The sequence below is a fragment of the Isoptericola sp. NPDC060185 genome (assembly GCF_042728595.1).
Classification (GTDB): Bacteria; Actinomycetota; Actinomycetes; order Actinomycetales; family Cellulomonadaceae; genus Isoptericola.
The window spans coordinates 1-112,484 of sequence record NZ_JBHWYY010000007.1; the positions used below are offsets into that span (position 1 = coordinate 1).

General features: G+C 73.7%; 109 protein-coding genes, 3 tRNA genes and 1 other RNA gene (1 of these 113 running past the window's edge). 51 read left to right on the forward strand and 62 right to left on the reverse strand.

The window, feature by feature from the left end:
* Positions 1–190: 190 nt before the first annotated feature.
* Complete coding sequence (locus ACFWDO_RS04335) at positions 191–646, reverse strand: VOC family protein (protein ID WP_380321552.1); 456 nt, start codon at positions 644–646, stop codon at positions 191–193.
* 93 nt (positions 647–739) lie between these two features.
* On the opposite strand from ACFWDO_RS04335, the gene ACFWDO_RS04340 reads away from it, so the two are divergent.
* Both ACFWDO_RS04340 and dnaG read left to right on the forward strand, forming a co-directional pair.
* Positions 740–1,675 (forward strand): helix-turn-helix domain-containing protein, encoded by a 936-nt coding sequence (locus tag ACFWDO_RS04340; RefSeq protein WP_380321549.1) that lies wholly within the window; start codon positions 740–742, stop codon positions 1,673–1,675.
* Positions 1,676–1,684: 9 nt separating this feature from the next.
* Entirely contained in the window at positions 1,685–3,610 is a 1,926-nt protein-coding gene (dnaG, locus tag ACFWDO_RS04345) for a DNA primase (protein WP_380321546.1), read from the forward strand.
* A gap of 43 nt (positions 3,611–3,653) precedes the next feature.
* On the opposite strand, the gene ACFWDO_RS04350 is transcribed toward dnaG, so the two are convergent.
* Together ACFWDO_RS04350 and ACFWDO_RS04355 are read right to left on the reverse strand one after the other, a co-directional pair.
* On the reverse strand, positions 3,654–4,421 hold the full coding sequence (locus ACFWDO_RS04350) for an alpha/beta hydrolase (RefSeq protein WP_380321543.1): 768 nt from the start codon (positions 4,419–4,421) through the stop codon (positions 3,654–3,656).
* A gap of 177 nt (positions 4,422–4,598) precedes the next feature.
* Positions 4,599–5,222 carry a TetR/AcrR family transcriptional regulator gene (locus ACFWDO_RS04355; protein WP_380321540.1) on the reverse strand — a complete coding sequence of 208 codons (624 nt, stop codon included), beginning with the start codon at positions 5,220–5,222 and terminating at the stop codon, positions 4,599–4,601.
* Positions 5,223–5,286: 64 nt separating this feature from the next.
* Here ACFWDO_RS04355 and ACFWDO_RS04360 point away from each other — a divergent pair, with 64 nt between their 5' ends.
* Positions 5,287–6,471, forward strand: coding sequence for an FAD-dependent monooxygenase (locus ACFWDO_RS04360; protein ID WP_380321537.1), 1,185 nt, complete (start codon positions 5,287–5,289; stop codon positions 6,469–6,471).
* 18 nt (positions 6,472–6,489) lie between these two features.
* Here ACFWDO_RS04360 and ACFWDO_RS04365 read toward each other — a convergent pair whose 3' ends face one another.
* Positions 6,490–7,944: an MDR family MFS transporter gene (locus tag ACFWDO_RS04365; RefSeq protein ID WP_380321534.1), complete on the reverse strand. Its 1,455-nt coding sequence runs from the start codon at positions 7,942–7,944 to the stop codon at positions 6,490–6,492.
* Between the two features lie 126 nt (positions 7,945–8,070).
* On the opposite strand from ACFWDO_RS04365, the gene ACFWDO_RS04370 reads away from it, so the two are divergent.
* Positions 8,071–9,042, forward strand: a complete 972-nt coding sequence (locus tag ACFWDO_RS04370) for a nucleoside hydrolase (protein ID WP_380321531.1) — start codon at positions 8,071–8,073, stop codon at positions 9,040–9,042.
* A gap of 40 nt (positions 9,043–9,082) precedes the next feature.
* Complete coding sequence (locus ACFWDO_RS04375) at positions 9,083–10,018, forward strand: ribokinase (RefSeq protein ID WP_380321528.1); 936 nt, start codon at positions 9,083–9,085, stop codon at positions 10,016–10,018.
* A 69-nt stretch (positions 10,019–10,087) separates the two neighbouring features.
* On the opposite strand, the gene ACFWDO_RS04380 is transcribed toward ACFWDO_RS04375, so the two are convergent.
* The 4 genes from ACFWDO_RS04380 to ACFWDO_RS04395 form a co-directional block, all read right to left on the reverse strand.
* Positions 10,088–10,160, reverse strand: a tRNA-Asn gene (locus ACFWDO_RS04380).
* 52 nt (positions 10,161–10,212) lie between these two features.
* Positions 10,213–10,728 carry a hypothetical protein gene (locus tag ACFWDO_RS04385; protein ID WP_380321525.1) on the reverse strand — a complete coding sequence of 172 codons (516 nt, stop codon included), beginning with the start codon at positions 10,726–10,728 and terminating at the stop codon, positions 10,213–10,215.
* A gap of 69 nt (positions 10,729–10,797) precedes the next feature.
* Positions 10,798–11,214: a PLD nuclease N-terminal domain-containing protein gene (locus ACFWDO_RS04390; RefSeq protein WP_380321523.1), complete on the reverse strand. Its 417-nt coding sequence runs from the start codon at positions 11,212–11,214 to the stop codon at positions 10,798–10,800.
* Between the two features lie 73 nt (positions 11,215–11,287).
* A tRNA-Ile gene (locus ACFWDO_RS04395) sits at positions 11,288–11,364 on the reverse strand.
* A gap of 65 nt (positions 11,365–11,429) precedes the next feature.
* On the opposite strand from ACFWDO_RS04395, the gene ACFWDO_RS04400 reads away from it, so the two are divergent.
* On the forward strand, positions 11,430–11,807 hold the full coding sequence (locus ACFWDO_RS04400) for a DUF488 domain-containing protein (RefSeq protein WP_380321521.1): 378 nt from the start codon (positions 11,430–11,432) through the stop codon (positions 11,805–11,807).
* Here ACFWDO_RS04400 and ACFWDO_RS04405 read toward each other — a convergent pair.
* Complete coding sequence (locus tag ACFWDO_RS04405; protein ID WP_380321519.1) at positions 11,771–12,952, reverse strand: acyltransferase family protein; 1,182 nt, start codon at positions 12,950–12,952, stop codon at positions 11,771–11,773. The genes ACFWDO_RS04400 and ACFWDO_RS04405 overlap by 37 nt on opposite strands.
* A gap of 81 nt (positions 12,953–13,033) precedes the next feature.
* On the opposite strand from ACFWDO_RS04405, the gene def reads away from it, so the two are divergent.
* Positions 13,034–13,519 (forward strand): peptide deformylase, encoded by a 486-nt coding sequence (gene def, locus ACFWDO_RS04410; protein ID WP_380321516.1) that lies wholly within the window; start codon positions 13,034–13,036, stop codon positions 13,517–13,519.
* Between the two features lie 158 nt (positions 13,520–13,677).
* Entirely contained in the window at positions 13,678–14,178 is a 501-nt protein-coding gene (locus ACFWDO_RS04415; protein ID WP_380321513.1) for a DUF3145 domain-containing protein, read from the forward strand.
* 119 nt (positions 14,179–14,297) lie between these two features.
* Here the strand turns inward: ACFWDO_RS04415 and ACFWDO_RS04420 are convergent, their stop codons facing one another.
* The 5 genes from ACFWDO_RS04420 to ACFWDO_RS04440 all read right to left on the reverse strand — a co-directional run bounded on the left by ACFWDO_RS04420 (position 14,298) and on the right by ACFWDO_RS04440 (position 19,381).
* Positions 14,298–15,542, reverse strand: coding sequence for a beta-ketoacyl-[acyl-carrier-protein] synthase family protein (locus ACFWDO_RS04420; protein ID WP_380321510.1), 1,245 nt, complete (start codon positions 15,540–15,542; stop codon positions 14,298–14,300).
* Positions 15,543–15,657: 115 nt separating this feature from the next.
* Entirely contained in the window at positions 15,658–15,909 is a 252-nt protein-coding gene (locus ACFWDO_RS04425; protein ID WP_380321507.1) for an acyl carrier protein, read from the reverse strand.
* Positions 15,910–16,047: 138 nt separating this feature from the next.
* The gene (locus tag ACFWDO_RS04430; RefSeq protein WP_380321504.1) at positions 16,048–17,073 is read right to left on the reverse strand and encodes a beta-ketoacyl-ACP synthase III; all 1,026 of its coding nucleotides are present in this window, start codon (positions 17,071–17,073) and stop codon (positions 16,048–16,050) included.
* Complete coding sequence (locus ACFWDO_RS04435; RefSeq protein WP_380321501.1) at positions 17,070–18,050, reverse strand: ACP S-malonyltransferase; 981 nt, start codon at positions 18,048–18,050, stop codon at positions 17,070–17,072. The genes ACFWDO_RS04430 and ACFWDO_RS04435 overlap by 4 nt, the downstream gene beginning before the upstream one ends.
* 92 nt (positions 18,051–18,142) lie before the next feature.
* Positions 18,143–19,381 (reverse strand): PucR family transcriptional regulator, encoded by a 1,239-nt coding sequence (locus ACFWDO_RS04440; protein ID WP_380321498.1) that lies wholly within the window; start codon positions 19,379–19,381, stop codon positions 18,143–18,145.
* A 97-nt stretch (positions 19,382–19,478) separates the two neighbouring features.
* On the opposite strand from ACFWDO_RS04440, the gene ACFWDO_RS04445 reads away from it, so the two are divergent.
* Entirely contained in the window at positions 19,479–20,150 is a 672-nt protein-coding gene (locus ACFWDO_RS04445) for a hypothetical protein (RefSeq protein ID WP_380321495.1), read from the forward strand.
* A 95-nt stretch (positions 20,151–20,245) separates the two neighbouring features.
* On the opposite strand, the gene aceE is transcribed toward ACFWDO_RS04445, so the two are convergent.
* Complete coding sequence (aceE, locus tag ACFWDO_RS04450; RefSeq protein WP_380323351.1) at positions 20,246–22,993, reverse strand: pyruvate dehydrogenase (acetyl-transferring), homodimeric type; 2,748 nt, start codon at positions 22,991–22,993, stop codon at positions 20,246–20,248.
* Between the two features lie 383 nt (positions 22,994–23,376).
* Between aceE and ACFWDO_RS04455 the strand changes: the two genes are divergently transcribed.
* From ACFWDO_RS04455 to ACFWDO_RS04485, 7 genes are all read left to right on the forward strand, one after another.
* Positions 23,377–23,787, forward strand: a complete 411-nt coding sequence (locus ACFWDO_RS04455; RefSeq protein ID WP_380323348.1) for a DUF3052 domain-containing protein — start codon at positions 23,377–23,379, stop codon at positions 23,785–23,787.
* 4 nt (positions 23,788–23,791) lie between these two features.
* Positions 23,792–24,268, forward strand: coding sequence for a peroxiredoxin (locus tag ACFWDO_RS04460; RefSeq protein ID WP_380323345.1), 477 nt, complete (start codon positions 23,792–23,794; stop codon positions 24,266–24,268).
* Positions 24,269–24,345: 77 nt separating this feature from the next.
* Positions 24,346–24,422: transfer RNA gene (locus ACFWDO_RS04465), tRNA-Val, on the forward strand.
* 156 nt (positions 24,423–24,578) lie between these two features.
* Positions 24,579–25,787, forward strand: coding sequence for a tyrosine-type recombinase/integrase (locus ACFWDO_RS04470; RefSeq protein WP_380323342.1), 1,209 nt, complete (start codon positions 24,579–24,581; stop codon positions 25,785–25,787).
* 118 nt (positions 25,788–25,905) lie between these two features.
* On the forward strand, positions 25,906–26,133 hold the full coding sequence (locus ACFWDO_RS04475) for a helix-turn-helix domain-containing protein (RefSeq protein ID WP_380323339.1): 228 nt from the start codon (positions 25,906–25,908) through the stop codon (positions 26,131–26,133).
* Positions 26,134–26,785: 652 nt separating this feature from the next.
* Positions 26,786–28,168, forward strand: a complete 1,383-nt coding sequence (locus tag ACFWDO_RS04480; protein ID WP_380323336.1) for an MBL fold metallo-hydrolase RNA specificity domain-containing protein — start codon at positions 26,786–26,788, stop codon at positions 28,166–28,168.
* 81 nt (positions 28,169–28,249) lie between these two features.
* Positions 28,250–28,900 (forward strand): response regulator, encoded by a 651-nt coding sequence (locus ACFWDO_RS04485; protein WP_380323334.1) that lies wholly within the window; start codon positions 28,250–28,252, stop codon positions 28,898–28,900.
* Between the two features lie 21 nt (positions 28,901–28,921).
* Here ACFWDO_RS04485 and ACFWDO_RS04490 read toward each other — a convergent pair whose 3' ends face one another.
* From ACFWDO_RS04490 to ACFWDO_RS04515, 6 genes are all read right to left on the reverse strand, one after another.
* Positions 28,922–30,526 carry a GAF domain-containing protein gene (locus ACFWDO_RS04490; protein ID WP_380323331.1) on the reverse strand — a complete coding sequence of 535 codons (1,605 nt, stop codon included), beginning with the start codon at positions 30,524–30,526 and terminating at the stop codon, positions 28,922–28,924.
* A 70-nt stretch (positions 30,527–30,596) separates the two neighbouring features.
* The gene (locus tag ACFWDO_RS04495) at positions 30,597–32,246 is read right to left on the reverse strand and encodes an ABC transporter permease (protein ID WP_380323328.1); all 1,650 of its coding nucleotides are present in this window, start codon (positions 32,244–32,246) and stop codon (positions 30,597–30,599) included.
* A complete protein-coding gene (locus ACFWDO_RS04500) occupies positions 32,243–33,175 on the reverse strand; it encodes an ATP-binding cassette domain-containing protein (RefSeq protein WP_380323325.1) in 933 nt (310 codons plus the stop codon). Before ACFWDO_RS04500 ends, ACFWDO_RS04495 begins: the two co-directional genes overlap by 4 nt.
* 7 nt (positions 33,176–33,182) lie before the next feature.
* Positions 33,183–33,770 carry a DoxX family membrane protein gene (locus ACFWDO_RS04505; protein ID WP_380323323.1) on the reverse strand — a complete coding sequence of 196 codons (588 nt, stop codon included), beginning with the start codon at positions 33,768–33,770 and terminating at the stop codon, positions 33,183–33,185.
* Positions 33,767–34,852 carry a universal stress protein gene (locus ACFWDO_RS04510; protein WP_380323320.1) on the reverse strand — a complete coding sequence of 362 codons (1,086 nt, stop codon included), beginning with the start codon at positions 34,850–34,852 and terminating at the stop codon, positions 33,767–33,769. The genes ACFWDO_RS04505 and ACFWDO_RS04510 overlap by 4 nt, the downstream gene beginning before the upstream one ends.
* Positions 34,853–35,063: 211 nt before the next feature.
* Positions 35,064–36,020 carry an Acg family FMN-binding oxidoreductase gene (locus ACFWDO_RS04515; protein WP_380346810.1) on the reverse strand — a complete coding sequence of 319 codons (957 nt, stop codon included), beginning with the start codon at positions 36,018–36,020 and terminating at the stop codon, positions 35,064–35,066.
* A 224-nt stretch (positions 36,021–36,244) separates the two neighbouring features.
* Between ACFWDO_RS04515 and ACFWDO_RS04520 the strand changes: the two genes are divergently transcribed.
* The 3 genes from ACFWDO_RS04520 to ACFWDO_RS04530 are packed head-to-tail and all read left to right on the forward strand — an operon-like array spanning position 36,245 to position 39,217.
* Complete coding sequence (locus ACFWDO_RS04520; protein ID WP_380346812.1) at positions 36,245–37,273, forward strand: Acg family FMN-binding oxidoreductase; 1,029 nt, start codon at positions 36,245–36,247, stop codon at positions 37,271–37,273.
* Positions 37,270–38,205, forward strand: a complete 936-nt coding sequence (locus ACFWDO_RS04525) for a universal stress protein (RefSeq protein WP_380316524.1) — start codon at positions 37,270–37,272, stop codon at positions 38,203–38,205. Before ACFWDO_RS04520 ends, ACFWDO_RS04525 begins: the two co-directional genes overlap by 4 nt.
* Before the next feature lie 22 nt (positions 38,206–38,227).
* Complete coding sequence (locus tag ACFWDO_RS04530; RefSeq protein ID WP_380316527.1) at positions 38,228–39,217, forward strand: zinc-dependent alcohol dehydrogenase family protein; 990 nt, start codon at positions 38,228–38,230, stop codon at positions 39,215–39,217.
* An 8-nt stretch (positions 39,218–39,225) separates the two neighbouring features.
* Here the strand turns inward: ACFWDO_RS04530 and ACFWDO_RS04535 are convergent, their stop codons facing one another.
* Positions 39,226–39,750, reverse strand: coding sequence for a flavodoxin family protein (locus tag ACFWDO_RS04535; protein ID WP_380316530.1), 525 nt, complete (start codon positions 39,748–39,750; stop codon positions 39,226–39,228).
* A 212-nt stretch (positions 39,751–39,962) separates the two neighbouring features.
* Here ACFWDO_RS04535 and ACFWDO_RS04540 point away from each other — a divergent pair, with 212 nt between their 5' ends.
* Positions 39,963–40,574: an HPP family protein gene (locus ACFWDO_RS04540; protein WP_380316533.1), complete on the forward strand. Its 612-nt coding sequence runs from the start codon at positions 39,963–39,965 to the stop codon at positions 40,572–40,574.
* 289 nt (positions 40,575–40,863) lie between these two features.
* A complete protein-coding gene (locus ACFWDO_RS04545; protein ID WP_380316536.1) occupies positions 40,864–41,325 on the forward strand; it encodes a DUF305 domain-containing protein in 462 nt (153 codons plus the stop codon).
* Here ACFWDO_RS04545 and ACFWDO_RS04550 read toward each other — a convergent pair.
* Positions 41,315–42,244: a universal stress protein gene (locus tag ACFWDO_RS04550; RefSeq protein ID WP_380316539.1), complete on the reverse strand. Its 930-nt coding sequence runs from the start codon at positions 42,242–42,244 to the stop codon at positions 41,315–41,317. The genes ACFWDO_RS04545 and ACFWDO_RS04550 overlap by 11 nt on opposite strands.
* Before the next feature lie 19 nt (positions 42,245–42,263).
* The gene (locus ACFWDO_RS04555; protein WP_380316542.1) at positions 42,264–42,794 is read right to left on the reverse strand and encodes a GyrI-like domain-containing protein; all 531 of its coding nucleotides are present in this window, start codon (positions 42,792–42,794) and stop codon (positions 42,264–42,266) included.
* A 239-nt stretch (positions 42,795–43,033) separates the two neighbouring features.
* Between ACFWDO_RS04555 and ACFWDO_RS04560 the strand changes: the two genes are divergently transcribed.
* Both ACFWDO_RS04560 and ACFWDO_RS04565 read left to right on the forward strand, forming a co-directional pair.
* Complete coding sequence (locus tag ACFWDO_RS04560) at positions 43,034–43,315, forward strand: dsRBD fold-containing protein (protein ID WP_380316545.1); 282 nt, start codon at positions 43,034–43,036, stop codon at positions 43,313–43,315.
* Between the two features lie 92 nt (positions 43,316–43,407).
* Positions 43,408–43,995: an SRPBCC family protein gene (locus ACFWDO_RS04565; protein WP_380346814.1), complete on the forward strand. Its 588-nt coding sequence runs from the start codon at positions 43,408–43,410 to the stop codon at positions 43,993–43,995.
* A 282-nt stretch (positions 43,996–44,277) separates the two neighbouring features.
* On the opposite strand, the gene ACFWDO_RS04570 is transcribed toward ACFWDO_RS04565, so the two are convergent.
* Genes ACFWDO_RS04570 through ACFWDO_RS04585 form a run of 4 tightly spaced genes read right to left on the reverse strand, consistent with a single transcriptional unit; the run spans position 44,278 to position 45,908 of the window.
* On the reverse strand, positions 44,278–44,523 hold the full coding sequence (locus tag ACFWDO_RS04570) for a hypothetical protein (RefSeq protein WP_380316551.1): 246 nt from the start codon (positions 44,521–44,523) through the stop codon (positions 44,278–44,280).
* A gap of 58 nt (positions 44,524–44,581) precedes the next feature.
* The gene (locus ACFWDO_RS04575; RefSeq protein WP_380316554.1) at positions 44,582–44,797 is read right to left on the reverse strand and encodes a hypothetical protein; all 216 of its coding nucleotides are present in this window, start codon (positions 44,795–44,797) and stop codon (positions 44,582–44,584) included.
* A 31-nt stretch (positions 44,798–44,828) separates the two neighbouring features.
* Entirely contained in the window at positions 44,829–45,386 is a 558-nt protein-coding gene (locus ACFWDO_RS04580; protein WP_380316557.1) for a mechanosensitive ion channel domain-containing protein, read from the reverse strand.
* A 36-nt stretch (positions 45,387–45,422) separates the two neighbouring features.
* Complete coding sequence (locus ACFWDO_RS04585) at positions 45,423–45,908, reverse strand: DUF1269 domain-containing protein (protein ID WP_380316560.1); 486 nt, start codon at positions 45,906–45,908, stop codon at positions 45,423–45,425.
* A gap of 112 nt (positions 45,909–46,020) precedes the next feature.
* Here ACFWDO_RS04585 and ACFWDO_RS04590 point away from each other — a divergent pair, with 112 nt between their 5' ends.
* Positions 46,021–47,286 carry an ion channel protein gene (locus ACFWDO_RS04590; protein ID WP_380316563.1) on the forward strand — a complete coding sequence of 422 codons (1,266 nt, stop codon included), beginning with the start codon at positions 46,021–46,023 and terminating at the stop codon, positions 47,284–47,286.
* 274 nt (positions 47,287–47,560) lie between these two features.
* Here ACFWDO_RS04590 and ACFWDO_RS04595 read toward each other — a convergent pair whose 3' ends face one another.
* The 4 genes from ACFWDO_RS04595 to ACFWDO_RS04610 all read right to left on the reverse strand — a co-directional run bounded on the left by ACFWDO_RS04595 (position 47,561) and on the right by ACFWDO_RS04610 (position 53,388).
* Complete coding sequence (locus tag ACFWDO_RS04595; protein ID WP_380316566.1) at positions 47,561–48,838, reverse strand: amidohydrolase; 1,278 nt, start codon at positions 48,836–48,838, stop codon at positions 47,561–47,563.
* Between the two features lie 83 nt (positions 48,839–48,921).
* On the reverse strand, positions 48,922–50,736 hold the full coding sequence (locus tag ACFWDO_RS04600) for an alkyl sulfatase dimerization domain-containing protein (RefSeq protein WP_380316569.1): 1,815 nt from the start codon (positions 50,734–50,736) through the stop codon (positions 48,922–48,924).
* An 11-nt stretch (positions 50,737–50,747) separates the two neighbouring features.
* Entirely contained in the window at positions 50,748–51,299 is a 552-nt protein-coding gene (locus tag ACFWDO_RS04605; protein ID WP_380316572.1) for an MBL fold metallo-hydrolase, read from the reverse strand.
* Positions 51,300–51,579: 280 nt separating this feature from the next.
* Entirely contained in the window at positions 51,580–53,388 is a 1,809-nt protein-coding gene (locus ACFWDO_RS04610) for an alkyl/aryl-sulfatase (protein ID WP_380316575.1), read from the reverse strand.
* Positions 53,389–53,880: 492 nt separating this feature from the next.
* Here ACFWDO_RS04610 and ACFWDO_RS04615 point away from each other — a divergent pair, with 492 nt between their 5' ends.
* The 4 genes from ACFWDO_RS04615 to ACFWDO_RS04630 all read left to right on the forward strand — a co-directional run bounded on the left by ACFWDO_RS04615 (position 53,881) and on the right by ACFWDO_RS04630 (position 60,316).
* Positions 53,881–54,402 carry a hypothetical protein gene (locus ACFWDO_RS04615; RefSeq protein WP_380316578.1) on the forward strand — a complete coding sequence of 174 codons (522 nt, stop codon included), beginning with the start codon at positions 53,881–53,883 and terminating at the stop codon, positions 54,400–54,402.
* Between the two features lie 82 nt (positions 54,403–54,484).
* The gene (gene mobF / locus ACFWDO_RS04620) at positions 54,485–58,045 is read left to right on the forward strand and encodes a MobF family relaxase (protein WP_380316581.1); all 3,561 of its coding nucleotides are present in this window, start codon (positions 54,485–54,487) and stop codon (positions 58,043–58,045) included.
* A 129-nt stretch (positions 58,046–58,174) separates the two neighbouring features.
* The gene (locus tag ACFWDO_RS04625; RefSeq protein WP_380316584.1) at positions 58,175–59,131 is read left to right on the forward strand and encodes an HIRAN domain-containing protein; all 957 of its coding nucleotides are present in this window, start codon (positions 58,175–58,177) and stop codon (positions 59,129–59,131) included.
* A 273-nt stretch (positions 59,132–59,404) separates the two neighbouring features.
* The gene (locus ACFWDO_RS04630; RefSeq protein ID WP_380316587.1) at positions 59,405–60,316 is read left to right on the forward strand and encodes an SUMF1/EgtB/PvdO family nonheme iron enzyme; all 912 of its coding nucleotides are present in this window, start codon (positions 59,405–59,407) and stop codon (positions 60,314–60,316) included.
* Between the two features lie 19 nt (positions 60,317–60,335).
* Here the strand turns inward: ACFWDO_RS04630 and ACFWDO_RS04635 are convergent, their stop codons facing one another.
* The 5 genes from ACFWDO_RS04635 to ACFWDO_RS04655 form a co-directional block, all read right to left on the reverse strand.
* Positions 60,336–62,102, reverse strand: coding sequence for a serine/threonine-protein kinase (locus ACFWDO_RS04635; RefSeq protein WP_380316590.1), 1,767 nt, complete (start codon positions 62,100–62,102; stop codon positions 60,336–60,338).
* Positions 62,103–62,290: 188 nt separating this feature from the next.
* Positions 62,291–63,127 carry a class I SAM-dependent methyltransferase gene (locus ACFWDO_RS04640; RefSeq protein ID WP_380316593.1) on the reverse strand — a complete coding sequence of 279 codons (837 nt, stop codon included), beginning with the start codon at positions 63,125–63,127 and terminating at the stop codon, positions 62,291–62,293.
* Positions 63,128–63,179: 52 nt separating this feature from the next.
* Entirely contained in the window at positions 63,180–65,420 is a 2,241-nt protein-coding gene (locus ACFWDO_RS04645) for an ATP-binding protein (protein WP_380316596.1), read from the reverse strand.
* Between the two features lie 94 nt (positions 65,421–65,514).
* Complete coding sequence (locus ACFWDO_RS04650) at positions 65,515–66,108, reverse strand: GNAT family N-acetyltransferase (RefSeq protein WP_380316598.1); 594 nt, start codon at positions 66,106–66,108, stop codon at positions 65,515–65,517.
* Positions 66,109–66,155: 47 nt separating this feature from the next.
* Positions 66,156–67,556, reverse strand: a complete 1,401-nt coding sequence (locus ACFWDO_RS04655) for a dihydrolipoyl dehydrogenase family protein (RefSeq protein WP_380316601.1) — start codon at positions 67,554–67,556, stop codon at positions 66,156–66,158.
* A 139-nt stretch (positions 67,557–67,695) separates the two neighbouring features.
* Between ACFWDO_RS04655 and ACFWDO_RS04660 the strand changes: the two genes are divergently transcribed.
* From ACFWDO_RS04660 to ACFWDO_RS04675, 4 genes are read left to right on the forward strand one after another with little or no spacing between them, the layout of a single operon-like run.
* Positions 67,696–69,456 carry a bifunctional 3'-5' exonuclease/DNA polymerase gene (locus ACFWDO_RS04660; RefSeq protein ID WP_380316604.1) on the forward strand — a complete coding sequence of 587 codons (1,761 nt, stop codon included), beginning with the start codon at positions 67,696–67,698 and terminating at the stop codon, positions 69,454–69,456.
* Between the two features lie 25 nt (positions 69,457–69,481).
* On the forward strand, positions 69,482–70,381 hold the full coding sequence (locus tag ACFWDO_RS04665; protein ID WP_380316607.1) for a Nif3-like dinuclear metal center hexameric protein: 900 nt from the start codon (positions 69,482–69,484) through the stop codon (positions 70,379–70,381).
* Between the two features lie 47 nt (positions 70,382–70,428).
* The gene (locus ACFWDO_RS04670; RefSeq protein WP_380316610.1) at positions 70,429–71,178 is read left to right on the forward strand and encodes a zinc ribbon domain-containing protein; all 750 of its coding nucleotides are present in this window, start codon (positions 70,429–70,431) and stop codon (positions 71,176–71,178) included.
* The gene (locus ACFWDO_RS04675) at positions 71,178–71,870 is read left to right on the forward strand and encodes a histidine phosphatase family protein (RefSeq protein WP_380316613.1); all 693 of its coding nucleotides are present in this window, start codon (positions 71,178–71,180) and stop codon (positions 71,868–71,870) included. The genes ACFWDO_RS04670 and ACFWDO_RS04675 overlap by 1 nt, the downstream gene beginning before the upstream one ends.
* Before the next feature lie 39 nt (positions 71,871–71,909).
* Here ACFWDO_RS04675 and ACFWDO_RS04680 read toward each other — a convergent pair whose 3' ends face one another.
* From ACFWDO_RS04680 to ACFWDO_RS04690, 3 genes are all read right to left on the reverse strand, one after another.
* Positions 71,910–72,248, reverse strand: a complete 339-nt coding sequence (locus ACFWDO_RS04680) for a TfoX/Sxy family protein (RefSeq protein ID WP_380316616.1) — start codon at positions 72,246–72,248, stop codon at positions 71,910–71,912.
* Positions 72,249–72,325: 77 nt separating this feature from the next.
* Positions 72,326–73,162: a YaaA family protein gene (locus tag ACFWDO_RS04685; RefSeq protein ID WP_380316619.1), complete on the reverse strand. Its 837-nt coding sequence runs from the start codon at positions 73,160–73,162 to the stop codon at positions 72,326–72,328.
* Between the two features lie 34 nt (positions 73,163–73,196).
* Positions 73,197–74,390: an FAD-dependent monooxygenase gene (locus tag ACFWDO_RS04690; RefSeq protein ID WP_380316622.1), complete on the reverse strand. Its 1,194-nt coding sequence runs from the start codon at positions 74,388–74,390 to the stop codon at positions 73,197–73,199.
* Positions 74,391–74,456: 66 nt separating this feature from the next.
* Between ACFWDO_RS04690 and ACFWDO_RS04695 the strand changes: the two genes are divergently transcribed.
* The 3 genes from ACFWDO_RS04695 (at position 74,457) to rnpB (ending at position 75,974) form a co-directional block, all read left to right on the forward strand.
* Entirely contained in the window at positions 74,457–75,068 is a 612-nt protein-coding gene (locus ACFWDO_RS04695; RefSeq protein WP_380316625.1) for a PadR family transcriptional regulator, read from the forward strand.
* Positions 75,069–75,135: 67 nt separating this feature from the next.
* On the forward strand, positions 75,136–75,519 hold the full coding sequence (locus ACFWDO_RS04700; RefSeq protein WP_380316628.1) for a tautomerase family protein: 384 nt from the start codon (positions 75,136–75,138) through the stop codon (positions 75,517–75,519).
* A 50-nt stretch (positions 75,520–75,569) separates the two neighbouring features.
* Positions 75,570–75,974, forward strand: an RNA gene (gene rnpB, locus ACFWDO_RS04705) — RNase P RNA component class A.
* A gap of 152 nt (positions 75,975–76,126) precedes the next feature.
* On the opposite strand, the gene ACFWDO_RS04710 is transcribed toward rnpB, so the two are convergent.
* Positions 76,127–76,510 carry a hypothetical protein gene (locus ACFWDO_RS04710; protein ID WP_380316631.1) on the reverse strand — a complete coding sequence of 128 codons (384 nt, stop codon included), beginning with the start codon at positions 76,508–76,510 and terminating at the stop codon, positions 76,127–76,129.
* Positions 76,511–76,712: 202 nt separating this feature from the next.
* On the opposite strand from ACFWDO_RS04710, the gene ACFWDO_RS04715 reads away from it, so the two are divergent.
* Positions 76,713–79,406 (forward strand): cation-translocating P-type ATPase, encoded by a 2,694-nt coding sequence (locus ACFWDO_RS04715; protein WP_380316634.1) that lies wholly within the window; start codon positions 76,713–76,715, stop codon positions 79,404–79,406.
* Here ACFWDO_RS04715 and ACFWDO_RS04720 read toward each other — a convergent pair.
* Complete coding sequence (locus ACFWDO_RS04720; protein WP_380316637.1) at positions 79,403–82,072, reverse strand: LuxR C-terminal-related transcriptional regulator; 2,670 nt, start codon at positions 82,070–82,072, stop codon at positions 79,403–79,405. The genes ACFWDO_RS04715 and ACFWDO_RS04720 overlap by 4 nt on opposite strands.
* 371 nt (positions 82,073–82,443) lie before the next feature.
* On the opposite strand from ACFWDO_RS04720, the gene ACFWDO_RS04725 reads away from it, so the two are divergent.
* The 3 genes from ACFWDO_RS04725 (at position 82,444) to ACFWDO_RS04735 (ending at position 84,395) form a co-directional block, all read left to right on the forward strand.
* On the forward strand, positions 82,444–83,355 hold the full coding sequence (locus ACFWDO_RS04725) for a DUF6325 family protein (protein ID WP_380316640.1): 912 nt from the start codon (positions 82,444–82,446) through the stop codon (positions 83,353–83,355).
* A gap of 122 nt (positions 83,356–83,477) precedes the next feature.
* Positions 83,478–83,813, forward strand: a complete 336-nt coding sequence (locus ACFWDO_RS04730) for an SHOCT domain-containing protein (protein WP_380346817.1) — start codon at positions 83,478–83,480, stop codon at positions 83,811–83,813.
* A gap of 195 nt (positions 83,814–84,008) precedes the next feature.
* The gene (locus tag ACFWDO_RS04735; protein WP_380318756.1) at positions 84,009–84,395 is read left to right on the forward strand and encodes an STAS domain-containing protein; all 387 of its coding nucleotides are present in this window, start codon (positions 84,009–84,011) and stop codon (positions 84,393–84,395) included.
* Positions 84,396–84,426: 31 nt separating this feature from the next.
* On the opposite strand, the gene ppgK is transcribed toward ACFWDO_RS04735, so the two are convergent.
* Positions 84,427–85,194 (reverse strand): polyphosphate--glucose phosphotransferase, encoded by a 768-nt coding sequence (gene ppgK, locus ACFWDO_RS04740; RefSeq protein ID WP_380318753.1) that lies wholly within the window; start codon positions 85,192–85,194, stop codon positions 84,427–84,429.
* A 28-nt stretch (positions 85,195–85,222) separates the two neighbouring features.
* Here ppgK and ACFWDO_RS04745 point away from each other — a divergent pair, with 28 nt between their 5' ends.
* The gene (locus tag ACFWDO_RS04745) at positions 85,223–85,420 is read left to right on the forward strand and encodes an SPOR domain-containing protein (protein ID WP_380318750.1); all 198 of its coding nucleotides are present in this window, start codon (positions 85,223–85,225) and stop codon (positions 85,418–85,420) included.
* A 74-nt stretch (positions 85,421–85,494) separates the two neighbouring features.
* A complete protein-coding gene (locus tag ACFWDO_RS04750) occupies positions 85,495–86,346 on the forward strand; it encodes an alpha/beta fold hydrolase (protein ID WP_380318748.1) in 852 nt (283 codons plus the stop codon).
* Positions 86,347–86,355: 9 nt separating this feature from the next.
* Here ACFWDO_RS04750 and ACFWDO_RS04755 read toward each other — a convergent pair whose 3' ends face one another.
* Positions 86,356–86,808 (reverse strand): MarR family winged helix-turn-helix transcriptional regulator, encoded by a 453-nt coding sequence (locus ACFWDO_RS04755; RefSeq protein ID WP_380318745.1) that lies wholly within the window; start codon positions 86,806–86,808, stop codon positions 86,356–86,358.
* Positions 86,809–86,863: 55 nt separating this feature from the next.
* Between ACFWDO_RS04755 and ACFWDO_RS04760 the strand changes: the two genes are divergently transcribed.
* Positions 86,864–87,268, forward strand: a complete 405-nt coding sequence (locus ACFWDO_RS04760; RefSeq protein WP_380318742.1) for a VOC family protein — start codon at positions 86,864–86,866, stop codon at positions 87,266–87,268.
* A 19-nt stretch (positions 87,269–87,287) separates the two neighbouring features.
* Here the strand turns inward: ACFWDO_RS04760 and panB are convergent, their stop codons facing one another.
* A complete protein-coding gene (gene panB / locus ACFWDO_RS04765; protein WP_380318739.1) occupies positions 87,288–88,157 on the reverse strand; it encodes a 3-methyl-2-oxobutanoate hydroxymethyltransferase in 870 nt (289 codons plus the stop codon).
* Positions 88,158–88,274: 117 nt separating this feature from the next.
* Between panB and glnA the strand changes: the two genes are divergently transcribed.
* From glnA to ACFWDO_RS04785, 4 genes are all read left to right on the forward strand, one after another.
* Positions 88,275–89,612, forward strand: coding sequence for a type I glutamate--ammonia ligase (gene glnA / locus ACFWDO_RS04770; protein WP_380318736.1), 1,338 nt, complete (start codon positions 88,275–88,277; stop codon positions 89,610–89,612).
* Positions 89,609–92,824, forward strand: a complete 3,216-nt coding sequence (locus ACFWDO_RS04775; protein ID WP_380318733.1) for a bifunctional [glutamine synthetase] adenylyltransferase/[glutamine synthetase]-adenylyl-L-tyrosine phosphorylase — start codon at positions 89,609–89,611, stop codon at positions 92,822–92,824. Before glnA ends, ACFWDO_RS04775 begins: the two co-directional genes overlap by 4 nt.
* Before the next feature lie 193 nt (positions 92,825–93,017).
* Positions 93,018–93,914, forward strand: a complete 897-nt coding sequence (locus tag ACFWDO_RS04780) for a glycoside hydrolase family 19 protein (protein ID WP_380318730.1) — start codon at positions 93,018–93,020, stop codon at positions 93,912–93,914.
* Positions 93,915–94,026: 112 nt separating this feature from the next.
* Positions 94,027–95,043, forward strand: a complete 1,017-nt coding sequence (locus tag ACFWDO_RS04785) for a DUF808 domain-containing protein (RefSeq protein ID WP_380318728.1) — start codon at positions 94,027–94,029, stop codon at positions 95,041–95,043.
* 3 nt (positions 95,044–95,046) lie between these two features.
* On the opposite strand, the gene ACFWDO_RS04790 is transcribed toward ACFWDO_RS04785, so the two are convergent.
* From ACFWDO_RS04790 to ACFWDO_RS04805, 4 genes are read right to left on the reverse strand one after another with little or no spacing between them, the layout of a single operon-like run.
* The gene (locus ACFWDO_RS04790) at positions 95,047–95,760 is read right to left on the reverse strand and encodes an ABC transporter permease (RefSeq protein WP_380318726.1); all 714 of its coding nucleotides are present in this window, start codon (positions 95,758–95,760) and stop codon (positions 95,047–95,049) included.
* Positions 95,757–96,707 carry an ABC transporter ATP-binding protein gene (locus ACFWDO_RS04795; protein WP_380318723.1) on the reverse strand — a complete coding sequence of 317 codons (951 nt, stop codon included), beginning with the start codon at positions 96,705–96,707 and terminating at the stop codon, positions 95,757–95,759. Before ACFWDO_RS04795 ends, ACFWDO_RS04790 begins: the two co-directional genes overlap by 4 nt.
* Positions 96,707–97,609 (reverse strand): ABC transporter permease, encoded by a 903-nt coding sequence (locus ACFWDO_RS04800; RefSeq protein ID WP_380318720.1) that lies wholly within the window; start codon positions 97,607–97,609, stop codon positions 96,707–96,709. The genes ACFWDO_RS04795 and ACFWDO_RS04800 overlap by 1 nt, the downstream gene beginning before the upstream one ends.
* Complete coding sequence (locus ACFWDO_RS04805; RefSeq protein WP_380318717.1) at positions 97,596–98,510, reverse strand: ABC transporter ATP-binding protein; 915 nt, start codon at positions 98,508–98,510, stop codon at positions 97,596–97,598. Before ACFWDO_RS04805 ends, ACFWDO_RS04800 begins: the two co-directional genes overlap by 14 nt.
* Positions 98,511–98,663: 153 nt before the next feature.
* On the opposite strand from ACFWDO_RS04805, the gene ACFWDO_RS04810 reads away from it, so the two are divergent.
* The 5 genes from ACFWDO_RS04810 (at position 98,664) to ACFWDO_RS04830 (ending at position 101,945) form a co-directional block, all read left to right on the forward strand.
* Positions 98,664–98,957, forward strand: coding sequence for a hypothetical protein (locus ACFWDO_RS04810; protein WP_380318714.1), 294 nt, complete (start codon positions 98,664–98,666; stop codon positions 98,955–98,957).
* A 22-nt stretch (positions 98,958–98,979) separates the two neighbouring features.
* Positions 98,980–99,492 carry a YcxB family protein gene (locus ACFWDO_RS04815; RefSeq protein WP_380318711.1) on the forward strand — a complete coding sequence of 171 codons (513 nt, stop codon included), beginning with the start codon at positions 98,980–98,982 and terminating at the stop codon, positions 99,490–99,492.
* A 400-nt stretch (positions 99,493–99,892) separates the two neighbouring features.
* Positions 99,893–100,519 (forward strand): hypothetical protein, encoded by a 627-nt coding sequence (locus tag ACFWDO_RS04820; RefSeq protein WP_380318708.1) that lies wholly within the window; start codon positions 99,893–99,895, stop codon positions 100,517–100,519.
* Positions 100,520–100,560: 41 nt separating this feature from the next.
* A complete protein-coding gene (locus ACFWDO_RS04825; protein WP_380318705.1) occupies positions 100,561–101,274 on the forward strand; it encodes a DUF2637 domain-containing protein in 714 nt (237 codons plus the stop codon).
* 56 nt (positions 101,275–101,330) lie between these two features.
* On the forward strand, positions 101,331–101,945 hold the full coding sequence (locus ACFWDO_RS04830; protein WP_380318703.1) for a hypothetical protein: 615 nt from the start codon (positions 101,331–101,333) through the stop codon (positions 101,943–101,945).
* Between the two features lie 19 nt (positions 101,946–101,964).
* Here ACFWDO_RS04830 and ACFWDO_RS04835 read toward each other — a convergent pair whose 3' ends face one another.
* From ACFWDO_RS04835 to ACFWDO_RS04895, 13 genes are all read right to left on the reverse strand, one after another.
* Positions 101,965–102,216: a hypothetical protein gene (locus ACFWDO_RS04835; protein WP_380318701.1), complete on the reverse strand. Its 252-nt coding sequence runs from the start codon at positions 102,214–102,216 to the stop codon at positions 101,965–101,967.
* Positions 102,217–102,345: 129 nt separating this feature from the next.
* Positions 102,346–102,552 (reverse strand): hypothetical protein, encoded by a 207-nt coding sequence (locus tag ACFWDO_RS04840; RefSeq protein ID WP_380318699.1) that lies wholly within the window; start codon positions 102,550–102,552, stop codon positions 102,346–102,348.
* Positions 102,552–103,001 carry a hypothetical protein gene (locus tag ACFWDO_RS04845; protein ID WP_380318696.1) on the reverse strand — a complete coding sequence of 150 codons (450 nt, stop codon included), beginning with the start codon at positions 102,999–103,001 and terminating at the stop codon, positions 102,552–102,554. Before ACFWDO_RS04845 ends, ACFWDO_RS04840 begins: the two co-directional genes overlap by 1 nt.
* Positions 102,998–103,681, reverse strand: coding sequence for a peptidoglycan-binding protein (locus ACFWDO_RS04850; protein ID WP_380318693.1), 684 nt, complete (start codon positions 103,679–103,681; stop codon positions 102,998–103,000). Before ACFWDO_RS04850 ends, ACFWDO_RS04845 begins: the two co-directional genes overlap by 4 nt.
* Before the next feature lie 67 nt (positions 103,682–103,748).
* A complete protein-coding gene (locus tag ACFWDO_RS04855) occupies positions 103,749–104,123 on the reverse strand; it encodes a hypothetical protein (RefSeq protein WP_380318690.1) in 375 nt (124 codons plus the stop codon).
* Entirely contained in the window at positions 104,120–106,648 is a 2,529-nt protein-coding gene (locus ACFWDO_RS04860) for a hypothetical protein (RefSeq protein WP_380318687.1), read from the reverse strand. Before ACFWDO_RS04860 ends, ACFWDO_RS04855 begins: the two co-directional genes overlap by 4 nt.
* 13 nt (positions 106,649–106,661) lie before the next feature.
* Complete coding sequence (locus ACFWDO_RS04865; RefSeq protein WP_380318684.1) at positions 106,662–109,139, reverse strand: SGNH/GDSL hydrolase family protein; 2,478 nt, start codon at positions 109,137–109,139, stop codon at positions 106,662–106,664.
* Positions 109,140–109,141: 2 nt separating this feature from the next.
* Entirely contained in the window at positions 109,142–110,473 is a 1,332-nt protein-coding gene (locus ACFWDO_RS04870; protein ID WP_380318681.1) for a hypothetical protein, read from the reverse strand.
* Positions 110,474–110,475: 2 nt separating this feature from the next.
* A complete protein-coding gene (locus ACFWDO_RS04875; protein WP_380318677.1) occupies positions 110,476–110,991 on the reverse strand; it encodes a hypothetical protein in 516 nt (171 codons plus the stop codon).
* Between the two features lie 144 nt (positions 110,992–111,135).
* Positions 111,136–111,429, reverse strand: coding sequence for a hypothetical protein (locus ACFWDO_RS04880; protein ID WP_380318675.1), 294 nt, complete (start codon positions 111,427–111,429; stop codon positions 111,136–111,138).
* The gene (locus ACFWDO_RS04885; RefSeq protein WP_380318672.1) at positions 111,426–111,833 is read right to left on the reverse strand and encodes a hypothetical protein; all 408 of its coding nucleotides are present in this window, start codon (positions 111,831–111,833) and stop codon (positions 111,426–111,428) included. Before ACFWDO_RS04885 ends, ACFWDO_RS04880 begins: the two co-directional genes overlap by 4 nt.
* A gap of 6 nt (positions 111,834–111,839) precedes the next feature.
* Complete coding sequence (locus ACFWDO_RS04890) at positions 111,840–112,226, reverse strand: hypothetical protein (protein WP_380318669.1); 387 nt, start codon at positions 112,224–112,226, stop codon at positions 111,840–111,842.
* On the reverse strand, positions 112,223–112,484 hold the 3' portion of the coding sequence (locus tag ACFWDO_RS04895) for a hypothetical protein (RefSeq protein WP_380318667.1). Its footprint extends 68 nt past the window's final position; 262 of the gene's 330 nt are visible here — the last part of the coding sequence; its start codon lies beyond the right edge, outside the window; the stop codon is at positions 112,223–112,225. The genes ACFWDO_RS04890 and ACFWDO_RS04895 overlap by 4 nt, the downstream gene beginning before the upstream one ends.

Sequence of the window (112,484 nt, forward strand, 5' to 3'; positions counted from 1 at the left end):
TGCTGGTGGGGGGGGGGGGGGGGGGGGGGGGGGGGGGGGTGTTTTTTGTGGGGGGGGGGCCCCCCCGCCGGCGGGGGGGCGCGCCGCCCTCGACCAGGTCGCGTCGCTCACGGACGTGTCGGCCATCCAGTGGCACGACCGGCTCGTCCGCGGCCGCTGACGGCGACCGCCCGGCCCCGGGACGAGGCGGTCAGGACTGCTCGGCCATCCACGCGTCGCTGGCACGCTGCACGTCCGCGGCGGTGACGTCGTCGGCCACCTGCGCGAAGAACCAGCGCTGCCCGGCCGGGCAGCGCACCGCCGCCTGCCGGAAGCCGGGGAACCAGTCGCCGGGATCCTGCGTGCTCCGGGCGCCGGCCGCGACGGCGCGGGCGTGCGCGGCGTCGGCGTCGTCCACGTACAGGGTGAAGGAGCCGGTGGTCGGGCCGTCCGGCTGCGGCGCCACCGCGCCGTCGGCCGGGAACTCGGCGGCCACGGTGAAGGTGGACCACCCGGAGCCGGAGGAGATCCGCAGGTCCGAGTGGATGATCGCGTCGCCCGCGGTGATGACGTCGACCACCTCGGCGCCCAGCCCGGCGACGTAGAAGTCGATGGCGGCGCGCGGGTCGGCGACCGTGATGTTCGGGTGCAGGGGTGACAGGTCCATGGGGGCTCCCTCCAGCGGTGCTCCGGCCGGTGCCGGCTGACCCTCCCCATGCTGGTGTCGGAGGGTGGGGGCAGTCTTGGAGGAATGCGACAGGTGTTCGAATCCCGCCCGACGGCGTCGACCCGCGGCCTCGTCGACCCGGCCGCGGCCCGCGGCGGGTTCGCGCTGGTGCGACTCGACCCGGCGCCCGACGTCGCCGACCTCGTCGAGCGGCACTGGGTGGTGCGGTGGGACCTGCCCCCGGGGGTCGAGTTCACGCAGGTCGTCATCCCGCACCCGAACGCGAACGTGGTCGCCGAGGCCGACGGGTTCGCCGCGCACGGCATCCCCGGTGGGCTGTTCGCGCGCACGCTGCGGGGGTCGGGTGCCGTGCTGGGCACCAAGCTGCGGCCGGGCGCGCTGCGCGTGCTGCTCGACGGCCCGGACGCGCTGCGCCCCGGCCTGGTCGCGCCCGCGGCCGCGGCGCTGGCTGTGGCTCCCCGGGGCCCGACGGCGGCCGACGTCGACGCCGCGGGGCGGCGGGCGGTCGCCGCGGCCCGGGCCGGGGACGACGCGGGGGCCGTCGCGGCGGTCACGCCGCTGCTCCGTGCCGCGGCGGCAGCCCGGCGCACGCCGCGCGCGGCCGACGCGCTGGACCGCGTCGCAAGGGTGCTCGCCGCGGTGGTCTCCGGGGAGCTCGGGCCCGACGCCGGGGTGGCCGACCTCGCCGTGCTCGCCGGCACGACGCCGCGCTCCCTGCAGCGGCTGTTCGCCGGCTGGGTCGGCGTGAGCCCCAAGTGGGTGCTGCAACGCCACCGCGTGCACCTCGCGGCGGACATGGTCGCCGTCGACCCCGCGCGGCCCCTCGCGGAGGTGGCCGCCGCCGTCGGCTACTACGACCAGGCCCACCTGAGCACCGACTTCGCGCGCGCCCTCGGGATGCCGCCGGCCGCCTACGCGCGGCGCTGCGCGGCGTCGCGGGACGAGGTCGCGGCGCTCGCCGGCCGACGCCGGGGGACGGCCGGTCTGGTCGGCGCCGGGCGCGCATAGACTCGGCCCGTGGCGGGGCTGATCAAGCGGGAGGATGTCGAGGCGGTACGGGAGCGCGCGCGGATCGAGGAGATCGTCTCCGCGCACGTCACGCTCAAGCCCGCGGGGGTCGGGTCTCTCAAGGGGCTGTGCCCCTTCCACGACGAGCGCTCGCCGTCGTTCCACGTGCGGCCCGGCGTCGGGCGCTGGCACTGCTTCGGCTGCGGCGAGGGCGGCGACGTCATCTCCTTCGTGCAGAAGATCGACGGCATGGGGTTCACCGACGCCGTCGAGTTCCTCGCCGACCGCGTGGGCGTGCAGCTGCGCTACGAGGACTCCCGCACGGGCGCCGCGGCCGATCGCGGCCCGCGCGAGGAGCCGGGCAGGCGCCAGCGCCTCGTCGAGGCGCACAAGGTGGCCGCCGAGTTCTACGCCGAGCAGCTCTTCGGGCCGGGAGCGCAGGCCGGACGGGCGTTCCTCGCGGAGCGCAGCTTCGACCGCGCGGACGCCGAACACTTCGGCGTCGGCTACGCCCCGACGGGCTGGGACTCCCTGCTGCGCCACCTGCAGGGCCGCGGGTTCACGCAGGCCGAGCTGGTCGCCTCCGGGCTCGTCAGCCAGGGTCAGCGCGGCATCTACGACCGGTTCCGCGGGCGCCTCGTGTGGCCGATCCGCGACGTCACGGGCGCGGTGATCGGCTTCGGCGCCCGCCGCCTGTACGACGACGACCAGGGCCCCAAGTACCTCAACACCCCCGAGACGTCCCTCTACAAGAAGTCCCAGGTGCTGTACGGGATCGACCTGGCCAAGCGGTCGATCGCGCAGGGCAAGCGGGTGGTGATCGTCGAGGGCTACACCGACGTCATGGCGGCGCACCTGTCCGGCGTCGAGGCCGCCGTCGCCACCTGCGGCACCGCCTTCGGGGCCGAGCACGCCAAGGTGGTGCGGCGCCTGCTCGGCGACACCACGGCCGGCGGCGGGCTGCAGCTCGCGTCCGGGGCGTCGCTCGGCGGTGAGGTGATCTTCACGTTCGACGGCGACGCGGCCGGGCAGAAGGCGGCGGTGCGCGCGTTCGGCGAGGACCAGCGCTTCCACGCGCAGACGTTCGTCGCGGTGGAGCCGTCCGGCATGGACCCGTGCGAGCTGCGCATGGCCCGGGGCCCGGAGGCGGTGCGTGCGCTGGTGGACGGCCGTCAGCCCCTGTTCGAGTTCGTCATCCGCACCACCCTGGACACGTTCGACCTCGACACCGTCGAGGGGCGCGTCGGCGCCCTGCGCTCCGCGGCGCCGCTGGTGGCGGGCATCCGCGACCGGTCGATGCAGCTCGGGTACGCGCGCTCCCTCGCGCGGTGGATCGGCATCGACACCGAGGACGTGCGCCGGGAGGTGGCGCGCGCGGCGTCGACGCCGTCGAGGGGCAGGCCCGACCGTGACCAGCGCCGCGACGCCCGGCCCGAGCCGGACGCGGCGCCCGCGGTGCCCGACCCGCGCGACCCGGTGGCGCGCCTGGAGCGCCAGGCCCTGGTCGTCGTCCTGCAGTACCCGCAGCACGTGCCCGCGTCGTTCGACGAGCTGGGCGAGGACGCGTTCGGCGTCCCCGCCTGGCGCGCGGTGCACGACGCCGTGCGCGCGGCGGGCGGTGTCGCTGCCGGCCGCGACGTGGACGGCGGCCGGTGGGTGGAGGCCGTCGCGGAGCAAGCGCCGGAGACCGTCGCGCCGCTGGTCACGGAGCTGGCCGTCGCCCCCGTCCCCGAGGACCGCGAGTCGGTCATCGGCAACTACGTGGCGGACGTCGTGCGCGCGCTGGTGGACCTCGGCCTCACGCGGCGCATCGCCGACGCCAAGAGCCGCCTGCAGCGCCTGGACGCGGAGAAGGACCCTGCCGCCTACCAGCAGGCCTTCACCGACCTGCTCGCGATCGAGCAGCAGCGCCGCACGCTGCGCGAGGGGGTCTGAGCCGAGGCTCCCGTCCGCCGGTCCGGGGACGGGAGCCCACGGGTCACCGCAGGTGCCGCTCGAAGAACCGGCCCGCGTCCTCGCCGGCGAACGCGGGGACGCCCGTGTGGCCGCCGAGGTTCGCCTGCAGCGTCTTCTCGGCCGAGCCGAAGGCGTCGAACAGGTCGAGGGCGGCCTGGCGGTCGTTGCCCTCGTCGTCCCACTGCAGCAGCACGTGCAGCGGGATCGTGACGCGTCGGGCCTCGTCCAGGGTGGACCGCGGCACGTAGCTGCCGGCGAACAGCCCGGCGGCCACGACGCGCGGCTCGACGAGCGCCAGGCGGACGCCGACGGCGATCACCCCGCCCGAGTACCCGACGGGCCCGTCGACCTCCGGGAGGGCGAGGAGCGCGTCCAGGGCGGACCGCCACTCCGGGACCGCCCGGTCGACGAGTGGGAGGACCAGCCGGTCGACGATGTCGTCGGTGACCGGCTCGCCGGCGGTGAGCGCCGCGCGCAGGTCGGCGCGGACCTGCCCGGCCCCGGGCAGCGGCTCCCGGTCGCCGCTGCCGGGGAGCTCGAGGGCGGCGGTCGCGAAACCGTCGGCCGCGGCGCCCCGGGCCCGGCCGACGAGCCGGGGGTACATGCGGTCCAGGCCGAGCCCGCCGGGCTGGCCGAGGAGGATCAGGGGCGCGGGGTCGGACGGCGTGGCGGTCGGGGGCGTCCAGAGGATGCCCGGGATCTCACCGAGGGTGAAGCGGCGCTCGACGGTGCCGTCGTCGAGCCGCGCGGAGGAGGTGAAGGTCAGGGCGGAGGAGGTCGAGGTGTTCATGGTCGTGCCTTTCGGGAGGACTGCGTGAAAGGCGCTCCCGGGCGACCTATCGCCCGACCATGACTCCGCGGAGGAGCACCCACGTCGGTACGTTCACGGGTACCACCTCCTTGCTCTGTCTCGCACGGCCTCCGCGAGGCTAGCAGCGCGCGGCGGCGCGCCTCAACGTGTTTCCGCTCATGGGACGGGGCCGGACGGCGCCAGGCTGCCGTGCACGATGGCGCGGGCCAGGTGTCGGGTGGTGGCCGCGTCGGCGGACGCGGCGCCGGTCACGAGGGTCAGCAGGGCGCCCCCGTACAGCAGGACCAGGGTCGGCACCGCCGCAGGGTCGACGTCGAGCCCGGTGTCGGCGTGCATCACGGCCGTGAGGTCGGACGCCTGGGTCGCGAGCCCGGCGAGGGCCGCGGCGAGCGCGGGGCGGCGGCGCGCCTCGAGCTGCAGCTCGGCGATCGCGAGGTAGCGGTCGCGGTGCGCGGTGGCGGCGTCGAGCAGGGAGGCGGCGAGCAGGTCGGTCATGCGGTCGAGGAGCTCGCCGCCGCTGACGGCGGGCCCGGCGGGCTCCGCCGCGACCGAGGCCTCCGTCGCGGCGCGCGCGTCGGCGAGGTGCAGCTCGACGATCCGCTCCGCCGTCGCGACCAGCAGGTCCTCGCGTCCGGGGAAGTAGTTCGCGGCCGTCCCGGCGGGGAGCCCGGCCGCGCGCTCGACGGCGCGGTGGCTGAGGCCGTGCACCCCGGCGTCGACGAGCAGCGCGATCGCGGCGTCGGTGAGGGCGCGGCGGCGCTCGGGGTTCGTCCTGGGCACGCGGCCAGTATGGCAAGATGAATACCACTACGCATGTGGTGGTATGAGACTCGGAGGCGGACGGATGGCAGGCACGGCGGTCGTGGTCGGTGGCGGTATCGGGGGCCTCGCCTCGGCGGTGGCCCTCGCCGACGCGGGATGGCGCACCACCGTCCTCGAGCGGGCGCGGGAGCTGGGCGAGGTCGGCGCGGGGGTCGCGCTCACGCCGAACGCCGTGGCATCCCTCGACGGGCTGGGCCTCGACGGCGACGCCGTCGCGGCGATGGGGCCCCGCACCTGGGCCGCCGGTACGTGGGACTCCCGCGGGCGGCCGATCCTGCGCCTCCCCGACGACCCGGCCGAGGGCGCCAACACGACGCTGCGCGGCGTGCACCGCGCGCGCCTGCACGGCGCCCTGCTGGGGCGGGCGCGGCAGCTCGGCGTCGAGGTCGTCACCGACGTGCGCGTCACGACCGTCGACGCGGGCGGCCCCGCCGCGCCCGCCCGTGTGCGGTACGCCGACCGCGCCGGTGCGCAGGACGAGCGTGAGGCGGAGCTCGTCGTCGGGGCCGACGGAGTGCGCAGCGCGGTCCGGAGGGCGCTGTTCCCCGACCGCCTCCCGGTGTACTCGGGGTTCTCGAGCTGGCGCGCCGTCGAGCCCGGGCTGTCCGCCGGGCCGAGCCTGCGGCAGTACTGGGGCGCGCGCGCCGAGTTCGGCGCCATGCCCGTCAGCGACGGCGCCACCTACTGGTACGGGTACGTGGCCATGCCGGAGGGCACGCGGCTCGACGACGAGCACGGGGCCGCCGTCGAGCGGTTCACGGGCTGGGCGCCGGAGGTCCGGGACGTGATCGCCGCGACGCCGCCGGGCGCAGTGATCCGTCACGACGTGCTCCACCTGCCCGGCGGCCTGCCGCGCTACGTGCGCGGGCGCGTCGTCATGGTCGGCGACGCCGCGCACGCGACCCTGCCCACGATGGGGCAGGGCGCGGCGACCGCGCTGGAGGACGGCGTCTGCGTGGGGCGCATCGTGGCGGCCGGCGTCGCGTCCGGGCAGTCCCTCGGCCGGGCGCTCGCCGTGTACGACGCCGCCCGCCGCCCGCGCTGCCGGGCGCTTGCGCGTGCGTCGGTCGCCAGCGGCCGGTTCGGGTCGCACCTGGGGCCGCGCTGGCAGGGGCTGCGCAACGCGCTGATGCGCCGCACCCCGGCGTCGGCCGTCACCCGCGGCACCCGCGCGGTCATGGGCTGGCGGCCGCCCGAGGCGCCCTGAGCCCGACCGGAACGCCGGTCAGGCGGGCGTGGCGTCCGCCGTCGCGGCGCGGCGCTCGCGGGCGGCCTGGAGGTCGGCGGGCATGAACGCGGCGAGCACGACGAGCACGGCGGCCACCCCGACCAGCAGGGCGAAGACGAGATGGATCGCGGCCATCAGCCCGGGCCCCTCGGGGGTCCCGTCGGCGCCCACGGTGGTGCGGGCGTTGACGATCGCGCCGCACACGGCCACGCCGACGGCCGAGCCGATCGACCGGGCGAACATGTTGGTGCCGGTGACGGCGCCGCGCTCGGTGAACGACGCCTGCGACTGTGCCGCGATGAGGGTCGGCACGGCGGTGAGCCCCATGCCCGCGCCGATGACGAAGCACGCGCCGGCAACGGCGAGCACGGAGGAGCCCGGCGCCAGCAGCAGCGTGAGCGCCGTGCCCACCACCGCCAGCGACGTGCCGATCACGGCGGTGAGGCGGAACCCGATCCGCAGGTAGAGCCGCCCGGCGTTCGACGCGGACAGAGGCCAGCCGATGGTCATCGCGGCGAGCGCGAACCCGGCGACGAGGGGTCCGGTGCCGAGCACGCCCTGGGCGTAGATCGGCACGTACGTGGACAGGGCGAGCACCACGACGCCCACGAGCAGGGAGACCGTGGTCGAGACGCCCACCACGCGGCGCCGCAGGATGGCGAGGTCCACGATCGGGTGCCGGGCGCGGCGGCTGTGCACGGCGAAGCCCGCGAGCAGCAGTACCGCGACCGCGAAGACCACCAGCGACGGCAGCGAGCCCCACGCCCAGCGGGTGCCGCCCTCGAGCAGGCCGAACAGCAGCAGCGTGCTGCCCGCGGCGAGGAGCGTCGCGCCGAGGTAGTCGATCGGCTCGCGGGCCCCCTCGCGGGCGGGCTCGTGGTAGCGGCGGGCCAGCATCCAGGCGGCGAGCACGCACAGCGGGATGTTGACGAGGAAGATCCAGCGCCAGCTGGTGAACTGCGAGAACACGCCGCCGAGGGTCGGGCCGACGACGGCGGAGATCGCCCACACGGACGCGAGGTAGCCCTGGGTCTTGGCCCGCTCCTCGAGCGTGTAGATGTCCGCCGCGATCGTCATCGACACGGGCATGACCGCGCCGGCGCCGAGGCCCTGCAGCACCCGGCCGGCGATGAGGACGCCCATCGTCGGGGCGATGCCGGCCACCAGCGACCCGGCGAAGAACAGTGCGACGCCCGCGAGCATGAGCCGCTTGCGGCCCAGCACGTCCGCGAGCCGGCCGAAGACGGGGGTGCTCACGGCCTGGGCGAGCAGGTACGTCGAGAACAGCCAGGGCAGCTGGTCGAATCCGCCGAGCTCGCGGGCGATCGTCGCGGACGCCGTGGCGATGATCGTGGCGTCGAGCGCGACGAGCGCCGTGGCGAGCATCAGGGACAGGAGGATGGGCCCGCGCTCGGAGCGCAGGCCGACGGAGACATGACCGGTCGTGGGCACGACAGGCACAAGCCGGGAGCAACCACCGGGTATTCCCGGCGGTCGCGGGAGGCCGGCCCGGAGGTCGGTCCCCGGCTCCCGGTGCGCGACACTGGTGTCCGCTCCCACGACCACGAAGGATGTCCCGTGACCCTGCACGCCCCGACCACCGCCGCGCCGCTCTTCCTCGACTGCGACACCGGTGTCGACGACTCGCTCGCCCTCGCCTACCTGCTCGCCTCGCCGGAGGTCGACCTGGTCGGGGTCGGCACCGTCCACGGCAACATCGACGCTCCGCAGGCGGCCGTGAACACCCTCGACCTGCTGGCGCTCGCAGGCCGCGACGACGTCCCCGTCGCCGTGGGCGCGACCGACCCGCTGGTCGGTGACTACGACGGCGGCGCCCCGCACGTCCACGGCGCGAACGGTGTGGGCGACGTCACGCTCCCGTCGTCGCGACGGGCCCCTGCGCAGGAGTCGGCGGTCGAGCTGCTGCTCCGGCTGTCCCACGAGCACGCGGGTCGGCTGCGGGTCGTCGCCGTCGGGCCGCTGACGAACCTCGCGCTCGCGCTCCGGGAGGACCCGACACTCGTCGAGCGCGTGGTCGACGTGACCGTCATGGGCGGCGCTGCGCTCCACCCGGGCAACGTGTCGCCGGTGGCAGAGGCGAACATCGCGAACGACCCCGAGGCCGCCGCCGAGGTGCTCGCCGCCGACTGGGACGTCACGCTCGTGCCGCTCGACGTCACCATGGTCAACCTCTTCGAGGAGACCGACCGCAAGGCGCTTCTGGAGGCGGGTACCGCGCTGGCGCCCTGGCTGGGCGAGGTGCTGGACCTGTACTTCGGTTTCCATGTGCCCACGTTCGGCCGGCGCTGCTCCGCCCTGCACGACCCGCTCGCCGCGGCCCTCGCGGTCGGCGGCGTGCAGGCCACTGTCGCGCCGCGCGTGCCCGTCCTCGTGGACGCCACCGACGGGCCCGGCCGCGGCCAGACTCTGTGCGACCTGCGCGGCCTGTACGCCGGGCACCCCGACGTGCCCGGCGCGCGCACCCGTGTCGTCCTCGCCACGGACACCCCGCTGGCGCCCCACCTGGTCGAGCGTGTGCGCGGCCTCTGAGCACCACCGCACCGCTCCCGCCCCACCAACCGGAGAGACCGTGACCACCAGACCCGTCGAGCCCGCGACCGTCGTCGTCGTGGGGTCCGCCAACGCCGACCTGCTGGCCCGAACCACCGTGCACCCGGCACCGGGGGAGACGGTGCTGGGCCGCGACCTCCAGGTGCTCCCCGGGGGCAAGGGCGCCAATCAGGCGGTCGCCGCCGCCCGGCTGGGCGCGCGTGTCGCGTTCGTCGGGGCGGTGGGCGACGACGAGTTCGCGCAGGCCGCCACCTCCGGCCTGCGCGACGCCGGTGTGGACCTCTCGGGGCTCGTCGTGGTGCCGGGCGGTACCGGGGTCGCCGTGGTGACGGTCGCGGCCGACGGCGAGAACGCGATCGTCGTGGTCCCCGGGGCGAACGCGGCCGTGGACGCCGCGCAGGTACGCCGGCACGCCGACCTGCTCGCCGCTGCCGCCGTGGTGGTGCTGCAGGGCGAGATCCCGCGCGACGGGATCGAGGAGGCGGCCCGCCTGGCCGGCGGGCGCGTGGTGGTCAACCTCGCGCCGGTGATCGACGTCGACGCCGCGATCCTGCGCCGCGCCGACCCGCTCGTGGTCAACGAGCACGAGGCCCATGGCGCGCTCGGCCTCCTCGAGCGCGGCGCCCCGGCGGCCGGGGCGGAGCTCACCGACGAGGACGTCGTGGGCGCCCTGCGGCGCCTCGGGGTGCCCTCCGTCGTGCTCACGCGTGGCGCGCAGGGCGCGCTCGTCGCGGGGCCGGGCGTGGACGGCGTGGTCGTCGTGTCGTCGCCGCGCGTCGACGCGGTCGACACGACGGGCGCCGGCGACGCGTTCGTGGGCGCCCTCGCGGGTGAGCTCGCCTGGGGGCGCGGGCTGGTGGACGCGGCGCGCCTCGCCGCCCGCGTCGGTGCCTTCGCCGTCCGCGGCTCCGGCGCGCAGCCGTCCTACCCGCGCGTGGGCGACGAGCTCCCCTGAGCCGTCGTCGCAATCCGGGAACGACGAAGGCCCCCGCCTGCGATGCAGGTCAGAGGCCTTGTCTCGGGGCTCCCGCGGTTGGACTTGAACCAACGACCGTCCGATTAACAGTCGGATGCTCTGCCAGCTGAGCTACGCGGGATCGCTCGGTCGTCCGGCCGGCGGCCTTCGAACCGGGAAGAACATTACCAGGCTTACACGGGTAGTCCGGACGCACCCCGCACCCTGGACTCCGTGGCGTCCACCACTCGGGCGACGGCGGGGTCCTCCAGGTCGACGCCCGGCCCGGCGACGGCCTGGGAGAAGAACCGGCCGTCCGCCGTCCGGCGCACGGCGACCTTCACGTCGCCCCCGCCGGGGACGGCGACCGTCTCGGCCAGCACCACCGACCATTGCACGCGCTCGCGCAGGGCTTGGGGGAACGGGGTGCGCTCCGGGTCGACGAGCCGCAGCACGAGGTCGGGTGCCGCGTCGACCCAGGAGATCTGCAGCTCTGAGCGCTCGGGGTCGAGCACGCCGCGGTCGACGTCGGACCACGGACGTCGCATGTCGACGTCCTGCGGGCCCGGCCCGACGACGACGAGGTCCGCGGTGGTCGCCACGGCCCACCGTCCGTCGGCGAGCTCGACGGACGCCAGGACTCGCTCTCCGCGGGCCAGGGGGAGGGCGCGGCGGACGTCGTCGGGCAGGGGGGAGCGGCGAAACCACATGGCGCCACCGTACCGAGGCCTGACGCGGCGGCACGTTCCCCGGGAGGTCGGAGCGACGAGGGGGCCGCCTCAGCCGGCGGTGGCGCCCGGGGCTTCGTCGTCCGGCTGGGGCGTGGCGTCGTCCTGCGCGCGCTGCTCGCGCTCACGCTGGAGCCGCGCCTGCTCCAGGAGCCACCGCATCTCGGGGTCGTCGTCGGGCTCGGCGGGAGCGGCCTCGGTCTCCCAGGTGCGGCGGCGGCCGGGGTACTGGGCGGGCGGCACGGGCCCGGCCGGGTAGCCGGTGCGCGGCGCCGGGCGCCGGTTCGCGCGGGCGCGGCGGCTCACGAGGAGCCAGGCGATCGACCCGGCGAACGGCAGCAGCAGGATGATGACGATCCAGAAGCCCTTCTGGATGCCGCCGCCGTCGTCCTCGTCCGACTGGACGACGTCCACGAGCGTGTAGACGACGAGCGCGAGGAAGGCCAGCATCAGCAGCACGCGGGGCATGGCCCCGGAGCGTAGCGGTCCGCGCCGTGCGGTGCCCGACTCGACCGGGTGAGAAGCAACCGGAGAAGGCGTCTGGTGCCCCGTGCGGGACTTGAACCCGCGACCGATCGATTATGAGTCGACTGCTCTGACCAGCTGAGCTAACGGGGCGCGCGGCGAGCATACCGGCCGGCGCCACGAGTGCGTCCGGCCGGCCGGCGCGGTCTCATGGGGGAGTGACCATCGTCGTGAAGCGCGTGTACGAGCCCCCGGGACCGGACGACGGGGCCCGCGTGCTCGTGGACCGGCTGTGGCCCCGCGGGGTGTCGAAGGAGCACGCGCACCTGGACCGGTGGTGCAAGGAGGTGGCGCCGTCGACGGAGCTGCGGCAGTGGTTCCACCACGATCCGGACCTGTTCGCCGAGTTCGAGCGCCGCTACCGGGCCGAGCTCGCCGGCAACCCGGAGGTCGCGGAGCTGGCCGCCCTCGGGGCCGGGGACGACCGCCTCACGCTCCTGTACTCGGCCCACGACACGGAGCACAACCAGGCGCTCGTGCTGCGCGACGTCCTGCTCGACTACCTGGAGGAGACGGCCTCCGGCTCGGACGCCTGAGCGGGCCTCGCCTCGCGCGGGGTGCGGCCGAGGGCGCGGCTCGTGCGCTCGAGATCGCGGGCGACGGCGCGGCGCAGCCGCGGGCCGAACGGGCGCTCCACGAACCGGTGCACCAGGAAGGCCACGAGCAGCATCGTGCCGGTGACGAGGACGAAGGTGGCGCCCGCGGGCAGGTGGGGGCTCGTCTCGCCGATGAGCCACTGCCCCCACGACGAGTGCAGCAGGTACAGGGGGTACGTCATCGCGCCCACCACCGTGAGCCAGCGCCAGGAGAGCCGGTCGAGGCGGGTCAACGCGACGGCGGCGACGAGCGCGAAGCAGGCCAGGATGGCCACCCAGTACGTCTCCGGCCCGACGGTGACGCCGGTGCTGTTCGCGATCCGCAGCGACTGGCTGCGCCCCGACACGACGCCGGCCAGGGCCACGTTGAGCCCCAGCAGGAGCCACAGCACGAGCGAGCGACGTTCCTTGGTGAGCAGGTAGAGGATCATGCCGCCGGCGAAGAGCGGGGCGTCGCTGCCGACGAGCAGGGTGGACCAGAGCTCGTTGCCGGACCGGACCGCGACGGCGGCGAGCACGGGCCAAACGGCGGCGAACGCGATGAGGCGGCGGCGGGTCATTCCCACGGCCAGCAGGATCCCGATGAGCACGTAGAACCGCAGCTCGGTCCAGAGCGTCCAGTACACCGGCTCGATGTCCTGCACCCCGAACGCCCGCTGCACCATCGTGAGGTTGGCGGCGGCCTCCGGGATGCCGACGTCCTTGCGGCCGGGGGTCACGAGCACCAGCAGGGCGACGACGGCGGCCACGGAGAACCAGTAGGCGGGGAAGAGGCGGCCCACGCGGGACGCGGTGAACGACCGCACGTCGCGGCCCCAGGCCGACATGAGGATGACGAAGCCGCTGATCACGAAGAAGAGCTGCACGCCGAAGGAGCCGAACACGGCGACCGGCTGCAGGTGGGGGAACGAGTCCTCGGTGCGGACGCCCCACGCGGAGTGGTTCACCGCCACGTAGTGGTAGGCGACCACCGCCATCGCGGCGAGGAAGCGCAGCCCGTCGAGGGCGGCGAGCCGAGGTCGGCCGGCCGACGCCGGGGCGACCCTCCGGGTGCTCGGCGCGGGCGGCGTGGTTGACTCAGTCATCCGTCGTAGCATCGCCGTGCACGTTATCAAACCGTGATAATCGGCGCAGCCACCGGCTCGCGACGTGGGAGAATGCCGCCCATGGCGATGCGAGAGATCCGGGTGCTGCCCGACCCCGTGCTGCGCACACCCTGCGACGAGATCACCGCCGTCGACGACCGTGTCCGGTCGCTCGTCGAGGACCTCGTCGAGACCGTCGACGCCGACGGCCGGGCGGGCCTGGCGGCCAACCAGATCGGCGTGAGCCTCCGGGCGTTCTCCTGGAACGTGGACGACGAGATCGGCTACGTCCTCAACCCGCGGATCGTCGAGCTGTCCGACGAGACCCAGGACGGCGACGAGGGCTGCCTGTCGGTGCCGGGGCTCTGGTACCCGACGACGCGCGCCTGGTACGCCCGGGTGGTCGGCACGGACCTGGACGGCAACGAGATCGAGGTCGAGGGCACCGGGCTGATGGCCCGCTGTCTCCAGCACGAGACCGACCACCTCGACGGCATGCTCTACCTGGACCGTCTCGAGCGCAGCGCGCGCAAGAAGGCCATGCGGGAGCTGCGCGAACGACTCTGAATTCCTCAAGGACTGCTCAAGTCCGCGTTTCCTCTCGCACGGCCGCCCGCCATCGGGCAGGATGTGTCAAGACGACACACCGTCGGAGCTCGCCGACCAGCAGGCCGACCGGTTCGAGGACGTAGGGGAAGACGGACCTCGGAACCAGGGAGGACAACATGGCTGGTGCGATCACCCGCGGTGTGCTGTTCGTGCACTCGGCACCCCGTGCGCTCTGCCCTCACCTCGAGTGGGCGGCAGGCAACGTGCTCGGGGGACGTGTCTCGCTCGACTGGACGGCCCAGCCGGCGGGGCGCGGACTGTTCCGTGCCGAGTACTCGTGGCAGGGCACCCAGGGAACCGGTGCCCGGTTGGCCTCTGCCCTGCGGGGCTGGGACCACCTGCGCTACGAGGTGACGGAGGAGGCGAGCCACGGCGCCGACGGCGCCCGCTGGTCGCACACCCCCGACCTCGGCATCTTCCACGCCATGACGGACGTGCACGGCAACGTCGTCGTCCCCGAGGACCGGGTGCGCGCGGCGCTGGACTCCGCGCACGACGGCCGCGGCGTGCGCGAGGCCCTCGACCTGGCGCTGGGCACGGCCTGGGACGACGAGCTCGAGCCGTTCCGCTACGCCGGCGCCGGGGCCCCTGTGCGCTGGCTGCACCGCGTGGGCTGAGACGACAGGTGGGCTGAGCCAGGTGGGCTGAGTCCCCGGACGACGAACGACGGACGCCCCGTCACCTCTCGCGAGGTGGCGGGGCGTCGTCGTGCCGGCGGGGCCGCCGGTGCCTCGGCTCAGGCGTTCGTCACCGTGAGGGCGACGTTGTGCCCGCCGAAGCCGAAGGAGTTGTTGATCGCGACGATGTCGCCGTCGGGGAGACGCTCGGGGGTGTCGCGCACCAGGGGGACCTGGAGCTCGGGGTCCGGGTTCTCCACGTTGATCGTGGGCGGGGCGAGGCGCTCCGACACGGCCTTGATGGTGAAGAGGGCCTCGAGCGCGCCGGCGCCGCCCAGCAGGTGGCCGGTCATCGACTTGGTGGCCGAGAGGCGCACGTGGTCGGCCTCGCCCCCCATGAGGGTCCGGATGGACGCGGTCTCGGTGAGGTCGCCGACCTTGGTCGAGGTGGCGTGCGCGTTGACGTGCACGACGTCGCGGGACGTGACGCCCGCGTCCTCGAGCGCGCGGCGCATCGCGGAGACCTGCCCGGTGCCCTCGGGGTCGGGGGAGGTGATGTGGTACGCGTCGGAGGACAGGCCCAGGCCGGCGATCTTCGCGTAGACGCGCGCGCCGCGGGCCGCGGCGTGCTCGGCGCTCTCGAGGACCAGCACGGCGGCGCCCTCGCCGATGACGAAGCCGTCCCGGTCGACGTCGTAGGGGCGCGAGGCGCGCTGCGGGTCGTCGTTGCGCAGCGAGAGCGTGCGCGAGGCCGCGAAGGCGGCGATCGGCATGGGGTGGATGGTGGCCTCGGTACCGCCGCACACGACGACGTCGGCGCGGCCGTTGCGGATCATGTCCACGCCGTACCCGATCGCCTCGGCGCCGGACGCGCAGGCGGAGACGAGGGCGTGCGCCCCGGCCTTGGCGCCGAACTCGAGCGACACGTACGCGGCGGGGGAGTTCGGCATGAGCATCGGGACCGTCATGGGGAGCATGCGGCGTGCGCCGCGCTCCTTGAGGGTGTCCCAGCCGTCCAGGGTGGTCCAGATGCCGCCGATCCCCGACGACACGACCGCGCCGAGGCGCTCGCCGTCGACCTCGGGGGCGCCGGCGTCCTGCCAGGCCTCGCGGGCCGCGACCATCGCGTACTGCGTGGACGGGTCCATGCGCTTGGTCTCGGGCCGGGAGAGGACCTGGTCGGGGGTGACCTTGATCGTGGCGGCGAAGGTGACCGGGAGCCCGTACTTCTCCGCCCAGTCGTTGTCGAGAGGACGCGCACCCGACTCTCCCGCGAGGGCCGCGGCCCAGGTGCTGGGGGCGTCGCCACCGAGCGGGGTGGTGGCGCCGAGGCCGGTGACGACGACGTCGCGCGAGGCAGTCATGGGTGGGTCACTCCTGAGGTGAGAGCGGGTGGGGGCGAGGGGCTGCTCGATCAGGTTGCCGGGCGGGCCGGGAGGTCCCGGCCCGCCCGCGCGGCGGGGCGTGCGCCCCGAGGCGTCACGCGGCCTGCGCGCCCTCGATGTACGAGACGGCGTCGCCGACGGTGGTGAGGTTCTTGACCTCGTCGTCCGGGATGCGGACGCTGAACTTGTCCTCGGCGTGGGTCACGATCGTCATCATCGACAGGGAGTCGATGTCGAGGTCGTCCGTGAACGACTTCTCGCTCGCGACCGCGTCCGTGGGAAGACCGGTCTCCTCGGCGACGATCTCGGCGAGGCCCTCGAGGATCTCCTGGGAGGTGTAAGCCATGGGGTGCGTCTCTCCTTGAACGGGGTACCGGCCGTCCGGCACCGTGGGGTGTTGCGGTGCGATTGTCCCGCACCACGGGGGTCGGTCACGACCTCGGGCGCCGATCCGGACGGATCCGCGACGGGTCGGGACCGGAGGCTAGGGCAGCACCACGACCTGTGCCGCGTAGACGAGGCCCGCGCCGAAGCCGATCTGCAGGGCCAGGTCGCCGGAGCGGGCCTGCCCCTCGGCCAGCAGCCGCTCGGTGGCGAGCGGGATCGACGCGGCCGACGTGTTGCCGGTGTCGGCGATGTCACGCGCCACGACGACCGTCTCGGGCAGCCGCAGCTGCTTCACGAGCTGGTCGATGATGCGCATGTTCGCCTGGTGCGGCACGAAGACCTGGACGTCCTCGGGCTCGACGCCCGCCTCCGCCATCGCCTTGGCCGCGATCGGGGCCATCTGGAAGCTGGCCCACTTGAACACGGTGGGGCCGTCCTGGCGGAGCGTCGGCCAGCCGGCCGTCGGGTCCGTCTGCAGGTCCTGCCAGCCGCGGGTCTGCGAGATGGCCTGCGCCTTCGCGCCGTCGGAGCCCCAGACCGTCGGGCCGATGCCCGGGCTGTCCGACGGGCCCACGACGGCGGCGCCCGCGCCGTCGCCGAGCAGGAACGAGATCGACCGGTCGGTGGGGTCGACGAAGTCCGACATCTTCTCGGCGCCGATCACCAGCACGTGCCGCGCGGCGCCGGAGCGCACGAGGGCGTCGGCCTGGCCGATCCCGTAGGCGTAGCCGGCGCAGGCGGCCGAGACGTCGTAGGCCGCTGCGGGGGTCGCCCCCAGCCGCTCGGCGAGGACGGCGGCCCCCGCGGGCGTCTGGTGGAAGTACGTGACCGTGGACAGGATCACGACGTCGACGTCCGCGCCGGTGAGCCCGGCGGCGTCGAGCGCCTTGCGGGCCGCGGCCTCCGCGAGGTCGAGCACGTCGACGTCCGCGGCGGCGTACCGGCGCGTGACGATACCCGTGCGCTGGCGGATCCACTCGTCCGACGAGTCGATCGGACCGGCCACGTCGTCGTTGGTCACGACGCGCTCGCCCCGCTCGCCGGCCACGGCCAGGATCCGCGAGAAGCGCACGGGCTCGGCCTGGCGGAGCACGGGGCGGTGCCCGGCGCCGGGAAGGGTCACGCGGAGGCCTCCGCGCCGCCCACGACGGAGTGACGGGCGATGAGGTCGCGGGCCGCCTCGATGTCGTCCGGCGACTTCACGGCGACGGACTCCACGCCCTTGAGCGCGCGCTTGGCCAGGCCCGTGAGGACGCCGCCCGGCGCGAGCTCGAGGATGCCGGTGACGCCGCGGTCGGCGAGCGTCGCCTGGCACAGGTCCCAGCGCACCGGCGCGGTGACCTGCGCGGCGAGGCGGGCCAGCACGTCCGTGGCGGTGCCGTGCCCGTGCGAGCCCGGCGCGAGCGCGTCGTAGGAGGCGCCGTCCGCGTCGGAGAGCAGGGGCAGGCGCGGGTCGGTGGCGAGCCAGCCGGTCGCGACCTGCTCGAACGCGACGCGGGCCGTCTCCATGAAGGGGGTGTGGAACGCGCCCGCGACCTGCAGGGGGATTACCCGGGCCCGCGTCGGCGGCTCGGCGGCCAGCGCGGCGAGGCGCTCCGGGTCGCCGGCGGCGACGACCTGGCCGCCTCCGTTGACGTTCGCCGGGAAGAGCCCGGCGGCCTCGATGGCGGCCAGCACCTCGTCGGGGTCGCCGCCCACGACGGCGCTCATGCCCGACGGCGTGGCCGCGGCGGCCTCCGCCATCGCGCGCGCACGGTGGGAGACCAGGCCGACGGCCCCGGCGTCGTCGAGCGCGCCCGACACGGCGGCGGCGCTGAGCTCGCCGACCGAGTGCCCGGCGGTGACGTCCACGACCTCGGTCGTCGCACGCCCGTCGAGGATCGCGCGGAGCGCGAGCAGCGAGGACGACACGATGAGCGGCTGGGCCACGGCGGTGTCCCGGATCGTGTCGGCGTCCGACGTCGTCCCGTGCTGGGCGAGGTCGGTCCCGGCCGCGGCCGAGAAGGAGTCGAGCAGGTCGGCGGTGCCGGGCAGCTCCAGCCAGGGGCTGAGCATCCCGGGGGTCTGAGAGCCCTGTCCAGGGCAGACGACGGCGAGCACGGACCCACGGTGCCACCCCGCGCGGCGTGCGCGTCGTCGCGACCCGCACGAACCTCGTGGAAAGCGATTGTGGGAATCCTCCAACGACGGACTCAGCCCGCCGCGGCGCCGCCCTCAAGCTGGCCGAGGGCCAGGGCGATCTGGAGCACGAACGACTCGCGGGCGTCGAGCGGGTCCCAGCCGGTGATCTCCGAGACCTTGCGCAGGCGGTACCGCACGGTGTTCGGGTGCACGTAGAGGCGGCGCGCCGCGGCCTCGAGGGACCGGCCCGTGCCGAGGTAGGCGGACAGGGTCTCCAGCACCGACCCCGACGCCTCCTGCAGCGGGCGGTAGGCCTGGGCCACGAGGGTGCGCCGCGCAGTGACGTCGCCGGTCAGGACGCGCTCGGGCAGGATCTCGTCGGCCAGCACGGGGCGCGGGGCCTGCGGCCAGGCCGGCGCGGCCGCGAGGCCCGCCAGCGCGGCGGCGGCGGACGCCGGGGCGTCGGAGACGTCGGGCACCACGCCGCCGATCACGACGGGGCCGGGGCCGAACCGGTCCAGCAGGGACGTGGCCGCCGCGACCAGGTCGCCCTCGCCGCCCAGCACGAGGACCAGCCGGTCGCCGTGGATGCCCACGAGCGCGTCGCCGGCCGCGCGCCGCGCCACGCGCCGCAGCTCGGCGGTGCGGACGTCGTCGAGCCGCGTCGTCGCCTCGCCGACCACGACGAGCGCCTGGCCGCGGCCGCTCCAGCCCAGCGCCGAGACGCGGGACCGCAGCGCGTCGTCGCCGTCGCCGCGCACGAGGGCGTCGACCACGAGCGCCTCGAGCCGGGCGTCCCACGCGCCGCGGACCTCGGCCGCGCGGGCGTAGACCTCCGCGGCCGAGAACGCGATCTCGCGCGAGTACCGCAGCACGGCCTCGCGCAGGTCGCGCTCGTACCCCGGGGCGGCGATCTCGTCGGAGTGCTGCTCCACGACGTCGACCATGAGGCGCACCAGCTGCAGCGTGTGCTGCAGGGAGATCGACCGCGTGAGCTCCGGCGGGGCTGCCGCGAACATCTCGCCGACGCCGTGCGGTGTGGGCGTGGGCTCGGCGAACCAGCTCACGAAGGCGTTGATGCCGGACTGCGCGACCAGGGCGACGTACGACCGGTCCTCGGCGGGCAGCTGCCGGTACCAGTGCACCTCCTCGTCGAGGCGGCGCATCGCCGTGGAGGTGAGGACGCCCAGGTGCTCGCGGACCCGCGCGACGTTCTCGCCCCGGCTGACGGGCGCCGGTCCGCCGTCGGCCGCGGTGGCGCCGTCGTCGGCGTGCGTCCCGCTGGCCGTGGGTGTGCCGCTGCTCGTCATGGGTCGAGGATACGGGCGAGATTGTGGGGAGTGCACAAACGGCCGCGGAGGGCGCGAGCCCCGGCCGGCGCGGGGGACTTTGGATAGTGTCGGACCCATGGCCCTCTTGCCCCGGCTCCGGCAGCTGCTGCGTCGGCCGTTCTCCGCGTCCACCGTGGCGGCGCGGCGGCCCTCGCCCTCGCAGCCGCACGGCGCGCACCTGCAGGAGGACGCCCTGCGCACCATCCTCACCGACGACCCGAACGACGCCGACGCCTTCCGGGCGCTCGCCGAGGTCGTGCGCCGCCGGGCGGCGCAGACCCCGAACCCCGAGGACCCGCTCACCGCGCCGCCCGAGGAGGCCCGGCAGCGGGCCGCCGACCTCGCCGTCTGGTCGCTGGCCGAGGAGCTCGCCGGCCACCCGCGCGCCTGGCGCCCCCTGCTCGAGCTCGGCCGGCTGTCCGTGGCCGACGACCCGGAGGGCGCGACCCGCCGGCTCGCGACCGCGGCCTCGCGCGACCCGAGCGGCGAGGCGCTCGCCGAGGGGCTCGCGATCCTGCGCGAGGCCGGCATGCCGACCGAGGCCCTCGGGCTGGGCATCGGCCACTGGCGGGCGCGCGAGCACACCCCGGAGGTGGGACGTCAGCTCGTGCTGGCCGCGCTCGAGGCCGACCGCGTCGCCGAGGCACGCCAGCACCTCGGCTCGCTCGAGCTCCACCCCGGCACCGAGGAGCTGCGCTCCGAGCTGGGTCGCGCCGTCGCCGCGCGGGAGCAGACCTCGCCGCGGTAGACAGTGCGGAGCCCCCTTCGACCGGCGACGTCCCCGGACGCGCAGAGGCCCCGAGCCGAACGGCTCGGGGCCTCTGCGCTACCTCGGCGTGCGGGTCAGCTGTCGCCGCCCGCGACGCCGGAGGTGCCGGCGTTCACGTCGAGCAGGCGGTACTTCTCGACCGCCTTGGCGACGACGTCGGCCGGGACCTCGCCTCGGCGGGCGAGCTGCTGCAGCGTCTTCACGACCATCGACGGGCCGTCGATGAGGAAGAAGCGGCGCGCGGCTGCACGCGTGTCGGAGAAGCCGAAGCCGTCCGCACCGAGCACGGCGTAGTCGCCGGGGACCCAGGCGCGGATCTGGTCGGGCACCAGGTGGTCGTAGTCGCTCGTCGCGACGAACGGGCCCTGGGCGCCCGACAGCTTCTGCGTGAGGTACGGGACCCGCGGCTCGGCGGCCGGGTCGACGAGGGCGTCCTTCTCCGCGGCGAGCGCGTCACGCCGCAGCTCGTTCCAGGAGGTCACCGACCACACGTCGGCCGACACGCCCCAGTCCTCGGCGAGGAGCTGCTGCGCCTCGAGGGCCCACGGCACGCCCACGCCGGAGGCGAGGAGCTGGGCCTTGGGGCCCTCGACGTCGGACGTCGAGATCCGGTGGATGCCGCGCAGGATGCCGTCGACGTCCACGTCCTCCGGCTCGGCCGGCTGGATCATCGGCTCGTTGTACACCGTGAGGTAGTACATGACGTTCTGGTCGCGGCCGTCCGACCCGTCGCCGTACATGCGCTCGATGCCGTCGCGCACGATGTGGCGGATCTCGTAGCCGTACGCCGGGTCGTACTGCACCATTGCCGTGTTGGTGCCGGCGATGAGCGGCGAGTGGCCGTCGGCGTGCTGCAGGCCCTCACCCGTGAGGGTGGTACGACCGGCGGTGGCGCCGATGATGAAGCCGCGGGCGAGCTGGTCGCCCGCCGCCCAGAACTGGTCGCCGGTGCGCTGGAAGCCGAACATCGAGTAGAAGATGTAGACCGGCACCATCGCCTCGCCGTGCGTCGCGTACGACGTGCCCACGGACTGGAAGGCCGCGGCGGACCCGGCCTCGTTGATGCCGGTGTGCATGATCTGCCCGGACTCGGACTCCTTGTAGCTCAGCATGAGCTCGCGGTCCACGGCGAGGTAGTTCTGCCCCTGCGTGTTGAAGATCTTGGCGCTGGGGAAGATGGCGTCCAGACCGAAGGTGCGGGCCTCGTCGGGGATGATCGGCACGACGCGCTTGCCGAACTCCTTGTCCTTGATGAGGTCCTTGAGCAGCCGCACGAAGGCCATGGTGCTGGCGACGTGCTGCGTGCCCGAGCCCTTCTTGAGGATCTCGTAGGTCTTCGGCTCCGGGAGCGTGAGCGCCTTCGGCGTCGAGCGGCGCTCGGGCAGGAACCCGCCCAGGTGCCGGCGGCGCTCCAGCATGTACTGGATCGCCTCGTCGTCCATGCCCGGGTGGTAGTACGGGGGCAGGTACGGGTCGGCGTCGAGCTGCTCGTCCGTCAGCGGGATGTGCAGGTTGTCGCGCAGCGCCTTGAGGTCGGCGTTCTTGACCTTCTTCATCTGGTGCGTGGCGTTGCGGCCCGCGAAGCTCGAGCCGAGGGCGTAGCCCTTGACCGTCTGGGCGAGGATGACCGTCGGCTGGCCCGTGTGGGCGCGGGCCGCGGAGTACGCCGCGTAGATCTTGCGGTAGTCGTGGCCGCCGCGCTTCATGTTCCAGATGTCGTCGTCGGTCATGTTCTCGACGAGCGCCTTGGTCCGCGGGTCGCGGCCGAAGAAGTGCTCGCGGATGAACGCGCCGGACTCCGCACGGTACGTCTGGTAGTCGCCGTCGGGCGTGGCGTTCATGAGGTTGACCAGGGCGCGGTCCTTGTCCGCGTTGAGCAGGGCGTCCCACTCGCGGCCCCAGACGACCTTGATGACGTTCCAGCCGGCACCCTTGAACTGGGCCTCCAGCTCCTGCATGATCTTGCCGTTTCCGCGGACCGGGCCGTCGAGGCGCTGCAGGTTGCAGTTCACGACGAACGTCAGGTTGTCGAGCTGCTGGTGCGCCGCCTGCTGCAGCATGCCGCGCGACTCGGGCTCGTCCATCTCGCCGTCGCCCAGGAACGCCCAGACGTCCTGCTGGCTCGTGTCCTTGATGCCGCGGTTGTGCAGGTACTTGTTGGTCCACGCCTGGTAGATCGCCGACGCCGGGCCGAGGCCCATGGAGACGGTCGGGAACTCCCAGAAGTCCGGCAGCATGCGCGGGTGCGGGTAGGAGGGAAGGCCGCCGCCGGCGTGCGACTTCTCCTGGCGGAAGCCGTCCAGCGTCTCGGCGGACATGCGACCCTCGAGGAAGCTCCGGGCGTACTGGCCGGGGGAGGAGTGCCCCTGGAAGTACACCTGGTCGCCGCCGCCCGGGTGGTCCTTGCCGCGGAAGAAGTGGTTCAGGCCGACCTCGTACAGCGTCGCCACCGACGCGTACGACGAGATGTGGCCACCCACCGAGATCTCCGGACGCTGCGCGCGCGTCACCATGACGGCGGCGTTCCAGCGGATCCACGAGCGGTAGCGCCGCTCCATGGCCTCGTCGCCCGGGAAGTACGGCTCGTCGTGCACGGCGATCGTGTTCACGTACGGCGTCGACACCGACGCGGGGATGTGCACGTTGCGCTCCCGCGCGCGGCGCAGCAGGTTCAGCATGACGTAGCGCGCCCGCGGGCCGCCCTTGTCGTCGATCAGGCCGTCGAACGACTCGACCCACTCGCCGGTCTCGGCGGGGTCGATGTCCGGGACGGCGCTGAGCAGGCCGTTGATCAACGGTCCGGTCTCGTCGTACGAAGCCACCAGCAACCTCTCTCATCTTCGGACGGTGTGCGGCACATGGTCGCCGCCCCGGTCCGTGTCAGGCATCCCGTCGTGAGGGCACCCCGACGCGTGGTCGCGACGGTGCGGCCCCCGAACGGGTGGTCATCACTCATTGTGTCCCCAGACGGCCCGGGGGAACACCATCAGGCGGTCAAGGATCCGTGATCTACGTCATGCCGCGCCTACCGGATGTTACGGAGGTCACTGTCCCGGCCCTCGTCGGGCAAACCCGGGGGCCGCTCGGGGGTTGCCGGGCGGCGCCGCTTCCGGTGGACTACGTTGGCGCACACGACGGAAGAGTGCGTCGCGCGCGTGAACGGACGCGTCGGTAGTGGTCAGACGGAGAGGAACGAAGGTCCAACGTGGGTAAGCAGGCGGAATCCCCGGTAGCTCGCTTCGGGTTCGCCCCCGGTCAGGTCGTGCAGGAGTTCGGATGGGGCGACGACGTCGACGACGAGCTCCGCGCGGCGGTGGAGGAGGTCGTCGGCGGTGAGCTGGTCGACGAGGACTACGACGACGTCACCGACGGCGTCATCGTGTGGTGGCGCGACGACGACGGCGACCTCACGGACATGCTGGTCGACGTCCTGACCGTGCTGGACGACGGCGGCCTGGTCTGGCTGCTCACGCCGAAGCCCGGCCGCGACGGCCACGTGGGCCACGACGAGATCCAGGAGGCTGCGACCACGGCCGGCCTGCACGCCACGAGCACGTTCGCGGTCGCCTCGGACTGGTCGGCCACCAAGCTCGCCAACCGCGGTCGCGGGCGCTGAGCCGGTGAGCGGCACCGCCCCCGAGGTCCGGTGGCGCCCCGGCGACCCCGCGCCCGACTTCACGCTCCCGGACACGCACGGCACCCCCGTGCACCTGGCCGACCTGCGGGGCGAGAACGTGCTGGTCGTCTTCTACCCGTTCGCGTTCTCGGGCATCTGCACCGGCGAGCTGTGCGAGCTGCGCGACAACATCGAGGACTTCGAGGCCGCGGGCGTGCGCCTGCTGGCCGTCTCCACCGACCCCGTCTTCGCGCTCAAGGCGTGGCAGGAGCAGGAAGGTTTCGGCTTCGACCTGCTCAGCGACTTCTGGCCGCACGGGGCGGTCGCCGAGTCCTACGGCGTCCTCGACGCCACCAGCGGGCACGCCCTGCGCGGGTCGTTCCTCGTCGACGCCGACGGGATCGTGCGCTGGTCGGTGGTCAACCCGCGCGGGCAGCGTCGTGACCTGGAGTCCTACCGGGCGGCGCTGGCCGACATCTGACGCCACGAGCGTCGAGGGCGACGCGCCGGTGGTACGGGCGCCACCCCGTCGCCCGGTATCCTTTCCTGCGCTGCCCAGGGCCTGTAGCTCAGCTGGTCAGAGCGCCACGCTTACACCGTGGATGTCGGGGGTTCGAGTCCCTCCGGGCCCACCACCCCCTCTTTTCTTGCGCTGACCTGCAGCTTTGCTCCCACCGTCCGTGGACACGGATGGACACCAGAGCCCCCGAATGGCCGTTCATTCCCCCGCCACACCCCCGCGGGGGAATGGCGGAGCGCCCCCACCTTCCTCGCGGGAGGGGGTGGCAACGGTGGCCGGTAAGCGTTCCTTCGGCGAGCTCGAGGCTCGTCGGAGCAAGACCACCCACAAGGTCATCAGCTGGCGCGCGCGGTACATCGGCCCGGACGGTGCCCGGCACTCGCGGGTCTTCGGCGACCGGATGGCCGCCGAGTCCTGGCTCGTCGACGAACGCCGGCTCATCGACCGCGACGAGTGGCTCCCGCCCGACCGGCGCGACGCCGCCGTCGAGCGACTCACGCTGAGCGAGTGGGCCACCGAGTACATCGAGGGCCGCACGCTGGCGCCCGGGACGCTGCGGGACTATTCGCGGATCCTGCGGGTGCACATCGACCCGACGATCGGTACCAAGTACCTGGACGAGGTCACCGTGGCCGAGGTCGCGGCCTGGCACGCGAGGTTGAAGAAAGACCTTCGGGCGCGAGCCCGGAAGGCGAACCGGGCGACCGACGGCTCGGGAGAGGCCGCACAGACCTACAAGTTCCTGTCGGCCGTGTTCAAGGCGGCGATCGCCCGCGGGCTCATCGACGCCTCGCCCGCACGCGTTGTCGCCGGCGGCCGGCACAAGCGACAGCGGCAGCCGGTGCTGCTCAGCGCGGCAGAGGTCCAGGCGCTCGCCCAAGCCCTGCCCGAGCACCTGCGGGCGCTGGCCGACCTGTTGAACTGGACGGGGCTGCGGATCGGCGAGGCCCGGGCGCTGCGGCGGCGGGACGTAGACCTGCGCGACCCGGCGTCGGCGTCCGTCAGTGTGGCGCAGAACGTCTCGCAGGGCGGCAAGGGCATCAACGCCGTCGTCGGACGGGTGAAGACGGACGCGGGCTACCGGACGGTGGCAATCCCGGAGGAGCTGGCGCTCGTCCTGCAGGCCCACATCGAGCGGTTCGCCCAGCCGGGGCGCGACGGGCTGCTGTTCCCGGGGCGTTCCGGGGGAGTCTTGCCCGAGGGCACCTGGCGGTACGCGTGGATCCGCGCGCGCGAGAAGGCGGGGCTACCGGATGTGCGCACGCACGACCTGCGGCATACCAGTCTGACCATGGCGGCCCGGGCCGGTGCGACTACCGCCGAGCTGATGCACCGCGCCGGGCACTCCGAGGCCCGGGTGGCGATGATCTACCAGCACGCCGCCGCCGACCGGGACCGCATGATCGCCGAGCGTATGGCGGCCATGGCTCGCGAGGACGAGCTGGCCGCGCGTCGTGCGCGCGGTGCGGCGTCGGGGTGATGAGGCTCGGCGCCGAGAGCCCTGCCGTGCTGTCGTAGCCGGGGTCCACCCCTGACGACGTGTGCACACCTGAGTCGTGACGGCGGCGCGAGCGCGTCGCCCGGGGAGGAGCGGAACCATGCGATCGACAGGCATCCAGAAGCGGACGCGGAGCCACGGGAAGCTCGTCGCCCTCGCCGACGCGGCAGAGGAGTTCAGCGTCTCGGTGAAGACGATCCGCCGTCGCATCGCCGACGGCACCGTCACCGGCTACCGCGTCGGCAGGCTCATCCGCGTCGACCTCGACGAACTGCGCGAACGACTCGCCGTGACCATCCCGGCCACGAGGGGGCGACTCGGGGCGTGACAGCGGGCCGTGAACGTCCGCGTCTCGCGACGCTGATCGGGTCTTCGCGGACACGGAGCGCGCGTTCGGGACGCGAAAACAGTGAACATGCAGGTCCCACGGTGGTGCGGAGTCACCACCACCGTGGGGTCCCCGCAAATCGCGGGGCCGGGGAGGTCCCGCGGGGGGCTTCCGTGTCGTGCCGCAGAACCGCGACGGTGGTGCCGAGCCGGCACCACCGTGGTCTCCGCCTGGTAGAACGGGGCCCCGCGGTGGTGACGAGTCATCACCACCGTTCTTTCCGGCGATAGGACTCCGGACCGGCATGCGAGCGAGGACCCGGCGAGTGCCTGGGGCCGCTCGATCACCGCGATGGTTCGCTCCATGCAGCGGATCGTCCCTCGAGTGCGTTACCGAGAACGTACGGGGTGGCGACCCCGTACGCACCCCGTACGCACCCCACGGGCCGACGTCTATGCAGGTCAGGGTGCGTACGGGGAGAACTCAGTGCGGACATTCCTCGAGGTTCGGCAGACCGAGCAAACGTGCGACGGAAGCTAGGACCAGGGCCAGGTGGCCCATTGCGACTCGGAAGTCTTGAGGACTTTCAGCACTTCCGCTCGGGCAAGAGGGGGCGAACGCTGGAAGGCCGAGGCAATCCGAGGAGCACTCCATGGGCGAGGCAGCACCTGTCGCACTGACGTTTCTCGGTGCCGCCGGCACGGTCACGGGGAGTCGCTTCCTGCTTGAGCGTGGCGATCGGCGGCTCCTGGTCGACTGTGGCCTCTACCAAGGTGAGCGGCAGTGGCGGCGGAAGAACTGGGATCCCTTCCCCATCGCGCCAGAGACGATCGACGGCGTCGTCCTCACGCACTGCCACCTGGATCACTGCGGGTACCTGCCGGTGCTGGTCCGGGACGGGTACCGAGGCTCGATCTGGATGACGGAGGGCACTGCTGCGCTCACCGCGATCGTGCTGCGCGACAGCGGGAACCTGCAGGAGCGGGACGCGGCCCTCGCACGTGCCTCAGGCTGGTCCCGCCACGACCCGCCGCTTCCGCTGTACACGGTGGCGGACGCCGAGCGAGCGATCGGCCGGTTCGAGACGGTGCCGTTCGACGTCGACGTGGACCTGGGCGAGGAGTTCGGCATCAGGCTCGTCCGCGCTGGCCACGTCCTGGGCTCGGCCAGCGTGCTCGCCCACGTCGGGAACTCGCGTGTCCTGTTCTCCGGCGACCTCGGGCGGACGCAGCATCCGGTGCTGCGACCGCGCGCCGAGCCGCCGTCGGCGCGGACCGTGGTGATCGAGTCCACCTACGGCGACCGCGAGCACGCCGACCCGGTGCAACCGCACGCGGCGTTCGCTGACGCCGTCCGGCGCACGATCCGCCGCGGCGGAGTGGTGCTCGTGCCCGCGTTCGCCGTCGACCGCACGGAGCTGGTGCTGCACGCGTTGTCCACGATGGTCCGCGAGGGGCAGATCCCCCCTGTCCCGGTGTACGTCGACAGCCCGATGGCGCTCGCGGCCCTCGACGTCTACGGGCGGGCAGGGGTCGCCGGCGAGCTGCGCCCGGGCGTGTCGAGCCTGGTCGACCTCCCGTCGTTGCACGCCGCGCGCACCCCGGACGAGTCGAGGGCTCTCAACTCGCCGGCGCAGCCCTGCATCATCGTCTCCGCGTCGGGCATGGCCTCCGGGGGACGCGTCGTCCACCACCTGCGCCACCTGCTCCCGGACCGCCGGAACTGCGTCGTGCTGACGGGCTATCAGGCGGTCGGCACCCGCGGCCGGATGCTGCACGACGGTGCCCGCGAGCTGAAGCTGATGGGCCGGTACGTGCCGGTGCGGGCGGAGGTCGTCGAGGACGAGGAGTTCTCCGTCCACGCCGACGCGGGCGAGCTCGTCGGCTGGATCAAGCAGATGCGGGAGCCTCCCGACGTCGCCTACGTCGTGCACGGCGAGGCTCGCGCGTCGGCGCCCCTGGCGGAACGGATCCGCGACGAGGTCGGTTGTGTCGCCGTCGTGCCCCGGCTCGACGAACGGGTCCTGGTGGACTGACGGAAGGCGACCTGGCGTCGTCCCGCACGCGATTCGTCGGCAGCGTTGGTGGCCGTCATGGCACCGGGGTAGAACGGGGGCATGGGGCCGGTGCGGGTGTATCTCCTCGACGACCACGAGCTGGTGCGCCGCGGGCTGGAAGGGCTGTTCGAGGCGGAGGGCGGCTTCGAGGTCGTCGGTGAGTCGGGCTCGGCCCGCGAGGCTCTCCAGCAGATCCCGCGGTGCCGGCCGGACGTGGCGCTCCTCGACGTGCGGCTGCAGGACGGGTCCGGCATCGAGGTGTGCCGGGAGCTGCACTCCACGATGCCCGAGCTGCGTGCCCTGATGCTGACGTCGTACGACGACGACGAGGCCCTGTTCTCGGCCATCATGGCGGGGGCGTCCGGATACCTGCTGAAGGTGATCACCGGTTCGGACGTGATCGACGCGGTACGGCGGGTCGCCGCGGGGCAGTCGTTGATCGACCCGGCGCTGACGTCGCGGGTCCTGGAGCGACTGCGCGCTGGTCCCGCGGAGGCGCCGGCCCTGGCGGCCCTCAGCGACCAGGAGCACAAGGTGCTGACCCTCATCGCCGAGGGGATGACCAACCGGCAGATCGGGGCCCGGATGTTCCTGTCCGAGAAGACGGTGAAGAACTACGTCTCGAACATCCTGACCAAGCTCGACCTCGAGTCCAGGACGCAGGCCGCCGTCCTGGCGACGAGGCTGCTCGGAGGCACACCCGAGAGGTGACCGTCCTGACGCGCCCACCTGTCAGGACGAACGGGGCGGCGTGGCGATCGGGACGCGCCAGGTCAGGACGCTGCCGTGCGGCTCGCCGGCGGTGATCTCGAAGGTGCCGTCGAGCTCGGCGGCGCGCTCGGCGAGGTTGATCAGGCCGCTGCGCGCCTCGGCCGGGTCGAAGCCCACCCCGTCGTCAGTGACGGTGCAGGTGAGCTCACCCGGCGCCGCAGTGACGCTCACGCGCACGGTGCTGGCCGAGGCGTGCCGGGAGACGTTGGAGAGGCCCTCGCGCAGCACGGCGACGACGTGATGGCGCAGGGCCGGATCGACCAGCGTGTCCACGGGGCCCTCGATCCGGAGCACGGGCTCGGGGTCGAGGACGCGTCCGTACTCGGCAACGACGGCCTGGATCTTCGCGCGCATCGAGTGCTGCTGGCGCTCCGACGGGCGCAGGTCCGCGATCGACTGACGGACCTCGCGGATCGTGGCGTCGAGATCGTTCGTCACCGTGCGCAGCCGCTCCCGGACCTCGGGCGGCGACTGCCGCTCGACGGCCTGCAGCTGCAGGCCCAGCGCGAAGAGGCGCTGGGTGACGCCGTCGTGCAGGTCGCGCGCGATCCGGTTGCGCTCGGCGAGGACGGCGATCTCCTGCTGCATGGCCCTCGTGTGGCGCCGTTCCAGGACCAGGGACGCCTGGCCGGCGAAGTTGGCCACGAAGTCGAAGTCCTCGCCGAGTTGTTCCGCGTACGCGCGCTGGGGGAGCACGATGACGAGCGCGCCGCGGGTCATGGTGTCGAGGGACAGCCGGGTCATGACGGCGCTGCCGTCACCGGGGAGCTCGGCCCAGCGGGTCTGGCTGCTGGCCATGGCGAGCATCAGGGCCGGGTGCAGGTCGGCGAGCGTGCGACGGGGGTCGCGGCTCAGGTCTCCGGCCGCGGCGCGGACGGTGAACGTGCCGAGAGCCTCGGGCGCGGGGTCGGGGGCGATCGCCATCGCGGTCGTGCCGCCGGACGCGCGCAGGGCCGCACGGAGGACGGCGTCGACGGCCTCGGTGGTGTCCGCCGCCCGCAGCACCTCCGACGGGGTCGCCGCCGCGGCCTCGAGCCAGCGTGCGCGGCGCTCCGCGGTCATCAGGAGCCGGGCATGGTCGATCGCGAGGCCCGCGAGACCCGCCAGCGCGGTGACGGCGTGCTCGTCGTCGGCGGTGAAGGTGGGGCCCGTGGTCTTGTCCGTGAGGTAGAGGTTGCCGAAGACGTGCCCGCGCACCTTCACGGGCAGGCCGAGGAAGGTCGTCATGGGCGGGTGCCCGGGTGGGAAGCCCGACGACGACGGGTGGCGCGACAGGTCGTCGAGCCGGAGCGCCTCCTGGTGGACGATGAGGTGCCCCAGGAGGCCGCGGCCCGTGGGCAGGTGCCCGATCCGCGCGCGCTCCTCGTCGGTGACGCCCTCGGTGACGAACTCGACGAGGTGGCGGCGGGACCGTCCGATGACGCCGAGGGCCCCGTAGCGTGCCCCGGACAGCGTGCATGCGGCCCGCACCACGCCGAGCAGGAGGTCGCGCAGGTCGAAGTCTGCCGCGACGCCGCTGACCGCCTGCAGGACGGCGTCCTGCACCTCGGCCGAGGTCTTGTCCACCTCTCGAGCGTAGGGCGCCCGAGGTTCGACGGCGCTCCCGGGCGACATCCGGTGGGCGGCGGCCCTCGGTTCACCCGGTCTGGACATCGCGTCGCGCGAAGCGGAGCGTCCCGGCAGCGACGCCGGCACCGGCGACGGCGGCCATGAGCACCAGCGGCGTCCACGTGAGCGGCTCGTACGGCTGGTAAGGCGTCGCCGAGAAGGGAAGGGCGTCCAGCACCCAGGCGGGCAGGGCGTCACCCAGGATCATGGCGAAGAAGCTCGCCACCAGGATGCCCCAGGTGAAGGGGACTGAGAACCGGGGTGCCCAGCCGAAGAGCGCGACGGCGAGCCCGACGTACACCATGACCGCGGGCCAGTACGCAAGGGCGGCCAGCGCGAACCGTCCCGCCTGTTCGGGATCGCCGAGCGGCCCGCCGTGCTCGAGCCCCAGAACCCCGCCCGCGGCCGCGAGGAGGACTCCCGCGCCGAGCACGGGGATCAGCAGGTGCTGCAGCGTCCATCCGATCCGGGATAGGGCGCCCGCCAGCTGGATCTCGGCGAACCCTGCGGCCTCCTCGGAGCGCAGGGTGACGGCGGACTGGATCGCGAAGACGGTGACGACGACGGCGAGCATCGCCACGAGGAGGGCGAGCAGCGCGTCCACGCCCGTCCCGCGGGCGACGTCCGCGATGGCGCCGCCCGAGTCGGCGAAGAGGTCCGTCATCGCCTCCGCGACGGAGCCGAACATCGCGGCGGCGAGCAGCACGGTCGCCGTCCAGCCGAGCAGGGGGCCGCGCTGGAGCCGCAGCGCCAGCCACAGCGGCCGCGCCCAGCGCGCCGGAGCGCCGCCGGGCCCGCGCCGCTCTGCCAGGACGCCGCGCCCGTGGTCGCGGCGGGCCTCGACGCGGACCGAGACCACGAGCAGCGTGGCGGCGAGGGCGAGGAGCAGCGCCAGGGGCCACCACCGGTCGCCGCCCCACGGCCGCATCTCCTGCGCCCACCCGATGGGGGAGGCCCAGGTGAGGGTGCCGTCGCCGAGGTCGCCCGCCATCCGCAGCAGGTAGCACCCGCCGAGCACGGCGGAACCCAGGGCGTTGGCGGCGCGCGACGTGGTCGCGACCTGGCCCGCCAGCGCTCCCACGCCGACGCCGAGCAGCCCGACACCGCTCACGGAGGCGCCCAGCACCAGGGACCCGGCGACACCCGCCCCCTCGGGGTCGAGCCCGCCGAGGATCGAGGCCGCCGCCACGCCCAGGCCGACCGCCACGACCAGCGCACCGGTGACGCCCCAGCCGGCGACCGAGCCGGCGTGCACGCCGAGCACCCGTGAGCGCAGCAGCTCGGTGCGGCCGGCCTCCTCGTCCGCGCGCCCGGCGCGGGTGACGAGGAACAGGGCGCCGAAGGCCAGCGCCAGCGCGGTGGTCATCCAGATCTTGGTCCACACCGCGCCACCGAGCGTGGCGGGCGCGGCGGCGAGCCCGGTGAGCGCCCGGACGCCCGGGGTGTCGCTGATCGTCGCGAAGTCGCGGAGCGCCTCGGGCGTGCCGAGGAGGTCGCGGTAGTAGGCGCAGACATAGGCGAACATGCCGACGAGCACGAGCCACCACGCGGCCAGCCGCACGCGGTCCCGGCGCACCCGGAAGCGCACCATCGTCGCGAGCCCGGCCAGCGTGTCTTCGGGCACCTGTCGGGCGTGGGCGGCGGTCCGGTCGCGGCGGGGCGCGGTCGTGGCGGTCATCGTCTGCCTCCCGCGCCGAGCGCGGCGAGCTCGTCGTCGTAGTGGCTGAGGAACAGCTCCTCGAGCGACGGGGGGTTCGCCACCAGGCCGCGCGGGTGCAGGGGTGCGAGCGCCGCGAGCACGCGCGGCAGGTCGGCGTCGTCGACCGCGAAGCTGACACGCCCGTCGGCCGTCGCCAGGTCGTGGATGCCGGGGATGACCGTGAGGCGGCCCGCGCCGCCGTCGAGCACGAGGCTCACGCGGGTACGGGTCAGGTGCCGCAGCTCGGCGATCGTCCCGGACTCGACGGTGGCCCCGTCGCGGATGATCGTGACGCGGTCGGCGAGGCGTTCCACCTCGGGAAAGAGGTGGCTGGACAGCAGCACCGACCGCCCCTCGGCGCGGACCTCTCGGACGGAGGCGGTGAACGCCGCCTCCATCAGCGGGTCGAGGCCGCTGGTGGGCTCGTCGAGCAGCAGCAGCTCGGCGTCCGACGCGAGGGCCGCGACGAGCGCGACCTTCTGCCGGTTGCCCTTGGAGTAGGCGCGCGCCTTCGTGGTGGGGTCGAGCTCGAACCGCTCGAGCATCTCCTGCTTGCGGCGGGGGTCCAGGGGCCCGGACAGGCGGCACAGGATGTCGATCGCCTGACCGCCGGTCAGGTTGGGCCATAGGGTGACGTCGCCCGGGACGTACGCGACGCGCCGGTGGAGGCGCACCGCGTCCGTCCACGGGTCCCCGCCGAGGAGGTCGACCCGCCCTGCATCGGCGTGCAGCAGGCCGAGCAGGATCCGGATGGTGGTGGTCTTCCCCGACCCGTTGGGGCCGAGGAAGCCGGTCACCTGCCCGGTGGGGACGACCAGGTCGAGGCCGTCCAGCGCTCGGACGTGCCCGAACGACTTGGACAGGCCCTCGACCCGGACGGCGGGCCTGGAAGGGCTGCCGGTGGTCATGGCGTCCTCACACCAGGATGGGCCAACGCCGAACCAGCGCCGTGCTCTGCCACCACGCTCCGAGCCCGAGCGTGCGTCCGGCGTCGCCGAGAGCGAGCGCGACCAGGACGAGCGCGTAGATGAGGTGGTCGTCCATGAACGGGTTGTTCGCCGGCGGCAGGACGGCCGACCACATGAGGACGAGCATGAGCGCGCCTGCCACGGCGGCGATGCGCATCCCGATCCCGAGGATCAGCGCGAGCCCGATGCCGAGCAGCCCGATCATGAAGACCCAGTCGACCCACGCCTGGCCCGCGAGGCCCTGGTAGAAGTCGGCGAAGGGTCCGGCGGTCGCGTTGCCCAGGAAGCCTGCGGTGGGCTGACCACCGTCGAGCCAGGCGCCCTCGGGAGGGGTCTCGTGGCCGAGGCCGAAGAGCTTGTCGAGGAACGCCCACAGGAAGACCCACCCGAGGCAGATACGGATGACGGCGCTTACGTACCGCAGGGCCGTGCGCGACCCGGGCGAGGTCTCGGCCGCGGTCTCGACGGTGGTGCCCGGCCGTGCAGGGGCCGGTGACGACGCGCCCGCGTCGTGACGGTACTCGAACGTGCTCATGATGACGTGCCTCCAGATGACAGGCCGCCGACGGATTCGGCGGCGAGGGGTGGGGAGAGCGGACTGTCGGAGGGGGAGACCTGCGCCTGTGCCGCGACGGCGGGCTCGCGGGACGCCTCCATGGGCGGACGGGGCGGGATGACCTCGACGGGGCACCGCGCGTGCTGGAGCACGGCGCGCGTCACGCTGCCGAGCGCGGCCGCGATCATGCGCGAGCCGAGGGCACCGTGCCCGTGACGGCCCATGACCATGAGGTCGGCGCCGGCCGAGTGCCGCACCAGGGTGTCGGGGATGTTGGCGTACTCGAGGTGGAGCTCGAACGGCACGTCGGGGTGGTCGTGCGCGGCCGCGTCGACGAGGCCGTCGATGATGCCGTGGGCCTGGATGCCCCACTCCTCCTGGACCGACCACTCGTCGACCAGGTAGCTGTAGAACGGGTCCAGGCGCCAGCAGTGCACGATCTCCAGCCGGGCCTCCCGCTCCTCGGCGACGGCGAACGCGTGCGCGAGCACGTCGGCCGAGCATCGCGAGCCGTCGATGGCGGCGACCACGCGGTGCGCGTCGGCCTCCTGCACCCAGTCGTGGGGCACGCTCACCACGGGGCAGACGGCGCGGGACACGACGCCGAAGGTCGTGCTGCCGGTGAACATCCGCTCCAGCAGCGAGGACGAGCGGTGCCCGAGGACGACGAGGCGGGAGCGCTCCGCGGCGGCGACGAGGAGGTCGACCGCCGGCCCGAGCGCGACCTGGAGGCGGACGGCAACCTTGCCGCTCGAGAGGTCCTCGACGACCTCCCTGGCCTCCGCGAGGAGCTGGTGCCCGACGTCGACCAGAGGCTCGCCGCTGATGAGCGGGAGCATCGGCCCGACCGGGACGATCTCGTGGACGGCGTTGATCAACCAGAGGGGGCACCTCTCGCGCTCCGCCCGTCGGACCGCGTACGCCAGGGCACGCGAGGCCTCCGCCGACCCGTCGATCCCGACGACGATCGGGCGGTCCGGCGCGGGGCCGCCCGACGCGCTGCTCCCCGAGGCGTGGACCTCCGGGGTGGTGCCGGGAGTGGTGCCCGTCGTGGTGCCCATCGTGCGCTCCGTTCCGTGACGTTGGCCGCGGGGTTGCTGCTTCCACGGTTCTCCGTGTCGTGACGGACCGGCAGTGCCATGCGCCACCTGAACTGGGGGCCATTGGGCACCCGTGCCCGGGATCGAGACCGTCGCCCGAGCTCGGGTACCGGGTGACCAAAGACCCCGTCGGCCTGGGTCGAGTGGTCCCGCCGCCGCCAGGGGCGGACGGTCAGGCGTCGGGGGCGACCGAGTCCTCGACGGTGCGGCGCAGGGTGTGGCGTGGCGTGGTCCCGTACCCGAGGCGCATGAGCATCTGCGGCGGGGCGTCGAGCGAGAGCGCCTGGCGCAGGTCGTGCCGGGTGGTCGGGTTCTCCAGGACCGTGGTCGCGAACGACGCACGCACGAAGTAGGTGGTGGCCACCAGCAGCAGGCGCTCGAGCGCCTGGCCGGCCGCGATCCAGTCACGGGGCGTGTCCCCGGCGGTCAGGAGGACCGCCATCGTCGACCGCTGCTCGAACTGCGCGTTGCCGGCGCTGGCGAGGAACCGGCGTACGGGGGAGCGGTCGTCGAACGTCCAGGGGCCGAGCATCTCCTGCGGGATGCCGTCGGGGCGGTCGGGCGCGACGGCGGTCCACGCCCTCTCCTCGCCTCGGGCGGCCGGGTCCTCGGCGGCCAGGGCCTCGGCGCGCCGCACCAGCGACATCACCTGGTCGCGCGCCGGCTCCGAGGGCTGGATCAGGCGGAGCACGGCGCCCTCGTCGTGGGCGGCGATCTGGATGGCCTGCAGGACGTCCGCGTCCAGCGGCTGGTCGTCGAAGGGGCTGCGCGTCGTGACGCGGCGGGCGATCGCCACCGCGAGCTCCAGCTCGTCGATGTCGGGACCCGGACCCGGCCGCAGATCGATCTCCGCGACGAGCAGGTGGTCGTCGGGGTCGGGCAGCACCGTGACCACGGGCAGCAGCGACTCCCGTCGGGCGGCCAACCGGGCGTTGAGGACGAACGCCCCGCAGCTGATGAGCATCTCCCGGCCCTGCGGGTCGGAGTGGCGCAGCTGCCGGGACGGGTCGGCGCGCACGACGACGCGGTTGCCGCGCACGCGCACCTGCCATGGCTGCGTGTTGTGCACGCTCGGTGCACGATCGGCCGCCCTGAGGATCCGCTCGATCCGGGCATCCAGGAGCTCCATGAGCTCACCTCCCTGCAGCGGGGCCGACGGGGAGCAGCGGCGCCACGTCCACAGTAGACCGCGAGCAGCACGTGGCCGGGTAGGGCAGGACGTCCTCCCTCACCGGGTCCATCGGTCCTGGACCTTCGCCTCTGGCCAGCCACGCGCACGCCCCCGCACGGTGGGCACGGGGACGTGATCGCACGGTCGACGCGTGCCAGGGACGATTCCGGAGGTGATTCCCCGTGGGGACGACGAACGAGCGCATCGCGCGGATCATCGGCGCGGGCACCCGAGCGCCGAGCGTGCACAACACGCAGCCGTGGTCGGTCCAGGTCGACGACGAGCGGCACCTGACGGTGCGTGCCGACCCGTCGCGGCAGCTGCGCCACGGCGACCCGCAGGGCCGGGAGATGTTCATCAGCTGCGGAGCGTTCCTGATGAACCTTCGGGTGGCTGCGGCGCACGAGGGACTGGACGCCCACGTCCAGCTCGCACCGGACCGGCGCGACCCGTGGCTGGCCGCTCGCGTCATCCTGAATCCGTTGGCCGCGCCGGGCTTCTTCGACGCGAGCCTGTACGCCGCGATCACGGTGCGCCGCACGGCGAGGGGAGCGGCAGCGACGCGGCCCTTGGACCGTGCGGACCTGGAGCTGTTGCGTCGGGCCGTGGACCTCGAGGGCGCCGGCGTCGTCTTCCTCGACCCACGGGTCGTGGCCCGCGGTCATCTCGTGTCCACCATGCGCCGGGCCGAGGCGCTCGCGGTGCGCGACCGTGCGCCGCTGGTCGAGGAGCGGTCGTGGCTCGGGGTGTCGCGCGAGCGCACTGACGGCGTTCCCGTCGCGGCGATGGGCGGATGGTTCGACGAGCCGATCGTCGACGCGCACGCGGTGGTGCGTGACGACGCCGACGGCGCGCGGACCTTCGAGGGCAACGTCACAGCCGCGATCATCACGACGCTCGGCGACGGGCCGTGCCACTGGCTCGTCGCCGGGCAGGCGCTGGAGCGCATGCTCCTCGTCGCCGCGACCCGTGGCGTCCAGGCCTCCTTCGCGACGCGGGTGCTGGAGAACCCCGCGACGCGCTCGGAGCTGGAGGACGCCTTCCATCTGGAGTCCCGCGCGCAGATGCTGCTGCGCTTGCGCTACGGCGCGGGTGCGCCGTCCACACCGCGCCGCGACGTCGACGAGGTGACCGGAATGGCCCCGGTCGGGGACGGGTACGCCGCGACTCCTGCCCGAGGACAGCAGCCGGCCGAAAGGAGCCCGGCATGAACGACAGCACGGTCGACACCACCGGGGGAGGCGACGCCGGAGCCGGCCGCGACACCTGGACGAGGGGCGTGGTCGTCGGCGTCGACGGCTCGGCCGAGGGCTATCGCGCCTTCGACTGGGCCCTGGCCGTCGCGGACCGGCACCACTCCCTGCTCACCGTCTCGCACGCCGAGCCGCTCCCCGTCGGGCCGACCGTGCCGTTGCCGACCTACGACCGCGCGCCCCTGCACGACAGGGGAGACGAGATCCTGCGCACCGCTCTCGCGCGTGCGGGGAACCGGCCACCAGGGGCGAAGGACGTCGAGGTCTCGGTCAGCATCGGTACCCCCGCCGCCGTGCTGACGGCGCTCTCCGAGGACGTCGACCTCGTGGTCGTGGGACGCCGTGGGTCGGGCGGGTCGGCTCATGCGCTGGGATCGGTGTCCGCCGCGACCGCCGCCCGTGCCCGCGGGTCCGTCGCGGTGATCCCCGCCAGCACGGTGGGCACCCGACCGAAGCGTGTCGTCGTCGGGGTGAGCTTCGAGCACGACCTCACCACGGCCCTGACCCTGGCGTTCTCCGAAGCACGGCATTGCGCTGTCCCGGTGAAGCTGGTGCACGCCGTCCAGCCGCTGACGCCGATCGCCTCCCAGAGCGGCTCGGCCGGGACCGAGGAGCTCTACCGAGAGCTCCAGTCGCTCCTGGACCGGTGGACGGCCCGGTACCCGTCGGTCACCGCAACGGTCGAGCTCCGCGGCGGTGAGGCCCCCGAGCTGCTGCTCGCCCAGGTGACCGCCGCCGACATGCTCGTCGTCGGGGGACGCCGCCACTCGCGACTCGTGGGCAGGCTCCTGGGCTCGGTCCCCGACGTCCTGCTCGCCGACGCGACCGGCGCGGTCGTCGTCGCCCATGCGCCCAGGCTGGACCCGGGTCCGCACGAGGAACCGTCGTGAGCACGACAGGGCGCGGACGCCCATGAACGCCTGGACGACCGGCCACGCACCAGGAGAGCTCCTGCGGTGCGACCTCGACAAGCCGTGGCCCGCCCCGGACGAGGTCCTCGTGCGGGTCGAGGCGTGCGGGGTGTGTCGGACCGACCTGCACGTCGTCGACCGCGACCTGCCCGTGCACCGCCGTCGGGTCGTGCCGGGACACCAGGTCGTGGGCACCGTGGAGGTGTCCGGACCCGCGGTACGGACCCTGGCCCCGGGAGACCGCGTCGGCATCGCGTGGCTCCGACGCACCTGCGGGGTGTGCCGATGGTGCCGGGAGGGGCGGGAGAACCTGTGCCCCGACTCCGAGTACACCGGCTGGGACGCCGACGGCGGGTTCGCCGAGTACACCACGGTGCCGGAGGCCTACGCGTACCCCCTGCCGCCGACCGTCGACGCGGTGGCGACCGCCCCGCTCCTGTGCGCGGGCATCATCGGCTACCGTGCGCTCGCCCGCGCGAACCTGCCGCCCGGCGGCCGGCTGGGCGTCTACGGCTTCGGCTCCAGTGGCCACGTCACCGCGCAGATCGCGCTCGCCCAAGGCGCCCGGTTGTCGGTCATGACCCGTGGCGAGGCCAGCCGGGACCTCGCGCGTGACCTGGGCGCGGACTTCGTCGGCGGCGCCACGGACGCACCACCGACGAAGCTCGACGCCGCCATCGTCTTCGCACCCGCAGGGGAGCTGGTACCCCACGCGCTGCAGGCCACCGCGGCCGGGGGAACGGTCGTGCTGGCCGGGATCCACATGAGCGACGTCCCTACGATGGCCTATCAGGAGAACCTCTTCCACGAGCGGGACCTGCGGACCGTCACGGCGAACACCCGTGCCGACGGCGCGGCACTCCTGCGGCTTGCCACCACGCTGGGAATCGCCCCCGTCGTGACGACCTTCCCGTTCTCTCGCGCGGACCAGGCGCTCCGAGCCCTGCGGGCGGGCGCCGCCGCCGGTTCGCTCGTCGTCACGCCAGGTTGATCGGCAGGCTAGGTCCTGCTCCAGGTCTCGGCCGCCGCTCGTCCGAGGGCCTCGCCCCAGACCTTGGCGCGCGTCAGCTCCTCGGGCAGAAGCGGGCCTTCGGTGTCGGCGACGTAGAAGGACTCGGGCTCGGCGATCGTCCTGTGGCCGTGACGGTGCAGGGCTCGGGCGGCCGCATGGGCGGCGGATCCGGGCAGGTGCTGGACCGCCCTGGCCCGGGTGTCGAAGGTCGCGTAGACCCGGTCGGCGTGGTCGGCCGGCAGGAGGGAGATCCACTCGCGGATGCCCACCGACTCGTGCGGGGCGGTACCACCGCGCTCCTGGGCGTCGCGGCGGGTGCGTTCGCGGCTCATGCTGAAGGCGTGGGTAGGCCCGCCGACGACGACCAGGGTCACGTCGTCCGACGCCGCAACCGGCGCGTCCGCGACGGACACGACCCGCACCCTGGTGTGGCGGGCGACGCCGTCGGCGACGGCGCGGGCGACGGCCTCGGTGTTGCCGAAGCTCGTCTCGAACACGATGAGCGCAGACATGGTGATCACGGTCCTCCGATCGGGTGCTTCTTCCGTGCCCAGCAGAACGCTCCGATGCGCATGCCCGGAAGTGGCCGTCGTCCCGAGCGGGCGAGACCAAGGTCCCCACGCCTCCGGGCCGGTGGCCCCTGCCTGCGGCCCGCGGGGCGCGACCATGCTGGCGAGACGGACGGCACCTCGCGACGCCGTCCCCGGACGCCAGGGAGGACCGAGTGCTGGCCGCCGACATCATGACCACTGCCGTAGACACGATTCGTCCGGACGCCCTGGCGGACGATGCCCTGCGCATCCTGGGAACGCACGCGATCACCGCGCTGCCCGTCGTCGACGATCGCGGCCGCCTCGTGGGGATCGTCAGCGAGGGCGACCTGCTGGCCGGAGGCGTCGCCCGTGATCCGCGGTCGACGCTGCGCCGGGACGACGGGGTGGCCGCCGCACTGCCGCTCCCCGTCGTACGGGTCGGCGACCTCATGACCCGACCGGTGGTCACGGCCGTGCCGAACCAGGACGTCGCGAGCCTCGTCGGTGCGATGCTCGCCCGTGGCATCCACTCCGTCCCTGTCGTCCTCGGGGCGCGCGTGGTCGGCATGCTCAGCCGCAGCGACGTCGTGCGGGCGCTGGCGCGCACCGACGCGCAGATCGCCGCCGACGTCACGGCACAGCTTCGGGGCGCGGGCCTCGACGACTGCGAGTGCGTCGTCCGCGAGGGAACGGTGCGGCTCACGGGCGGATCCCTAGCGGACCGGCGGCTGGCGGTGTCGCTCGCCCAGGTGGTTCCGGGGGCGCGGGCGGTGGTGGCGGTCGACCGGACCGCCGGTGGGTAGCGTGCGCGCTCGGCGCGAGCGCGTCGCCGGCGGGCGGGACCTTCGGATCCGTACCGTCGATCGTTCGGCCCTTCCGAGCTGAGGGATCTGGCCACCACGCTGGAAGCGTCCGAGGAGGCGCATGATGCGACGTCCCATCGCGTGGGTTGCCGTGGGCGTCGTGGTCGCCCTGGCGGTCGCGGTCGGCGGTCTGATGACGGGTGCGATCCTTCGTGTGTCCGGCGGAGGCCCAGTGCCCATGATGTCCGGGTGGTCGGACAGCGCACCCGGGTGGGACAGCATGTCGGGGATGAGAGGTGCCGGGGCGCCGGGCGCCGCGATCGGTGACCCGGAGAGCGCGTACCTGGTGGACATGGTCGCCCATCACCAGGAGGCGATCGTCGCGGCCGGGGAGCTCGCTCGGTCCGACCGCCCGGAGATGCGCGCCCTCGGGGCATCGATCGTGGCGACGCAGACGGCGCAGGTCCGCCAGATGCTGGAGTGGCTCCGCGAGTGGTATCCCGACCACGACGCCGCGAGCTACCGGCCGATGATGCGTGACCTGTCGGGGCTGTCCGGGGACGACCTGGATCGCGCGTTCCTCCAGGACATGATCGGCCACCACATGGTCGCCGTGATGATGTCGCAGCACCTGCTGCGGCACGGCGTCGAGCACGCGCAGGTCGCCGTGCTGGCGCGCGACGTGCGGGAGGGGCAGCGTGCCGAGATCCTGCTGATGCGCTCCTGGCTCGCGTCCTGGTTCAGCTCTTGAGCACCTCGCCGAACCGCTCGAGGACGAGCGGTGCGTGCTTCGGGACCCCGGTCAGCGGCACGACCTCGACAGGTGCTCCGGGGTGCCCGAGGATCGCCCGGCTGGTGGGCCCGAGGCGTCCGGGGTGCTCGATGTCGCGTCGCCGCCGGGCCAGGAGGAGCACATCAGCGCGCACCGCGGTGTCCACCAGCTCCTGCGCCGGCCGACCCGGGACCACGGAGATCTCGACCTCGACGTCCGGGAAGCTGGCCTGCCAGTCGGCCACCGTCTGCTCGAGGAGCCTGGTGGCGGCGATCACCCACTCGCCCGTGACGGACCGTTCGTGGTCGAGGGCCGTGTACGGGTCGGGCACCTTCCAGACGTGCATCACCTGCAGCAGCGCGTGCCGGGCGGCAGCGAGCGGGAACGCGTACGCGAGAACTTCGCTCGACCTGGGCTCGACGCCGACGAGGACGCGGCCGTGCTCCGTGGGCTGCCAGTCCCCGTCGATCACCGCGACCGGGACCGAGGCGCGGGCGGCCACACCGGCCGTGGTCGTGCCGACGTACACCCGCTCCAGACCCTGCCGGGTCTCCCGGCCGAGCACGATCAGGCTGCCCGCCGCCGCGGCCACCGTGAGCTCGACGACGCGGCGTCCCTGGCGCAGCACACCGTCGACGGTGAGGTCCGGTGCCAGGGCACGGGTGCGGTCGACCGCCTCGTCGAGAACCTTCCGCGCCACGCCCACGAGCGCGTCGCGGGGGTAGTCCATGTACGGCATGGAGCCGCCGACCGGCAGCGCCGCGGGCGCGACGTGCACGACCGTCAGCCGTGTCCGGCGGCGTCGCGCCTCGTGGATCGCGTACCGGACCGCGCCGTCGCTGCGGTCCGTCCCGTCCACGGCCACGACGACCGGTGCGGGGTGTGCGGTGGTGCTCATGGTCTCGTCCTTCCTGGTGCTACGACGACCGGGCCGCGGCGACGGCGGGGCCGGTGACGGCGACGACGACGCGCGTGCGCCAGGTCGCGGGATCCGGGTCGGACTCCGGCCCGGCCTCGTACAGCTCCCACGACTCGCCGAGGGGGCGCAGGTGGTGCTGCGTGATCCACGAGTCCAGCCGGGCGTACGTCGCAGGGAGGCCGTCGTAGGGGCCGGCATGAACCGTCTCGACTACGCGGGTGGCCGGCAGGGGCTCGGCGACGACGACACCGGCCTCGGGCCCGAGCCCCGGCACGTCCTGGACCTCGGGGAGATCGACGACGTTGTCGACGGGAAACCCGACCTCGACGTCGAGGCCGTCCCCGGTCCGGTCGCGGTAGCGCCCGTAGGGCGGGCCCGCCGGCCGGGCGCCGAGCCGGTCCAGGAGCTCGGCGACGCGGGGGAGAAGGGTGGAGAACACCGCGGAAAGCTCGTCGGGGTGGGCGATCCGCCGCACCCCGACGGCCGCCTGCTCGGGATGGTCGATCAGCCTGATCTCTCGGTCGTCCACCGTCGTCTCCCTTCGCTCACGCGCTGTCGGCCACCTGCCGTGGCCACCGTCGTGCGCGACAGTTCCACGCTCGCCCCGTGCGACGTCGAGCGACAGGGCCGTTGGTCACTACCGGGTGGGCCGCACTCCCTCGTGCGGTCCGGTCGGACGGCACTGTGCCCGGCTACGCCGAGGGCTGGACGATCGGGGCAGGGAGCCGGCGGCAGAGGTTCGTCGGCCGCGCCGCGAAGGAGATCGTGATGACGCACACCTGGAAGGCCGAGATCCAGCTCTTCGACGCCGACGACCCGGGGGCCGACGGTGTCGTCACGGCGGCCCACGCCCTCCTGACGACGTCGGCCGGGACGCAGGTCGAGGGGCGTGGCTACGCACGCCGCAGCCCGCGGGACGTCGGCGTGACGGAGATCGGCGAGGAGCTCGCCGTGAGCCGTGCCCTGCGGGACGTGGCCGACCGCCTCCTCAGCGCCACCGAGGACGACATCGCGGAGATCGAGCACCGCGACGTCCAGCTGCGGCGATAACGCCTCGGAACGGGGTGGAGGTGAGATCGGTCAGGGCGCGGGGCCGTCGACTCAGCAGCCTGCTCGTGGTGGTGGGCGCGGTCGGCCTCGGCATGCGCCTGCTGCACGCCCACCGGCACTGGGGTGCCACGGCCGACGAGATCGTGGGGGACCTGCCCGGTGACGACCTCGTCCCCGAACCGGCCGAGTCCACGACACTCGGGACCACGGTCGCAGCGCCTGCGGCGACGATCTGGTCGTGGCTCGTCCAGATGGGGCAGGACCGCGGGGGGATGTACAGCTACGACTGGGCCGAGAACCTGGTGGGTCTCGACATCCACAGCACGAACGAGGTGCGACCGCAGTGGCAGCACCTGTCGCCGGGGGACCGGGTCGTCGTCGTGCCGGAACGGTACGCAGGAATGCCATCCGGCTACGCGTTCCGCGTCGCGCACGTCGACCCGCCACGGACTCTCGTGCTCCGGCAGAGTCCCCCGGAGCATCCGTGGAACGGTGTCTGGTCCTTCCACATCCTCCCATGCCCCGACGGGACCAGCCGGCTCCTTGCGCGCTCGCGCACCGAGACGCCGGACAGCCGCGCGCTACGCCTTGCCACACGTCTCGGCGAGCCGGTGACCCTGGTGATGACCCGACGCATGCTCCGGGGGATCCGATTGCGCGCCGAGCGGGCGAGCGTGTAGAGCAGCGTCCCGTAGCACCGCCTGGCCTCAGTCCGCCGCCGTAGAGGAGGGCTCTCAAGGTCGCCGCGCCGAGGCGATCGCGGCAGGGGCGTCTCGCGCACGAATGTCGACCCGCAAGATGCAGGTACGTCGTCGCAGCCACGCCTAGCCTGCGCCTCAGACCGACCCCCGTACGCACCGGAACGAGAGGTTCACACCTCTGGCACCTGAGGCGGATTGAGCTCCACACCTGTCAGGTGTGACGGTCTCGCTGCGGGTGGTCTCGGCTGGGCAGGGTAACGCCTACCTGCTGCGGTCGGTCGTGACCGGTGACGGGAGCGCGCCGCAGGCGTCGGCGTTCACGAGGTACTTCACCGAGGCGGGTACACCGCCCGGCGTGTGGATGGGGAGGTTGGTGTTCTGCGTGGCGAGCGTGACCCCGGCGGTGACGAGCCACAGCAGGGTCCCGCCGACCAGGGTCTTCCACCACCAACACCCCTTGGCCCGGACGGGAGCGGCTGCTGGTGCGGTCGTGCGACTGGGTTTCATGGCAGGTCTTCCTCGTTCGGTCGTCGGTCCTCGGGTGGTGGGGGTGCGCTGCGGGTGGTCAGACCTGCGCGCGAGGCACGAGCGGCGGCGCCGGCGGCGGGGCGACGACGGTCCACGCGTCGCCACTGCCCCGCAGTGCCGTACCGAGGGCGTCGACGACGGCGGATGTCACGACGGGGCCGTCGGCCGGCCGGTACCAGAAGCGGACCGCCATGATGGTCCGCGCGTTCTCGACAGACACCGTGAGCGCGACGGGTGACGGATCGGCGAGCATGCCCGTCGTCGCTGCGACGACCGCGGAAAGCTCAGGCGCCGGCCCTGCGGTGCGTACCTCGACCTCGCCGCGACGTGCGCCGTGCACGCTGTGATTGATCAGGGGGTCGCCAGGACGCCGGCGTTCGGCACGTGCACGGTGCGGCCGTCGAAGTCCGCAGCACGACAGATCGGCCGTTCATCTCGGTGACGATGCCGTGCCAGTCCTGCGTCTCGACCTCGTCGCCGAGCCGGATCGGCATGCGGGTCTGCAGCACGACGCTGGCGCCGAAGTTGTCGGCCACGCCCCGCAGCGCGAGCACGCCGACTACCCCGACGATCAGCACGCCGGCCAGCAGCGGCTGGAGGTTCGCCCCGAGGAAGGCCAACGCCACCCCGACGCCGAGGAGGACGAAGAAGTACCGCACGGCACGGGCGGCGATCGGTGGGAGCTCTGGCGCGAGCCCCTGCACCCGGCCCACCAGGGCGAAGACGCCGCGGGCAGAGAAGCGGCCGAGCAGCCAGCCGAGCACCACCGACAGCAGAGCGAGAACCACGTGCCAGCCCGACAGGTCCATCCCGGCGAACAAGTTCTCGAACCACGAGCTCACGACGTCACCCCCTCCCTCCCGTCGTCGCGCCGCGCGTCAGGAGCCGAAGGTCTCGAGCAGCGTGGCGCGTTCCGCGTCCGTGAGGTTGGTCGCGATGAGGGTGGCGCGCAGCTTGTGGAACCGCTCGCCGACGGCGTCGGTGTCGCCGTCCTCGGTGACGGCGAACAGCGCCGACGTGCCGGTAGTGACCTGCTCGCGGATCGTCTCGAGCTGCGTGCGCCCGATGCCGACGGCGGTGGTGCTCTTGGCGACCGCTCCGATCGCCGCCCCGGCCGCCGCGCCCAGGACGGGCATGAAGAACAACGTCCCCAGCAGCAGCCCCCAGAACGCACCCCAGCCGGTGCCACGCTTCTGGTCCTCGTGGCTGTGGTGCGTGGTCGGCGTGGCCTGGCCGACGGGCCACGAGACGACGGCGTGGTCGATCACCGTGATCAAGCCGTCGGACGCCGCACCCTTGAGCACCTCGGCGGCCCGCTCGGCAGCGGCGGGGTCATCGAACTTCCAGACGGTGAACGTGGTCATCGACGGTCCTCTCCGGGCACGGCTGTTCTGCGGCACGGCGGTCGAGCCGATCGTGACACCGGCCCTCCGGTTCCGCGCGCCGAAAGGGCGACGCGCGGCTACGTTCGCCGGTGTGACGACCGACCAGCACGCGGCCGCGGCGCCGATGACGACAACCCGCCTCGCGGCCCTCGCCGTCCCCGCCGCGGTCGTCGGCATCCTGTCCGCGCTCGGCCTGGTGCTGGTGTCGTGGGTCGCGAACCAGCTGCAGGGTTGGCTCTGGGACTCGTTGCCCGCGTCGTTCGGCGCGCGCGCCGACTCCCCCTGGTGGATCGTCGTCGTACTCACCGCGACCGGCCTCGCCGTCGGCGCCATCGTGCGGTGGGTGCCCGGGCACGCCGGCGACGACCCGGCGACCACCGGCCTCGTCGCGGCCCCGCTCCCGATCGGCACCGTGCCCGGCCTCGCCGCCGCGCTGATCCTCGGCCTGGCGGGCGGCGTGAGCCTGGGCCCGGAGAACCCGATCATTGCGGTCAACGTGGCGATCGCCGTCTGGCTGGTGGCCCGGTCACGCGCGGGCGTGCCGGCACCGGCAGTGACGCTGATGGCGTCGGCCGGCACGATCGGCGCGATGTTCGGCACCCCCGTCGGCGCCGCCCTCGTGATGACGGAGGCGCTTGGTGACAAGGGCCGCGGGCCGCTGTTCGACCGCCTCTTCGGCCCCCTGGTCGCCGCAGGCACGGGTTCCCTGACGATGTCACTGATCGGGTCCCCGCAGCTGTCGGTGGACGTGCCCGGCTACAGCGACCCCGCCTGGGGCGACCTGATCGCCGCCCCGATCGTGGCCGCCGCGGCCGCGCTGGTCTGCCTGCTGGGCGTGTGGGCGTTCCCCCACGTGCACGCGGCGTTCCACCGGATCGGCCACCCCGTGCTCATGCTCGGCGCCGGCGGCCTCGTGCTGGGGGTCCTCGGCGCGATCGGCGGCCCGCTCACCCTGTTCAAGGGCCTCGACGAGATGAAGGAGCTCACCGCCGACGCCGCCGACTACGGCACCTGGGCGCTCCTCGGCATCGCCGTCGTCAAGGTGGCGGCCCTCGTCGTCGCCTCCAGCGCTGGCTTCCGCGGTGGCCGCATCTTCCCGGCCGTGTTCGTGGGCGTCGCCGTGGCGCTCTTCCTGCACTCGGCCGTGCCCGGCCTGCACCTCGGCCTCGCCGTCGCCGCCGCCGTGATGGGCGCGACGCTCGTCGTCGCCCGCGACGGCTGGCTCGCCCTCTTCATGGGCGTCGCGATGGTCGCCGACGTCACCGTGCTGCCCGTGCTGTGTCTCGCCGTCCTGCCCCTGTGGCTCCTCGTCCGCAGCCGCCCACCGATGCTCATCGCCGCAAGGGTGTCGGGATGACCGCGCACACCACGCCTCCACGCCGGCCCCGCTGGTTCGGGCGCAGGGCGTCCTCCGCCTGCTGCGCGCCGTCGGGGGTGTCGAACTTCCAGACCATCTCAAGATGGCCACGTTGTGCTCCCGTTGTGCTCCTTCGTTCGATGGACCGGTGGGCGCGCAAGCGCGCCTGGACCGGGCCGACCAGGCGTCGGCCCGGCGATCCGAAAGTAAGTGGGGCGGACGGATTCTGCGCGTCGCGGACGGTCTCGCCCGGCGGAGCGATGTGCCGTCGACGTCAGGCGCGGTCGAGCCAGGTCAGCGCCGCGATGGTCATGGCCTGCACGCCGACGTCGATGGCGCGGTCCATCACCGGCGCGAAGCGCGGCGAGTGGTTCGACGGGATGTCCCGCGCCAAGGTGCCGTTCTTCTCGGCCGTGGCGAAGAAGCCAGGGTCGAACCCGCCGAAGTACCAGTAGCACAGAGGGGCGCCGGATGCGGTAGCGAAGATCCCGCAGTCCTCACTGCCGGTGGCCGGGCCGTGGTCGACGACGGACCCGTCCCCAAAGTGAGCGCGCAGGGCATCAGTCGTGCGCGTCACCGCGTCCTGGTCGTTCACCAGGACCGGGAACGTGTCGATCGGGCTGATCTCCGGCTCGCGCTCTGCGCCAGCGGCCGCCGCCTCGGCACGGATGATCCGCTTCACGGCGCCGAGCACGGTGGCCCGGACCTCGGGCGTGAAGGTACGGATGTTGATCTTGAGCTCGGCTTCGTCCGGGATGACATTGTCCTTGGTCCCCGCGTTGCTCGCCCCGACGGTAACCACCGCCGTGTCACCGCCGGAGACCTCGCGCGAGACCACGGTCTGCAGCCGCATCACTGTGGAGGCGGCCATGACCACCGGGTCGATCGCCGTCTCCGGCCGCGACGCGTGCGCGCCGCGGCCGAAGAGGCGCACCCGCAGCGCGTCGGTGGCCGCCAGCGCCGGCCCGGGGTGGCAACCGATCAGCCCGACCGGGAGGGGCGCGACGTGCTGCCCGAGCACCACGTCCGGCGTCCCCGCCTTCTCGAACAAGCCGTCGTCGACCATCGCCTGCGCGCCCTGGCCAATCTCCTCCGCGGGCTGGAACACCGCCACGACCGTGCCCGACCAGGTCTCCCGGGCCCCGACGAGGAGCTCGAGGGCGCCGAGCAAGCAGGTGACGTGCATGTCGTGCCCGCAGGCGTGCATCACGGGCACCCGCGCGCCGTCCGGGTCGACGCCCTCCGCCGTGCTGGCGTAGTCCAGCCCGGTCTCCTCCCGCACCGGTAGGGCGTCGAAGTCCGAGCGGAGGTACACCCGCGGGCCCGGGCCGTTCTCGAGCACGCCGACAACGCCCGTCCGGCCCAGGCCCGTCGTCACGGCGAGCCCGAGCCGCTCCAGCTCGCCCGCCACGACGCCCGCCGTCCGCGTCTCCGCGAACGAGAGCTCCGGATGGGCGTGCAGGTCCTTGTACAACGCCTCGAGGCGGGAGCGGATGTCGGCTAGCCCGGCCAGTGCGTGGGTCGCGGCATCCCGCCGCTCGTCGTCGGTCATGCGCTCACTATCGGCGGCGGATCCCTGCATTGCCACCGGTGGTGGCACGCCAGCGAGCCGACGCGCCTCGGCTCCAGCGCGCCCTAACGCAGCGCGATGCGCACCGGCTCGGTCGGGTGCGGGTCGAGGTACCCGAGGAAGGCGTGGAGCGCCTCGGCGGAGCCCTCAACGGTGATCGAGCCGTCCTCGAGGGCTTGCGCGAGCGTGGCCGAGCCGCCGATCACGCGGTGGAGCTCGGCGGCCGTGGTGACGACGGTCGCCTGGGCGTCCTCGGAGATCTCCTCCTCGACGACCATGACACCGCGGCGGATCCTCATCCCACGCTGATCGGACGTGTCGGTGAACCGGAACCCGATCGGGAGCTCGACGTCGGCCGCCTTCTCGGCGTCGAGGCGCACTCTGAGACCCTCGACGACCTTCGTCACTGGGAGTGCGTTCACCACGGCCGGCGGGGCGAACACCATCTGGTGCGAGGAGGTGATCCGGTCCTCGAGCTCCATGGCGGCGCTGAGTGCGAACGTGCGCCAGTAGATGTTCTTCTGGTCGTAGCCCCATCGGCGCAGCGCCTCGGCTTTGACGGACCGGGCCTCGGTGTCGTCGAGATTCGTGCGCACGAGGTGGGTCGTGAGCTCTGCCGCCCAGCCATACTTCCCGGCCTCGACTGCGGCGCGCGCCTGGTCGAGCACGGACTGGCGCCCCCCCATGGCCTCGGTGTACAGCTGCGCGCGCTCGACGTGCAGCGGGGCGGCGAGCTCCGTGGCGTCGCCAGGGAACCAGCCGAGCATGCCGTTGTAGATGTTGCGCACGGAGTGCTCCGGTGTGCCGTAGTACGGCTGGAGCCAGGGGTCGTCGCGGAGGTGGTCGGGCAGCCGTTTGGCCACCAGCTCGACCAGCTCCGGACCGGTGGCCCCCTTGTTCATCTGCCGGATCGACTGGTCGTAGACGAACTGGATCGCGTCCCGGTAGTTGGTGATGCGCTCGACGATGAAGGCGTTGCCAACCCAGGGGCGCATGTGCGACCCGGAGTAGGAGTCCGCCTGCAGGGCGTGGCGCCGTAGGTGGTCCACGCCCTGGTACCACTGCTCGGGGTCGCGGTAGGAGGTGCCGCGCAGCGTGTACAGGTTGGGGAAGGTCTCGCCCTGGATGGTCTCCGAGCCGTGCACGTGCTTGAGGTCGGGGAACCAGACGTCGATCTCGTCCTGCGCGTCCCCGTAGGCGTGGAACACCGTCATCCGCACGCCCGCGATCGTGAGGTCTGTCGAATCGCCCGTCGTGATCGTCGGCAGGTAGGTCGACATCGGGCCGAAGGCCATGGAGGGCCCGAGCGCCCCGGTGATCGGCCCCTTGCCGGGCGGCTCTGACTCCGAGTGCATCGCCTGCGAGCTGCGGGCGGTGAGGATCGGGCCGACGACTGACGAGTCGTTGACCAGCCAGTGCTCGAACGACTCGTGGGCGATGATGTCGACCCGGCCATCGCGCACGTCGTCGGCCGTCACGCCCAGGCCGTCGGTGGCGAAGGCGTGGTCGGGGTGCCGGTGGGTGTAGATCACCGCCCGGACGGGCAGGTCGGAGAACCGGCGCAGGTCCGCCATCGCCGCGGCGGCGGCGTCGTCGTTCTCGCCCGGGTCGATGACGATGACGCCGTCATCGCCGACGATCATCGTGGGCGAGCACAGCTCGTAGCCGACGGCGACGTACACCTTGCCGTCGACGGGCATGTAGATGCCCTTGCGCATCTGCCGCGCCCAGGCAGTCTGCTCCGGGTGGACCGTGGGAAACTCGCCCGTCACCGCCAGGTTTTCGCCGGTGTCGTGCACGAGTGGCGCGAGGTGGTCCTTGAACGAGTCGAAGTAGGACTCCCAGTCGGCGACGGAGCTCAGGTTGTCGATCGTGCTCATCGGTGGTCCTCTCAGCGGTCCGTCAGGGTGATGTGGCTGGTGAACATTGGGTCGAACGAGTCGAAGAATGTCTTGGCATCGTCGAGGGCGCCGGTCGTCAGGATCGGCCCGTCGCCGGCGATGGAGCCCGCGAGGACGTTGGACACGAAGTCGCGGTGCGCGATGACCTTGACCTCGCCCGAGTCCGCCTGCTCCGGGGTGATGAATGCCTTGACGCCGGCGTAGTGGTCGGGGTGCCAGTGGGAGTAGATCGCCGCCTTGATCGGCTTGTCGGTGATCCGGCGCAGCGCCTCGCGCTGCTTCTCACCCTTCTCGACCGACTCCGGAGGGTCGATGTTGATCACCCCGTCGTCGCCCTCGACGACGGTCAGCGCGCCGAGCACGTACACGAAGACCTGGTAGACGCCCTTGCCGACGACCTCGAACCCGCCTTGGTCCATCATGCGCGAATGCGCCGTCAACGCAGCGGGCACCGTGCCGGCGTCCTCCGTGCAGGCGAGGTTCACGCCAGTCGGGGTGAAGGTGATGCCCTCATCCGCACCCAGCCAGTACTTGTCGACCATGGGGAACGCTCCGTCCGCTCTTGGGAGGCATCTCGAGAGGCCCGCCCTCATCGTCACCGCTGCCGCGCGAACCGCAAGCGGAAGGGTCGGAGGCGCAGACTCGCACTCAGGGACAAGCCCTCGGGACCAATCGATGCGTCACAACCGACCGATTCTGAGGCGCGCCAGAATCGGGTTCTGGAAGTTTCGGAACCCTCCGCTCCCTCGCCGCACGAATCACGGAGTCCCCGCACGAGGATCGTGCGGGGACTCCGTGTCGTTCGCCGGTTCGGCTGTCGGCTCAGGGCGTAACGATGGCGAAGGCTGGGTCGGGTGCGGTCAGCACGCCGAGGAGGCGGCTGAGAATGTCGGGGTCGCCGTCCTGGTCGATTCCGTCGAGTCCGTGTCCGGCGATGATGCCGAGCAGCTGCTGCTTGGTGAGTCGCAGGGTGAGGTCGACATCGGCTGCGCGGGTGGGGTTGGTCGTCTGGATCAGGACGCCGTTCGACAGGGCGGTGCGGACGGTGTCGCCCGAGTCGGTGAACACCCAGTCGATGACCAGCGGTTGCTGCGCGGCCTTGAGCCCGTCCACGCGGATGGCGAGAGTGTCGAAGAGTTGGTCGACGGACAGCCCCGCAGCCATGCCGCCCGTGATGTCGCCCATGGCGGGCCCGATAATGCCGTGGCGCAGCTCCTCGGCCCCTGCCAGGTAGAAGCCGCGCCAGGTCGCGTTCTCAGACCCATAGCCGAGCTTCTCGTAGACCGCGGCGAGGGCCTCGGTCGCCTCGGTGTCGTCGGGGTCGGCGAAGACGGCGTGCTTGAGCAGCTCGGCGGCGAACCGCAGGTCGCCGCGGTCGGCGAAGTCGGCGGCCTTGGCCTTGACGGCGTCCGGGCCGCCGATGACCTCGACGTAGCGGGTCGCGGCCTCCACCGGAGGGTGCGCCCACAGCGAGGAAGGGTTGCCGTCGAACCAGCCCATGTAGCGCTGGTAGATCGCCTTGACGTTGTGACTGACCGAGCCGTAGTAGCCGCGAGCGTGCCAGGCGTCGTCGAGCGCGGGCGGGAGCTGGATTTCCTCGGCGATCTCGGCGCCGGTGTGCCCGGAGTTGAGCAGGCGCAGCGTCTGGTCGTGCAGGTAGGCGTACAGGTCGCGCTGCTCGGACAGGAAGGTGACGATCTCGTCCTGCCCCCAGGTGGGCCAGTGGTGGGACGCGAACAGGACGTCGGTCTGGTCGGCATAGAGCTCGATCGACTCGTTCAGGTAGCGGGCCCAGATGCGCGGGTCGCGCACGAGCGCGCCGCGCAGCGTCAGCAGGTTGTGCAGGTTGTGGGTCGCGTTCTCGGCCATGCACAGCGCCCGCAGGTCGGGGAAGTGGAAGTTCATCTCCGACGGGGCCTCGGTTCCGGGCGTCATCTGGAAGACGATGCGGACCCCGTCGAGGACCTCCTCCTGACCGGTGTGCGTGATGTCCACGGTGGGCGGGATCAGGGAGATCGTGCCGGTCGACGTTCCGATGCCGAGCCCGGTGCTCATCTGCCCCTTCGGCCCGGGGCCGAGGATAGGGGCGTACATGTACGACGCACGACGGTTCATCGCGGTGCCGGCGTAGACGTTCTCCGACACCGCGTGCTCGAGGAACCCTGCCGGCGCGAGGATCGGCACGTCGCCCGGGCCGTCGGGCAGGACGCCGCCCGCGCCGCCGAAGTGATCGCCGTGGGAATGGGTGTAGATCAGCCCGGTCACGGGACGCTCGCCCCGGTTACGGCGATACAGGGCGAGAGCCGCCGCCGCGGTCTCCACACTCAGAAGCGGGTCGATGACGATGATGCCGGTGTCGCCCTCGACGATCGTCATGTTGGAGATGTCTAGGCCGCGCACTTGGTAGATCCCCTCGGTCAACTCGAACAGGCCGTGGATCGCGACCAGCTGCGCCTGGCGCCACAGGCTGGGGTGCACCGTCTCGGGCGCGTCGCCCTTCAGGAACGCGTACTGCTCCATGTCGAGCACGACATGACCCTTCGCGTCCGTGATCGTGCACGGGTCGAGGCGGTCGACCAGCCCGCGCTCGGCGTTGTCGAAGTCGGTGCGGTCGGTGTAGTCCAGTGCCACAGCGGTGCCTCTCTGCCGTCTGTGCCCGGGGGCGTCCCGGGGCTCGGGCTCACTGTCGCAAGCGATCCACGATCGCGCTCGACGAGCACCTCCAGAACCGACCGTTTCTGACACGGCCGGACCGCGCGCTCGACACGCCGTCGACACGCCGCTCAGAAACCTGGTTCAAACCCCTGCTGGTTCAGAACCCTGGAACAGCGTTTTCGCTTCGGGCCCGGATGCGGACTGCCCACGTGCCCAGAGCCTGCCTTGACAGCCAGGTGTGCGGTCGGCGCCGGCCAGTCCACCGACCGTGCGGACTCCTCCCGTACGGCGTGGGCGGCGGGCAGGTGCTCGCAGCTTGTCGGCCCGCGAGTTGGGGCTAAGGCGTTCACACCTGTTCACACCTCTCGCGCTCGAGGTCGGCCGAGTGTCGTAGCGGAATCACTGAGCGGCCCGCTAGATGGCATCATCGCCGTCATAAGTCCGGTCGCCGATCTCGCGGTACGAGCATTGCGCCGTTCAAGCCTCGAGCTGGGACTTGGCTACACAGAGCGCGAGCTCGACGACATCCAGGGAGAGTACGGGTTCACCTTCCATCGCGACCACGCTGACGTCCTGCGCGAGGTGACGCCCGAGGGCTGGATCGACTGGCGGGGAGACTCCACGCGCGTTCGCCGCGCGCTTGAGTGGCCGACCGAGGGTGTCCTCTTCGACGTGGAGAACGGCTTCTGGTTCTCGGCGTGGGGCGAGCGGCCAGCATCGACGGAGATTGCCCTAGATCTCGGGCGCCAGCATCTCGCGCGGGCTCCGAGGCTGGTGCCCATCTACGGACACCGCTACATACCCGCAGCTCCAGAGGGTTCCGGTGCGCCGGTGTTCTCTGCCTACCAGACCGACGTCATCTACTACGGCACAGATCTGGCCGACTACTGCGCACACGAGTTCCTCGGCGAGGCCTCTGTTCCGGCGAACCATCGCCGCATCCCGTTCTGGAGTGATCTGGTCGACGGCGACCACGACATTTGGTCGTGAGGACTCTCCAGCGGGTCGGTCCGGCGCTCGACGCAATCTCGACCTGACGGCGGAGCGGGGGTAGGGCGCACACCTGTCAGGTGTGACCGTCTCGCTGCGAGTGATCTCGGCTGGGCAGGGCTACGCGTACCTGCTGCGGTCGGTCGTGACCGGTGACGGGCACGAGCCGCGATCATCCGCGTTCACGAGGTACTTCACCGAGGCAGGTACGCCGCCGGGTGTGTGGATGGGCCGCGGGGTCGAGCACCTCGGTGACGGCGTACTGCGATCTGGGATGGCGGTGACGCCGGCGCAGCTGCAGGCGCTGCTGGGGCATGGCGAGGATCCGGTAACAGGTGAGCCGCTGGGGCGCACGTTTCGGGAGTATCCGACGGCGCATGAGCGTGCGTCGCGACGGGTCCGTGGCATCGATCGGACGTTGCCCGCGGCGGAGTTCGATACCCAGGTGGCGCGGGTCCGGACGCAGGAGGCCGCTCGCGGCAGCCAAACGGCGACGGCGGGGTTCGATCTGACGTTCTCGGTGCCGAAGTCGGTGTCGGTGCTGTGGGGGTTGGCGGACGCGACGACGCAGGAGCTGATCGTCGCGGCGCACCATGACGCCGTCGCGCAGGTGCTGGACTTCCTGGAGCGGGAGGTTGCCGCCACCCGGACGGGGCATGGGGGAGTGGCACAGGTCCCGGTGGTCGGGGTGGCGGCGACGGCGTACGACCACTGGGACTCGCGGGCGAACGACCCGCAGCTGCACACGCATCTCGTGATCTCGAACAAGGTCAAGGCCGCCCACGACGGCAAGTGGCGCACCCTGGACTCGCGCGCCCTGCACCATGCCGTGGTCGCACTGTCCGAGCACTACAACGCCGTCCTGGCCGACCGGCTCACCAACACGTTCGGCATCGGATGGGAGCGGCGCGACCGCGGGCCCGACAGGTCGACGCAGTGGGAGATCGCCGGCGTCCCGGACGAGCTGTTGGCGGAGTTCTCCTCCCGGTCTCGGCACATCGACGTCGCCACCGATCGCCTGATCGCCGACTACGAGGCAGCGCATGGCCGCCGACCCTCGCCGCGGGCGATCGTGAGGCTGCGCGCCCAGGCGACCCTCGCCACGCGGCCGGAGAAGTCGATCCACTCCCTGGCGGACCTCACCGCCGGCTGGCGACGTCGGGCAGCACGCCTGATGCGGTGTGATCCGACCGAGTGGGCGCGCGACCGGACCGTCGGAGGAACCGTCCGGTCCCTCACCGCTGACGCCGTGCCTCTCGGCGTCGTCGAGCAGGTCGCGGCCGAGGTGGTGGCGAACGTCTCGCAGAAGCGGTCGACCTGGCAGCACTGGAACCTGTGGGCCGAGGCGTCGCGCCGCACGATGCATCTGCGATTCGTGACGGCAGAGGATCGCGAGCGGGTCGTCGCCATGATCACCGACGCCGCCACTCGCCAATCCGTCCAGCTCACGCCCGGCGAACTGGCCAGCACTCCGGCGGCGATGCGCCGGCCCGACGGGACGAGCACGCTGCGTCCGCTGCACAGCGAGAAGTTCACCAGCGATGAACTGCTCGCGATGGAGGACCGGCTCCTGTACCTCGCCGACGACGCTGGTGGGCCGCTTGTCGACCAGGCAACGGCGTCGCGCGTCGTCGCTGGCTGCACGCCCGACGGCGTCCGGCTCGACGCCGAGCAGGCCCGCGCCGTCGCGCAGCTGCTCATCTCCGGAAGGCGGCTGGACCTGCTCGTCGGCCCGGCTGGCACGGGCAAGACGACGGCGATGCGCGCGCTGGCCGCCGGCTGGATCGCGACGCACGGTCAGGGGAGCGTGGTGGGGATGGCGCCATCGGCCGCAGCCGCTCAGGTGCTCGCCCACGACCTCCAGATCCCCTGCGACAACACCGCGAAATGGATCTACGACCACCGCCGCGGCCGCACAGACCTTGCACCGGGCCGGCTGGTGATCCTCGACGAAGCGACACTCGCATCCACCCGCGCCCTGGACACGATCACAGCCCGCGCCGCTCAGGTCGGAGCCAAGGTCGTCCTCGTCGGCGACCCCGCTCAGCTGCAGTCCGTCGATGCCGGCGGCGCCTTCGCCATGCTGGTCGCGGCACGAGGCGAGGACGCGCCGCGGCTGACCGAGGTGCACCGGTTCATCCATGACTGGGAGAAGACCGCCTCGCTGGGGTTGCGCGACGGCGACCCCACCGTCATCGACGAGTACGAGGCGCACGGCCGACTCCGCGAAGGCAGCACCGACGAGATGGTCGACGCCGCCTACACCGCCTGGCGACACGACGTCGATGCCGGACGGGCGAGCATCCTGGTCACGGAGGCCGCCGCAACCGTCCGGCAGCTCAACGACCGCGCCCGCGCCGAACGCATCGGCCTCGGGCTGACCTCCACCGGACGCGACGTCGCGCTAAAGGACGACACCCGCGTGTCAGCAGGCGACGTGATCATCACGCGCCGCAACGACCGCCGCCTACGCACCGGCGCAACGGGCTGGGTCCGCAACGGCGACCGCTGGACGGTGACCCACGTGCGCCTGGACGGCGGCCTCGAAGTCCGCCCCGAGGGCCGACGCCGAGGGAGCGTGATCCTGCCCGCGGGTTACGTAGCAGTGCACGTCGACCTCGGCTACGCGGTCACGGCCCACCGTGCGCAGGGCCTGACGGTGGACACGGCGCATGTGGTCGTCGCGCCGTCGAGCACGCGAGAGAACCTCTACGTGTCCATGACCCGCGGCCGAGATGCCAACACCGCCTACGTCGCCTTGGACAAGCCCGACCCGCTCCACGCCACGCCGGCCGACCCGGACGTGACCGCGCGCAGCGTGCTGTTGGGCGTGCTGAACCACTCCGGCGTCGAGAACTCGGCACATCAGGAGGTCGAGTCCGAGCAGACCCGGTGGGCCGGCATCCGCGAGCTCGTCGCCGAGTACGAGGCCATCGCCACCAACGCACAGCGAGGGCGCCGGACCCGCCTTCTGGGGGACGCGCTGCGGCAAGCCGGCGGACTCACTCGGGAAGAGGCCGACCAGGCGATCCGCTCTGAAGCGTTCGACGTCCTGACCGCAGGGCTGCGCCGAGCCGAGGCGTTCGGCCAAGACGTCGACACATTGCTCCCCCGCCTCGTCTCTCAGCGTGGCCTGCACGACGCCGAAGACGTCGCGGCCGTGTTGTGCGCCCGCCTGGCGCGAAGCTCGGGCCGTCCCGTTCGTGGCACCACACCAGATCTCATCGCGGGCCTCCTCCCGGCGGCCCGAGGACCGCTGTCGGCCGAGGTCGCCCGCGCGCTCGAGGAGAGGCGTCACCTCATCGAGCAACGCGCTCGCGCTCTCGCCGAGGTCGCAGTAGACCAGGGAGCGAGATGGGTGAGGGGGATAGGTGAATGTCCCACCGATGCGCGCGATCGAGAACGATGGCTGGGGGACCTGACGGTGGTCACCGCATACCGAGAGGTCTACGGCGTCCGTGGGCCGTGGCCGATAGTGCACCGGAGCGACACGACCGCGGCGCCGGCCGGCCTGCGTATGGCTCGTGACGCCTGGCGTCGCGCCGCGTCGCTTGCGCGTCAGCCAGGCCTGGCCGCGGCACAGTCGAGACGTACCCGGGGCGTCCGAGGCGACGGTGCCCCGGTAGAGCGTGCCGGATCGTAGGCGTGACCGTCGACGCGGTGGCGCCTGGCGGCGGAACGGCACGTCATCGTTGCTGACCTGCGCGATGGCTTCTGAGTTCACCCAGACCACCCGTTGCGGCACTCTCCGGCGCCGATAGCCTCGGTCGACATGGAGATCGTTGTCGGACTGATCATCGTCGCGATCGTTCTGTTCTGGCTTGCCAACCGGTCGTCACGGCGCCGCAAGCAGGAGCAGAACAAGTCGTCGGGACCTGCGCCCGGACCGGCACCTGCGCCTGCGGCCCCCGACGCCCCGCAGTCGGCGCCGACGCCTGTCGCCGCACAGGGGACCGTCACGCTCCGGACGTTCGAGCTGTGGGGTTCTCGCCGTCCCGACTTCGAGGTTGTCGGAGAGGCCTACCGCCGCGACGCGTTCCGGAAGATCTACAAGAAGCGGTCACTCGCACCAGGCCAGGAGTTCTACGGTGAGGCGGTGTTGATCCCGGAGCGGGGCAACGTGCATGACGCCAACGCAGTGCGTGTCGACGTCGACGACGTGGCGGTTGGCTACCTGCCTCGGGAGGACGCCGCGCGATATCGCCCGATCCTCGACGACCTGTTTGAGCGAGGCCGTGTCGCGGTGACCCCCGTCCGGGTCTGGGCGACCAACGCTGACGGGACGTGGCGCGCACGGGTGACGATCGCCCTGGGTGATCCGGGTGAGATCGTCCCGGTGAACGAGCCGCCCGGCGGAGATGTCGTCGAGATCCCGCCCAACTCCCGCACCGTGCAGGTGACTGGGGAGGAGCAGCATGCGGACGTGCTCGCCCCCTACGCGCGGGGTGAACGCACGAGCGTGTGGGTGTCACTGCACGGCATCGACAAGCCGGGATCGAGGAGTGGCCAGCGCGTCGTCGAGGTCCGCATCGACGGCCAACGCTGCGGAGCCCTGTCACCTGTCACGTCGAGCGACCTCCTGCCGGTGATCGACCGACTCGAGGCATCGGGGAAGCTCGCGGTCGCGCATGCCTCGGTGAGGGGTAACTCCCTGAAGGCCGACGTCTGCTTCGACGTGATGAAGGCCGGAGATCTCACCGAGGACTGGATCGCGGACAACCTGAACTGACGCGCCGTTCTCCCGAGTCCGGCAGTCCGTCGCTTTCGCTGCACACTGCGTTTCCCACTCCATGGCGTGGCACGGTAGAGGGATGCAGCATTGCGCACCGTCGTACCCCCGCTGGACCCCCGCGGACACCTCTTGGGGAGCAAAGTTGCAGGTCAGCGTGGATTCCGAGCCTTACACCGTGGATGTCGGGGGTTCGAGTCCCTCCGGGCCCACCATGCTTCTGCTGCGTCGACCGCACGACGTCGGCTCGTCCGACTTTCCTATGCTGGCGGCGTGGATCTCACCGAGCTCGTCGCCGTGCCCGCCGCCACGTTCCTGATGGGATCGGACCGGCACTACGCGGAGGAGGGTCCGGCCCACGTGCGGACCGTCGAGGGGTTCGCCGTCGAGCGGCACCCGGTGACGGCGGCGCAGTTCGCGGCCTTCGTCGCCGCCACCGGTCATGTCACGGTGGCCGAGCGGGAGATCGACCCGGCGGACTTCCCCGGCGCGGACCCGGCGGAGCTCGTCCCGGGCTCGCTCGTCTTCACGCCCACGACGGGCCCCGTCGACCTGCGCGACTGGCGGCACTGGTGGCGGTGGCGGCCGGGCGCCTCGTGGCGGCACCCCGCGGGGCGGGGGTCGGACGCGCTCGACCGGCCGGACCACCCCGTCGTCCACGTCGCCTACGCCGACGCCGCGGCCTACGCCGCGTGGGCGGGGCGCCGCCTGCCCACCGAGGCCGAGTGGGAGCTCGCCGCCCGGGGCGGCCTCGACGGCGCGGAGTACGCCTGGGGCGACGAGCGCACGCCCGACGGCCGCGTGATGGCCAACACCTGGCAGGGCGCCTTCCCGCACCGCAACGACGGCTGGGGCGGCACGTCACCCGTGGGCAGCTTCCCGCCCAACGGCTACGGGCTGGTGGACATGATCGGCAACGTCTGGGAGTGGACCAGCGACGCCTACGCGCCGCGGCACGCCGTCCCGGGGAGCGCCGCGCCGAGCCGCGGGGCGCGGACCGACCTCCTCGCGTCGTCGCCGGAACCCACGACGTCGCCGCGCGTCAGCCGGGTCACCAAGGGCGGCTCGCACCTGTGCGCGCCCGAGTACTGCCGCCGGTACCGGCCGGCGGCGCGGTCGTCGCAGACCGACGACTCCGCCACCTCGCACCTCGGGTTCCGTTGCGTGGTGGGCGTGGCGCGGTAGGTCCGCGCGACGCCCGTCCTCAGGACGTGGTGCCGGGGTCGCCGCCCGTGCCGTCGGTGCCCCCCGTGCCGCCGGCGTCGCCGGTCGGCGTGGGGTCGGGCTCCGCGGGGGCGGTGGTGGTCGGGTCCGGGGTGGGCTCGACGTCGGTGGGCGTGGGGTCCGGCTCGGTCGGCTCGTCCGTGGGCGTCGGCGTCGACGTGGGCGTCGGGGTGCTCGTCGGCGTGGGCTTCGAGGTGGGCGTCGGCGTCGAGGTGGGCGTCGGCGTCTCGGTCGGCGTGGGGGTGGGGGACGGTGTGCTGGTCGAGGTCGGGCGCGGCCGCGACGTCTGCCCCGTGCCCGGCTGCGTGGTCGTGGTGGTGGGCTCGTCCGTGGGCGTCGTGGTGGGCGACGGCGACGGGCTGTGGGTCGCGGGGACGACGGGGCGCCCGTCGTCCGGGTCGCGTAGCGACCAGAACGCGAACGCTCCCGCGGACGCCAGGAGGAGCGCGAGCACGACGATGATCGCGATGCGGCGGCCCCGTCGCCGGGGCTCTTCGGCAGCCTCGTCGGCGGCCGCCCCGCCGGCGCCCGGCGCGGGAGGGACGGCGGCCGGGGTGCCCCCGTCGGAGGTCTCGTCGGCGGGTGTCTCGGGCGGCAGCTCGGACGGCGGCACCGCGCCGAACTGCCGCGTGCGCTGGACCTCGGCGTCCGCGGCCGCGGCGGCGCCCGCGGCGGCGGCCATCCCGATCACCGCGGTGCGGTGCGGGTCGTCCTCGACGATCTGGCCGAGCGTCTGGGTCTGGTCGCCGTCGGGCGCGGCGGGTGCGCTGGGGGCGGTGGGCGCTGCCCCGGCCCCCAGGACGGCGGTGCCGCCCGTGCCAAGGAGCGTCACGACGGCGCCCTCCATCGCGACGGTCGTCGCGTAGCGGCGCGCCGGGTTCTTCGCCATCGCCCGGGCCACGAACCGGTCCACCGCCGCGGGGACCGCGGGGCGGCGGGCCGACGGCGCCGGCACCGGCGCCTCGACGTGGGCGCGCAGGACGTCGGCGGGCCGCGCCCGCTCGTACGGCGGGTGCCCCGTGAGGGCGAAGTACGCCAGCGCGCCCGCGGAGTACAGGTCGCTGCGGGCGTCGAGCGGCTTGCCCTGCGCCTGCTCGGGCGACATGTACGCCGCCGAGCCGGTGACGAGGTCGCCGTCGCCGTCGCCGCCGCCAGGACCGGCGAGGCCGAGGTCGAGCAGCCCGACGGCCATCGTGCCGTCCTCGTGCCGGTCGACGACGACGTTGCGCGGCCCGACGTCGCGGTGCACCAGCCCGGCGGCGTGCACCGCCGCGAGCGCGTCGAGCAGCCCGGCCTCCACGGCGAGCGCGTCCTTCCAGGGCAGTCCGGTGCCGGCCGCGAGCTCCGAGAGGGGGACGCCCGGCAGGTGGCGCATCAGGAGCCAGGGCACGTTCGCGCCCGCGACCTCGTCCTCGCCGGTGTCGAGGACCTTCGCGACGCCCGGATGGTCCACCTCGGCGGACGCCGCGATCTCGCTGGCGAGCGCCGTGCGTGCCACCTCGTCGTCGACCAGGTGCGGATGGAGGACCTTGACGAGCAGCTCGGGCTCGGTGCCCTCGGCCGGCTCGTCCCCTTCTGCCGGCTCGGTGCCCTCGGGCTGCTCCTCGGCCTGCTCCTCGCGCGGGAGCCGCGAGGCCTCGTAGACGGTGTAGGTGCCGCCCGTGCCGAGGATGTCGCCGAGCACGTACTTCCCGCCGAGCACCACGTGCCCGCCGGCCGACTCCTCGGTCGGTTCCTCAGGAGTCATCCGGTCACCGCTGCCAGGGCTGCATGCCGCGGCGGACGGCCGCGCCCAGCGGTGTCGTCGGCGCGGCGAACTCGGTCATTTCAGTCATGGGCACTCACAGGATAGGTGGTGAGTGCACACGACGCACGGCACCTCGCGGTGACCCGCGGCACTCCGCGCTCGCGCCGCGCCGCGCGTCAGGTCGTGCGTCAGAGGGCCCGGCGGCCCCACACGCAGACGAACTGGTAGAACCACGAGCGGAACGCCGGGTCACGGGTCAGCTCCTGGTAGCGCTCGAGCTCCCAGGGGGCGGCGCCGGCGGCGAGGATGTGCTCGTACGCCTGCGCGTTGAGGACGGCGTGGAGCAGCGCCCCGGGGGACCCTCCGGCGACGGTCTGCGACACCTCGATGCCCTGCACGTCGACGAGGCCGTGGTCCGTCATCGCGGCGTCGATGCGCGACGCCCAGCCGAAGTCGATGCCCGCCGCGGGGCTCACCACGTCGTGCGAGAGGTGCTGGACCTGGTCCCACACGACGACGTCACGGGCCTCGGGGGCGCTGATCACGGACAGCGGCCGACCGGTGAGATCTCCCACGACGATCCGCCCGCCCGGGGCGAGAGCGGCCGCGAGCTCCGCGAAGACCTCGTCCTTGCGTGGCAGGTGCATGAGGGTGAGGCGGGCGTGGATCAGGTCGTACGGGCCGGCGAGCCCGCCCGGGAGGCCGTCGCCGATGTCGTGGCGGTGCACGACGATGCCGTCGTGCCCGGTGAGGTGGGTGGTGTCGAGGTCGACGGCGACGACCTCACCGGTCGGGCCGACGCGGTCGGCCAGCCAGCGCGCCACGGAGCCGCCCCCGGCTCCGACGTCGAGGCAGCGCATCCCGGGGGAGACCCCGGCGGCGTCGAGGGCGCCGAACGTCCAGCGGTCGAAGATCTGGGCCAGGAGGTCCATGTGGCGGCGGCCGAGGGCCGACCCGGTGTCGAAGAGGTAGTCGGCGGCGTCGAGGTTCGTCTGTGCGTCGAGGTTCGTCTGCGTGGTGGTCATGCCGCGAGCGTGCGGCGGCGTGCGGGGCGCGCACCATCCGTAAACGCACGGATCATCGGGTGCCGCCGCCGGCCTCCTCGCGGGCCATCGCCCAGGCCATGACCTCGAACCGGGTGGTCAGGCCCAGCTTGCGGCGCACGTGCTCCTGGTGCGTCTCGACCGTCCGCCGCGAGATGACGAGCGCCGCGGCGATCTCGACGTTGCTGAGCCCGTGCCCCGTCAGCCGGGCGATCTCGAGCTCGCGGTCCGACAGCGGGGAGGCGGGGACGGGCGGCTCGGCGAGCGCCTCCGCGACGACGTCCTCGACCGGCAGCTCCTCGCCGGCGGCGAGCAGACGGTCCGCCTCGCGTTGCCCCACGCGGGCCTGGGCGGCCTCGAGCGCCTCGCGCGCGACGGTCGCGGCGACCGGAGGCAGGAGGCTGCCGTGCCGGCCGCGGGCGCGCGCGGCCCCGGCGACCCGCAGGGTGGCGGCCGGGCGGCCCTCGCGCTGCGCGAGCGTCGCGGCCGACCACATCCACTCGGTGTCGCCGTCGAGGGCGCCCATGAGCCGCAGGTCGGCGATGGTCGCCGCGAGGTGCCGCCGGTGACCTGCGACGTCGTGCCGCCGGTCGGCGGCGTACGTCAGCCCCATGTGGGTGCGGCGCGACACGGCCGGCACCGGCCCGCAGGACTCGAGCACCCGGAGCGCGTCGGCGTCCGCCTCGGCGCCCCCGTCGACGTCGCCGGCGACGAAGCGGGCCAGCCCGAGCACGGTGTCCGACCACGCCTCGGCCTGCCGGTCGCCGAGCGCACGGAAGAGCGCGACGCTCTCCTCGCCTGCCCGGACGGCGAGGGGGGCGTCCTCGGCCCCCGCCGCGGCCATGGCCAGGGCGCGGAGCCCGCGCGCGACGCCGTCGTCGTCGTCGAGCCCGCGCATGAGGTCGACGACCTCGCGCGCGTGGCCCAGCGCCTCGGCGTAGCGGCCCTGCCGGTACCCGAGGTGGGCGAGCGCGAGGAGCGCCTCGGCCCGGGTGCGGGGCGACGGCGCGCCGCGGTGCAGCAGGTCGTCGACGCGCGCCCGGCCCTCGTTGACCGAACCGCGGTGGTCCCAGAAGCCCACCAGCGGGGTCACGAGCTGCAGCGCGAGGTCGGTGGGCAGCTCGCGAGCCCAGCCCACGGCGGCGAGGACGTTCCGCTCGGCGCGCGCCAGCTCCGGGTACCAGAGGTGGCCGTCCTCCCGCATCAGGGCGCGGTCCGCGCGCCGCGCGAGCGCCAGGAAGTGCTCGGCGTGCCGGCGACGGACGACGTCGGCGTCGCCGCGCGCGGCGAGCAGCGCCGCGCCGTGCTGGCGCAGGGGTTCCAGCACGCGGTACCGCAGCCCTCCCGCCGCGGAGGGGAGGGCCCGCACGAGCGAGTGGTCCACCAGCGCGGCGAGGTCGTCGAGCGAGGGCCCGATCGACCCCGCGACCGCCTGGGCCGCGGCGGCGTCGAAGTCGCCGACGAGCACCGAGAGCTCCTCGAAGAGCGCGGCCTGGGGCGGAGTGAGGAGCCGGAGGCTCCACGCGACGGTGGCGGTCATCGTGCCGAGCGGTCGCCCGCGGGCATTCTCGGCGCGTGGCGCCGCGAGCCCGCCGTCGAGCTCGTGCAGCAGGTCGGGCAGGGACAGGGCCCGGGCCCGCCGGGCCACGAGCTCGATCGCGAGGGGGAGACCGTCCAGCCGCTCGCAGATCCGCCGGACGTGGTCCTGGCCGTCGTCGTCGAGCACGAGGTCGGTCACGAGGGCTGCGCGGTCGGTGAAGAGCTCGGCGGCCTCGCCGGGGGACAGGGGCGGCACCTGGCTCAGCCGCTCGCCGGGCACGGCCAGCGGGACCCGGCTGGTGACCAGGACGCGGACGCGGGGCGCGGCCACGAGGACGCGGCCGATCAGGCCCGCGAGCCGGCCCGCCACGTGCTCGCCGTTGTCGAGCAGCAGGAGCAGCTCGGCGGGCCCGAGGGCGTCGACCAGCGCGTCCTCCACGGCCGCGTCGCCGTCGTCCCCGACCCCCAGGGCCGCCGCGACCGCGGGCGCGAGGTCGTCCGGGCCGGTCACGGCCGCGAGGCCGATCGTCCGGACACCGTCGCGGAACGCGCCGCCCGCCGCCCGCGCGACCTGGAGCGCGAGCCGCGTCTTGCCGGCGCCCGGGGCCCCGACCATCGTGACGAGACGGTGCTCGCGCAGCAGCTGGACGGTGTCCGTGATCTCCGCCGCCCTGCCGACGAACCGCGTCAGGTCGTCCCGCATCCCCGGCCAGGCGTCATCGCGCTCGCCGCGCACGTGCCCACCCCCCCGTCGGCCGGCTGGCGCCGACCAGTCTAGGAGCGGAAGTGCGGGAGTGCCCGGGCCGGGCACCTTGCCGGGCGCGCGGCGCTCAGGTCCGGGCGACCGCCGCGAGCACGGCGTCGTCGAGGTCGCGGTCGGCGAGGACGAGCCGTACGGCGTCGGGGTCGGGGTTGCCGGCATCGGGCCCGCGCCACACGAGCCGCAGCCCCGCCCGCTGCGCCGTCGCGCGCGACGCGGCGTTGTGCTCCAGCAGGAATGCGACGACGGGGACGTCGGGCAGACGCTCCGCGGCGAGGTCGAGGGCCGCGCGGGAGAGCTCGACGGCGAACCCGTGGCCCTGCTGCTCGGGGGACAGGCGGTAGTAGAGGTTGAGCGCCCCGGTGGGCCGCAGCCGCACGCCGCCGATCCCGACGAACGCGCCGTCGTCGCGTCGCCGCGTCGTCCAGTAGCCGATGCCGTCGCGCGCCCAGTCGGCCGCGAAGTCCTCCAGCTGGGCGGCGGTCTGCTCGCGGCTGGTGTGCCGCCCGACGGGGAAGTGCACCCAGACGCGCGGGTCGGCGTGCAGGTCGTGCAGCGCGTCCAGGTCGGCGGGGGCGACGGGCGCGAGGTCGAGGCGGTCGGTGGTGCGGTGGTCGGAGGCCGATGTCCCGGCGGCGACGTGCGGGCTGTCGTGCGAGGTCACGCCGCGACGCTACGGGCGGGTACCGACAGGTGCGCCACGAGTCGAGGTCACGCCTCGGCGAGGTCGGCCAGCGCGCTCTCGATCGCGCGGTGGAACGTGGGGTAGGCGTAGATCATGTGGCGCAGCCCGGCCACGGGCACCCGGGCCTGCACGGCGAGCGTGAGCACGGCGAGGATCTCGCCGCCCGCCGGGCCGGCGACGGTCGCGCCGACCAGCACGCCGGCGTCGGCGTCCTCGACCAGCTTCACCAGGCCCGCGTTGCCCGGCCCGTGCACGAAGCCGCGCGAGGAGGCGGCCAGGTCGGTGCTGCCGGTGCGGACGTCGAGCCCGGCCTCGCGGGCCGCGGCCTCGGTGAGCCCGACGCCGCCGATCTCCGGGTCAGTGAACGTCACGTGCGGCACGGCGCGGTAGTCTGCCCGCTCGGCGTCGTCCCCGTCCGTGCCGAGGATGTCCGCGACGGCGATGCGCGCCTGGTACATCGAGACGTGCGTGAACGCGCCCTTGCCCGTGACGTCGCCGATCACCCAGACGCCGTCGGCGGCGCGGAGGCGGTCGTCGACGGCGATCGTGCGGCCGGTGTCGTCGATCCCGGCCGCGGCGACCCCGAGCGCCCGCAGGTCGGTGCGGCGCCCGGCGGCGACGAGCAGGCGCTCGGAGACCAGCTGCGTGCCGTCGCCGAGGGTGAGCGTGAACGTGGAGCCGTCGTGTCCCACACCGGCGGCCCTCGCGTCCGTGCGCACGCCGATGCCCTCGGCGGCGAACCGGCCGGCCAGCAGCTCGCTCGCCTCGGGCTCGTCGGGGCCGAGCAGGCGCGGACCGGCCTCGACCACCTCGACGGCGGTGCCGAACCGCGCGAAGACCTGCGCCAGCTCGCAGCCGATGGCCCCGCCGCCGAGCACCGTGAGCGACGTGGGCGCCGCGGTGGCGCGCACCGCGTCCCGGTTGGTCCAGTACGGCGTGCCGGCCAGGCCCTCGACGGGCGGCACGGCGGGCTCGGTGCCCGGGTTGAGCACGACGCCCCGCGTCGCGCGGAACCGGCGCTCGCCGTCGGCGGTGGCGACCGCCACCTCGCGCGGGCCGACGAGGCGCCCGCGGCCGCGCACGACGCGCGCCCCCGCCTTCTCCAGCCGCTCGACGGCGGCGGTGTCGTCCCAGTCGGCGGTGGCCTCGTCGCGCACGCGCCGCGCCACCGGCGCCCAGTCCGGCGTGACCTCCACGCTCCCGGCGAGCGTGGCCGCGCGCCGGGCCTCGGCGAGCGCGTCCGACGCGCGCACCATCATCTTGGTCGGGATGCAGCCGAAGTACGGGCACTCGCCGCCGACCAGGCGCGCCTCGACCGCGACGACGTCGAGGCCCGCGCGCGCCAGCCGGCCGGTCGCGTCCTCCCCGCCCGGGCCGGTGCCGATCACCACGACGTCGACGGTCTCGACGGGCTGCTCGGTCGTCATGCGAACCTCCTCGCGCGCGGGTGAGTGGCCGGGTGCGCCGACCTCGGCCAGCGCACCACATCGGCGCGCTCGTCGCGCGGCGAGGACCGCGTCGGTGGTGCGGCCGTGGTGCGTCGGTGGCGCACGGCAGGATGGCGTCGTGCACGTCGTCCTGACCCGAGGGCCCGGCGGCACGGTCCGCGTGCACGACGGTGCGCCCCGCGCCGTGCCTGCCTCCGGTCTGCCCGCTGCCGACCTGCCCGAGTTCGTCGCGGCGGGGGAGGCCGCCCAGGGTGGCGGGCCCCTCCCGCGCTGGACGTGGGACGACACGAACCGCTGGTACCCCGACCTGCTGCGCGCGGGCGTGCGCGTGGAGCGCGCGCACGACCTGCGGCTGGTGCACCGGATCCTGCGGCACTCCGCGTCCACCGCCGGGTCGGCGCTCGCGGCCGCCCCGGCCGGGGCCTGGGACGCGATGGCCCCGACGCCCGCGGGCACCGCGCTGCCGGTGGGCGCTCGCCGCGCACCGCAGGACGACGCCCTCTTCGACCTCGCCGGGCCCCTGACCACGACCGCGACGTCGGCCCCGGCGGAGGGGCTGGACCCGGCCGCCGAGCTGGGGCTCCAGGAGGACGCGGTGCGCGGGTCGGCGGCGCCCGGACGGCTGCGCCTGCTCGCGGCGGGGGAGTCGGCGGGCGCGCTGGTGGCCGCGGAGATGCACCACGCCGGGCTGCCGTGGCGCGGCGACGTGCACGACGCGATCCTCACCGAGGCCCTGGGGCCGCGACCCTCGGAGGGGCAGCGGCCCGCTCGGCTCGAGGAGCTCGCGCGGCAGATCCGCGCGGCCCTGGACGCGCCGCCGTCCCTCAACCCGGACTCCCACCCCGACCTGCTCAAGGCGATGCAGTACGCCGGTGTGGGGGCGCGCAGCCTGCGCAAGTGGGAGCTGGAGACGATCGACCACCCGGTGGTCGCGCCGCTGCTGGAGTACAAGAACCTCTACCGCCTGCTCACGGCCAACGGCTGGCACTGGCTCGACGAGTGGGTGACCGACGGCCGGTTCCGCACGGAGTACGTGGTGGGCGGCGTGGTCACGGGCCGCTGGGCGTCGACGGGCGGCGGCGCGCTGCAGCTGCCGAAGGGCGTGCGCCGCGCGGTCGTGGCGGATCCGGGCTGGTGCCTCGTCGTGGCGGACGTCGCCCAGCTCGAGCCGCGCGTGCTCGCAGGCATGGCGGGCGACGAGGCCATGGCCGGCGCGGGCCGGGCGGGCGACCTGTACGCCGGCATCGTCGCCTCGGGGGCCGTGCCCACCCGGGAGCTCGCCAAGGTGGGCATGCTCGGCGCGATGTACGGGGGAACCACCGGGGCCAGCGCGCAGGTGCTGCCGCGGCTCGGGCGGGAGTACCCGCGCGCGATCGCGCTGGTGGAGGAGGCCGCGCGCACCGGCGAGCGCGGCGGCGTGGTCTCGACGTGGCTCGGGCGGTCGTCGCCGGCCCCCGGCTCGGCGTGGGACGAGGCGCAGGCCGGCGCGTTCGCGGACGACGCCGGCGCGGATGCGGCGGCCCGCGCCCGGTCGGTCACGCGCTCGTGGGGCAGGTTCACCCGCAACTTCGTGGTGCAGGGCACGGCGGCGGAGTGGGCGCTGTGCTGGATGGCGTCGATCCGGCGTCGGCTGTGGGCGCTCGGCACGGCGCCGGGGGCCCGGGCGGGCCTGGCACCCGCGCCGTTCGCCGACCGGCCCCACCTCGCGTTCTTCCTGCACGACGAGGTCGTGGTGCACGCGCCGCTCGAGCTCGCCGACGCCGTCGCCGCCGAGGTGCGGGCCGCGGCCGAGGAGGCCGGACGGCTGCTGTTCGGCGACTTCCCGGTCGACTTCCCGCTGACGGTCGCGACGGTCGACTCGTACGCGGAGGCCAAGTAGCCGTCCCCGGCTTTAGGGTCGGGCCATGGCCACCGGCACCGCAGACAGCACCGCACCCAGCACCCCGGCCCTGCGCGACGTCGTCGCCGTCCTGGAGGACCTGTACCCGCCGGCGACGGCGGAGGGCTGGGACGCCGTCGGGCTGGCCCTGGGCGACCCGGCCGCGCCGGTGCGCAAGGTGCTGCTCGCCGTCGACCCCGTGGCCGACGTCGTCGACGAGGCGATCGCGTGGGGCGCGGACCTGCTGATCACCCACCACCCGCTGTTCCTGCGGCCGGTGCACTCGGTGGCGGCCACGACCTTCAAGGGCGACGTCGTGCACCGGCTGCTGACGGCCGGTTGCGGCCTGTACGTCGCGCACACCAACGCCGACGCCGCGCCGCGCGGGGTCGCGGACGCGCTGGCCGACCTCGTCGGCATCGCCGACCGGCGCCCCCTCGTGGTGGGCGACGACGCCGACGGAGTCGAGCGCGGGATCGGGCGCGTGGGGCGGCTCGCCGAGCCGACGACGCTGGGGGCGTTCGCCGAGCGTGTCGCCTCCGTGCTGCCCGCCACGGCGCAGGGCGTGCGGGTGGCGGGCGACCCGGACGCCCCGGTCGCGACGGCCGCCGTCGTGGGCGGGTCGGGGGACTCGCTGTTCGACGCCGTCCGCGCGGCCGCCGTCGACGTGTACGTGACCGCGGACCTGCGCCACCACCCGGCCTCCGAGCTGCGCGAGCGCGCCGTCTTCGAGGCCCGCGGCACGGGCGGCGCGGCGGCGACGCCGTACCTCGTGGACGTGGCGCACTTCGCGAGCGAGTGGCCATGGCTGCGGTACGCCTCCGAGGATCTTCTGGCGCGGCTGCCAGAGGGTACGGTGACCACCAGGGTGAGCACGATCGGCACCGACCCGTGGACCGCGCGGGTGGCGAGCACGGCTCGTTGACGCCGCCGGGCGCCCCACCAGCTGAACACACGCGAGAGGACCCACCCGTGGCCACTGCACCGTCCGAGGACCAGCGCCGACTGCTCGAGGTCCAGGCCCTCGACACGCGGCTGCAGCAGCTCGTCCACCAGCGCCGGAACCACCCGTCGCTGGCCACGATCGCCGAGCTCGACGGTCGTATGGGCGACCTGCACACGTCGCTCGTCGACTCCCGCACCGCGGTGGGCGACCTCGAGCGCGAGGTCGCGAAGGCGGAGGCCGACGTCGCGCAGGTGCGCACGCGCGCGACGAAGGACCAGCAGAAGCTCGACTCCGGCGCCCTGTCCGCGAAGGACTCCCAGGCGCTCGTCAGCGAGCTCGAGTCCCTCGCGCGACGGCAGTCGGTGCTGGAGGACACGGAGCTCGAGGTCATGGAGCGCCTCGAGGCGCACCAGGCCGCGCTCGCCGAGGTCGAGTCCGCCCACGCGGAGCTCCAGGCCGCCAAGGACGCCGCGGCCGCCGAGCGCGACGCGGCCTGGGCGGAGATCAACGCGACGGGGTCGAAGGTCAAGGCGGAGCGCGAGGCTGCCGCGGCGGGCCTCGACGCCGGCCTCCTCGCCCTGTACGACAAGCTGCGGGCGCAGCTCGGCGGCGTGGGCGCCGCGGCGCTGCGCGGCGGCCGGTGCGAGGGCTGCCGGCTGGAGCTCAACCCGGGCGACCTCGCGGCCGCCAAGGGCGCCCCGGCCGACCAGATCGTGCGCTGCGAGGAGTGCGGCCGCATCCTCGTGCGCCTGCCCGACGAGGGCGCGGCGGCCTGATGGCCCGCCCGTCCGGGGCGAGCCCGCTGGACCCCGCCGCCTCCCGGACGGTCGTCCTGGTGCGGCACGGCGTCACCGCCCTGACGGAGGCGCGCGCCTACTCGGGCGGCAGCGTGCCCGGCCCGCCGCTCACCCCGCGCGGGCGCACCCAGGCGGCGCGCGCCGCGGACGCCGTCTTCCGGATCGGCAAGGACCTGTGGCCGGACCTGCCGCGCGCTGGCGCCCTCGTCGCGTCGCCGATCGTGCGCGCGGTGGAGACGGCCGCCGCGATCGGGCGCCGGACCGGGCAGCACGTGCGCACCGACGAGCGGTTCGCCGAGGGCGACTTCGGCGCCTGGGAGGGGCTGACGCCGGAGGAGATCGCCGCCGGCTGGCCGGACGAGCTCGCGGCGTGGACGGCGACCGGCACCACCCCCGCGCCGGGCGGCGAGTCGTACGCGGCCGTGGGCGAGCGGGCCTGGGGCGGGCTGCGCGACGTGGTCGCGGCGGCCGACCCGGCCGCCACCAGCGTCGTCGTCGCGCACACCGTGACGATCCGCGCCCTCGTCGGCCGCGCGCTCGGCGCCCCGCCCGCGTCGTGGCCGCGGCTGCGGGTGCCGCCGTGCTCGCTCACCGTGCTGCGGTTCGCGGTCGACGACGGCGAGCCGGCCCTCGCGGAGGTCACCGCGACCGGGTTCCCGACCGACGTCTGATCCCGGGCCCGGACCGGCCGCACGAGAACCGTCCCGTCGTCAGCGTTTCGGGGGCTTCGGCGGCGTCGCGAGCGCGAGGTCGACACCGCGCGCCACCCAGGCGTGCAGGGCTGCCTCGTCGGCCGTGACCGACGCGGGCACCCCCACCATGCCGCGCATGACGCGCTCGCCCATCCGCAGCTCGTGACTGCCGTCGGCGAGGGCGTCGTCATAGCCGTCCGTGCCGACATGGACCATCAGCTCGTCGCGCGTGATCCCGACGGCCATGTGCGTGTGCACCAGGAACGCCAGGCCGCCGAACATCTTCTGCTCGGTGAAGTCGGCGCGCTCGCCGACGGCGTCGCGCACGCGGGCGGCGAGGTCCTCGTCGTAGGCCATGCGGCCAGTGTGCGCCGGGTGCCCGACGTCCCGCCCGCCGGCACCGGTACCCGCACCGGCGCCGTAGCCCCGTGCGGTCAGGCGATGACGACCTCGAGCGTGCGCGGCCCGCGCCGCGTGGTGGCGTCGTGCAGCGTCGCCTCGACCATCCGGTACGACAGGCCGGTGCCCACCTCCGTGCCGATGACCTGGCCGTCGAGCTCGCGGGCGGCGTCGAGGAGCTGGTCGGCGCTGGTCGGCGCGGGGCCGGAGCGGCGCAGCAGGTGCCCGGTGAGCACGCCGCGCGTGTGCTTGGCGTTGTGCGACACGACCGTGCGCTTGCCGTCGGCCTCGCGCACGACCCGCACCGTGACCCAGTCCGTCGCGTCGTCGCCGGTAGTGGCGGGCTTCCATGCGGCGAGGTAGGCGGCCGACCGGCAGTCGACGACGACGTCGCCCGCGGCCCGCGCGTCGAGCGCGGCGGCCAGGTGCGGGCGCCATGCGGTGGCGAGCTTGCCGACGCCCGGCAGGTCCACGGCCATCGAGAGGCGGTAGGCGGGGATGAGGTCGGCGGGGGAGACGGCGCCCCACAGGCCGGAGAACACGCGCACGTCGCGGGCGGCGACGTCCGCGACGTCGTCGGGGAGGTCGGCCAGGCCCGCCGCCGCGTACAGGACGCCCGTGTACACACGGGACGCGGGCGCGGTGGGCGCGGCCTTGAGCTCGGTGTTGCGCGCGACCACGTCGACGAGCGACGCGCCCACGCCCAGGAGGGCGGTGGCGTCCGGCCGCGCGCTCGTGGCGGCGAGCGCGTCGAGGACGGCGCGCCGCTGGTCGGTGAGGTGCTCCGCCGCCGTGAGGCGGGCCAGGTCGACCGGGGCGGCGCCGACGGGCGCGGGGGTCTTGCCCTCGGAGGGCGGCAGGCAGATCAGCACCCGGACACCTTAAGCGGGCGCGTCCGGCGGGTCGTCACCGGGGGACGGCGACCGGCTCGTCCCAGTCGACGCGGTAGTCCGTGACCCAGTCGTGCGTCCTGCGCGCGGCGGCCCGACCCACGAGCGGCAGGATGACGCGGTCGCGCAGTGTCCTGGTGACGAGGCCGGGGATCTTGAGGTTCGACGTGCGCTTCGCCTGCGCGACGAGCCGCTCCACCCGACGGCGGCGCAGCCCTTCGAAGGCGGCGAACGCGGCGGCGGGCTCGCCGAGGTCGCGCAGACAGCGCGCCAGGACGAGGCCGTCCTCGAGCGCCAGCGACGCGCCCTGCCCCGACGTCGGGGAGATCGCGTGCGCGGCGTCGCCGACGAGCCCGACCGGGCCGCGGTGCCACACCGGCACCTGCGGGAGGTCGCGGGTGGCCCAGGGGCCGTCGATCGTCGGGCTGGCGTCGACGAGCGCGAGCGCGGGGGAGTCGTCGTCGGCGAACAGGCGCCGCAGCTCGGCGCGCCACGCGTCCGGGGTCCACGCGGCGAGGTCGGCGTCGGACGGCTCCGCGGGCTCGGGCAGGTTGGCGAACCACCACACGTCGCCCGGACCGCGCCGGACGTACGCGAAGAACGCGCGCTTCCCGAAGACCATCGTGAAGACGCCGTCGGGGCCGTCGACGTCCACGCCGCGCGCGTAACCACCGGTGTTGAGCAGGCCGGTGTAGCGCGGGGCGGGGGCTGACGGGTCGAGGATCTGTCGCGTGCGGGAGCGGATGCCGTCGGCGCCGACGAGCAGGTCGGCCGTGGTCGTGCTGCCGTCGGCGAACGCGGCGGTGACCCGGCCGTCGGCACGGACCTCGGCGTCGACGAGGCGACGACCGTGCTCGACCGCGATGCCGCGCCGCTCCGCCGCGTCGCGCAGGGCGGCGTAGAGGTCTGCCCGACGCACCGTCTGGCTGCGCACCCCGCCGCCGGGTGCGGACTGGGGGACGGTGGCCACCAGCCGACCGGTCTCGTTGCGCATCTGCATGGTGGGGGTGTCGAAACCCCCGAGGTCGCCGTGGTCCACGCCGAGCACCTCGAGCGCGTGCAGCCCGTTGGGGGCCACGGTGAGGAACGAGCCGGCGTCGTCCGCGGAACGGTCGTACGCCTCGACGACGCGGACGTCGAGGCCTGCCTTCTGGAGGGCCATGGCGGTCGCCGGCCCGGCGACGCCCCCTCCGATCACGAGTGCTTCCATGCTGACACCATAAAATGGCTAGCCATAAATTGGCAAGGGGGTCGATCGTCGCCCTAGGCTGTGCCCGTGACCGATCGACCGCGCTCGCCGCTCGCGATGGTGCTGCTCGCCCTCCTGGCCGAGGAGCCGATGCACGCCTACCGGATGCAGCGTCTGCTCAAGACCCGCCAGAAGGACGCCGTCGTCAACGTGGCGCGCAGCAACAGCGTCTACCAGGCGCTCGACCGCCTCGAGCGCGACGGGTACGTCACCGCGGGGGAGAAGGTCGCGGCGGACTCCGCGCCGGCCCGCGTGGTGTACGCGCTCACGGACGCCGGCCGCGAGGTGCTCTGGCGGTGGATGGACGCGGCGCTCGCGGCGCCCGCGCGGGAGTTCCCCGAGTTCCGCGCCGTGCTCGCGGTGGTCTCGCTCCATGCCCCCGAGCTGGTCGCCGACCGGCTCGAGGAGCGCGCGGCGAGGCTCGAGGAGATCCTCGAGAAGGCGGCCGGCGAGGACGAGGCCATGACGCAGATGGGGCTGCCGCGCGTGCTCATGCTGGAGAACGAGCACCTCGTGGCCGTGACCGCCGCCGAGCTGGCGTGGGTGCGCGCCGTCGTCGCCGACCTGCGCTCCGGCGCGCTCTCCTGGGACGCCGACCAGATGCGCGCCACCAGCGCCGCCCACGAGAGCGCCGACTGACCGGGCCGGTCCGACAGGTGGGATGCCCCCGGGACAGTCCCGACGCCGTCGGCTAGCGTCGCCGGGCATGGTCCAGGTGAAGGTCTACGGCAACCGGTCGGTGTGGGGTCAGCGGCGCGCGGAGGTCTCCGACGCGCTGCACGCGGCGCTGGTCGGGGCCTGGCAGATCCCCGAGGACAAGCGGTTCCACCGGTTCCTGCTGCTGGACGACGGCGACCTCGTCGCCCCGCGCTCCGACGAGTACCTGATGATCGAGATCGTCGCGTTCGCCGGGCGCTCGCGGGAGGCGAAGCGCGAGCTGATCCGCCGCGTCTACGACGACGTCGCCCCCGCGCTGGGCGTGGCCGCCGACGACGTCGAGCTCGTCGTCATCGAGTCGCCCGCCGAGAGCTGGGGCATCCGTGGCCGGTCGGGGGACGAGCTCTCGCTGAGCTACAAGGTCGACGTCTGAAGTCGACGTCTGAACCCGCAGGCAGGACCGCATAGACTGTGTCACGCGGACGAGTCGGTCGGACGGTCGCGTCGGCGGTGCCCTCGGGCGTCGTCGCCGAGGAACGTCCGGGCTCCGAAGGGCGAGGTGGTGGCTAACGGCCACCCGGGGTGACCCGCGGGACAGTGCCACAGAGAACAGACCGCCGACGCCGGGCGACCGGCGTAGGTAAGGGTGAAACGGTGGTGTAAGAGACCACCAGCGCGGCCGGTGACGGTCGTGGCTCGGTAAACCCCACCTGGAGCAAGGTCAGACAGATTGTGTTTGAGGGTTGCCCGCCCGATTCTCTGGTGAGAAGCACAGTCGGGTAGACCGCTCGAGCCCTGCGGCAACGCAGGGCCTAGATGGATGACCGTCGCCCGCGCCCGGGTAACCGGGCGCGGGAACAGAACCCGGCGTACAGACCGGCTCGTCCGCTTCATACGGTCTGACCTGCGGCTGGAGCTCGACCAGCAGGTCGACCGCCCCCGGACGGCGCACGACGACCCGACCGTGAGCGCCGACGTCGTCGAGGGGCAAGCGTCCGACGTCGTCGTCGACGCCTCGAAGGCCGCCGACCTCCTCGTCGTCAGGCGAGGGCCTTCGTCTTGAGCTGTGCGAACTCGGTCGCGTCGATCGCACCGGAGTCGAGCAGCGCCTTCGCCTGCGCGATGTCGTCGGCGGCGGACCGTGACGTGCCGACCGTCGACCGGATGTACTCGTCGGTCATCTGCCTCTGCGCCACGCGCTCCTCGTGGTGCCGCTCGGCCATCCCGCGGCCGCGCGCGATGAGGTAGACCAGCGCGGACAGCAGGGGCAGCACGATGAGGAAGACGACCCACAGCGCCTTCCACCAGCCGTTGAGCGACCGGTCGCGGAACAGGTCGGCGACGATCTGGAACAGCATGATCAGGTAGGCGAACAGGAAGAACCACCAGAGCATCAGCCAGAACCAGTCCCAGAAGGTGTCCATCGCGGGGCTCCTCAGGTCGGAGGGGCGGCCGCCCGGCGTGGCGGCCACCCCTACTGTCGGGGCGGGCGACGGCCGCGGCCTCACCCGCCGGGGGTAGTCGCGTCCCCGCAGGCCGGAGGGCATGCCGGCACGCTCACCCGGGGCGGGTGAGGCAGCCGCGCCGGGTCGCTGTGAGGGTGGACGCGCACCGTGAGGAGGCGCGATGACCGCTGCGCAGATCCCCCGGCACGCCGCCGGCTGGCACACCGCGACCGGGCCGGAGGTGTGCGCGCAGCTCGGCGTCGACCCGGCGCGCGGGCTCACTTCCGCGGAGGCCGTCGAACGGCGCGCCCGGTACGGCCCCAACGCGTTGGCCGAGGAGCGCCGCGAGCGGCCCTGGCAGGCGTTCCTGCGCCAGTACCGCGACCTCATGCAGCTGGTGCTGGTGGCCGCCGCGGTGGTGAGCATCGTCGCGCTCGGCGACGTCACGACCGGCGTCGTCGTCTTCTCCCTCACCGTGCTCAACGCCCTCATGGGGCTGCACCAGGAGGGCAAGGCCGCCCAGAGCGTGGCGGCGCTGCGCGAGATGCTCGTGATGACGGCCACCGTGCGGCGTGACGGCCGGCAGGTGCAGGTGCCCGCCGAGGAGCTCGTGCCCGGCGATGTCGTGGGCTTCGAGGCGGGCGGCAAGGTGCCCGCCGACGGGCGTCTGCTGGTCGCCGCCTCCCTGGAGATCGAGGAGGCGGGCCTGACGGGGGAGAGCACGCCCGTGCCGAAGACGATCGACCCCGTGGGTGCCGTCGATGCGCCGCTCGGCGACCGCACCGGCATGGCGTACATGAACTCGCAGGTCACCCGCGGGCGCGGCGAGATGGTCGTCACGGCCACCGGCATGGACACCGAGGTGGGCCGGATCTCCGGGATGCTCAGCGGCGTCGAGCAGGACAAGACGCCGCTGACCCGTCAGCTCGACCGGATCACGGTGATCATCACCGTGATGGCGGCCGTGGCGCTGGTGGTGGTCGTGGTCCTCGGCCTCACGCGCGGTGAAGACTTCGACAGCCTGTTCGTGGTCGGCATCAGCCTGGCGATCGCCGCCATCCCGACCGGCCTGCCCGCCGTCGTGACGATGCTGCTGTCCCTCGGCACGCGGAACCTCGCCGACGCGGGCGCCATCGTGAAGCGGCTCAAGTCGGTCGAGACGCTCGGCTCGACGTCGGCCATCTGCTCCGACAAGACCGGCACGCTCACGCTGAACCAGATGACCGCGCGGCGCCTCGTCCTCGCCGGCCGACGCTTCACCGTCGAGGGGGAGGGCTACTCGACGACGGGCCGGATCCTCGCGGCGGCGGGCGACGAGGGCGCGCCGCTGGACCAGGTGGCGCTCCCGATGGCGCTCGCGAGCGACGCCGTCGTGGCCGACGGCGCGTGCGTCGGCGACCCGACCGAGGGCGCGCTGGTGGTGCTGGCTGCGAAGGCGGGGCTGGACGTCGAGGAGACGCGCCGGGAGCACCCGCGGGTCGCGGAGGTGCCGTTCGACGCCGAGTACAAGTTCATGGCCACCTTCCACGAGATCGACGGCGCGACGCGATGCTTCGTCAAGGGCGCGCCCGACGTCCTGCTCGCACGCTCCGACCGCTACCTCACGGCGGACGGCGGCAGCGCCCTGCTCGACGACGAGGGCCGCGCGCGCGTCCTCGAGGCGAACGACGCCCTGGCGGGCGAGGGCATGCGCGTGCTGGCCGTGGCCCGGACCACGGTGGCCCCTGACACCCTGCGCGGCGACCTGCTCGACGTCGTGCGGGGGTTGGAGCTGGTCGCCCTCGTGGGGATCGTGGACCCGCCGCGCCGCGAGGCGCGCGACGCGATCGCCGCGTGCGCGAGCGCGGGGATCCGCGTGCGGATGATCACGGGCGACCATGTGACCACGGCGGGCGCGATCGCCGCCCAGCTCGGCATCACGGGCCGGGCGCTCACGGGCGCCGAGTTCGCGGCCCTGTCCGACGGCGAGCTCGACGCGCACGTGGACGAGATCGGCGTCGTGGCGCGCGTCGCGCCGGAGGACAAGGTGCGCCTGGTCGACGTCCTCAAGCGGCGCGGGGAGATCGTCGCGATGACGGGCGACGGAGTCAACGACGCTCCGGCGCTGGCGCGGGCCGACATCGGCGTCGCGATGGGGATCACCGGCACGGAGGTCACCAAAGACGCCGCGGAGATGATCCTCACCGACGACAACTTCGCCACGATCGTCACCGCCGTCGAGGGCGGGCGCGGCCTCTACGACAACCTCATGAAGTACATCCGCTTCCAGATGGTGGTGCTGATCGGCTTCATCCTCACGTTCGTCGGGGCGGGCGTGTTCGTCGTGGCGGCCGGCACGCCGCTGACGCCGCTGCAGATCCTGTGGATCAACTTCGCGATCGACGTGCTGCTGGCGATCGGGCTCGGGTTCGACGCGCCCACCCCGGGCCTCATGGCACGACGCCCGCGCTCCCCGTCCGCGCCGGTGATCGGGCGCGGGCTCGCGGCGCGGCTCGCGGTCGGCGGGGTGCTCATCGCCACGGGCACCCTGATCGTCGTGGGCTACGGCGAGGCCCGGTTCGACCTGACCGTCGCAACGACGATGGGCCTGACCGCCATGTCGCTGCTGCACGTCGTGGCCGCGCTGGAGTGGCGAGACCAGCGCGCCGGCGTCCTGTCGCACGACACGCTCGCGAACGGCCGGTTCGTGATGCTGATGCTCACCGCGCTGGGGCTGACCTTCCTCGTGACGACGCTCGACGGGCTGGAGCGCATCTTCGGCACGACGCCGCTCGACGGCGGGCAGTGGGGCGTGTGCGCCCTCGTGGCGCTCGGGTACCTGCTCCTCGTCGAGGCGGGCAAGGCGGTGCTGCGCGCCCTGGACCGGCGCGGCTAGGGCAGGAGTCCCAGCCGGCGGCCCTGCCGCACGGCGTCGCGCCGCGAGCCGACGCCGAGCTTGCGGTAGAGCGCCTTGAGGTGCGCCTTGACCGTGTTGACGGAGACGAACAGCTCCTCGGCGATCTCGACGTTGCTCGCCATCGTGGGCAGCGTGGCCAGGACGGCGAGCTCGCGGGCGGTGAGCGGCTCGAGCGGGGCCGGGGGCCCACCGGCACCGGTGTCGGGCAGCACCCCGCGGAGCCGCTCGGCGAGGGGGTCGTCCCGGCCGGCGACGGCCGCGGCCACGACCGGGCGCAGGGTGGCTCCGGCGACGGTGAGGAACGGCGCGACGAGCACCTCGGGGGCCGCGGCGCGCAGGGCGCGCTCGACGGCGGGCTCGGCGTGGCGGGCTCCGGTCCGCACGAGGACGGTCGCCTCGACGAGGGCCGCCTCGACGCGCGTGAGGTCGTCGGCCTCGGCCGGGTCGGCGGCCGCCAGCCCGTGCACGGCGCGCAGGGCCTCGCCGCTGCGCCCCGCGGCGAGCAGCAGGCGGGCGCGGCACACCCGGGCGACGGGGGTGGGCCGCACGACGGCGCCCCCGGCCGCCGTGCCGCCGAGGGTTCCGGGCACCACCCCGGCGGCCAGCGCGGCGTCGGTCGCGGCGCGGGCGCGGAGGTCCGCGAGGAGCGGCGGTACCGGGTGGGGCGCGGTCGGCTCCGCGGCCGCGGCGAGCTCCCGCCGCGCCCGCCGGGCGTCGCTCTGCCGCGCGGCGAGGAGCGACTCGAGCAGGTGCACCGCGGCCTGCGGCGCCGGGTCGGGCAGGCCGGACGTCGCGGCCCGGGCCTGGGCGAGCAGAGTGCCGGCCCGCGTCTCCTCCGCGCGCTGCAGCGCGACCCAGGCGAGCGCGGCGAGCGCGGGCGCGGTCTGCACGTGGCCGACCCAGCCGCGCGCGGACGCGCGGTCGACCACGGCCCGCGCCCGGTCGGTGCCGCCGGTGAGGCGCCCGTCCGCGACGTCCTGCAGAGCCCGGGCGGCGTGCGCGCCGAGGGTGACGAGGGCGGCGGCCTGCCGGTCGTCCTCGGGAGTGTCCGGCAGGCCGGCAGGGCCTGCGACGCCGTCCCGGCGCGGGACGGCGCACCACGCCCGCCCGGCCTCGTGGTGGGCGCGCGCGAGCGACCGGTAGGTCGCGAGCGCGGGGAAGGGGAGCGGCACGCGGTCGGCGGCGGCGAGCGCGGCGCCCGCGGCGCGGTAGAGGCGGCCGACGTCGCCGACGGCGCGCGCCGCGGTGGCCTCGAGGTCCTCCAGGAGTACTGCCGCGCCGGGCTCCTGCGCCGGGTCGCCGAGCAGCTTGCGCGCGCGCCCGAGGTGGTGGAGCGCGCCGTCGGGGCGGCCGTCGACGAGGGCCAGCGTCGCGGTGCACAGGTGCAGGGCGACGGTGGGCGTCAGCGACGCGTAGGGCACCCGGTCGAGCGCGTCGACCACGGCCTGACGCCGCGGCCCGACGAGCTGCGCCGCCGCCACGTCGACGAAGACGTCGCCCACGAGCGCCCAGTCGGCGGACGCGACGGCGTGGTCGAGGGCGCGCACGGCCTCGCCGTGCCGTGCGAACCAGCGCGCGGCGGCGCGGTGCGCCTCGGCGCTGGCGGCCGGGTCCTCCAACCGCAGCTCCTGCTGCAGCATCTCCCGCAGCAGCGGGTGGTACCGGAACCACGACCCCTCGGCGTCGACGCGCGCCACGAACCCGTTCGACGCCGCGAGCTCGCGCAGCAGCCGGGGCGCGGGGGCGCCAGGGGCGAGCACGGCGGCGAGGTCCGCGCACAGGGTCGGCGTCACGCTCGTGCGCAGCAGGAAGGCCCGCGCCGTCGGGTCGAGGCGCTGCAGCACCTCCGCGAGGAGGAACTCGGCGGCCGACCGTTGCGCCCGGTCGCGGCGGACGGGGTCGTCGGAGGCGTCGAGGTGCAGCCGGACGCCGACGGGCCACCCGCCGGTCTCGGCGAGCAGCCTGTCGACGTCCTCGGCGCCGAGGGCCTGCCCCGCGACGGCGGCGAGCGACCCGGTCTCGGTGGGATCGAGGGCGAGGTCTCCCGCGCCGAGCTCGGTGACCTCGCCCTGGGCGCGCAGCCGCTGCAGGCTCAGTGCGGGGTCGAAGCGGGTGAGGATCACGAGGTGCAGGGGCAGCGGGTAGCGCAGCAGGTCGTCGACCGTCTCGAGCACCTTCGGCCCCGCGAGGTGGAAATCGTCCAGCACGAGGACGGCCGGCTCGGGCAGCAGGTCCACGGCGAGCAAGATCCGGCGCACCAGGTCGGGGGAGAGCCTCGACGGCACGGAGATCGCGCGGAGCGGATGGCCGGCCGGGACGGCACCCGAGCGGCGCAGGGCCACCAGGACGTCGGCCCAGAAGGCGGTCGGCGCGCGGTCGGCCGCCTCGAGGGTGAGCCAGGCGACCTGTGTCGCCCCCGGCCCGCGCGCCCAGGCGGCCACGGTCGTGGTCTTGCCCCAGCCGGGGCCCGCCGAGACGAGGGTGAGACGTCTCTGCCCGGTGTCGGCCAGGAGTCGGTCGACGCGCGGCCGGGCGACCGCGCCGGGGGACGGCGGAGGCACGGCCGTACGGGCGCGCAACGGCCCGGAGGCGTCGAGCCTGCGGGCCCGGTCCTCCGGCGCGCGGCGGGTGCCCACGGCGGCCATGGCCGCAGGCTAGGACCGCCCTCGGCACCTCGCGCGCCCTCGCCGGACGTCGTGGCCGGGGCGGGCGGGGCGCCGGGCCCGGGGCGCGCCGCGGTGGCCCTGGGCGACGGGCGGTGCGGGCCGGTCCGCGTCACCCGGGCGGGGTGACGCGCGCGGTGCGTCCCCTCGGTAGCGTCGGGACGACGCCGCTGCTCAAGGGCGTGGTGCCCGCGCCCGGGAGCCACGCACGGCCCGGGCGGCGGCGGTCGGGGAGCGTGCCCCGGGGCCGGTGGCCGGCGAGCCGCGGACCCCCGGCACGGCGCACGGCCGCGGCGAAAGTTCACCCGCGGGGCAGGGGTGGGTCGTACGGGTCGGGCGGGCAGGTGGTCGGCATGCTGTGGGTCGAGCTGACGGTCGTGGGCCGGGTGGGCGGCGACGCCGCGAGCCTGGTGGAGCTGGGCGCTGCTCGTGCCCGGACCCGCACGGTCCTCGACGTGTCCGTCCGTGACCAGTCCGCGCTGTACGGGCTGCTGCACCGGATGGCCGCCCTGGGGCTGGAGCTGGTCGAGCTGCGGACGGTCCCGGCCCGGCCCGCGGACGTCGAGATCGTCGTGCGCGGGCCGATCGGCCCGGTGGTGCGGGGGATGCTGGACGGCGTCGAGGCGGCGGCGCCCGCCGCGGTCACCTCACTCCGGGTGCGGGAGGCGGACCTGGGCGCGCTGCTCGCCGCCCTCGACGGCGCACCCTCACCCGCCGCGGGTGAGGACGGGTCGGCCCTCGCGCGGCACCGTGGGGCACGGAGCAGGGCGGCGGTCGTGGCGCGCGGCCCGCGGACGGGAGGACCACCCATGGACCCGACAGTCGAGGGCACGGGATCCGACGAGATGGGCCCCATCGACTACCTCGTCGTGGAGTTCCCGCAGAACCGGCTCGACGGGCGCGCGCTGCCGCTCCTCGTCGACCTCGTGGACCGCGGGATCATCCGCGTGCTCGACCTCGTCTTCGTCCGCAAGAGCGCGGACGGGGTGGTGACGACGGTCGACCTGGAGGACATCGAGGTCGAGGGGGACTTCGACGTGTCGGTGTTCCGTGGCGCGTCGTCGGGCCTGCTCGACGAGGACGACCTCACGGAGGCGGGGGGAGTGCTCGACCCGGGCAGCTCCGCCGGCGTCCTCGTCTACGAGAACGCGTGGGCGGGGCCGTTCGCCGCCGCGCTGCGTCGCGGCGGGGGTCTGCTCGTCGCCAGCGGCCGGATCCCGGTCCAGTCACTCCTCGGGGCGCTGGAGGCGGCCGAGGCCCGCTGACCCGACGGCCCGCTGACCCGACGTCGGCGCCGCGCCCGCGCGGCGGCGACCACCGCTTCGTCGATCCGCACACCATCCGCCGCCGGCCGGTCGGCCGGCGGCGCCGACCCGAGGAGGTCGACATGCCCGGTCTGCTCCGGGGCGTCGCCCGGACCGCCGTCGTCGCCGGCACGGCCAGCGCCGTGTCCGGGCGCGTGCAGCGCCGTCAGCAGGGGCGCTGGGCCGCGCAGGACGCCCAGCGTGCCCAGGAGGCGGGGTACGGCGGGTACCCGCCGGCGCCTGCGTACGCCCAGCCCGCCTACGCCCCGCCCCCGCCGCCCGCTCCGGCGCCACCCGCGCCGTCCGGCGGGCAGGACGCGATCATCGCCCAGCTCCGCGACCTGGCGGAGCTGAGGCAGCAGGGAGTCCTCACGGACGCCGAGTTCGCGGCGCAGAAGGCCCGGATCCTCGGGACGTAGCGATCCGGGGCGCGGGACGCACCATGACGCCGTGCTCTGTGAACGGTCGGTAAAGAAAGTCTCTGGCGAGGTTCCGCACAAGGTTCGCAGCGGTGTAGCGTTGCGGGCGTCGCGACGACGAGGTCGCGAGTCCGGAACGCAGTGCCCGAGACCGTGGCACGCAGGACGCAGAACGTGTGGGACGAAGGTGTGGCAGTGACTTTCACCGACGAGGCTCAGGCCGGGGGCATCGCCCTCGTGGAGCGCACCGACGTGAGCGTGGTGGACATGTGGGGCGAGATCGACATCGCCCTGCGCAACGAGGCGAGCGCGGCGCTCGCGCGGGCGTTCGAGCGGGATCTTCCCGTGGTCGTCGACACCTCGCGGGTGACCTTCATCGACTCCGCCGGGGTGGCGTTCCTCGTCCAGCTCTGCCGTATCGGCCGCGACGAGGGGCTGCGCGTCTCGCTGCACCGGCCGCCGGCCGCGGTGCTGGACGTGCTGCGGATGCTCGAGCTCGACGTGCCGCCGGAGACCGGCGCCGACTGGGGTCGGGTCCCGACGGCTCCCACGCCCACGGCCCCGCACAGCCTGGCGGGCTGACCGCCCCGATTCCCGCGTCGGCGGGCGTGCGTCAGTGGTCGCGGCCGCTCGCCGCGAGCGCGGCGGCCCCGACGATGCCGGCGCGGTTGCGCAGCGTGGCGGGGATGATCGGCGCGCGCAGGTGGAGCAGCGGCAGGAACTTCTCGTGGTGCTTGCTCACCCCGCCCCCGACGACGATGAGCTCGGGGGCGAGCAGCATCTCGACCGTCTCGAAGTAGCGCTGCAGGCGCTCCGCCCACTGGTGCCATGACAGGTCGTGCCGCTCGCGCGCGGACTCGGCGGCACGAGACTCGGCGTCGTGCCCGTCGATCTCGAGGTGGCCCAGCTCCGTGTTCGGCACGAGCACGCCGTCCACGAGCAGCGCGGACCCGATCCCGGTGCCGAGCGTGACCATGAGGACGACGCCGTCGCGCCCCTGCGCGGCGCCGAACCTCTGCTCGCCGACACCCGCGGCGTCGGCGTCGTTGACGGCGGTCACCTCGCGGCCGGTCGCCTCGCGGGCCAGGGCGGGCAGGTCCACGCCCTTCCACGACTTGTGCAGGTTGGCGATGAATCGGACGACGCCGTGGTCCATCGGGGCGGGGAAGGCGACGCCGACGGGCACGTGCTGCGGGAGGTCGAAGGAGTCGATCAGCTCGGCCAGCACGCCGGCCACGGCTTCCGGGGTCGACCGTTCGGGGGTGGGGATGCGGCGGCGCTCGTCCGCGAACTCTCCCGTCGCGAGGTCGACGGGAGCCCCCTTGATCCCGGACCCGCCGATGTCGATGCCGAACGCGACCGGCTGCGCTGCCTCCACCATGGGCCCTATCTTGAGGCAGGATCGTCCTATGAGCGACACAAGCCCGGTGCAGTACTGGTACAACACCAAGACCGGCGAGGTCGAGGAGAGCCGCGACCGTTCCAGCTGGAGCCACCGGATGGGCCCGTATCCGACGCGGGAGGCGGCCCGCAACGCCCTGGACTCGGCGCAGCGCCGCAACGACGCGTGGGAGGACGAGGACGCCGATTGGCGCGGCAAGGCCTGACGGCGGCGCCCCGCTCGAGGGTGGATGGACCTGACGGCCGATGAGTCCACGCCCCGCGCGGGGTCGACCTCCGCATGACGACGACTGTCGAGGCGAACGGCGTCCGGCTGGGCGTGGAGCACTTCGGGGACGCGGCGGCTCCGCTGGTCCTGTGCGCGGGCGGGACGACGATGCTCTCGTGGCCCGACGCGGTGTGCGAGGCGGTGGCCCGCGGAGGGCGGCACGTCGTGCGGTACGACCTGCGGGACGCGGGCGCGTCGACGACGGCTGATCCGGATGCCCCGGGCTACACCCTGCGCGACCTCGCCGCCGACGCCGCGGCGCTCGCCCGGGAGCTGGACGACCGGCTGGCCCACCTGGCGGGCGTCGGCGTCGGCGGCATGGTCGCCCAGGTCGCCGCGCTCGACCACCCGGAGGCGTTCGCGGCGCTGACGCTGGTGGGGACGCGCGCCGTCGCGCCGGGACCGGTCGACGACGACCTGCCCGACCACGACGCCGCGACGATGGGCCGGCTGTTCTCGCGGCCGATGCCGGACTGGGCGGACCGGGAGGCCGTCGCCGAGCATGCCGCCGCGAGCGCCGAGATTCTCGGGGACGACCCGGCGGCGGCCCGCGCTCTCGCCGGGCGCGTCTGGGACCGCACGCCGGGCACGGCCCCCGCCGTGCAGCGGGCCAACCAGCTGGGCACGGTGTTCGCCGTGCTCGACTGCTCGCCGCGGTGGCGGGAGCGCCTCTCGGAGGTCGCCGTGCCGGCGCTGGTGGTGCACGGCCGGCGTGACCCGTTCTTCCCGGTCGGCAACGCGGACGCGCTCGCCCGCGAGATCTCGGGCGCGCGGCTGCTGGTGCTCGAGGACGCGTCGACGGCGGTCCCGGACGAGGACGCGGGCGGGGTGGCGGCGGCGATGCTCGCCCTGGAGGACGGGTAGCGGCGTCGCCTACGCGTCGTCGACGGCGTCGTCGATGCCCTCGTGGATCCGCAGCAGGAGCCCGTGCAGCACGGCGCGCTCCTGCACGGACAGCGGGGCCAGGACCTCGTCCTGGACGGCGGCGGCGTCCTGCCGCAGCGCGGCGAGGAGCCGCACTCCGGGCGGAGTGAGCGCGAGGACGACGCGGCGCCGGTCGGCGGGGTCGCGGTCGCGGCTCACCAGGCCGCGCCCCGCGAGCTCGTCCACGACCTTCGTCACGTCGCTGGGGTGGATGCCGAACCGGGCGCCGACGTCGCGCTGGGACTGGGGCCCGACGTCGTCGAGCGTCGCCAGCACCGCCAGGTCCCACAGCCGCAGCCCGCGCTCGCCCAGCCGGTGGGCCAGGCGGGCGCGGGCGCGCTTGCCCGTCTGGGCGAGGAGAAAGGTGCTCAGGGCGGACAGGGTCGGCGGGGTCGAGGACACATCTCTACTGTAAGGTGCGCACCAATAGTTGGTCCGAACCTATGATCGGAGACCTGTGGACGCCCTGCACCCGCGACTGCTCGTGAGCCGCTTCGACGTGTGCTTCCGCTTCTACGACGCGGTGCTGCCGCTGCTGGTCGGCGCCCGGCTGGCGCGGGGCACGGAGGCGGGGCCGTACGCGAGCTGGGACATCGGGTCCGAGGGGGCCGTGACGCTCCTGGACCGAGCGACGATGGCGTCGATCGCGGGCACGGCGGGCCTGCCGTCCGACGCCCCGCAGCAGGACGCGGCAATGCTGGTCAGCCGGGTCGCCGACGTCGCCGAGGGCTACGCCCTGTGCCTGGCCCACGGGGCCGCGCCGGTCGCCCCGCCGACCGCCCGGCCCGAGTGGGGGCCGACGACCCGGACGGCGCACGTGCGCGACCCCGAGGGGAACCTGTGGGAGCTGCAGAGCTACTGAGGCCGCCCGAGCGGCCCGGCTAGCGCTCGAAGGAGTGCGCGGCGTCGGGGAACGTGCCCCGACGGACCTCGTCGGCGTAGTCCTGCGCGGCCTGGCGCAGCAGGTTGCCGACCTCGGCGAACCGGCGCGCGAACCGCGGCGACCAGTCGGTCATGCCGGCCATGTCGGTCCACACGAGCACCTGGCCGTCGACGCGGGGCCCGGCCCCGATGCCGATGGTGGGGATGCGCAGGATCTCGGTGGCGCGGGCGGCGACCTCCACCGGCACCATCTCGAGCACGACGGCGACGGCGCCGGCCTCCTGGACCGCGAGCGCGTCCTCGCACAGCGCCTCGGCGGCGTCGTCCCCGCGGCCCTGGACGCGCGGCCCGCCGAGGATGTTCTCCGACTGCGGGGTGAACCCGAGGTGGCCCACGACGGGGATGCCGGCGTCGGTGAGCGCGCGGATCTGGGCGGCCGAGCGGCGCCCGCCCTCGAGCTTGACGGCCGCGGCGCCGGTCTCCTTCATGATCCGCACGGCGGACGCGAGCGCCTGCTCGGCGCCGGCCTCGTAGGACCCGAAGGGCAGGTCGACGACGACGAGCGCGTGCTCGGCCGCGCGGGCGACGGCGCGGGCCGGCGGGATCATGTCGTCGAGGGTCACGGGCAGCGTCGTGGCGTGCCCGTGCATGGTGTTGCCGATCGAGTCGCCGACGAGCAGCAGGTCCAGGCCGGCGGCGTCGAAGAGCCGGGCCGTGACGGCGTCGTACGCCGTGAGCATTGTGAGCTTCTCGCCGCGCTCCTTGGCCTCGGCCAGGTGATGGACCCGCACGCGACGGCGGCGGGTCAGGTCGGCGGCGGGGGAGGGCGCGGCGGCGTCGGCGGTGGCGTCGTGACCGGGGTTCGACATGCCGGTCAGCCTATGCCTCCGACCCGCGGTACCGGATATCCGTCCAGGTCCCGGCCGGGGCGGACCGGGCCGCGTCCACGACATACCCCGTTAACACTTCTCGGGCAGGATGGGTGCATGGACAGGCAGCAGGAGTTCGTGCTCCGCACGGTCGAGGAGCGCGACATCCGCTTCATCCGGCTCTGGTTCACCGACGTGCTCGGCGTGCTGAAGTCGGTGGCGGTCGCCCCGGCCGAGCTCGAGCAGGCGTTCACGGAGGGCATCGGCTTCGACGGCAGCTCCATCGAGGGGCTGACGCGGGTCTACGAGGCGGACATGATCGCCAAGCCCGACCCGACGACGTTCCAGGTGCTGCCGTGGCGCGGCGACCGGCACGGCACCGGCCGCATGTTCTGCGACATCCTCACGCCCGACGGCGAGCCCTCCCTCGCGGACAGCCGCAACGTGCTCAAGCGCGCGCTGGCCAAGGCGAGCGACAAGGGGTTCACCTTCTACACGCACCCCGAGGTGGAGTTCTACCTGTTCAACCAGGTGTCCTCCCCGGAGGAGCCGCTGGTCCCCGTCGACAACGGCGGCTACTTCGACCACCTGGCGCGCGGCAGCACGCACGACTTCCGCCGAGCCGCGATCACGATGCTCGAGTCCATGGGCATCTCGGTGGAGTTCTCCCACCACGAGGCGGGCCCGGGCCAGAACGAGATCGACCTGCGCTACGCGGACGCGCTCACCACGGCCGACAACCTCATGACCTTCCGCACGGTGGTCAAGGAGGTCGCGCTGGAGCAGGGCGTCTTCGCGTCGTTCATGCCCAAGCCGATGGTCGACCAGCCCGGCTCCGGCATGCACACGCACCTGTCGCTGTTCGAGGACGACCGCAACGCCTTCCACGAGCCGGGCGCCCAGTTCGAGCTGTCCAAGACGGCGCGGCAGTTCATCGCGGGCCTCCTGGTGCACGCGGCCGAGATCACGGCGGTGACCAACCAGTACGTCAACTCCTACAAGCGGCTGTGGGGCGGCGCCGAGGCGCCGAGCTACATCTGCTGGGGCCACAACAACCGCTCCGCCCTCGTGCGCGTGCCCATGTACAAGCCGGGCAAGGGCAACTCCGCCCGCGTGGAGTACCGGGCGCTCGACTCCGCCACCAACCCCTACCTCGCGTTCGCGGTGCTGCTGGCCGCGGGGCTGAAGGGCATCGAGGACGGCTACGAGCTGCCGGAGGCCACCGGCGACGACGTGTGGGAGCTCACCGACCGGGAGCGTCGCGCGCTCGGCATCGCGCCGCTGCCGCAGTCGCTGAACGAGGCGATCGAGCTCATGGAGCGCTCGGAGCTCGTGGCCGAGACGCTGGGGGAGCACGTCTTCGACTTCGTGCTGCGCAACAAGCGGCAGGAGTGGGACGCCTACCGCGCCCAGGTCACGCCCTACGAGCTGCGCCGGTTCCTGCAGTTCCTGTGACACGTCCCGTGACGGCGCGGCGTTCCACCCTCACCGGCAGGCTGCTGCACGCCGGGTTCGCCGACCTCACGCGGTCGGCGAGCCTCTGGTCCGATGCCGCATTGCAGGAGGCGCTCGACGCGCCGGGACGGGAGGACGCGCTGCTGGCGGCGCTGGGGGCGTGCGCCGACGCCGACCTCGCGCTGCTCCAGCTCGTGCGGCTGGCGGAGTCGCCCGAGGCCCGGGAGCGCCTCGGAGAGCTGCTCGACGCCGCGTCGCCGCGGGCGCGCACGCGCCTGGTCGCGGTGCTGGGGGCGTCTTCCGCGCTCGGCGACGAGGTGGTGCGGCGCCCCGAGCTCCTCGACGTGGTCGCCGTCCCGGACGGCGCGTCGGAGGGCGCCGAGCCGGAGCGCGCGGCGGACGACGACGAGGACCGGGACGACGACGACCGGGCCGACGACGGGGCCGGCGCCCCCGGCCCGCGGACGCACGCCGGGCCTGCCGCCGTCCGCGCCGCGCTGCTGCGCGCCGTCGGGGCCGACCCGGAGGCGGACGTGCCGGTGGCGGCCGACCCGGCGGGCGAGCCGGGCACCGCCTGGCCCGACCCCGGCGCGGCCACCACCACCGACGCGCTGCGCCGCGCGTACCGCGAGCGGCTCCTGGCCCTCGCCGCCGACGACCTCACCGCGGGAGAGCCGCTGACGCGCCTGCCCGTGGTCGCCGCCGCGCTCGCCGACCTGGCCGCCGCCGCGCTGGAGGCGGCGCTCGCCGTGGCGCGCGCCGAGCTGGACGACCACGGCGCCGGCGTGCGCCTCGCCGTCATCGGGATGGGCAAGACCGGCGGGCGGGAGCTCAACTACGTCTCCGACGTCGACGTCGTCTACGTCTGCGAACCGGGGGAGGGGCCGGACGGCGGGCAGCTCGACGAGGACACGGCGCTGGCCACGGGCACCCGGCTCGCCGCCGGGCTGCAGCGGGTCTGCTCCGCGACGTCCGCCGAGCCCGCCCTGTGGCCCGTCGACGCCGCGCTGCGGCCCGAGGGGGCCCAGGGCCCGCTGGTGCGCACGCTCGCGAGCCACGTCGCCTACTACGAGCGGTGGGCCGAGACCTGGGAGTTCCAGGCGCTGCTCAAGGCGCGCCCGATCGCCGGGGACGCCACCCTCGGGCACGACTACCGCGCCGCCGTCGACCCGTTCATCTGGTCGGCCGTGCACCGCGAGCACTTCGTGGAGGACGCCCGCGCGATGCGGCGCCGGGTCGAGGCCCACGTGCCACCCGCCGAGGCCGACCGGCAGATCAAGCTCGGCAAGGGCGGCCTGCGCGACGTCGAGTTCACCGTGCAGCTGCTGCAGCTCGTGCACGGGCGGGCCGACCCGCAGATCCGCTCGCCGCACACCCTGTCGGCGCTGGCGGCGCTCGCGGCCGGTGGCTATGTCGGGCGCGAGCACGCCGCGCGGATGGCGGTCTGCTACCGGTTCCTGCGAGCGCTGGAGCACCGGGTGCAGCTGTTCCGGCTGCGGCGCACCCACCTGCTGCCCACGTCCGAGGAGGACCTGCGCCGTCTGGCCCGGTCGCTCGGCATGCGTGCCGAGGGCGCCAAGGGCCTGCTGGAGCGGTGGCGCGCGACCCGCCGCGAGGTGCGCGCCCTGCACGAGGAGGTCTTCTACCGGCCGCTGCTGCCGGCGTCGGCGCAGTTGTCGGACGCGGAGCTCTCGCTCTCGCCCGGGGTGGCGCGCGAGCGCTTCGCCGCGGTCGGGTACCGCGACCCCGACGGCGCGCTGCGGCACGTGGCCGCGCTGACGTCGGGCACGTCGCGGCGCGCGGCGCTGCAGCGCCAGCTGCTGCCCGTGCTGCTCGGCTGGTTCGCCGAGGGGGCCGACCCGGACGCGGGGCTGCTGGCGTTCCGCAAGCTCTCGGAGGAGCTGGGCGCCACGCCGTGGTACCTGCGCCTGCTGCGCGACTCCGAGAACGCCGCCTACCACCTCACCCAGCTCCTGGCCTCGTCCACCTACCTCGCCGACGCGCTGGCCCGGTCGCCGGAGTCCGTGCGCTGGCTGGCGGACACGTCGGGCCTGGAGCCGCGGGGCGCGCAGCGGCTGGCCGCCGAGGTGGACGCCCTCCTCACCCGGGCCGACGAGCCGCAGCCGGCCGCGCGGCGGCTGCGCGCCCTGCGCCGCCGCGAGCTCGCCCGCACCGGTGCCGCGGAGGTGCTCGGCCTGCTGCCGCCGGTCGACGCCGCGGCCGCGATCTCCGACGCGGCCGACGTCGCGCTGGTCGGCGGGCTGCGGGTCGCCGGGCACGCCGCCCGCGCCGAGCTCGGCCTCGGCCCGTCGCCGGACGCCGACCCGACCCGGATGCTCGTGGTCGCGATGGGCCGGCTCGGAGGCCGCGAGATGGGCTACGGCTCCGACGCGGACGTGATGTTCGTGCACGACCCTCTGCCCGGCGTCGAGCCGAAGCTCGCCCAGGACTTCGCCACCCGCGTCGCCACGCGGCTGCGGGCGCTGCTGTCCGAGGTCGGGCCCGAGCCCGCCCTTCCCGTCGACGCGGACCTGCGGCCAGAGGGCCGGCAGGGTCCGCTGGTGCGCACCCTCGCCTCATACGCCGAGTACTACGAGCGGTGGTCCAGCGGGTGGGAGGCGCAGGCGCTGCTGCGCGCCCGGCCGGTGGCGGGCGACGTCGCGGGCGAGGGCTCGATCGGTGCGCGGTTCGAGGCGGTCGTCGACCCGCTGCGCTACCCCGACGGCGGGCTCGACGACGCCCGGGTGCGCGAGGTGCGGCGCATCAAGGCGCGGGTCGAGGCGGAGCGGCTGCCGCGCGGGGCCGACCCGGCGCGACACCTCAAGCTCGGCCGGGGCGGCGTCTCCGACGTGGAGTGGACCGCGCAGCTCCTGCAGCTCCAGCACGCCGCGGCGGTGCCGGGCCTGCGCACCACCGGCACGGTCGCGGCGCTCGACGCCGCGGAGCGCGCCGGCCTGCTCGACGCCGAGGACGCGGCGCAGCTGCGCGACGCGTGGGTGCTCGCGTCGCGGCTGCGGTCGGCCGTCGTGCTCTGGTCCGGGCGCACCACCGGCGCGCAGGTGGACCAGCTGCCGCACGACTCCCGCGACCTCACCGGCGTCGCCGACCTGCTCGGCGACGTCGGCACCGGGGGAGAGCTCGAGGAGCTCTACCTGCGCACCGCCCGTCGCGCCCGCGCCGTCGTGGAGCGCGTCTTCTACGGCGAGGAGTGACGGCCGAGGTAGTCCCGTCCTCGCCCAGGTAGTCCCGAGCCCCGCGAGGTAGTTCCGTTCTCGCCGAGGTAGTTCCGGATGGGCCGAGGTCGTCCCACGCGCGGCAGAGGCCGTTGCTCGTGACACGTGACCTCGCTAGGTTTGCGAGGTGCGGTGACTAATCCGCTCTCAATGCCGAGAGACAGGGAACTTCATGACGCAACACCGAACCGTCCAGCGTGGCCTCGCGGCCGCGGCGGGTCTGCTCGTCGGCCTGGTGGGCATGCTCGCCCCCGCGGCGTCGGCCTCCGCCGCCGAAGGAGCGGGCGAGCCCGCGTGCCCGGCGACCTGGTCGTCCACGACGGCCTACGGCGGCGGCCGGACGGCGGCGCACCACGGGCGCGCGTGGGAGGCCCGCTGGTGGACGCAGGGCAACACCCCCGGTTCGACGGGCGTGTGGGTCGACCAGGGGCCGTGCGCGGACGGGGGCGACGACTTCGTCGTGAGCCGGGCGGAGTTCGACGCGCTCTTCCCGGACCGGGACCCGTTCTACACGTACGACGGGCTCGTGGACGCCCTCGGCGCGTACCCGGCCTTCGCCAGCACCGGCACCGAGACGACGCGCACGCGCGAGGTGGCGGCGTTCCTCACCCACGCCGACTTCGAGTCCGTGGGGCTTCGGTACGTCAAGGAGATCAACGAGGCCAACTACTGGATCAAGTGCGACCGGTCCCAGCCGTTCGGCTGCCCGGCCGGCCAGGAGGCGTACTACGGCCGCGGGCCGATCATGTTCAGCTGGAACTTCAACTACAAGGCCGCGGGCGACGCCCTCGGGATCGACCTGCTGAACGACCCCTGGCTCGTCGAGACCGACCCGTCGATCGCCTGGCAGACCGCCCTCTGGTACTGGAACACGCAGAACGGCCCGGGCGTGATGACCTCCCACGAGGCGATGGTCAGCGGCGCCGGGTTCGGACAGACCATCAACTCCCTCAACGGGGCGCTGGAGTGCGGTGGCGGCAACCCCGCGTCGGTCGACGCGCGGGTCGAGCGCTACGAGCGCATCACCGGTGTGCTCGGCGTCTCGCCGGGCTCGGGACTGCGCTGCTGAGCAGGGCTCCCGCGAGCGCCCGTGGGTACGGCAGAATCTGGGACATGCAACGACCCATGCCGTCGCCCGCGGGCGTCTCGCCCGCCTGCTCGCACCCGGTGGGAGCGGTCGCGTGAGCGCCGGCCTCCTCGGCCTGCTCGACGACGTCGCCGCGATCGCGAAGCTCGCCGCCGCGTCCCTGGACGACGTCGGCGCCGCCGCCGCGAAGGCGACGGCGAAGGCCGCGGGCGTCGTCGTCGACGACACCGCCGTGACGCCGCAGTACGTGCACGGTGTCGCCGCGAACCGCGAGATCCCGATCGTCAAGAAGATCGCCAAGGGCTCGATCCGGAACAAGGTGTTCTACATCCTCCCGGTGGCCCTGATCCTCAGCCAGTGGGCGGAGTGGCTGCTCACGCCGATCCTCATGGTGGGCGGCACGTACCTGGCCTTCGAGGGCGCCGAGAAGATCTGGGGCCGACTGCGCGGGCACGAGGGGCACGACAAGCCCGCTGCCGCCGTCGGCCCGGACGCCGAGAAGACCCTCGTCGCCGGAGCCGTGCGCACCGACCTGATCCTGTCCGCCGAGATCATGGTCATCGCCCTCAACGAGGTGGCCCACGAGCCGTTCTTCTCGCGGCTGATCATCCTGCTGATCGTCGCCCTCGCCATCACCGTGGTGGTGTACGGCGTCGTCGGGCTCATCGTGCGGATGGACGACATGGGCCTCGCGCTCGCGGGCCGCGACTCCCGTGGCAGCCAGCGTGTGGGCCGCGCCCTGGTCACGGGGATGCCCAAGGTGCTCGCCGTGATCTCCGTGGTCGGCACCGTCGCGATGCTGTGGGTGGGCGGGCACATCCTGCTGACGGGCACGGACGAGCTCGGCTGGCACGCGCCCTACGAGTTCGTGCACCACCTGGAGGAGGCAGTCGCGCACGCCGTGCCCGGCATCGGCGGGTTCCTCGGCTGGCTCGTCAACACGTTCTTCTCCGCGCTGATCGGCGTCGTGGTCGGCGCCGTCGTCCTCGCGGTGATGCACGTGCTGCCGTTCGGCAAGTCCCACGACGACGGGCACGACGACCTGCCGGCGACGGACACCGAGCCGGCCGCGGGCCACGACGCGCCGGAGGGCGACGACCGGACCCGCTGAGGATCACTCGGCGGATGCGAGGGTGAGCAGCCGGAGACGGTGCCCGGCGTACCAGGTCGCGGCGGCGAACGCGCCGATCACGAGGGCGAGCGCGAGGCCTGTGCCGACGTCGGACGCGACCAGGCCGGACGGCGCGACCGACCCCGTGAGCGACAGGGCCCACTGCTGCACGCTGAGGTTCCGCGCCCCGGGCACGAAGCTGCCCACGAGGCTCTCCCAGAGCAGGGCGTACACCAGGCCGATGATCACCGCGTGCCGGGTGAGGATCGACAGGAGCAGGAAGAGCACCGCGTACACCGCGCCGGCAGCGAGCGCCCCCAGGCCGAAGGCGAGCGCGGCCCGCGGGCCGAGGCCGAGCACGACGGCCGCGACGACGGTCGGCACCACCGCGAACGCCAGCACCGCCCCGAGCGCCACGGCGAGCTTGCTCTGGACGATCGTGTGCCGGGAGACCGGCTTCGCCAGCAGGTGCACGATCGAGCCGTCGTCGATCTCGGGGGCGATCGCGCCGGTGCCGACGACGAGGCCGAACAGCGGCAGGAACGTCCCGAAGGTCACGCCCTGGAGCAGGGTCGCCGCTTCGGCCTCGGTGACGGGGACCAGGAGGCGCGCGAGGACGGCGATGCCGACGATGAGCAGGGCGAGGGCCGCGAGCAGCCACACGCGCCGGCCGCCCAGCATCCCGCGGGCGGTCAGGCGGACGACGGTGCCGTTCACGACGGGTCCCTCCGTGCGGTCGAGGTGGTGCGGGACGAGCTGTCGACGAGGTAGGAGAACACGCTCTCCAGGGACTCGTCGGCGGGGGTGACCTCGTACAGGCGGACGCCGGCGTCGCGCGCGACGCGGGGCAGGAGCGCGGCGAACCGCAAGAACTCGCTCGCCTGCACCCGCAGCCCGCCGGCGTCGAGGCTGACCCCTGCGGTCGAGCCGTCGGCCACCAGCGCGGAGGCGAGCGCGCGGTCGTCGCTGGAGGAGATGGTGTAGCGGTGGGGCCGGTCGGTCATGAGCCGGCGGATCTCGCGGTAGTCGCCGGACGCCGCGTGCCGGCCGGAGACGACGACCTCGATCTGGTGCGCCAGCTGCTCGACCTCCTCGAGGATGTGCGAGCTGAACAGCACGGTGCGGCCCTCGTCGCCCATGGTGCGCAGCAGCCCGATGAGGTGCAGGCGCTGCCGGGGGTCCATGCCGTTGAACGGCTCGTCCAGGAGCAGCACGGCGGGGTCGTGCACCAGCGCGGACGCCATCTTGACGCGCTGCTTCATGCCCTTGGAGTACTCGCCCACCTTGCGGTCCTGGGCGTCCGTCATGTCGACGGTGACCAGCGCGCGGTCGGCGGCCGCGCCCGGGTCGGGCAGGCCCTGCAGCTCGGCGCTCGCGCGCACGAGCTGGCGGCCCGTGAGGAAGTCGTACGTCGCCTCCCGCTCGGTGACGATCCCGAGGGTGCGGTAGATCTCCTGGTTCTTCCAGGTGGGCGCGCCGTCGAGGGTCACCGCTCCGGCGGACGGCGGCAGGAAGCCGCCGAGCATGTGGATCAGCGTGGACTTGCCGGCGCCGTTGGGCCCGAGCAGCCCGGTGATGCCCGGGCCCACCGCCATCGTGACGTCGTTGACGGCGACGACGTTGCCGAACCAGCGGGAGCAGGCGTCGATCCGCAGCGTGGCCATCAGAGCCGCACCCTCCGGTATCGGGCCGCGACCGCCGCGTAGCAGAGCGCGATCACCCCGAGGGTCACCGCGAGGAAGACGACGCCGGCGGCGCCGCCGGACGGCCCGGCCGGGGACGACGGCTCGGCGCCGAACGCCCAGACCTGCACCCCGTCCACGAGCGTCATCGGCGAGAACAGGCCGATCCACCCGGCGGTGGCCGGGTCGTCGGCGTCGAAGGCCACCAGGGCCTGGAGGCTGGTGACGACGGCGTAGGTGAGCGCGAGGACGGTGACGATGGCGGCCACACCGAACCCGCGGCGCGCCGTCCACGACGCGATGAGGACCGCGACGCCGGAGAGGATCGCGGCGAACAGGAGGGCGCCGACCAGCGCCTCGAGCAGGTCGACCGTCTGCCGGCCGGCGTCGAAGCCGGCGGCGAGCGCGCCGAGGTACATGACCAGGAGCGGCGCCGTGAGGAGGAGGAAGACCGCCGTCGCGACCGCCGCGAGCTTCGCGCGTGCGTAGTCCACCCGTTCCAGCGGCCGCGCGAGGTACAGCGGCAGGGTGTGGAACCGCAGGTCGAGGGACACGGCCTGCGGCGCGGCCACGGCGAGGAAGATGGCGACGGCCGCCTGCGTCACCATCGCGTACCGGGTGTACGGCAGCACCGGGCCGGTGATCGACCCCTGGCCGGCCAGGACCACGGTGACGACGGCGAGGATCACGGCCGGCAGCAGCATCAGGGCGACCAGGCCCATGGGCACGACCTTCGACCGCGGCGCGCGGCCCAGCCCGAAGACGCCCCGCAGCGTGTGGGTGTAGAGCCCGAGGGCGATCCCGCGTCGGCCGAGCCGCGGGCCCTCGTACTCGCGGTAGCCGATGTCGTGGATGACACCGGCGGGCGGGTCAGACGGCGGCATCGTCAACCTCCTGGTCGAACACCTCGGAGATGTGGTGGCGGCGCGGCGTCAGCCGGACCAGCCCGTACCCGCGGTCCGCGACGACGTCACGGACCACGTCGTAGGTCGCGTCGCCGTCGAGCCCGACGAGGAGCAGCGCGCCCTCGCGCGAGACCCGCAGCCCGGCGGCCGTCAGCGCCGCCGCCGCGTCGTCCGCGTCCGTGGTCACCTCGACGGCGAGCTGCGCGCTGGCGCGGGTGAAGTCGGCGACGGCGGACGAGCGCAGCAGCACGCCCGCGTCGACCACGACCACGTGGTCGCAGATGCGCTCGAGCTCGCCGAGCAGGTGCGAGGTCACGAGCACGGAGATGCCGAACTCGTCGTAGATGCGGCGGACCAGGTCGAGCATCTCGTCGCGGCCGGCCGGGTCGAGACCGTTGGTCGGCTCGTCGAGAAAGACGACGTCCGGGTCGTGCACCAGGGCCTGCGCGAGCTTCACGCGCTGCTTCATGCCGGTGGAGTACCCGCCGACCGGGCGGTAGCGCTCCTCGTACAGCCCGACGTGCCGCAGCGTGTCCGCGGCGCGCTCGCGGGCCGCGTCCGCGGGGAGCCCCGACACGCGGGCGAGGTGGACCACGAGCTCGGTGGCCGACATGTCGCTCGGCAGGCAGTCGTGCTCGGGCATGTACCCGACCCGTGCGCGCAGCGCGGCCCCGTCCGCGCGGATGTCGTGCCCGAGGACGGTCGCCGTGCCAGACGTCGGCGCCGCGAGGCCGAGGAGGATCTTGATCAGCGTCGACTTGCCCGCCCCGTTGGCGCCGACGAGTCCCGTGACGCCGTCGCCGACCTCGATCGACAGGCGGTCGAGCGCGGTGACCCGCGGGTAGCGTTTGGTGAGCTCATCGGTGGTGATGACTGGCACGAGCCCGACCGTAGCCCCGCACGTCATCCGCCGGAACCCCTCGCCGCCGCCGTTCAGGGGGAAGTCAGGGTGAACCCTCACGGCCGCGGGCGCCTCGGGTGCCCCACCGGCCGCCGGTCGAACTGATGTTCGAACCCTGGCTATCCTTGCGGCGTGGGACAGAGGGAGGGCCGCCCGAGCGGGCGGCCGACGGGCGCAGTCGACCGCGTGCCGCTGCGGGACGCGGCCGAGGGTGCGCCCGGCAGGTCGCGGCAGGGCGCGCACATCACGAGGCCGGACCGCGGCATCCCCGTGCGGGCGTGGATCACGTCGCGCCAGTCCGGTGAGCAGCTCGTCGAGGGCGAGGCCACCGCCTGGACAAACACCCAGGTGCACGTGCGGTATGTCGACGCCCACGGTCGCGAGGGGTTCGTCTGGCTGTGGGCGGGGGCGGTCACGCGGCGGTGAGCGTGCTGGGACACTGGGCGGCGTGCAGATCGACTTCCCGATGACGACCGCGGACTACCTCGCGTTCAACGTCCACGTGATCCGGACGTCCGCCGTCCTCCGCTCCCAGCAGACGCGGCAGCGAGCGGTCGCGGCCGCGGCCACCGCCTTGATCCTGCTGACCCTGATCGGCGTCCTCGGGGACGACTGGGTGGGTGGTGGCGTCGCCGCCGCCATCGGCGCGGTGGGGGTGTGGTGCACCCTGCCGTGGGCCAACCGTCGGCACGCCGTCCGCACCCTGCGTAGGCTCGCGGCCCACGACGGTCTCGGCATCACCGGTGACGCCCGACTGACCCTCGACGACGCCGGCCTCCACGAGACCCTGGGTGGCATGTCGACGACGGTCCCGTGGACCGGTGTCGAGCGGATCGAGGAGACCGACAGCCACGTCTTCGTCTTCATCGGGCCGCACGCCGCCTTGACCGTGCCGAAGTCCGCGACGCACGCGGCGCAGGCGCTCGACGAGATCCGCAGACGAGCCCTCGCGGCCGGGTGACCGTCGGCCCGGGCGGCAACGACGAACGGCGGCCGACCCACCCGGCGCCGTAGGGCTCCGGGAGCGTCGGCCGCCGTTCCGGCGACATCAGCGGGCCCTGGCGGGCCGCCGATCAGATGTCGTAGTAGAGCTCGAAGTCGAGTGCGGTCCAGGGGACACGTGGAGACCGTTGGTTGTGTTGGTTTGTCCGTTTCTTGTGTTGGCTTCGTTGGGTCTTGCCGGTAGTCCTGGGGACTAAGTGGGGATCTGAGGGGACCAACACGGACCGCTTCACCCGGCGCCCAGGGCGCCACAAGTGGCGGTCCGTCTGCTACCGTGACGCCCATAACCGAAAACGGCCCCGCCAGGTGCTACCAACACCAGACGGGGCCTGACCACCCAAGAGGACGGAACCCTCTCGATGGCTACCCCGCAGCATAGCGGGGGAGTGGCGACGCCGCCGCGACCCCTGCGCATCAACGCCCACGCGCCCCTCTGGCGCATCGTCGACGCCCTCGCGGCGTCCGGCTGGGGCGACCTCCGCGACGCCCCGCAGAGCGTCCGCACGTACCTCCTGGCCCTCGGCCGCATCGCCGACGCCCGGTCCGGCATCGCCGAGACCACCGACGCCCAGGTCGCCGAGCGTGCCGGGCTGTCCGTGCGCACCATCATGCGTGCCCGGTCCTGGCTCGAGGAGCGGGAGCTGCTCGTCGTCATGCGCCGCGGCGCCCGCCAGGGCCTCCGGGGTGTCGCGTCCCTGCTCTCGGTCACGAAGCGCGCCCTGGTGGCGATGCTCCCGGCCGCCCGCGCCGGCAAGGACGCCCGCACCCGGGCCCGCGGCGCTCGCCCCGGCGGTGCTCCCAACCTGACACGGTGGCGCGCCTTCCCCTCCTCTCGGAGGAAGACGGGCGCCGCACCGCGGCAGCCCCGGCCTGACGGCCCGACGAACATCCAGAAGCAGCTGGTCGAGGAGGCCGCGCACGCGGCCGCCAACCCCGTCCGCCCCGAGACTCTCGCCAGCATCCGCGCGCTCATCGCGCGCCGCTGACACCTGCCCACCGAGCACCACCACCACGAAGGAGAGACCCGATGTCCCAGCAGCGCACCGCCCGCCTCAACCCCGACACCATGCCCGTCCTTATCGTCGCCGTGCTCCTCGCCGCCGGCCTCGCCGCCGTCAGCTTCGCGCTGTCCTTCGCCGGGCTCGTCGGCGTCAGCTCCTGGGCCCACGTCCCGCACCGCCTCATCTGGGCCGTGCCCGTCATGCTCGACTCCGCGATCGTCGTCTACACCCTCGCCATCCTCGTGAAGCGCGCACGGCACGAGCGCGCCGTCGGCGCCTGGGCCACCCTCGCGCTCTGGACCGCCGTGTCCGTGGCCGCCAACGCCGCCCACGCCGCCGGCGTCCCCGACACCTGGCAGCGCGCCGTCGGGACCGTCGTCGCCGCCCTCGCCCCGATCGCCGTCCTCCTCGCCACCCACACGATCGCGGACCTCATCGTCGCCCGGACGGACGCGGCCGCGAGCGCCGGGGAGGACGAGGTGTCCGCGGAGTGGGACGCCGCGCGTGAGACGGACACAGACTCCCCGTCCGGGACGGCTGCGACGTCCGGCCCGTCCGTCGTCCGCCGGCACCCGACGCCCCGCCCGCGGGGACGCGCCGCCGAGCACCGGGACGAGATCGTCCGCCTGGCCGCCGAGGGGCTGTCCGTCCGGGCGATCGCCGAGCGGGTGGAGGTCGGGAAGTCGGCCGTCGCCGAGCTGCTGCGCCGTGAGGTCGCCGGCGGGGCGGTGACGGCGTGAACTTCACCCGCTCCAACGGATGCGCGCCCAGGGCATCGGCCCGCAGACTTCGGGTCGTGAGGAGTGTCCGGGCCGTGGTCGTCGTGCTCCTCGCGGCCATCGCGGTGACGATCACGCCCCTCCTGCCCGAGGCGGCCGAGCTCTCCGCGGGCCCCGTGAGGGTGGCAGGGACCCTCGGCCCTGGGCGCGCGCTGGTCGTCCCGCCCGTGGTCGACGACAGCGAGCGCGCCCTGCGGCGAGAGACGGCCCGCTCGGCCGTCGAGGCCCACTACGAGAAGGTCTATGGCGTGCGGATCACGCACACCTCTGCCGCCAAGGCGTGCGGGCGGCCCGTGCCCGACGACGGCGTGATCGGCTGCTACAAGGGCACGGCCGAGGGCGGTGGCGCTATCACGATCGCCGCATCCAGCACGACGTACCGCACCACGAAGGGGCGCTACTGGGTCGACCAGCTGATCCGTCACGAGGTCGCGCACGCCCTGATCCTGCGGACGTGCGACACGACCCGGCCGGCGTCCGCGGGGGTGCGCGAGGAGTCCGCCACCGACGCCTACGCCGTGCTCTACCTCGGCGCCGACCGCGAGGTCTTCGACAAGCACTCGATGTACGGCCCGATCCGGAAGATCGACTACATGGACGCGCGCCGGATCCATGCCGGGGACTGCGGCTGAGCGGCGCCCGGGCCCTCGGTCACCGACGCGTGACGGCGGACGCCCACACCCACGCCCAGCCCTCGCGGCCGCCGGCGTCGAGGTAGCGGACGCGGACCTGGCGCGAGGTCCAGGCGATGGCCCAGCCGTCGATCTCGGCCTCGCGCTGGTCTCGGCCGTAGGTGATCCACGCGGACACCGCGGGCGGCTGCTCCGGCTCGACGACTCGCTCGCCGGCGCGGGCGCCCTTCGGCGCGTCGATCGCGTGGTCGCGCAGCGGCACCGTCTCCACGGCGCCAGGCCAGCCTCCCGGCGGCGGCCGTCGCCTTGTCCCCATGCCGCCAGGGTAGAACACACGTTCGGGCACGACGAAGACGCCCCCGCCCACCCGTGAAGGGTGGACGGGGGCGTCCGTGTCCGGTCAGCCCGGGGTGACGTCGAGCGCCGTCCGCACGGCGGCGTCCTTCGCCTCGAGGAGCTTGCGCAGCGCGACCGTCCGCTCCGGCGTCCGGGGCAGCATCGCGACGACGTCGTAGGCCAGGCAGTAGAACCGGAACGAAACGTCGCGCAACGGCTCCTTCGTCAGGTGGTCGTAGGCGAACCACCGCAGCATCGGCTCCTCGTCCATCACGCCTCCCGCTGCTCGTCCGCGGCCGTCAGCGTGTCCGTGTCCGCCGTCAGGGTGGTGTCCGTGTCCGGAACCTCAGGCAGGAGGTCGATCGCCGTCCGGATCAGGGTCACGAGCGCGGCCGTCACCGCCTGCGTCAGCAGCAGCGGCCAGGAGATGTCCGAGAACGCGACAGCGGACGCGAGCGCCGCCGCGAGCGTCTGCGCGAACGTCCGGACGACGCGGTCGAGCACGGCCGCCCAGCGTGTCCGTCCGCCGCCGAGCTCGGGCAGGTTCGCGAGCGACGTCGCGACGGACAGCGCGGCCGCGAGCGCGAGCGCGAGGAGCGTCTGCCAGACGTCGTCCCAGCCGCCGCCGACCAGGGGCGCGAGGAGCGGGAGCGCGGCCGCGAGGACCGTGTAGAGGGCGCGCAGGCCGGCGGCGCGCCAGAACGTGAGGGTGAGGATCACCGCTTCTCCTTCCGCAGGGCCTGGTAGGCGCGCTCGGTCGTCGGGCCCCACACGCCGTCGGCCTTCACGCCGAGGACGCGCTGGATGGCCTGCACGGTGCGGTCGTGCGCGGCGCGGGACTTCGGGCCCCACTTGCCGTCGTCGTCGGCGCCGACGGCGCGCTGCGTGGCGGCGACGCCGTGCGGGAACTTCGAGCCGCGGAACCGGGACGCGGCGCGCACGTCCTCGAGGCGCTTCTCGGTGTCCGGGCCCCAGAGGTTGTCGCGCTGCTTCCACGGGAAGCCGACGGCCTCCTGCAGCTGCTGCACGCGCCGGTCGCCCTTGGGCGTGGTGGTGTACCGGTCGCCGAGGTTCGTGGACGCGGACACGTCGACGTGGAGGTGGTCGCGGTGGCCGGCGGCGGAGCCGTGCGTGCCGCGCAGCGCGTAGATCACGCCCAGGCCCATGCTCTGCGCGACCTGGATCGCGTACTGCGCCGCGGTGCGCTCGGACGCCGGCGAGCCCGCGGGCCCGTAGTTCAGGTCCGCGGCGAGGCCGTCGTAGTGCCACGACCCCTTCGTGTGCACCGGGTGCACGCCCCCGTAGTCGGGGTGCTCCGCCACGCGGAAGCCGTAGGCGTGCGCCCACTTCAGGAAGGCGCGCAGGGTCGACGCGCTGGCGGACTGACGTCCGATGCCCATGGTGAGTCCCTTCGGGTACGACGAAGCCCCCACACCGGGCGGTGCGGGGGCTGGTGGTGGGTGGTGGTCAGAGCCGGTCGGCGATCCGCTCGATCCGGCTCACGAGCGTCTCGTGCTCGCGCCGCGACTCGGCGGTGTGGCCGTCGAGCCGCTCAGCGACGGCGCGGGTGTCGTCCCGGTCCCGGCCGATGTCGCGACGCAGACCCCGGATCTCGGAGTCGTGCCGCTTGAGGTCGTCGCGCAGCTCGCCGACGGCCGCCAGGACGGCCTCGTGCTTCTCGTCGAGGTCGTCCCGGAGGTTGACGTCGTGGCTGTTGTTCACCCCGTGCGAGGCACGCCGTGCGTTGATCAGGGCGAGCAGGATCGGCACCAGCGCGAGGACGACGAGCATGAGGAGCAGCCACGCCCACCACGGCGTGCCCTCCGGCACCGTCGCCGTCATCCGGCCGCCGCCTCGAGCGCGGCGACCCGTGCCGCGAGCGCCGTGAGCTGCTCCTGCTGGCGTTGTACGACGACGGCGAGGAGGTTCGTCAGCCGGTCGTAGGACAGGTTGTCGGGGCGTCCCTGGTCGTCGTAGCCGACCCACTGGCCGAGGCCGGCGTCGTGCATGTCCTCCGCGATCGTGCCGACGAAGCGGCGTGTCGTGTCCGGGTCCTCGGCGACGTCGGTGCGGTCGCGCCAGGTGCGGGGCGCGAGCGCGTCGAGGATGGTCGCCGTGTCGACGTCGTCCATGTCGAGGCGCTCGACGTCCTGCTTGTACCGCAGGGACGACGAGGTCATCTTCACGTACCCGCCGTCGAGGACGACGTTCGCGGACGCGCTGGTCGTGCCCGCGCCGTAGATGTGCGGTCCGCCTGAGTCCACGCCGAGCGAACCGTAGGAGTCGCCGGCGGTGGACCACATGGACAGCCGGGCGCGGTCGTTGTTCATCCCGAGCTGGGTCCGGACGCCGGTCCCGTCGGTGGTGAGCGACTGCAGGGTGACGCCGTCCGCGCCCGTGCCGCAGAGGTACACGTTGTTGGCGTAGGCGGCGAACTCGCCGACCCTGGATGTCGTGCCCTGCCCGGCCTTGACGACCGTCGTCGCGTCCGTCCGGAAGATCGCCTGGAAGATGTCGTTCCCTGCGTCCGCGCCGGCGTTGTCCTTCTGCACCAGCAGGCCGCGCCCGAACAGGGTGCCGGTGGCGATCGCGTAGACCGGGCCGAACCAGGCCGCGGAGGACCCGTCCGAGTGCAGGGCGCGGAGGCGTCCGGTGGCGGGCACGGTGACGCCGGACGGGTCGATCGTGACGCGCGTGACGCTGTCCTCGATGGACCGCAGCGACGTGCCGGACATCTGGACACGGTCGCCGGACGCCGCGGTGCGGATCGTGGCGCCCGTGATCGTCATGCCGTCGATCGCCGTCGCCTCGAGGACCTCCGTCGTGACCGACCCGGCCGCGAGCTCGTTCGTGGTGACGGAGTTCGCCTCGATGTCGGGGCCCTCGATGCGGTGCGGCACGATCACCGACGACGTCGAGGCGACGGACTCCCGGCCGCGGTCGTCCACTGCCTTGAGGTAGAACGCCGTCGACACGACGGGCAGGCCCACGATCGGGACCGAGGTGTCACCCGAGTACAGGGCGGCCACCAGCTCGCCGTCCTGGTAGACGTCGACGCGCACGACGTTGCCGGGCATCGGGTTGCCGCCCACGGTCTTGCCGTCCCAGCTGACCGTCACCGTGCCGAGCTTGGAGAACAGGCCCGGCGCCGACGGCGCGGGCGGGTTCTGCCCGCCGTCGACCGTATCGTCGTTCGTGGGGCGCCCGGAGCCGCCGGCGGCCGCGCCGCCGGTGATGCCCTGCATCTTGCGGGCCGCGCGCAGCTCGGCGGCCATGACCCGGTCGTGCAGCACGACCGACCCCGTCACACCGTCCGAGCCCTTGCTGATCGTGACCTGCTGCACGCGGACCTTCTCGCCGGTGCCGGTCGTCGGCGCCATGATCCAATCGCCCGGCCAATAGTCGATCAGGGGCGCGTGCGCGACGTCGCCGGCGAGCACCAGCGCGCGCGTGTACTGCCCGCGCACCCGGGACGCGCGCTGCAGGTCCGACTGCACGAGCTTGCGGGCGGTGATCTCGTCCGTGACGCCGCCCTGGGAGACGTACCCCTCCCACTCGCCCCACGGGGTCGGCGCCGACGGGTTGTCGACCGTGACGACCAGGCCGCCGTCGCCGCGCAGCAGCGCCCGCGACACGATCTCCTCGATGGACTCAGCCGACGGCGCGTCCTGCACGTCCGTGCCCAGCCAGAGCCGCACCGTGGCGTCCAGGGCGCGCGAGAGCGCGGGCGAGTCCGCGTTCCACATCTGCAGCGTGCGTCCGTTCGTGCGCCAGTCGCACATGCCCTGGTCGGCCAGGCTCGACAGGATCACGTCGAGCCCGTCGCCGAGCTCGTAGTACAGCGTCGCCGCCTGGGACCACGCGGCGCCAGCCGTGTCCGCCGCGTCCGTCCACCCGCGCGCGACGGGGACACCGCCCCGGGCCGCGTTCTCGTCCAGCAGCGTCCGCATGATGACGCCCGCCGGCTTGCTGTAGAACGGTCGCTTGCCCGCCTGCTCGTCACCCTCCGGGAGCAGGCTCGCGGTGTTCAGGTTCCGGGCCTTCATCAGCAGCCACGAGTACGACGGCAGGGTCAGGCGCACGACGTCGCCGACGTCCGCCTGGTCGTGGTCGCGGGAGACGAGCACGAACCGGCCGCCGCGCGGCTCCACCCACGTCCCGCCGTTCGACACCTCGACCGCGACCTCGAGCCCCTGCTCGAGGCCGCGGCCCAGGATGTCGCCGCCCGCCGCGGCGCGGGAGTACTCGATCGAGAGCGCGCCCGTGTCGTTGTGCACGAACGACACGTCGAGCTTGAGCGGCTCCGGCAGGAACCCGATCGCCGACCCGCCAGGCTCGTAGGCCCGCAGGCGCACGTCGTAGACCACGCGGTGCTCCTCTCTACAGGTAGGCGGGCCGAGCCCGCACCACGACTTCAGACGCGCCCGTGACGGTCACCCGTGCAGCCCTATCCGACGGGTCCGTCGCGACCATCCGCGGCCACAGCTGCAGGCGACCTGCCGCCGGGTAGTCCAGGCCTGCCGTCGCCGCCTCGGGCGTGATGGTCTGGGTCGAGGTCGAGCCGTGCGGCGTGCCTGTCCATGCGTTGGCCATCCACGCCGCGTCCGTTGTGTCGCCGTCGAAGTAACTGACCTCGACGGGGTACTGCGGGTACTGCGTCACGTAGTCCCCGATGCCGGCCGCGATGAGAGCCTGCCCAGCGTCGTTCGGGTGCACCCCGTCTGCGTAGAGCTCAGGGGCGTCGTCGGCGTCCGGGATGAATGCGCGCAGGTCGAGGTAGGACACAGCTGCGTCACCGGCTGCGATGATCGACAGCCTGTCGTGGTACTCCTGCCACAGGACCGGATCGGCACCAGCCTGCCGAGCCATCCCCAGGAGCACCACCGAGCCGACGAACCCCGCGTTGCGGTACCCGGCGATGATGCTCCGCAGGTTGGCCTCATAGTCCGCCAGGCTCACGCCCTGCCCGTAGTCGTTGTTCAACAGGCCGATGAACAACAGGTCCGCACCACCCCCCGCGGCGAGTGCGGCGATCCCCGCGTTGAGGCGGTCTCCGGAGACGAAGTCCGCGGTGGAGAAGCCCGCGTGCGCTCCGTCCAGCACACGCACACCTGTGCCCTCGTCACCCGCATAGGCGTGCAACCCCTGAACGTAGACGGACCGGCCAGCGACGCTGCTCGCGTCCCGCGTCACAGTCACGGTGTGCGCCCCCGCTACCAGTGCCGGTGACGACCACACGGCCGACAGGTTGGTCGTCGCGGAATACGTGTCCACGAGCGTCGGCGCCCCTCCGTCGACCACGACCTTCATGACCCCTGTGCTCGCCGTTCGCAGGTACGCGAGCTTGAACGACGTCCCCGTGAACGTGAACGTCACAGTGGATGTAGCGTCCGTCAGGACGCGGGTGCGGATCCCGAGGCCCCAGCTCGGGTTCGTGCCCGTCGCGCCGGTCCACGAGACCGGCCACCCCGGGACGGAATTCGCTGGCGCGGCCGGGATGTAGGGGAACTCTGGCCCCGTCGGAGCCAGGCGCTCCTGGAGGAGCGACTGCCACCGCTTCGCGAGCGTGCTCACGGCGGATCCCTCGCTGATGCTGTCACCGACCACGAGGGCCTGCGCGCGGCCCGCCGCCACTGCGACATCCCACTGCATCAGCGGGCCGGTCCGAGAGCCCAACTGGGCTAGAGCTTCGGCCTGCGTGTCGCCGACGCCGATCATGACGCTGTCGACCCACATGCGGTGTCCCGCTGGGAGGAGAACGCCCGTCGAGCCGGAGTACGCCTGGACGTTGATGTAGGCGGCCGTCGCCGTCGCCGGGGCCTGCACCATGAACACGGCGCGCCGTCCGGCATAGAACGGCGCCGGCGTGACCGGGCCCGAATGGAATGTGTTGGCCGACCCCGTGAACGCGACCGTCGGCCGAATACCGCCGCCCGCGGCCGGGTAGCTCGTCTCGCCCGCGACGAGCGCCGCGAGCGCGACCCACTGTCCGGGCGTCACGGGGGCCGAGGTGCTCGCGAGCTGGGTGAGCGTCAGGTACGGGCTCGAACCGTCCGCCGCGAGCTGCATGCACCGCGACCCCGCGCCGCCGCCGCCCCACATCTGCGGGAACGAGGCGGTGATGGTCCCGGTGCCGCCAGTCGCCACCCACAGCGCGCCCGAGACCTCGAACGAAGGGTTCTGGACGAAGTTCTTTCGGACTAGCGCACCTGGCGGCGGCGTCCACGCGTCAGCGTCCTGCGACAGCCACGCCCGCATCGCACCTGCGTCGACGAACAGGTACCAGCCTGGCATCGATCCCGTCCACGAGATACCTGTCCCTGACACAACGTCGGTGACCACAGGGTTGTCCGGGTCGTCGATCCGCAGCACCGCGTCGCCGACTGGCGCTGTGGACCCAGCGAGCACCGAGACCGATCGGCCGAAGACTGTGATGGTGGTGTCTGACTCGGTACCGCGCAGAAACACGCCGGGCACGGCGAGGACGACCTCGAAGGTCGCCTCCGCGGCGGTAGTGAACTCGTCCGGGGCGACCGAGACGAGCACGGCCGGCGCCGAGGTGACGAGGCCGCCGGACGTGCGCGACAGGATCAGGCCGGGCGCTCCGAGCAGGCCGTACAGCTCGAGCGTCGCGTTCTCGATGTCGTCCTGGGTGGAGCCGTGGAGCCACATCGTGAGGGTGACGGTCGGTTCGTCGAAGACGGGCAGGCCGGCGCTGATCACGCCGTGCCTGCCCGGCACCTCGAGCGTGGTGCGCCGGGTGGTGACCGGCGGCCGCCACATGGACACGGCCTGCAGGCCCCAGCGCAGCGAGTCGACCCCGGACAGGCCCCAGGTCACCTCGTAGACGTCTGCCACTGTCACACCACCCCGATCGCGGCCGCGTACTGCAGCGCCTTGTTGGTCGTGACCGAGGTGGGCTCGGCCTGCGGGAAGTGGTTGATGATCTTGATCTCGACGTTGCGGCCGGTGCCGGCGGGGCCGGTGCCGTTCGGGTACACGGTCGAGCCGGTCGGCAGGTCGACGACCTCGGGGCCCTTCTCGCCGACGACGGCCCAGCCGCCCTGGCGGATGGTGCCGCCCTTGGCGAGCATGGGGATGTTGGGGACGTCGAAGCTGCGGCCGCCGACGCCGGGCACCCACCCGGGCACCGTGAAGCCGATCGCCCCGATGCTCCGGTTCCACCAGCCGGCGACCGCGTTGAACGCGGACTTGAAGACGCCCGTGATGGCGGAGCTCACGCCGGAGATCGCGGTGCCGATCCGGCTCGGCAGGTTCTTGAACCAGTCGACGATGCCGTTGAAGATGTCCTTCACCCGGTCGCGGGCGGAGCCGAACTTCTCACCGACGAAGGACGCGACCTTGCCGACGGCGGAGCCGACGCGGGAGGGGATGTTGCGGAACCAGTCGACGACGCCGTTGAAGACGTCCTTCACCTTGTCGCGGGCGGTCGTGAACTTCGTCCGGATCGCGCCGACGACCGCGCCGATGGCCGCACCGATCCGGCCCGGGACGGCCTTGAACCACTCGATCAGCGCCGTCCACTTCTCCGTGATCCACGTCTTCGCCCCGCCGAAGAACCCCTTGATCTTCTCGATCGCCTGGGAGAACCACGGCACGAGCGTGTCGGTGAACCACTTCCCGACGGCCTCGATCGCGGCCTTGATGCCAGCCCACGCGGCCGCGACGATCTTGCGGCCGATCTCCGTCTTGGTGAAGAACCAGACGAGGCCGGCCACCAGGAGGGTGATGCCGGTGATGATCAGGCCGATCGGGTTGGCCTTCATCGCGAAGTTGAGCGCCTTCTGCGCCGCCGTCGCGACCCACGCCGCGGCGGCCTGCGCCTTCTGCACGATGCCGAGGTTCTTGACCCACGTGGTCGCCTGCACCAGGCCCTCACCGAGGTCACCGATCGCTGTCCCCGCGAGGATCGCGTTGCCGCCCAGCTCGAGGAACTTCCCGGCGGGGCCGCCGATCTGCTCACCGAGGGTGGCCATGCCGTCGCCGAGGGTCGCGGTCCACGTCGCGAGGTCGCCGGCGGACTCACCCGCCGCGTCGAACTTGCTCCCGGCCTCCTCGGACGCCCGGCTGATCTTGTCCGCCGAGTCCGCCGCCGACTTTCCCACGTCGTCGAAGGTCTTCGACGCCTTGTCCACCCCGACGACGGTGAACTCCACTGCCGGTGTCGCCACGCCTACACCTCCTTGCTGATCGCCTGCTCGATCGCGGCGGCCGCCGCCGTCATGGCCTCACCGATGCCGTCCAGGAACTCGTCCTGGTGGTCGTCGAGCACGCCCTCGAGCAGGCCCGCGGTGGGCACCTTCTGCTCCACCCACCGCCACGAGCGGCGCGGGCGCCGGCGCCACGGGTACACCGGGTGCCGCAGCGTGCCGCGCCGCTCGAGCGAGTTGTAGTCGTGGCCCTTGTCCGTCGACACGATGCGGATGCCGGCGGACTCCTTCGCGCTCGACGAGAGCCGGTTGCGCACCGCGAACGTGCGCTTCTTCTTCGTGAGGTACTTGGACGCCCCGCCCCGCTTCGGCAGCTTCGCCGCGAGCTCCGTGCGCATGTCGTCCGCCGTCGGCGTGCCCGCCGCCCGCAGCGCGGCCAGCAGCTCCTTGCGGATCTCCTTGCCGTCGCCGACTTTGCGCATCACCTTCGCGAGCGCCTCGAGCGAGTCCATGCCCTCGATGCGGAAGTCGTCACCCACGCGCGGCCGCCTCCTTCGCCTTCTTGGAGACCTCGAGCGCGAGGTTGTAGAACTCCTCGCGCTCGAGCTGGGTGAGGACCATCCACGAGGCGACGGGCTGGCCCGTCGTCAGACACCAGGTCGCTATCTCCCGGGCGTCTGACCTCAGCCTTCCCCCGCGGCGACGGCCTCCTCGTCCTCGTCCTGCTCGTCGTCGGCGAAGTAGTCCTGCAGCTGCCCGACAGTCATCGCGGACGCCCGGCCAGCGGGGTCCGGCTCGCGCCGGCGGTGCAGGTCGAGGAACACGAGCGCCTCGACGAACGTCTCCTGGTCCTCCTTCGCCATCCGGGCCAGGGGCCGCTTGAAGACCCGGTTGACCAGGCCGCGCTCCTCGCCCGTGACGGACAGGTAGAACCCCTGGGCGGTGAGGTCGGAGGTCGACGTCTGCGCGTCGCTCACGCGGTCACCTCCGTCCAGGAGTCGATCAGCCACTGCACCTCGACCTGCAGCGTCTCGGACGCGTCCTCCGCGGCCTCGCCACCGAGGTAGGTGTCACCGCTGATGCCGCCGGGGGTGACGTTGAACGAGTAGTGCGGCTGCTCGACGGACGCCGCCGAGTTGCCGAGCGGCTTCACGGTGCCGACCAGCGGCGTCGTGTCGCCCGACGTCGCGATGCGGTACAGCGACGTCGCCAGCAGGTCCTGGTTCAGCGTCATGTCGAGACGCTTCGGGATCTTGCCGCGCATGTCCGCGAACGTCTGCCGCGTGCCGTAGTTGAACGCGATCGCGGACGTCTCGTCCGAGCGGTCCACTCCGTCGAGGATCAGGACCATGTCCCGCCCGTTGATCCGGGTCACTGCCATGAGGGGTCAGCCCTTCATCTGGGCGCGCGAGACGCGCGCGAGAACGTTGACGGCGGTCGCGAGAGTCGACTGCCCGTTGGTGGAGTACTCGGCCGGCTCGTCGACCGTGTCGGCCGCGAGCTCGTACCCGTCGAGCCCACCGATGGCGTCGAGCAGCTCGACGACCATGTCCATGAGCCGCTCGAGGGTGACGGCGTTGGTGCCGGGCCGTGCGACGCAGATGACGCGCAGGACGATCCGCCAGGACCCGACCTGCGGGCCGAAGCCCACGCCGCCGTTCAGGACGTAGCGGAACGGCGGTGACGCCTTCTCCGGGACCTCCGGGAAGGTGCGGAGCCCGGCCGCCGTGAGCGCGTCAGAGAGGGCCGTCTGCGCGGCCGTGATGGCGTTCACGCGAACCCCAGCGGCGCGAGGTAGGGCGACAGGACCACGCGGGCACCGCGCAGCGGGTCCGAGGAGACGCGCAGCGCCGTCTCGGACCCGTCGCCGGTGTCGTGGTAGACCGTCGTGAGGACGCCGTTCGGCGCCTTCGCCTGGTTGAACAGGTTCACGCCCACGCGCAGCACGGCCTCGTCGACGGCCTCGGTCGGCACGACCTCCGCGCCGACGTAGTCCGTGACGTACCGGTCCGCGAGCGTCAGGCATCGGGTC

Coding starts and splice junctions, on each gene's coding strand:
- glnA (WP_380318736.1), top strand. CDS start 88,275: ATGGACAGGCAGCAGGAGTTCGTGCTCCGCACGGTCGAGGAGCGCGAC.
- ACFWDO_RS04655 (WP_380316601.1), bottom strand. CDS start 67,556: ATGACGACCGAGCAGCCCGTCGAGACCGTCGACGTCGTGGTGATCGGC.
- ACFWDO_RS04635 (WP_380316590.1), bottom strand. CDS start 62,102: ATGACTCCTGAGGAACCGACCGAGGAGTCGGCCGGCGGGCACGTGGTG.
- ACFWDO_RS04885 (WP_380318672.1), bottom strand. CDS start 111,833: ATGGCAGTGACCCGGATCAACGGGCGGGACATGGTCCTGATCCTCGAC.
- ACFWDO_RS04440 (WP_380321498.1), bottom strand. CDS start 19,381: ATGACGAGCAGCGGCACACCCACGGCCAGCGGGACGCACGCCGACGAC.
- ACFWDO_RS04475 (WP_380323339.1), top strand. CDS start 25,906: ATGCGATCGACAGGCATCCAGAAGCGGACGCGGAGCCACGGGAAGCTC.
- ACFWDO_RS04720 (WP_380316637.1), bottom strand. CDS start 82,072: ATGGCCGCCGTGGGCACCCGCCGCGCGCCGGAGGACCGGGCCCGCAGG.
- ACFWDO_RS04575 (WP_380316554.1), bottom strand. CDS start 44,797: ATGCTCGCCGATCCGTCACCCGTCGCGCTCACGGTGTCTGTCGAGAAC.
- ACFWDO_RS04710 (WP_380316631.1), bottom strand. CDS start 76,510: ATGGACACCTTCTGGGACTGGTTCTGGCTGATGCTCTGGTGGTTCTTC.
- ACFWDO_RS04820 (WP_380318708.1), top strand. CDS start 99,893: ATGGCTACCCCGCAGCATAGCGGGGGAGTGGCGACGCCGCCGCGACCC.
- ACFWDO_RS04570 (WP_380316551.1), bottom strand. CDS start 44,523: ATGAAACCCAGTCGCACGACCGCACCAGCAGCCGCTCCCGTCCGGGCC.
- ACFWDO_RS04495 (WP_380323328.1), bottom strand. CDS start 32,246: ATGACCGCCACGACCGCGCCCCGCCGCGACCGGACCGCCGCCCACGCC.
- panB (WP_380318739.1), bottom strand. CDS start 88,157: ATGTCGAACCCCGGTCACGACGCCACCGCCGACGCCGCCGCGCCCTCC.
- ACFWDO_RS04415 (WP_380321513.1), top strand. CDS start 13,678: ATGGCTGGTGCGATCACCCGCGGTGTGCTGTTCGTGCACTCGGCACCC.
- ACFWDO_RS04690 (WP_380316622.1), bottom strand. CDS start 74,390: ATGGAAGCACTCGTGATCGGAGGGGGCGTCGCCGGGCCGGCGACCGCC.
- ACFWDO_RS04560 (WP_380316545.1), top strand. CDS start 43,034: ATGACGCACACCTGGAAGGCCGAGATCCAGCTCTTCGACGCCGACGAC.
- ACFWDO_RS04715 (WP_380316634.1), top strand. CDS start 76,713: ATGACCGCTGCGCAGATCCCCCGGCACGCCGCCGGCTGGCACACCGCG.
- ACFWDO_RS04360 (WP_380321537.1), top strand. CDS start 5,287: ATGGCAGGCACGGCGGTCGTGGTCGGTGGCGGTATCGGGGGCCTCGCC.
- ACFWDO_RS04745 (WP_380318750.1), top strand. CDS start 85,223: ATGAGCGACACAAGCCCGGTGCAGTACTGGTACAACACCAAGACCGGC.
- ACFWDO_RS04425 (WP_380321507.1), bottom strand. CDS start 15,909: ATGGCTTACACCTCCCAGGAGATCCTCGAGGGCCTCGCCGAGATCGTC.
- ACFWDO_RS04625 (WP_380316584.1), top strand. CDS start 58,175: ATGGAGATCGTTGTCGGACTGATCATCGTCGCGATCGTTCTGTTCTGG.
- ACFWDO_RS04485 (WP_380323334.1), top strand. CDS start 28,250: ATGGGGCCGGTGCGGGTGTATCTCCTCGACGACCACGAGCTGGTGCGC.
- ACFWDO_RS04535 (WP_380316530.1), bottom strand. CDS start 39,750: ATGTCTGCGCTCATCGTGTTCGAGACGAGCTTCGGCAACACCGAGGCC.
- ACFWDO_RS04500 (WP_380323325.1), bottom strand. CDS start 33,175: ATGACCACCGGCAGCCCTTCCAGGCCCGCCGTCCGGGTCGAGGGCCTG.
- ACFWDO_RS04350 (WP_380321543.1), bottom strand. CDS start 4,421: ATGAACACCTCGACCTCCTCCGCCCTGACCTTCACCTCCTCCGCGCGG.
- ACFWDO_RS04640 (WP_380316593.1), bottom strand. CDS start 63,127: ATGACCACCACGCAGACGAACCTCGACGCACAGACGAACCTCGACGCC.
- ACFWDO_RS04675 (WP_380316613.1), top strand. CDS start 71,178: ATGGCCCGCCCGTCCGGGGCGAGCCCGCTGGACCCCGCCGCCTCCCGG.
- ACFWDO_RS04825 (WP_380318705.1), top strand. CDS start 100,561: ATGTCCCAGCAGCGCACCGCCCGCCTCAACCCCGACACCATGCCCGTC.
- ACFWDO_RS04585 (WP_380316560.1), bottom strand. CDS start 45,908: ATGACCACGTTCACCGTCTGGAAGTTCGATGACCCCGCCGCTGCCGAG.
- ACFWDO_RS04515 (WP_380346810.1), bottom strand. CDS start 36,020: ATGGAGCTCCTGGATGCCCGGATCGAGCGGATCCTCAGGGCGGCCGAT.
- ACFWDO_RS04405 (WP_380321519.1), bottom strand. CDS start 12,952: ATGACTGAGTCAACCACGCCGCCCGCGCCGAGCACCCGGAGGGTCGCC.
- ACFWDO_RS04665 (WP_380316607.1), top strand. CDS start 69,482: ATGGCCACCGGCACCGCAGACAGCACCGCACCCAGCACCCCGGCCCTG.
- ACFWDO_RS04730 (WP_380346817.1), top strand. CDS start 83,478: ATGCCCGGTCTGCTCCGGGGCGTCGCCCGGACCGCCGTCGTCGCCGGC.
- ACFWDO_RS04750 (WP_380318748.1), top strand. CDS start 85,495: ATGACGACGACTGTCGAGGCGAACGGCGTCCGGCTGGGCGTGGAGCAC.
- ACFWDO_RS04600 (WP_380316569.1), bottom strand. CDS start 50,736: ATGAGCACGATCGACAACCTGAGCTCCGTCGCCGACTGGGAGTCCTAC.
- ACFWDO_RS04700 (WP_380316628.1), top strand. CDS start 75,136: ATGGTCCAGGTGAAGGTCTACGGCAACCGGTCGGTGTGGGGTCAGCGG.
- ACFWDO_RS04855 (WP_380318690.1), bottom strand. CDS start 104,123: ATGACGGCGACGGTGCCGGAGGGCACGCCGTGGTGGGCGTGGCTGCTC.
- ACFWDO_RS04800 (WP_380318720.1), bottom strand. CDS start 97,609: ATGCCGCCGTCTGACCCGCCCGCCGGTGTCATCCACGACATCGGCTAC.
- ACFWDO_RS04390 (WP_380321523.1), bottom strand. CDS start 11,214: ATGCCCCGCGTGCTGCTGATGCTGGCCTTCCTCGCGCTCGTCGTCTAC.
- ACFWDO_RS04565 (WP_380346814.1), top strand. CDS start 43,408: ATGCGCCTGCTGCACGCCCACCGGCACTGGGGTGCCACGGCCGACGAG.
- ACFWDO_RS04795 (WP_380318723.1), bottom strand. CDS start 96,707: ATGGCCACGCTGCGGATCGACGCCTGCTCCCGCTGGTTCGGCAACGTC.
- ACFWDO_RS04680 (WP_380316616.1), bottom strand. CDS start 72,248: ATGGCCTACGACGAGGACCTCGCCGCCCGCGTGCGCGACGCCGTCGGC.
- ACFWDO_RS04505 (WP_380323323.1), bottom strand. CDS start 33,770: ATGAGCACGTTCGAGTACCGTCACGACGCGGGCGCGTCGTCACCGGCC.
- ACFWDO_RS04525 (WP_380316524.1), top strand. CDS start 37,270: ATGAACGACAGCACGGTCGACACCACCGGGGGAGGCGACGCCGGAGCC.
- ACFWDO_RS04480 (WP_380323336.1), top strand. CDS start 26,786: ATGGGCGAGGCAGCACCTGTCGCACTGACGTTTCTCGGTGCCGCCGGC.
- ACFWDO_RS04550 (WP_380316539.1), bottom strand. CDS start 42,244: ATGAGCACCACCGCACACCCCGCACCGGTCGTCGTGGCCGTGGACGGG.
- ACFWDO_RS04850 (WP_380318693.1), bottom strand. CDS start 103,681: ATGGGCATCGGACGTCAGTCCGCCAGCGCGTCGACCCTGCGCGCCTTC.
- ACFWDO_RS04530 (WP_380316527.1), top strand. CDS start 38,228: ATGAACGCCTGGACGACCGGCCACGCACCAGGAGAGCTCCTGCGGTGC.
- ACFWDO_RS04385 (WP_380321525.1), bottom strand. CDS start 10,728: ATGTGGTTTCGCCGCTCCCCCCTGCCCGACGACGTCCGCCGCGCCCTC.
- ACFWDO_RS04605 (WP_380316572.1), bottom strand. CDS start 51,299: ATGGTCGACAAGTACTGGCTGGGTGCGGATGAGGGCATCACCTTCACC.
- ACFWDO_RS04445 (WP_380321495.1), top strand. CDS start 19,479: ATGGCCCTCTTGCCCCGGCTCCGGCAGCTGCTGCGTCGGCCGTTCTCC.
- ACFWDO_RS04595 (WP_380316566.1), bottom strand. CDS start 48,838: ATGACCGACGACGAGCGGCGGGATGCCGCGACCCACGCACTGGCCGGG.
- ACFWDO_RS04510 (WP_380323320.1), bottom strand. CDS start 34,852: ATGGGCACCACGACGGGCACCACTCCCGGCACCACCCCGGAGGTCCAC.
- ACFWDO_RS04725 (WP_380316640.1), top strand. CDS start 82,444: ATGCTGTGGGTCGAGCTGACGGTCGTGGGCCGGGTGGGCGGCGACGCC.
- def (WP_380321516.1), top strand. CDS start 13,034: ATGGCGATGCGAGAGATCCGGGTGCTGCCCGACCCCGTGCTGCGCACA.
- ACFWDO_RS04335 (WP_380321552.1), bottom strand. CDS start 646: ATGGACCTGTCACCCCTGCACCCGAACATCACGGTCGCCGACCCGCGC.
- ACFWDO_RS04840 (WP_380318699.1), bottom strand. CDS start 102,552: ATGGACGAGGAGCCGATGCTGCGGTGGTTCGCCTACGACCACCTGACG.
- ACFWDO_RS04545 (WP_380316536.1), top strand. CDS start 40,864: ATGAGAGGTGCCGGGGCGCCGGGCGCCGCGATCGGTGACCCGGAGAGC.
- ACFWDO_RS04420 (WP_380321510.1), bottom strand. CDS start 15,542: ATGACTGCCTCGCGCGACGTCGTCGTCACCGGCCTCGGCGCCACCACC.
- ACFWDO_RS04780 (WP_380318730.1), top strand. CDS start 93,018: ATGACGCAACACCGAACCGTCCAGCGTGGCCTCGCGGCCGCGGCGGGT.
- ppgK (WP_380318753.1), bottom strand. CDS start 85,194: ATGGTGGAGGCAGCGCAGCCGGTCGCGTTCGGCATCGACATCGGCGGG.